Below are 114019 nucleotides of genomic sequence, written 5' to 3' on the forward strand. Positions count from 1 at the left end.
ACATTTGAGGCCCGCTTCAATCACCTCCCACTTAGAGGAGTCGATCATAATCGGCACCCGGCTGATATCCGGCTCAGAGGCGATAAGATTTAAGAACTTATGCATCACCTCGACGCCATCGAGCATGCCTTCGTCCATGTTGATGTCGATGATCTGCGCGCCGCTTTCTACCTGTTCACGGGCGACATCGAGCGCCTGCTCGAACTTACCTTCTTTGATCAGTTTTAAAAACTTGGCCGAGCCTGTGACGTTGGTACGTTCACCCACGTTCACAAATAGGGTTTGGGCGTCGATAGTGAGCGGTTCCAAACCCGATAGACGGCAGGCGACGGGGATCTCGGGTAATAGCCGTGGGGCAAAGGGCTCTACAGCTTCGCGAATGACCTTAATATGCTCGGGCGTGCTACCACAGCAGCCGCCGATAATGTTGAGCATGCCTTCACGGGCCCATTCTTGGATAACGCTCGCCATATCCTCTGGGGTTTCATCGTAACCGCCAAACTCGTTTGGTAGACCCGCGTTAGGGTGCGCCGACACATAACATTCGGCGATGCGAGATAATTCTTCGACGTAGGTGCGCAGCTCCTTAGGGCCGAGGGCACAGTTAAGGCCGATGGATAAGGGCTTGATATGGCGAAGGGAGTTATAAAAGGCTTCGGTGGTTTGTCCGGTCAGGGTTCGGCCCGAGGCATCGGTAATGGTGCCGGAGATCATAACTGGCAAACGCACTGGTGAATTTGGTCCAAAGAGTTCATCGAACACGGTTTCGATGGCAAATAAGGCGGCCTTAGCGTTTAAGGTATCGAAAATGGTCTCAACCATAATGATATCGGCGCCGCCTTCTATCAGGGCGCGGGTCGATTCGCAGTAAGCGGTCACTAACTCATCGAAATGGATATTGCGAAAGCCTGGATCGTTAACATCGGGGCTGATAGAGCAAGTGCGGTTAGTGGGCCCTAACACACCGGCGACATAACGTGGCTTACCCGTGGCTTGCTCGATTTCATCACAGGCCTCACGGGCGAGGCGCGCACCTTCGCGGTTAATTTCGGCGGACAGCGACTGCATATCGTAGTCGGCCATGGCGATAGTGGTGGCGTTAAAGGTATTGGTTTCAATAATATCCGCACCGGCTTTAAGGTAGTCGATGTGAATTTGTTTGATGATATCTGGCTGCGTGAGCACTAAAAGATCGTTATTGCCCTTAACGTCGGTATGCCAATCCTTGAAACGCTCGCCACGGTAATCGGCTTCTTCCAGCTTGTAGCCTTGGATCATAGTGCCCATGGCGCCGTCTAAAATCAGAATGCGCTTTGACAACTGGTTGCGAATGTCTGCCAGTGTTTGGCTGGCTCGATGGAGAGATATCGCCATAAAATGATTACCTTTACTACAGCTAAGTTGAGTCCAAAGTACGCAATCGGGTGACAAATTGCATTTTATTATTGAATGTCGTTCGTTATGTTTTGGACATTTATACGTATAGACGTCCATAATACGCGACATCGGATTGTCAGGGCAAGGTTAAAGTTGGTATAGCATAGGCGAGATAACCCAGATAAAAACGATAAAAGGAAAGATCAGATGAAGCAGCTCAGGTTATTACTGTTACGCCATGGAGAATGCGAGGGCGGGGCGATTTTACGTGGCCGAGTCGATGTGCCACTGAGCGACAAAGGCTGGCGGCAGATGTCGGCGGCGGTGGAGGCGCAGGCGACTGTGTGCCACGGTATTTATAGCTCGACCTCAAGGCGCTGCGCCGAGTTTGCCAAGGCCTTTGCGGCTGAGCTGCATTCGAGTGCATCCGTGGGCAGGAGTTTAGATGCGCCCGCGTCTTTGCCGCTTAAGGTCAATCTGCTGGAGGCGTTACAGGAAATAGCCTTCGGCGATTGGGATGGTTGCCTGCTCGATGACTTATATCAACGCGACGGCGAGCGGATGGCGGCCTATTGGCAGAATCCCTGGGAGGTGACGCCGCCCAATGGCGAAGCCATGGCAAGTTTCGAAGCCCGAGTCGATGGGGCGATAGAACAAATCCTCGATAAAGAGTTTGCCCTGCTGGCGATGGATGATGAACAGGCCCATGGGGAGTTTAATGCCAATGCACCCGCGGCCAATATCTGGGTAGTGACCCACGGCGGGGTTATTCGCCATTTGATGTCAAGGGCGCTGGGGGCGGTGAAAACCTTAGGTTTTTACAGTCAGCTCGCCTTACCCGTGGCGGCGGTGGTGACGATTAATGTCCTCGAGGATGAGCAAGGTAAAAGATACTGGCGTTTAGACTGGCCCTCGGGCCACTGTGAGTAGCTTAAACGCATCTGCCATCGCTATGATGAAAATTTTCTGATTTAAACAGCATTGCCTAATGAGCAAGATATAGGATAATGCTTTTCCCTGACGTTTGAGCCAGATAACGAACCCAGTACGTTAAGCTCAAAGGTCGCAGAAATAGGTGTTAGGAATTTTGTGCGATTGAGTGCTATTGCTTAAAGGCAACAGTATTTAAGCGCGCCGGATAACCCAAACATAATAGGGAATCGGGGAGCTGCCCGTCAGTAGCCCGAACTGTACCCGCAACTGTGAGTAGTCGAAGCATTTTGCTTCTTACCTACGAGTCAGGATACCTGCCTATTTCTGTTTTCGCTGCGTGCAGCCTTAGTTCTCGAGCGGGTAACTCGAGGGAGCAGAAGATGACATTAATGAGTTTCGCCCTGTTGGCCCAAGCGGCTGCTGGCACAAATAACACCAATCAATATCCATGTGGGAGCAATCGTTAGTGATGCATTCCACATCGAGCCTTGCGCCCTTAGCGCCCGCAGCGACTTCCGCCAATATGGCCCTTAAGGTCAGCCAATTGAGCTGGGCGATTGAGGGAAAAACCATTCTCTCGGAGATAAGCTTTGCCTTGCCGCAGGGGGAAATGCTCGGGCTGATTGGCCCCAATGGCGCGGGTAAATCCAGTTTACTGCGCTGTTTATACCGCTTTATTCGCCCTGCTAAAGGGCATATCAGCCTGTTTTCGCAAGATATTAGCGAGCTATCGCCAAAGGCGTTTGCCTGTAAAGTGGCGGTGGTGCAGCAGGATACGCCGCAATATTTCGATATGACCACAGAGCAATTGGTTGCCATGGGACTCACGCCCCATAAGGGCATGTTTGATAGCCATTCCAGCGAAGACAGTGACAAGATTGCCAAAGCGCTGGAAAAGGTCGGTCTGAGCCATAAAGTGCATCAGCAATACGATCGATTATCGGGCGGTGAGAAGCAGCGCGCCCTGATCGCCCGCGCCATAGTGCAGCAGCCGCAGTTATTGATTTTAGATGAGCCGACAAACCATCTCGATATCCGCTATCAAATTCAAATCTTAGAGCTAGTGCGAAGCCTTGGGATCAGTGTCATCGCCTCGATTCATGACCTGAATTTAGCCAGCGCCCTGTGCGACCACTTACTGCTACTGGATAAGGGGCAGGTGAGTGCCATGGGCACGCCGGCTCAGGTGTTAACCGAAGAACGTATTGCCGAAGTGTTTGGGGTATGCGCCCAAGTGACGCCCCATCCACAGCATGGTAACCCCTTGATTAATTACTTTTATGGTTATCAAAAGTCTAAGAGCGATACTGCGGACGCAGCGAGTGACTCCCACCCCGTTTCGGCTCAAGCGTTACCTCCTGTGGCCTGCGCCTGTCATAACCCCGGGGCGCCTAACGCGGCCTTGCATAAGCATAGCGTTGAACCCACGCCATGATAGACACACTCAAATTGGTGACCATGAATTTTTTTAGCCACATTTTTACGCCGCTCACCCGCCAGCAATGGCTGATTTTAGGCTTGGCGGGCTTTGCCCTGCTCACCCCCATCGCTGCCGCGAGTTTTGGCGCGGCAAACATTAGCTTTTTAGATGTGCTGCATGTGTTTATCAATAAACTCAGTCACCTGTTTATGACTGATGAGGCCGTGAGCACCAGCAGCATGACAGAGCGGATTGTGATGGAGCTGCGACTGCCACGGATTTTACTTGCCTTTGTGGCGGGGGCTGGACTGTCCTTGGCGGGGAGCGTGCTGCAAACCGTGACCCGTAACCCCCTTGCCGATCCTTATCTGTTCGGCATTAGCTCCGGCGCTTCGTTTGGTGCCGTGGTCATGTTGACGCTGTTCACTGGTTCTGGCCTGTTTGGCAATGCGGGCGCGATAGCCAATTCGGGGATTTTTAGCGGCGCAGGGGGCTTTGCGGGGCTCTTGTGGTTTAGTTTGCCCTTCGGCGCCTTTATTGGTGCCAGTCTGTCGGTGCTAATCGTGCTGGCGTTAGCTGGGTTAGGTCTTAAGAGCCAGGTAGAGCGGATGTTGCTCTCTGGCGTGGCAACCTCCTTTATGTTTGGCGCGTTAACCAGTTTACTGCTGTACTTTGCCAGCCCACAGGCCACCGCATCGGTATTGTTTTGGAGCCTTGGCAGTTTTGCTAAGGCCAGTTGGTCGCTGTTGGTGCTGCCGTCCTTAGTGGTGCTGGTGAGCTTTTTAATTATTCTGGGTTGGAAGCGCCAAATCATGGCGTTGCAAGCGGGGGATGAAACGGCTCACACCTTAGGGGTGAATGTGCCTAAGCTGCGCCTCAATATGCTGCTGCTCTGCTCGCTTATCACCGCCATTTTAGTGGCGACCTGTGGCGGCATTGGCTTTGTCGGCTTGATGATCCCGCACACAGTACGTTTGTTATTCCCCGGTCGTCAGCCCATCTTACTGACGGCGCTGGTGGGCGGCCTGTTTATGGTGTGGATTGATGTGCTCGCCCGATGTTTGCTTGGCAATCAGGAATTACCCGTAGGGATTATCACCGCCGCGATTGGTAGCTTCTTCTTTTTGCTGATTTTGCGTCGGCGCAAGCTATCGAACTAGTTATTTGCATGCTGATTTTGATAAGCAATTGTTCGATAAGTGATTGTTGAAAGAGAAATTGCCCAACTCGAATGAGCCAAATTCGTACTTAGTGCGTATAGCAAATCGCTGCCGAATGCGTCGTAGTGGTTGTTCTAGAATGTAGTTGCGAACGCATCCTTGCGAACAAATCGTTGTGAACGAATCGTTGTGAAAGAATAGTCGCGAGCGTATTAGCCAATAAGTTATGAGTAGCGGCTCCACATGGGAGCCTAAATTGCCACTGGAGCGTGAATGTCTCAATCTGCCCTGTTATTTCAAATCGAGCCTGCGAGTCGAGCGCAGGATCAGTTTATTCAACAAAAGATCGATCTGAAGACTAAGCCGCCGGGCGCTCTGGGGTTGTTAGAACCCTTGGCGCTGCAAATTGCCCGCATCCAAGGGCCGCAGCAATTACAGATAGTTAACCCAACCATGTTGGTGTTTGCTGGGGATCATGGGATTGCCGCCGAAGGCGTGTCGATAGCCCCGAGCGAAGTCACGCGGCAAATGGTGCAAAATTTTGCCCATGGCGGCGCGGCTATCAATGTGTTTTGTCGCCAATTAGGCTTCAATCTCGAGGTGATTGATTGCGGTATTTTAACCCCAGTTGAGGGTATCGAAGGCATTATCGACCAACGCCTTGGCGCCGGCACTGGCGCAATTCACTTAGAGCCAGCGATGAGTTTAGCCTGTGTGGACAAGGGCTTTGCCATGGCGCAGGCGTTAATCGAGCGCCACCATCAAGCGGGTTGTAACTTGGTCGCCTTTGGCGAGATGGGCATAGGTAACACCTCTTCCGCTGCGGCGATTATGGCGGCCATCATGCAACTCGATGTGGCCGACTGTGTTGGCCGTGGCACGGGGATCAGTGCCGAAACCTTAGAGCGTAAACAGATGCTTATCGAACTCGCACTGTTGTTACATCAGAGTGCGATGACAGGCCCTAAGCAAGTGCTGGCCTGTTTGGCCGGCTTTGAAATTGTGCAGATGACGGGGGCCATGCTCGCCGCCGCAGAGCGCAAGATGCTGGTCGTGGTGGATGGTTTTATTGCAACCGCAGCGGCGTTGGTTGCCGTGACTATTAATGCCCATGTGCGGGATTATTTGATTTTTGCCCACCGCTCCGAGGAGCAAGGTCATCAGCGGATGTTGGAACATTTAAAGGCTAAACCTTTGTTATCTTTAGGGCTGAGATTAGGCGAAGGCACGGGCGCTGCCTTGGCATTGCCGTTAATTCAAGCCGCAGTAAATTTTTACAATCAAATGGCGAGTTTTAGTGATGCCGGGATTGAGGCTGTTGTATGATGTGCCCTGCTAAGTGTCTTATTTAAAATAATAACTTTTAGCTAACCGTTTTAATCTTAAACCTTGCAGCAAGTGTTAATTCACTAAGGATGCTTTATGTCAGAACGCGAAAGCTGGCACAAAGAGATAGATTTGTTTTTAGTGGCTATGGGCTATTTTACCCGCATTCCTATGCCCAAATGGGTTGAGGTCGATGCCGACAAGCTCAATAAAGCCAGCCGTTACTTTGGATTAGTGGGCCTGCTGGTGGGGCTACTCAGTGCCATCGTGTTTTGGCTCACCCAAAACTGGTTGCCTGCCGGCGTGTCCGTACTGCTGTCGATGGTCACAGGCGTGCTGCTCACGGGTGGTTTTCACGAGGACGGTTTAGCCGATACCTTCGATGGTTTCGGTGGCGGTTGGACGGCGGAAGACAAGCTGCGGATCATGAAAGACTCTCGCCTAGGCAGCTACGGCGCCTTGGCTTTGATGCTCGTGCTGATGCTTAAGTGGCAATTATTAGTGGAACTCGCGCTTTATGATCCTGTGGTTGCAGGCTCGGCGATGATAGTCGCCCACACTGTGAGCCGCGTCGTTGCCGCCAGCCTTATCTTTACCGAGAAATACGTGCGCGACGATGAATCCAGTAAATCCAAGCCGTTAGCGCAGCATCAAGGTATTAATGAACTGTTTATTTTGATCGCCAGCGGTGTGTTAGTGCTGTTAGTGCTTAAGGGCATTGCCGCGTTGTCGTTGTTACTGGTGATGATAGGCCTACGTCGTTTGATTGTGGTGATCTTTAGACGCCAAATCGGTGGCTACACGGGGGATACCTTAGGCGCAGCGCAGCAGATCTGCGAAATCGTCTGTTACTTCGTGCTGCTCGTTGTGGGTAGCATACTGTGATCCATTTAGTGCTAGGCGGCGCGCGTAGCGGTAAGAGCCGCTACGGCGAAGCCTTAGTGCGCCAGTATACCGCCCTCGGATTTGATGCCTGCTATTTGGCGACTGCACAGGCGCTCGATGCCGAAATGAGCAGTCGCATTCGTTTACATCAGGATGGACGTGCCAAGGATGATATCGACTGGCAACTCGTCGAAGAACCCTTGGCATTAACCGCCAAGCTCGAACACTTAGCCAAACCCGGCCGAGTGATTCTGGTGGATTGTTTAACGCTTTGGCTAACCAATCAATTACTTGCACAGAGCCCCGAGGCCGAGCCCGCTTCAACGGAATCGGACTTTGCCTTGGATTTTGCCCGCTCTCGCCATGAGCCTTTAGAACACTGGCGGCAGCAACGCGCCGATTTTATCCAGACCTTAAGCACCCTTGAGGGCGTAGTGATTTTAATCAGCAATGAGGTCGGCTCTGGCATTGTGCCCTTGGGCGAATTGAGTCGCCAGTTTGTCGATGAAGCGGGTTGGTTAAATCAGGCCGTTGCCGAGGTGGCGGATAATGTGACCTTAGTGGTGGCGGGTCTGCCACTGGTGCTTAAATCCAGCTAAGACAAACTGTTATCGACGCATTCTTAGTGAGGGAGCGAACCGTTTCCCCGTTAGTTTATTTTCCTCTGTTGAGTGATGTTCTTGCCCATGAATTCAAATAACGCCTCCAACTCCACTTCGGCCTTGTCGCAAAACCAGTTTCAAGGTGTTGCAAGTCAAAGCGAAGCTCAGCATTCTGGCGCAAAAGTGCTTATGGTGCAGGGGACAACCTCGGATGCGGGCAAAAGTACGCTGGTGGCGGGAATATGTCGATTGCTCGCCCGTGAGGGCGTGAAGGTCGCGCCGTTTAAACCACAGAATATGGCGCTCAACAGCGCCGTCACTATTGATGGTGGTGAGATTGGCCGCGCGCAGGCGCTGCAAGCCGCAGCTTGTTTTCTCGCGCCGCACACGGATTTTAATCCCATCCTGCTTAAGCCAAGTTCGGACACGGGCGCGCAGATCATCGTCCACGGCAAAGCCTTAACCACCCTAGAGGCCTCGGCCTTTTTCGGGGAAAAGTCTAAGGATTATAAAGCCATGGCGCTAAATGCCGTGCTGGAATCCTTTGCGCGTTTAGGTCAGCAATACCAAACGATTGTGGTTGAAGGGGCAGGAAGCCCTGCGGAAATCAATCTGCGTGAAGGGGATATCGCCAATATGGGCTTTGCCGAGGCGGTCGACTGCCCGGTGATCATCATTGCCGACATCGATAAAGGCGGGGTGTTTGCCCATTTGGTTGGCACCTTAGCGCTGCTGTCGCCCTCCGAGCAGGTTAGGGTAAAAGGCTTTGTGATCAATCGCTTTCGTGGCGATATTAGCCTGTTGCAGTCTGGTCTCGATTGGCTCGAGGCTCATACGCAAAAGCCTGTGTTGGGGGTGTTGCCCTATTTGCATGATTTGCATTTAGACGCCGAGGATGCACTTATTGGGTCGCCTACTAAGCAGGCCAAAAGCCGTTTTAAGGTGCGGGTATTAGTGTATCCCCGCACCAGTAATCACACGGATTTTGACCCACTTAGGCTGCACCCCGATATCGATTTTGATTATGTGTCGCTCCAGACTCAGGCCTTGGCACAGACGCAGGAGATTGCCGCCGATCTGCTGATTTTACCCGGTAGTAAGAATGTTCGAGCGGACTTGGCTTTTTTGCGTGAGCAGGGCTGGGATAAGCAGATTGCTAAGCATCTGCGCTACGGCGGTAAGCTGCTGGGGATTTGCGGCGGCTATCAAATGTTGGGCGAACGCATTGCCGATCCCATGGGGATCGAAGACTCGCAGGGCGTGAGCCAAGGGCTCGGATATTTACCCATTACCACCGAATTCAAGGCTGAAAAACAGTTACGTAGGGTCACAGGCCATTTAGCGCTGCAAGGGCAACAAGTGGAGGTGAAGGGCTATGAGATCCACTGCGGTGAGTCCCAATATCTCACGTCCAGTGATGCCGCCAAGAGTGCGCCATTACGCTTGAAAAGTGAGAGTGCTTGCGATCAACAGCCAGAAAAGTCTTTTGCCGATGGCTGTTTAAGTGACGACGGGCAAGTGCTCGGCAGCTATTTACATGGGCTATTCGACAGTCCAGAGGCCTGCCAGCTCGTCCTTCACTGGGCGGGGTTGGAGAATGCTCAAACGATTGATATCAATGAAATTCGCGAACAACAGCTGGACCGTTTGGCCGATGTATTAGCCGAGCACCTCGATATGCAAAAACTCGCGTCCATTATAAATGCATAAGTGTTAGCAGTAGGATAAACAGAAAATCATGACAGCAGAGAACGAAAAACAGCTCGACACCGAACAAGCGCAAATCAAGGCTGAACGCCATAAGGCGCGTCAGCAAAAAGTGAAGGCGGGTGTGGACGCTAAAATTGCCGCCGCCCAAGAAGAAAAAGGCATTCTGCTGGTGCTCACAGGCAATGGCAAAGGCAAGTCGACCTCAGGTTTTGGTACGGTTGCCCGCGCGGTGGGTCACGGCAAAAAAGCCGCGGTAGTGCAATTTATCAAGGGCACATGGGAATGCGGTGAGCGTAATTTACTTGAAGGTGCAGGCGTGGCCTTTCACGTGATGGGCACCGGATTTACCTGGGAAACCCAAGATAGAGAAAAGGATACTGCCGCCGCTCTCGTGGCGTGGGAAGCCGCCGAAGCCTTACTTCAAGATGAAAGTATTGATTGCCTGATGCTCGATGAGCTGACCTATATGGTGAGTTACCATTACCTCGATGTGGAGCGGGTGCTCACGGCGCTGAAAAACCGTCCGCCGATGCAGCATGTGATTATCACTGGCCGTGCTTGCCACCGCGCGATTATCGAACTGGCGGATACGGTTAGCGAAGTGCAGCCGATTAAACACGCCTTTGAAGCGGGCATTAAAGCGCAGCCGGGATTCGACTATTAAACAGCGCGGCTTAGGCGGATTGGTTACACAGCAAGCCGCCCTTTAAACCCCATTAGGGCTGTTGTTCCTCGGTAAAATCCGTTAGCGTTTCTATGGTTAGCGTTTTTATCTTTAGCCGTTAGCGTGAGTAGCATGGGTAACTCAAGGATGATGCGATGAATAAACGTATTGTGATTTGTGCCGACGGAACTTGGAATCGGCCAGAGAAAGACCTTAAGGTGGATTTTCCCACCAATGTGCTGCGTCTGGCGCGGGCCATCAGCCCGATGGCGGCCGATGGAAAACCCCAGCAGGTTTTTTACGACTGGGGCGTTGGCTCCTATTACGATCAAGCCATCGGCGGCGCGACGGGGCGTGGACTGCACAAAAATATCATGGATGGTTACCGCTACTTAGTGCAGAACTATTCCCCCGGTGATGAGATCTATCTCTTTGGCTTTAGCCGAGGCGCTTACACAGTGCGCTGTTTATGTGGTCTGATCAATAATTGCGGCATCCTCAAGCGTCCCGATGCGAGGCTTATTCAACAAGCCTTTGACCACTATAAAAAAAGCAGCGCGCCCTTTGCCCCAAGCGGCGATAAATCCGTTGAATTTAGACAACAGCACAGCCACGAATCGCGGGAGATTAAGTTTGTCGGCGTGTGGGATACGGTGGGCGCCATGGGGATCCCGATTTCGTTTCTCGGCTTATTCGAAGATAAAGACGAGTTTTACGACACTAAGATTGGCCGTAATGTGCGGGTTGCCCGCCATGCCTTAGCGATAGACGAACATCGCAGCGACTTCGAGCCTACGATTTGGCAAGTGCGCGATAATATGGATATGCAGCAGGTCTGGTTTGCCGGCGCCCATAGCAATATTGGCGGCAGCTATCAGCCGGATAAGGATGGCTCGCTATTGTCGGATAATGCGCTCGCGTGGATGATGGCCGAGGCTGAGCGATTTAATTTGAGCTTAGAGCCGCACCTAGCGGCGAGTTTGCACCCCAATCCTTTAGCGACCTTACACGACTCGCGCCGCAGTTTTTACCGAATTAAGCAATCCTATTTGCGTCCAATTGATCCTAACGTCGCGCCCGTGTTGCTGCACCGCTCGGTGAAAATCCGCTGGGAGCAAGACCCTAAATATCGGCCTAAGAATCTGCAGACCTACCTTGAGCAGTACGGCTGGCCAGAAGAATTCATCGATTAAATATAAGGAATATCATGTTAATGCGACGCTTTATTGCCCTCGGTCTGAGCTTGGCGCTGTTACCCATAGCGGCGATGGCTGAGCCTGCAAAACGTATTATTGCGCTTTCGCCCCATGCGGTTGAAATGCTCTACGCCATTGGCGCGGGGGAGTCGATTGTGGCCGCGACAGATTATGCGGACTATCCCGAAGCGGCGAAAAAAATCCCCAGTATCGGGGGGTATTATGGGATCCAGATTGAGCGGGTATTAGAGCTAAATCCCGATCTGATTGTAGTATGGGATACGGGCAATAAAGCCGAGGATATCAACCAACTCAAAAGCTTAGGTTTTAAACTCTATAGCAGTTCCCCCAAGATGCTTGAGGATGTTGCTAAAGAAATTGAGGAGTTAGGAGCGCTCACGGGGCGCACTGAGCAGGCGAACCAAGTGGCGGCCGATTATCGCACTGAGCTGCTGCAATTACGCAGTGAGAATGCCGCGAAATCCGAGCCAAAGGTGTTTTATCAGCTGTGGTCAACGCCGTTAATGACGGTCGCGAAAAACAGTTGGATCCAGCAAATCATCGGCGTGTGTCATGGCAAAAACGTTTTTTACGATGCCGCGAGTGATTACCCGCAGGTGAGCTTGGAGAATGTGTTAATGACCTTGCCCGAGGTGATTTTACAGAGCGAAGAGGAAGGCAATGTCAAAGGGGTTGATTGGAGCAAATGGACTGAAATCCCCGCGGTTAAAAACCAGCATATTTATCAATTAAATGCCGATCTATTACACCGCGCAACGCCAAGGGCGCTACTCGGTGTAAAGGCAGTCTGTGATGCTTTGGATAAAGCGCGTTAATCATCCATTGCAACAGAGAATATTGCAGTAGGAAATGCGCCTGAGGGGATAAAGATGTCGGCACCAATTAATGTCAGTTTAGATGTCAGTAAAGATGCCAATTCAGGTATCTGTGAAAAGGGCTCTCTCGTGCTGCTGTGTGGCAAGATGGGCGCGGGTAAATCGACCTTAGCCAGAACGCTGGCTAAGGGGGAACGCTGCGTGCTCATCAGTGAAGATGAATGGCTAGCGACATTATATCCAAATGAAATTAAAGACTTTGATGCCTATATTCATTACGCCGCTCGCCTAAAGCCGCTGCTGAAGCGCCATATTGAGGCACTGCTGCTCGCTGGGTTAACTGTGGTCATGGATTTTCCGGCGAATACCCTCAATCAAAGGCGTTGGTTACTGGGCTTGAGTCTGGATACGGGGGCGGCTCATCGACTCATTTACCTTAAGCATAGCGATGAGTTATGCCTGAGTCGCCTTGCTCTGCGGCGCCAAGCAGAGCCAGAACGCGCCCAGTTAGATACCGAAGCCGTGTACTGGCATGTGAGTCGCTTCTTTCAAGCGCCCACGGAGGACGAAGGCCTTAATGTTGAAATTTTTGAGTCATCAGACTGTTGAGTAATGAACTATGTACCAAGTGATAGAGCAAGTCGCGTCGGTTGAGGATTTTATCCGTTTACGACAGATTTCGGGCCTAAGCCCTCGCCCCTTAGCGGGTGTCGTCAAGGCGCTGCCAAACAGTTTATACGGCGTGCAAATTAACTGTGGAACCCAAACCGTGGGTATGGGGCGGGTTGTGGGGGATGGGGCGATTAACTTTGAGATCGTCGATGTCGCGGTAGCTCCCGAGCATCAAGGCAAGGGGCTTGGCCGATTGATTATGCAGCATATTATGGCCTACCTAGACCGTGAGGCTTTTACGGGGGCTTATATCACCTTAATGGCCGATGTACCTGAACTCTATGAAAAATTTGGCTTTAAATTCAGTCGTCCCGCCAGCGAAGGCATGTATCTGGTGAAATAGGCGCAGACTTGCATACACAACAAAAACAATAGGATCCCTTAAAGATGAACACCTTACTGATTTGCTTATTTATCGCTATGTTATTGCCGTATTTGGCCAAAGGGCCCGTCGCATGGGCAATGGCCAAAGCGGGCGGTTATGATAATCATCACCCGCGTACTCAGCAGGCGCAATTAACCGGATTTGGTGCGCGGGCACTCGCTGGGCATCAAAACGCCTTCGAATCCCTACTGATTTTTGGTTTAGCCGTAGTGACGGTTATCGCCACGGGCAAAGTCACCGCGACTGCTGAGTGGTTAGCGGTTGTGCATATCGTTGCGCGGGTGGCGTATCAGATCTTGTATCTACTGAACAAAGGCACGTTGCGTTCATTGTCTTGGTTTGTAGCGATTTTCAGCGCCTTTGGAGTCTTCTTCCAAGCGTTTTAACGGCCTGATATTGCTTAACAGTGATGTGAGTCTGTCAGACCGAAGGAGTTGAGATGAGAGTAGTGGATGCTGAGAATCGAGCCTGGTTTTTGTTTGAACATGAGCGCGAACTTTATCTGGATGCCAACTGCAGTATGAGTGCATTTGGTTATCACTACTTGATCCAATTAAATGAACAGGAATCGGCGCGCTATCGTGAGATGGGGCGAGCATACTTAACACAACTCGCCTACGACATTCATTATTCGGTGCCGATTGCTGAAAACAGCCGCTCGATTTATCGAGGTAGAGATCAATCCAGAGAATTTGAACCCTTAACTCGTCGCGCTATCCAGCTATGGCGAGAAAGGTTTCCTCCGACAACTTAAGACTGCCTAGGCTTGACTTGCTGTGTCAAAAATCACAACTGATGAATTTATCGTCGATTTTCTGACATTAGTTAAGCGGAACATGATTTATTGTCACTTAAAAATCCATGTCAAATTATCGCTCATTTTTAATGGTTAACAGCCAATTTTGACGGCTAGAAGCTGACTTTAGTCTCAAATAGCTAAATTGATGTAATTAAAGGTTTTTGTGTTTTTGTATCCTATTGAATAATGGTGGTAATTTGACAATTTTAAGCCATTAAATTGACAGTTTTCTTTATGAAAAACCTCAGTTATATTGCAGTTGTTGATACAATTGTTGAGGTTTAAAAACCATGTTACGTCTAATGACCTATGGCATTGTCGCTTTTGCATCTTGGTTTATTTATCAGGATGTGTCTGACCATTTTGGGATGGAGACCTTTGATAAGGTCTTGGTGGAGAATGTGCAACATAAGGTTGAGGCTCGAAAGGCAAAAGCAGCGGCGGAGCAATACGCACAGCAGCTTAAGCGTCAGGCCGCAGCCGACTGCCAAACGACAAACGCATGCACTCAATAACGGCGATGTATCATCTTTGTTCTTGCTGCGCATAAGTAAGAAGCTGTTCGCCACAGTGTCATAGTAGAGGGGCAAATAATCCTATTTGCCCCTCTTGGGCTTATGAGCCCTAAAACCAACTAAAGCAATCCTATTAGAGCAATTGTTTATTCACTGACTACTTTTGTGTGGCGCGGTAGTGGTCGAAGTTTTCGATATAGTCTTCGAGATTGGCGTCAATCATCTCTTTGTAGCGTTCGATATAGTAATCCATCATTTCCTGTTTTTTGGCCTGCATTTGTTCTTTGGATTCAAAGCTGGTTGAGCCAAACCAAGCGTTGTAGCGGGCGACGGCCCACATAAAGGAAGCGCTGACCTCACCGGTTTGGATCTCGGTGTTTTGGTTTTGCTGGTTCGCGAGCTTAATCATCTCGGTGGCACGTTCGTAAAAGGCTTGTTGGTTATCAGACATCAGCAATTCCTATTGTTGGGCAAAATGAAGAGGGCGTTGAGTGCATCGCCCTTTAGGCTGTTACTAATAACCCTAAGGTATTTTGTGGTTGAGGGACAGTCGTGCGCTTCACAGAATCCGTTGATATCACACCAAAAGGCGGCGCCGAAATGAAATATGGGATAGGCGTAACATTTTTCACTGCTTTAGCGAGCGCCTTTGCCGCAGATGCTTGTTGTTACGCCAGTCAGCTTGATATGACCATTTAGCGCACGCTCTAGTTAGCGGCAAAGCTCCACATCGCTTGGATAAGGCCATTAGCGACTTCAAAGACCACCATGACTTCAAAGGGCTCCTCGCGGATGCCACTGATCCGTTCGTGATCGACCACCTTATTGCCGACCACCATACGATTGAGGATCTCGGCGTGCAGATGCGGCAAGTTAAAGCGTTCATTTTGATAGAAATCACTGAAGGCGGCCTTGCCTCGGATTACGGGCTCTGTGGCGGGTGGGCGGTAAATACAAACATCGTCGCTAAAGAGCGCGACAAAGCTTGCAAGATCGTGTTGGTTATAGGCGACTAACTGGGCTTGCACTAAGGCTTCGGCAGTTTGTTCTGCTATCTGGGGCATTTGCTGACTCAAGCTATCTTCCTTCAAAATAGGGGCTGAATCTGACAAGAGACGTTGCCCGTCAAGGTTAACGAGAAAGGGCTTTCTAACGCAAAATGTCGTTATCTCAGCCTGCTTTCCCGCCATCGCGATTAATGATGAATTTATATTAAAATTTATTATTCCAATAGCTTAAGCTGCATTTGCCCCCAAGGTGTGGCAAAGGGCATGGCTTCTTGTGGGGTTAAGGTAAACTCCTGCTCACAACCATCGCCACGGGGCATTTCCCAAAACTTAATCCCATTCGCCTCGAGGGTGAGCTGAAAATACCCTGAGCCGTCGGCACTTGGGCATTCGGCATCTGGTGCCGCATCGGCGAACAACTTTTCCTTAAGTGCGGGTGGGAGTGGATAACTCATACTTTCTGGCAGGGTTCGCGTGGGCTTATCGGCGATAAACCACTGCCACGGATGGAAAGGTTTACCATCGGCGAGGGAGAAGCTAACAAACTCTTGGCTGATCCCATTGGCGCCAAAAACCGCCGCCCAGCGGTATAAGCGCACGCTGAGCCAATGCTGATTGAGGAAAATCGGTTCTGCATAGGTCTCATCGGCCACAAAATGGCCCATTTGAGACAGCATTCTGCGGCGCGTATCAAAGGTTTGTGCCAGCTGCGCATCATCGGTGAGTTTTTTCTCAAGCCACTGATTAATGGCGGGAATACCTTTTTGTGGACCGTTAAATTCGATACCGACTTCTGTGCCATAGGTCAGCGGACGGTATTCAATTGTTTGAAAAGCTTGCCATTGTCCGCGGCTCAGTGAAGGCTTGGTTTCAAGCGGCAGATTGTAGGCATCGGCGCTGCAGTCATCCTGGTTATCAGGGCTGAGTTGGCGTTCAAGCTTTATAGGTAAGGATTTGCCCGAATTGTCTTTAAACCAATGGCCGCTGAGTTGCTGCGCCGTAGCGCTATCAAATTGCCAGTTTCCGGTGTTGTTTTCTTCTTTCCAAATACCGTTTTGCAGCTCGAGCTGTATTGGGGTTAAGTAGCGTTGATAGTAGTAGCTGCCACTGCCGTATTGGTTAAAGCAGACTCTAACACTGCTTTTACCCAGCGTCCCTTGCCAGACTCCTGAGAGTTTATCGGCGGCTAAAGTGCTGAAAGGCAGTGTAGTGGCAAGTAATAGGCTTGAGGACAACAGCTTAAGTAACGTCCGTGTGTGCATACTTTTCTCTTAAAAGATAATGGGTTTAGGTTTTACATGTTGGTTATAAAAAAGTCGCCCTAAGGCGACTCTTAACGGTTTCGAGTTCGATAAACGGTAGGCTCACCAGTTATCGCGTTAAAAGGCCTGTTTATTCGACCTGCCAATCGATTTGTTCACCAGCGCGAATAGGCACAACGTTGTTGTCGCCAAGTGGGTAACTGACTGGCACATCCCAAGATTTTTTAACTAGGGTGATGGTATCGCTGTTGCGGGGCAGATTGTAAAAATCTGGGCCGTTGAAGCTAGCAAAGGCTTCTAATTTATCCAGTGCATTGACCGATTCAAAGGCTTCGGCGTAAAGCTCAATGGCGGCATGGGCAGTATAAGAACCCGCGCAGCCACAGGCGGCTTCTTTACGATCTTTGGCGTGTGGCGCAGAGTCGGTACCGAGAAAGAACTTCTTATTGCCACTCGCCGCAGCTGCTAACAGCGCTTGCTGGTGGGTATTGCGCTTTAAAATCGGCAGGCAATAGAAGTGCGGACGAATACCGCCAGCCAGCATATGGTTGCGGTTATAGAGCAAGTGGTGCGCGGTGATCGTGGCGGCGACGTTGTCAGATGCTTGAGTGACAAAATCCACCGCATCCTTAGTGGTGATATGCTCGAGAACGATTTTAAGGTTTGGAAAATCAGTCACGATCTTACTCAAGATATTCTCAATAAATACCCGCTCACGGTCGAAAATATCAATTGATGAATCAGTCACTTCACCATGCACTAGGAACAACATGCCCACTTCCTGCATCGCTTCGAGGGCGGGGTAGATGTTCTTCAAATCGGTCACACCAGAATCCGAGTTGGTGGTCGCGCCTGCTGGGTAGAGCTTAGCGGCAACGATTTTACCCGAGGCTTTGGCTTTACGGATTTCGTCTGGGCTGGTTTTGTCGGTGAGATAGAGCACCATTAAGGGGTCAAATTGCGAGCTGGCTGGCACTTGCGCCTTGATACGATCGTAATAAGCTAAGGCGGTTTCGGTATCGATAGCGGGAGGAACCAGGTTAGGCATGACGATAGCGCGGCCCATATAGCGGCTGATATCGCGAACCGTGTCTTTTAATTGCGCGCCGTCTCTTAGGTGAATGTGCCAGTCGTCAGGACGAGTAATAGTGAGTGTTGTCATAGGGCGATTCATCTTGTTGAATATTTCTGCTGCGAGGGTGGCAGGATCTTATGTGGCAAGGATTTAGCTGTAAAGGGAAACTCAGCCAATTAGCCAAGAAAAGTGTTAACACATGTTGAATGCCCACTGTCAGTCTTTCACTTAGCTGTACCTACCCATCTGGAGCGGACACTTTCTCGAAAGTCTGCGGACACTTTTCATTAAAGCCCCTAGTGTCCGCGGACACTTTTATTCAGAATGATTCATAACATTATGAAATATATGATTTAATCAAATTGGCATAGGCGTTGCTATTACTGAATATCAATTTTTAATAGTGTCCGTAGCGATGGGCCTATCCAGCCCTCCGACAGGGAAGCGAGAAACGCCATGATTAAAGATACCAGCGGCCAAGATACCATCCTTGTGCCATCAACTGCCAAACGCCTAAAGTTGCCACTGATGATTGGCGGCTGCACCTTATTGGTGAGCGCCTTAGTGTGGGCCAGTTTGGGTAGCCATAAAGTCAGCCAGTCCATCAGCCGTAGTGAGCTTACCACTGCTACCTTGCAAGTTGGCACGCTCACTCGAGATGTGGCCACCACGGGCAAAATTGTTGCCGCCAATGCACCGATCCTCTACAGCACCGAAGAAGGCACAGTGACGTTACTGAGCAACCCCGGTGATAGCGTTAGCAAAGGTGATGTGGTCGCAAAGCTGGATAGTCCAAGATTAACCAATCAATTAGAGCAGGCGAAATCACTATTAGCAGGTTTAGAGGGCGCCCTTGAGCGTGCCAAGCTGGACGCTAGACGCAACCAATTACAAGTCAATCAAACCTTAGATATGGCCAAGGTGGATTTGGAAGCGGCAGAGCGTGAACGTCGTCGTGGCGAATTGCTTATTCAAAGTCAACTTATTGGTCAGATCGACTATGAGAAAGGTAAGGATGATCTGCATAAGGCTAAGTTGAAATTTGAGCATGCCTTGCAGGACGCTGCATTAACAAAAGATACCTTGAGCTTCGAAGTCAAAAATAAAGCCCTCGAAGTGGAACGCCAACAGTTAGCTGTGCGTGAACTTGAGCGTCAGGTTGAGGCTTTAAATATTAAGGCTCCCGTTGGTGGCATTATTGGTAACTGGTTGACCGAGCAAAAAACGCGTCTAAGTGCTAATCAGCCCATTCTGACCGTGGTCGATTTAAGTGCCTATGAGGCCGAGTTAGCTGTGCCTGAATCCTACGCCGACGAGTTAGGACTCGGAATGGAGGTCGAACTGAGTTTCGGTGAAGTCAAACTCATGGGCAAGTTATCCTCGATTTCCCCCGAAGTGCGCAACCGTGAAGTGACCGCCAGAGTGCAATTTGCCCAGAGCGAAAGCCTGAAGCTACGCCAAAACCAACGGATTTCCGCCAGAGTCTTACTCGAACACAGGGCGAATGTGTTGCTGGTTAAACGCGGCGCCTTTATGACCAGCGGTGGCGGTGATGAGGTGTATCAAGTCGAAGGCGATATCGCTACCCGCCGCGATATTAAGCTCGGCAGCACCAGTATGAGCCAAGTGGAAGTGATTGAAGGCGGTAAAGCGGGTGACCAATGGGTTATCTCCAGTGTGGAGCCCTTCAATCATGCCGAGCAGGTCAAAATACATTGATGACCGATAGTCAAAAATTACTTATTAATCAGTTTGATGCAATTAACGCCGCTTTGGCTAAAAAGTCTGCGGCTAAGATGCACAAGGAGTTCATTATGCGTACTAAAAGCGTCGATTTCGGTCTGCTGATGTCGTCCAAATTGTTTGGTGTTCTGGCCTTAGCCCTACTGGTGGTGGCTGTTGAGCTGGGCATAGGTGAGGCCAATAGCTGGTTTTTCCTCGGCTTAAATATTTTGGAATGGACGAATCCCTTAGAAGAAGCGCGCCAGGTGGGTGATGTCTCGATCGAAAGTGTGAGCTTTATATTCGCCTGCCTTAATGGGGTGTTCGATGCCTTGAGTGGGTTTGTGATGGGCCGTTTTGCGGGGTAATGGATTAGGTTTTGTGTCAGTCGTTAGCGCTTACAGATAAAAAATATTGGCGCGTTTTATAAGAAGCCGTTTGCGCGTAAAGATAAAAATTAATTAAGGAAATTAAAATGTTATCAATGAAGAATATCAGCAAGGTTTTTAAAACGGACTTAGTGGAAACCCATGCGCTGCGGGATTTTAATCTTGAGGTGAGCGAGGGCGAGTTTGTGGCGGTGACAGGGCCCTCTGGATCGGGCAAAACCACCTTTTTAAATATCGCTGGCTTACTCGAAGGCTTCACCCATGGGGATTACTTTTTAGATGGGATTAATGTCTCAAACCTCAGTGATAACAAAAGTGCCGCTGTGCGCAATGAGAAAATAGGCTTTATCTTCCAAGGTTTTAACTTGATCCCCGATCTTAACCTCGCGGAAAACATTGAAGTACCGCTGCGCTACCGTGGTTTTAGTGCTAATGAGCGTAAACGCCGTGTGGAGCAAGCGCTAGAGCAAGTTGGCTTAGGTGCGAGGATGAAGCATTTGCCGACCCAATTATCTGGCGGTCAGCAGCAAAGGGTGGCGATTGCCCGTGCTTTAGCAGGGGAACCCCGTTTTCTGCTCGCCGACGAACCTACGGGTAACCTCGACAGCTTGATGGCGCGCCAAGTGATGGAATTATTGGAGAATATTAATCAGTCTGGCACCACGATCATCATGGTGACCCACGATCCTGAACTGGCTCGCCGTGCCCAGCGCAATATTCAAATTGTCGATGGTCAAGTCTGCGACTTTACTATGTATCAACCCAACTCAGCCCGCAGCGCAAGCCATGGCAGTGTTGATAAATTGGTTGTTAATGCCCAAGGCTAGGAGCGGTTATGTTCTTCTATTACTTAGATTTAGCTTGGCGTAGCATTAAAAAAACGCCCATGTTGTCGGCATTGATGATCATGGCGATTTCTATTGGCATTGGCATCACCATCACCACACTTAACATCTACAAAATGATGTCTACCAACCCTGCCGGAGAGAAGTCTGGCCAATTGTTTGCGGTGCAGCTGTGGAGTCAAGGCTCCGATGCTTGGGATCGTTTCGATCCACAGATCACCTATCAAGATGGCTTTAACTTACTTAAGAGCGATATTCCGCGTTTGCATACACCAATGTTCCGTACGGGGGGCGCGGTGCAAACCGAAGATCCAGCGTTTTTACCCGTGCTGCAATCTCGAGTGCGGGTGACCAATAACGACTTCTTTCCAATGTTTGGCCTCGAGTTTCAATACGGTCAGGCGTGGGATGACAGTGTCGATCAGGATGCTCGCTACGAAGTGGTACTCAGTGATGAGCTTAATAAGACCCTGTTTGCTGGAAAAAATAGCGTGGGTAGGACGATTTATTTCAACGCTAAGCCCTATCAAGTGGTTGGAGTGCTTAAGCCCTGGGCACCGAGTCCAAACTATTACGATCTTAACAACGGCGCCTTTGGTAATGTCGATACTCTTTTTGTGCCCTATAGCTTAGCGCCAATTGAGGAATATGATAGTTGGGGCAATAGCAATAGCTGGAGCTATGGAAGTATCAATACCTATGCTCAGCGTTTGGCTTCTGAAATGCATTGGACGCAGTTTTGGGTGCAACTTGATACGCCTGAGCAAGTGGCTGAGTACCGTCAGTGGGTACGCCAATATATTGAGCAACAAAAGAAATTAGGCCGCTTTAGCTCACTGAAGGCCGATGTGCAACTGTCCAATGTTGACCAATGGTTAGCCATTAATAAAGTGGTACCTGAGGATAATAAGGTGCTGGTGGGCCTCAGTGTACTCTTCTTAATTGTTTGCTTGGTCAATATGTTAGGTCTGTTGCTGTCTAAGTTTTTACGCCGAGCTCCCGAAATTGGCGTGCGCCGCGCGATAGGTGCCAGCCAAGGGCAGATCTTTGCCCAACATATGGTAGAAGTGTCCTTGATGGGATTATTCGGCGGTTTACTCGGCTTGGCTTGGGCTTGGGGCTCTCTGATGCTGCTGACCAAGAAGTTTGACTTGGAGGCGTCATTAACTCACCTCGATACCAGTATGTGGTTGATTGCACCAATGATCGCGATTTTTGCGGCTGTGGTGGCTGGCATCTACCCTGCGTGGCGAGTGTGTACGACTAACCCAAGTGTTTATCTTAAGAGCCAATAATCAGGGGGAAATATGTTGCATATCAAACCTATTTTAAGCAGTTTATTACGCAGTAAAAGCGGCCCCTTGTTACTGTTACTACAGATCATTTTATCTGTGGCAATCGTGGCAAATGCCAGCTTTATCATCGCCGAGCGCCTGAATTTAATGGCCCGTGAGTCGGGAATTGTTGAAAGCGAAGTCTTCGATTTCAGTATTTATCATTTTGATAAATCAACAGATTTGGTTACGCAGGATAAACGGGATCTGGAACTTCTACGTGCTATACCTGGGGTGATTGATGTTGCGCCAAGTTCCATGGCTCCCCTGAGCGGTGGCGGTTGGTCGAGTAATTTTACCTTAGGGCCTGAGGAGCGCGCTAAATCCACGCCCAATACCGGCATGTATATGAGTGATGAGCATTTTATCAACTCCTTAGGGCTTAAGTTAGTTGAAGGACGTAACTTCTATCCCCAGGAGATCACCACAGAGTTGTTGGAAGATGGTGGCAAGATGATCGTCACTAAAGCCTTTGCCGATAAGGTATGGCCGAATGAGACCGCGCTCGGCAAGAGCGTATATATGGGCACTCAGCACTTTGTGGTGATTGGGGTGTTGGAGCGCTTACAAACGGCGTGGGTAGATAACAAAAACCTGGAGTTTAGCTCAGTGTTGTCGGTGAATTATCCCGCTGACTATAAACGCTATTTAGTGAGAGCTAAGTCGAGCGATATGGCTCGCCTCAAGGAAGTCATTCCCGAGCTGCTGCACAAGGAATATCCGAGCCGCGTGGTCGAAGGATTTACGACCATGGGAGAGCGCCGTATCGAGGCGTACCGTGACCATGAGTTAATGGCAACCGTACTGACCATGATGGTGGTGTTACTGCTGCTGATCACATCCCTTGGGGTGACAGGCATGGTGATGTTTAATATCCAGCGCCGCACTAAGCAAATTGGCACTCGCCGCGCGTTAGGGGCGAAAAAAAGGGATATTATCAGCTACTTCCTCGTAGAGAACTATCTGCTTTGCTTGCTCGGCGGTGGCATTGGTGTGCTGTTAGCGATTCAGCTCGGCCAGCAATTGATGAGTCTCTATAGCCTGCCGATGTTGGAGATAATCTATCCATTGCTGACTGTGGCGGGGCTGTTTGCGGTAACCACCCTTGCGGTGTACTTGCCAGCTCGCAAGGCCGCTAAGATTTCTCCTGCGACTGCCACCCGCAGTGTTTAAATAGGATGAAGGGCATTAAGTGCAATAACATTAGGATGTTATTGCACTTTTTGTTACTTTAAGGTTAATAGTTTTACTCTGGACGCACATGCTCACATGGACACTATTCTGATTGTCGACGATAACCATGCCATCTGTCAGGCCTTAGGCTTAATGCTGGAGATCAATGGTTATCAGGTGTTGACTTGTCATACGCCCGAAGATGCCCTTAGCCTAATGGCAACCCAAGATGTTGATTTGGTTATCCAAGATATGAACTTCACCCGCGATACCACCTCGGGTGAAGAAGGGCGACAGCTATTTTATGCCCTGCGTGAGCGTCAGCAAGATCTGCCGATCATCCTGATGACGGCGTGGACCCAGCTCGAAACAGCGGTCGAGTTAGTTAAAGCGGGCGCCGCCGATTATATGGGCAAACCGTGGGATGATGCTAAGTTACTCAACAGCATCACTAATTTAATTGCGTTACATAAACTTGCCCGTGCAAACCAGCAGCTCGAACGGGTTAATTCCCAGCGTCAGGTGGCGATCGCCGATGCGGATCTCTGCGGAATCGTGTTTGGCAGTGGCGCCATGCAGCGCTGTATCGACTTAGCCTTACAACTGGCGCGCTCCGATGTGTCTGTGTTGATAACCGGCCCCAATGGTGCGGGTAAAGACAAGCTTGCCGATATTATTCACGCCAATTCCCCTTTAAAAAACAAACCTTTTATCAAGGTGAATGTGGGCGCCTTGCCGATGGAGTTGCTCGAAGCCGAACTTTTTGGTGCCGAGGCGGGGGCTTTTACCGGCGCTAATAAGGCGCGTATTGGTCGCTTTGAAGCGGCCGATGGCGGCACGCTGTTTTTGGATGAAATTGGCAATTTACCTCTGTCGGGCCAAGTGAAATTGCTGCGGGTATTACAAACCGGGGAGTTTGAGCGCTTAGGCAGCCATAAAACCTTAAAGGTGAAAGTGAGGGTGATCAGTGCGACTAACGCCGACCTGGCCCAAGATATTGCCGAGGGGCGTTTCCGTGAGGACTTATTCTATCGTTTGAATGTGATTGAATTGGCTTTACCGCCGCTGAATCAACGAATTGACGATATCTTGCCCTTAGTGAAGCATTTTGTCGGCGAAGGTTTTAGCATGAGTAAACCAGCGCAGCAAGCCCTGTTGCAGCACCGCTGGCCGGGCAATGTGCGCGAGCTGGAAAACGCCTGCAAACGTGCGGCGCTGTTGGCCAAAAGCCGAGTGTTAACCGAAGTCGATTTTGGTTTACCGCCCGCGCATGCCCACCATCAAACTAGCCATCAAACGAGTCATCATGCTAGCCATATGAGTGTCGCGCCCCTTGGGCAGACTCGGCCCTTAGTCTCGCCACCAGAGATGCAATCTCTGGCGAATCCGCCGATTGAGCTGGAGAGCAATGAGGCGACGGATGTGAGCCGTGAGCAGATTGAAATGGCCTTAAGGCAACACAAGGGCGTGATTGCGCGCGTGGCGAAATCCTTAGGGTTGAGTCGCCAAGCCTTGTATCGCCGTATGGACAAATTTGGCTTAGAGAAATAACGATTGGCAGCATAATGGGTGGCGATTAGGCGGGAATTAACGTGCTACTTCGAACAAAATTAATCATTTATTCAACAGTTTGTTGTGCTTTGGGTGTGTTACTCACCCTAGGCGCCATGAGTTATCGCACGTCTGTTTCCACTCTCGTGGAGGATGCTCCCCATACGTTGCCCGATATTACTGTGCCCGAGCTGGATTTGGCGCAGCTCGAAGATGCAGTGGCCGCAATCGAATCGACGATTAAGGATACTGAGCAATTTCAAAAGGCACTCTCATTGCAGGAGCGCTTGAAGACAGAGCAAATCAAACACGAGCTGCAAAAGTTAGAGCAACTAAAGCAAGAGCAAGTGCAGATTAAGCTCTATAAGCTCGATCGTTTGAAGGATGGGCTTTTTAGTCCCGCCCCCCATCCTATTGAGGCGCCACCTATGGTTGCGCCGGTTGAACCTGTGCTCCCCGCCGAATTTAGCCTGTCGGAACATACTCAGTCGATGCCGGCAGTATTTGATATGCTGCTGATCTTGCTGCTGGCCTGTGGTAGCTGCGCGCTTGGGGTTGCTTGGTTTACTCGCCATTTAGCTCGCAGTCTCAATGCCTTAGAGGTTGGTTTACTCAACTTTAACGACAATGACTTCAGCGTGAGCATTCCGGCAAATGGTGAAGGGCAGCTAAAAGCATTGGCGGAGTTATTCAATGATTCGGCGGCTAAGCTGCGCCAAGAACGGCAATATATTTACCAGCGGGAATTGCTGCTGGATAAGGTGATTCAAAGTTCTCCAAATGTGATGCTGCTGTTTAACGACCACCAAAAACTCATGTATGCCAACGATGCGGCGCGGCATCTTTTTCATATCAAAGGCAAGATGGAAGGCTTGAGCCTCGACGAGCTGCTGCAAGACTTATCCGAAGCGCTTGCCTTGGCTCTTAAGCAAGAAAAGAGCGGCCTGTTTACCATGGGTGAGGATGATACTGAGACTTGGTATCTGAGCCGTGGCCAGTTTTTACTGAATAACCAACAGCATAACTTAATCTTGCTCAAGCAGATGACCCGAGAACTCAATCGTCAGGAAGTGGCGGTATGGAAGAAGGTGATCCGCATTATCAGCCATGAGTTGAATAACTCTGTCGCGCCCATCGCCTCCATGGTGAACTCGGGGCGTTTACTCACGAAAGATCTCGATAATCCCAAGCTTAAGCTGATATTCGATACCATAGAGAGTCGAACGAATCACTTGAGCCAGTTTATTTTCAATTATGCGCGCTTTGCTAAACTGCCTTTACCGCAGCGACGTGACGTGCCGTGGCAGCAGCTTATCGAACATTTAACCCAACATTATCCTTTTACCTTAGCCAATGAGTTACCCGCTGAGATGGGCTATTTCGACCAAGGGCAAATGGAGCAGGTTCTGCTGAATTTACTGAAAAATGCCCATGAATCAGGTTCTAATCCCGATGAAGTCACGCTCTCGATTCGCCACCAAACCATGGTGGATGGGACAGGCTTTAGTATCAAAATCGAGGATCGCGGCAGCGGTATGTCCGAAGAGGTGTTAGAACAAGCCCTATTGCCCTTTTACTCGACTAAACAATCGGGCACGGGGTTAGGTCTGCCCCTTTGCCGCGAAATTATCGAAGCCCACGATGGCAGTATTAGCATGCATAATCGCAGCGACGGCGGCCTATCGGTACATTTGTGGCTGCCGCAATAAACCGCGTTTAAGTGTGTATCAAGAGGTTTCACTCCTCAGCCGAATGTATTACCCAAATGGGCTATTTTGCGGTTTTTACCTTAGCTTTTTGGGCTAATTTGCCCCTCCCTCTAATGACGACAGATCGGCTGTCCTGTTACCCTGCGTAAGCGAAAATGTTGACTAAGGGCTTGTCCTTGGTTCGGCTTTGGATATCGCGCAATGGGTGGCTTTCATCAACAGGGAGAGGAAAGTGAGATCGTTAAAAAAGCGGTTGTTCGTCTGCATCTTGTGTCCCTTGCTGTTTGTCAGTTCCCCCAGTGTTTTGGCCGATGATGACATTGAAATCAGTGGATTAGTCATAGACAGAACCTTAACCCGTTTTGGTAAGGATTTTGGCTTTTACTATTCAAGTTATTGGCGCGAATTGCCCTTTACCCAAGGCTTTAACGTGACCCTGTATGAAACCGTGTTTCCGCAGGCGGGCACGGTTTTAACCTTGGAGGTCAACGGTACGCGCATCTATACCACGCACTTTGGTCGCCGCGCCAATCCGATTAAGGAAAGCGCAGAGCAGGCCATATTGCTGACCATTGATTACTTAGCTCAGGTTCGAGCTAATGCCATTACGGGTGATTTTTCAGGAACAACGGACGACTTTTAGGATAATAATAATGACTTACAGGACGTTACTTTCTCTTGCCGTGCTCTGCATGGCATGCACAAGCCAAGCAACCGAATTAATCTATACCCCTGTGAATCCCAGCTTTGGCGGTAATCCGCTCAATGGCTCCTTTCTGCTGAATAAAGCGCAGGCTCAAAACGATAACAAAGCCAGCTCGACCGAGAAGGACTTTGTTACCCGCTTTAAGGAATCCTTAGAACGTAACATCATCAACTCTATCACTCGTGGCGTGGCCGATGGGGAGATCACCGATGGCGTGTACGATACCGGTGATTTTCGTATTGAAGTGGCTTCCACTGGCACAGGGGTGATGCTGACCATCACGAATATCGAAACCGGTGAAGTGACAGTGATTGAAATGCCAACCTTCGGAGGCGGAAACTAATGACTCGTTTCATCTTTATCGCCTTGATGCTGCTAAGTATGTCAGCCTGTAGTTTGATCCCAAAGCCTGACTTAAATATCACGCCTGCACAGGTGAACCCCGTGAGTGAGGTGATGAAGGGATTACAGAGTCAGCCTGGGCCTAAGTTTCCTATCCCTGTGGCCGTGTATTCATTTCGCGACCAAACGGGCCAGTATAAGCCTCAGGCAAACGTGAGTTCCTTCTCCACGGCGGTCACGCAAGGGGCAACTTCTATGTTGATGCAAACCTTGCTCGACTCGAAATGGTTTACCCCCGTCGAGCGTGAGGGCCTGCAAAATTTACTGACCGAGCGCAAAATCAGCAACAAACAAAATGGCACTAAGGGCGATGATATTCCGGTGTTATCGACGGCGAGATTGCTATTAGAAGGTGGCATTATCAGCTACGAGACCAACACCAGCACCGGCGGCACAGGGGTGGAATACTATGGGATCGGCGCCTCGGAAATGTACCGTGAGGATTTAGTCACTATCTATTTGCGCGCGGTCGATGTGCACACGGGTAAAGTGATGATGTCTGTATCTACGAGTAAAAGGGTACTTTCGCAGGAAATGCGTGCAGGCCTGTTCCGCTATACCAGTTTGAATCGTTTGGCCGAGGCGGAAGTCGGTTTTACCACTAACGAACCCGTGCAGTTTTGCGTGCTGCAGGCCATCGAACTCGCGGTCGCCGAGTTGATTGATAAGGGCATTAAGCAAGGTTTTTGGAGTCAGGCTCAGGTGACACAACCCGCAGAAAGACAGCAGGAGTTGAGCCAAGGTTAATTCCCATTGCGATAACAAGCACCGAGCCAGCGACATGTCTGGCTCGGTTTTTTTATGGTTAATCGGACTGTAACGCCTTCCAAAACAGCGCAAAGCTGGCATCGCGGTAATGCTTATCTTTGCCTAATTCTGGATTATCGATAAAAAAGCGCGTGGCGGCCAAGTATTGGCCGTGACAGTTTTCAAGCGTCAAATCAACGGGATAGTGAGCAATCAACCCCATCAGTTGCCCTTGTTTTATCAATTGTGCGATAAAGCCTAGGATGCTGTTCATCGCCTGCTCGCGAATATGCACTGCTATCTGCGGCGACATAGAATACTGTTGGAAAAACAATTGTTTGACTGGATTTTCAATCGACCAATCGATCGCACTCTGCCAAAGCGTTTCGGCATTGTGCTTAAGATCTTGTCCCTCGCCGACCTTTAACAACAAGGCATCGGCAAATTCTTGCTTGATGGTAAGAAACAGGCTTTCCATCAATGCTTCCTTGGTCGGAAAATGATGGAACAGAGTGCCCGTGGCGACGCCCGCCTGCTTGGCTATCGATGCGGTCGAGGTGCCATGAAATCCTTGGTCGACAAATAAGCGTAAGGCGGTTTCCAAAATGGCCTGACGTTTATCTGTCATGGGTTTAGTGTCTGTATCTGTTGGTAATAAGCTCGGCATAACCCCTCCTAAGCGCTCCGATTAGCGTAAAAACAGCTTCACCAACATGCGTTGGATAAAAGTACCATAGGGAGGGTGGACAAATTTACCCGTGTTGAAGCGACCACGGCTGAGCACGGTTTTAGCGTGGCTAAAGGTGAGGAATCCTTCCTTGCCGTGGTAATGGCCCATTCCCGATGGACCTATACCGCCAAAAGGGGCATCATCGGCCGCCACATGGAACACGGTTTCGTTGATGCACACACCGCCGGAATGAGTTTGCTTGAGGATTTTTTGTTGGCTAGCTTCATCAAAGCTCATCACATACAGGGCTAAGGGGCGAGCACGATGGTTCACGTAGCTAATGGCCTCATCTAGGCTGTCATAACCAATCACTGGCAGCAGTGGGCCGAAGATTTCCTCTTGCATCAGTAGCATATCTTCAGTGGTGTCGGTAATGAGCTGAGTCGCGAGTTTACGATGCTGGCTATCAATCACGTCATTCGAGGCGGGGATCACCTTAGCCCCTTTAGCCTTGGCATCCTCAAGCACGCTTAGCAGACGCTCAAACTGGCGTGCGTTAATGATGCTGCCGTAATCTTTGTTTTGGGTAATGGCGCCATACATGGCCTGGAATTTCGTCTGATAGGCTTGGATAAACTCTGCCACTTTCGCCTTAGGACAAAGCACATAGTCAGGTGCTACACAAATTTGTCCTGCATTCAAACACTTACCATAAATCATTCGTTCTACTGCTATCTCAAGTGGCATATCGGGGGCGATAATCACTGGCGACTTACCGCCCAGTTCGAGAGTCACTGGCGTGAGATTATTGGCGGCGGCGCGCATCACATGGCGACCGACTGTGGTTGAACCGGTGAACAGCAGATGATCGAAGGGCAGGGCTGAAAACTGCGCCGCGACATCGGCTTCCCCTTCGACCACGGCAACATGGGATTCTTCAAACACTTCGGCAAGCAATTGCTTAATGACACTATTGGTCGCAGGGGTGAATTCCGAGAGTTTGAGCATGGCATGGTTGCCAGCGGCGATGGCCGTGACTAAGGGGCCAATGGAGAGCATGACGGGGAAGTTCCACGGCACGATTATCCCAATAACCCCAAGTGGTTGATAATGCACTTTCACTTGGGCGGGGGCGAGTAAGATACCCGCATGGCGGCGGCTTGGCTTGAGCCATTTCTTCAGGTTTTTCAGGCTGTAATTGATGTTGTTGACCACGGGCATAATGTCGGAAATCAAGCTGTCGTCGACCGATCTGTGGCCATAGTCCTGTGACAGCGCCTCGACGAGCGGCTGTTGGAATTTCAGCAAGGCGGCTTTAAGGCGGATTAAGCGTTCTTTACGGATAGCGTAATCGGGATTAGGAGCGGCCAAGTAACTTGCACGTTGGCGTTGGAGTAACTCGGTGAGTGGCGAGATTTTTGCTGGGTCTGTTGCCATATTCATAGTGATTCCTCGGATGCAAGTCTTGAGCTGATGACGTGATTTGTGGTGGATAAAAACAAACCGACTGATTAGTCGGTTTATCCTAGCGAACAGCGTGAGCATACGCAAGTGTTCTGGTGCATTTATGAGCAAGATCACGGCCCGTGATGGGCTTAACTTCTACACTTAAAAGGTAGTTTGTTAGACAAGGAGTGGGTATGACTTTGTTAAAGCATGGTATTTCAGTTGGCATTGAGCGTTATGGTGACGATGATTTTTTTGTTGCCTTTAAAGCGATTGGTACCTTAACTCATCATGATTATGAGGTGATGGTGCCCGTGCTCGAAGCCGCGTTAGCTGGGGTAAAAGATCCTGATATTTATGCCTTAGTCGATGTGACTGAGCTCGATGGTTGGGAACTTCAAGCCGCTTGGGACGATCTAAAACTAGGGGTTAAGCATGTTCGCCACTTTGAGCGGATTGCCATAGTCGGTAAAACGACGCTACAGGAGGTGATGGCAAAACTGGCAAACTGGTTTACTCCGGCAGAGGTTAAGTTTTTTGTCGATAAGCTGGATGCTATTACTTGGCTCAAAGATGAGCTTCACGATGACTAGCCATTAAGGAGAACAGATTATGCGTTCAGGTCAAATACTCTGGCCCACCGATTTTTCGGAAACTGCGGCCCATGCGCTACGTTATGCTATTGAAATGGCAAATCTATACCATGTAGGGCTAAAGATTTTACACGTTGTTGAGCAACCTATCGGTGACGAAAACTATATGATCTTAGCGATCACGCCCGAGGAACTCGCTAAGAGTATGGAAGAAGCCGCCGCAACTAAGATGCAGGCTTTACTCGAGGGCCTTAAAACCGAATTACCTATCACGACCTTAATTCGCCGTGGCGATCCCGTCGATCAGATCCTCGAAGAGGCGAACGGTAAGGATGTGGGCATGGTAGTGATTGCCAGCCATGGCAGGACGGGGATCTCGCACTTTTTACACACCAATGTTGCCGAGGCCGTTGCCAATGGCGCAGCTTGCCCCGTACTGGTAGTGAAATAGCGTTTAACTGAGGTACAAGAGGGCGCTAAGGCGCCCTTTGTTTTTGATTGCTAAAGCATAATTAATTTTACGCCCTAGCTGCTTGTGCCGATTTACTGCTATAAAATACAGATTATCAGCAATGCGATTTGCCCCCAATATTGGGCGAAACAACAATCAGCGATGGATAAGATTATGCGTACTCAAGAAGTGTTATGCCCGACGGACTTTTCGGCGACTGCCACCCATGCTCTTAAATATGCGGTTGAAATGGCGAATCTTTATCAGGTGGATATCCGCTTGTTACATGTCGTTAGCCCCGCACGAAGCGCCCATTTTTACGGTGTAGCCGTGGAGACTCCAGCGGCATTGGAGCAAAAGCTGGCGGAATTTGTCGATGAAAAAATGCAGAGCCTACGACAGGATATGCAGCAGGGATTAAAGCCTGGCCTGAATATCAAATGCATTGTTCGCCACGGCGATGCGAGCGAAGAGATCTTAGCCGAAGCTGCAGATGTAGGTATGGTGGTTCTCGCCAGTCACGGTAGTAGCGGCTTGGCTGACTTTTTAAAACCCCATGTGAGCCAGGATGTGGTGAGACTGGCAAAATGCCCTGTATTAGTGGTTAAGTAAAAATTAGAGCGGATCATGCTTTAACACTGTGTGTTCGAGCAGGGTATTTGAGGCCTCTGCATCGTTATCGAGGGACACGAAACGTCGATACTTTTCCTGTAGCGCGTTGATGGTTCCATCCTCGGTGATCTGCTTCAATCCCAGATTAAAGTCATCCCGAATTTGTTCATTTAAGAAGGCAAACTTATATTCCGTTGGCGGAAAAATGCGATTGCAAATAGCCACTTGCTTGATTTCCGCCTCGGTCAGTTTCCCCTCGATAAATGCCTGCTTGAGATAGTATTTAAAAATATTCTTATCCATTACTACCACATCGGCCCTGTGTTTCATCAACATATAGACCTGTTGTATTTGCCTCGCCTGTTCTTGGTAGCCGCTGTTGGCTTTTGCCATCAGGCTAAATTCCTCGCCAAGCAACACAGAGGCCCGTTGGAAGGCGACGACCTTTTTATTGGCGAGGTCTTGGACACTGTTGATAGCGAACTTATGTTCATCGAGGCTGATGGCACAGTTTTGATAGCGGATAGCGACGTCGGAGTAGAATACGTTATCTACCATGCCTTCTTTGATGTTGATAATGCCGTCGAGATTGCCCTTTCGAAGCTCATGAAAGGTACGCGCCAAGGGGAAATAATGGATACTGGCATTATGTCCCTTAACGGCGAGGGCTTTGTAGAGTAATTCAAGCTCTAAGCCACTATCGGTCTCTTGAATCACATAGGGAGGGATTGACACACTGACCCCTATTTTGAGTTCATCGGCTTTGCTTGTAAGGGGATGAAATAGGGCGATTAGCCCCATTAGCGGGTAGCGAATATGGCAAAATTTAGCGTAAGCCGAAGCAAAATTAACCTGTCTCATCACTCATCAATACCTCTTAGTGAGTCACCAACCAGTTTTGGCCGCTCCATGACCTACTGCAATAAGTGTAGTTTGCTAATTTATAGTCTTGTTTAATTTATTTAGCAAAGGCGCAACTAGCCCTTAGAAAGAGGACCCCGGCTGGGTTAAAAAGGCGATTTCATCGGCGGTAGATTCTCTGCCTAATATCTTGTTTCGATGGGGATAACGGCCAAATCTGTCAATGATGGCTTTGTGCCTAAGCTCAAATTCTAAATTGGCGATTGCCGCTTCTCGATTGAATAACTTTTCGGCGACCTGATGAATGACGGCCGACTCGCTATGCATGTAAGGCATAAATAAAAAGGGCACCTGTTTTGGCTTAAGTGCTTGGTCGACCTGCTGGGCGACGGCCTCTTGAGCAAGGACGAGCGCGATAGTATCGGCCTCAAAGGCGGCTGGCGTGTCGCGATAGATATTTCGGGAGAATTGATCCAGCACTATGATTTCGGCTAACCGTCCCTGAGGCGTGACGCGCCAATCGGCAAGCTCGCCCCGTTTCGCTTGTTTAAGCAACTCTTCAAATCGGGACTGGATAAGGGTGTCAAACTCACGGTCTTTTATCCACCAAGATTTAGGTGAGATTTCCTCAAACCAGAAATGCAGCACTTGCTCCGCAGTAATAATGTGGCTCATCGCTTGCTCCCATCGATTGACTCCTTTTAGAAATAACAGCGATGGGGGGACAAACACAAGTCAATGATGCAAAATTGTTCAATATTGGTGGGGTTAACCCTGTAAACTCTGCCTAATAATTTGCGCTGAGGCTATTTCTTATTCACTGAATATCAAGTAGTTTTATTGTCTCTTGGTTAATTTTTGGATCGTTCCTCTATGCCCCTAGAAGTTGCAGCCACTCAATCGATGTCGAAACAGCATAAGGCATTTTTGCGTAAGCTATATTTAGCGCATTTAATGGATGATGAACGACATAACCTTTTATCACTCAATAAGTTAACTGGAATGCCTCGGCGCACGCTGCAGGATTCTATCGCCGCATTTGAAGATATTGGCATTCGAGTCGAGTTTGTGCAGGACGGCAGTCGTAACAATGCGGGTTATTATCGTATCGTTACCTGGGGACCGATCAGCAGCGCCTGGGTTGATACCCATGTCGATGAAATTGCCGCAATTATTGGTGTTAATGCCTCGAGCGAAACCTTGGCGTGAAAGAGCGCGGATTTTGGTTCGACACTGAGCCTAAGTTAATTCGACGAGCCGTTTTACCGCCCTTAGAGCAGGATATAAGCGCCGATGTTGCCATTATCGGTGCGGGGTATTCCGGGCTTTGGACGGCCTATTATCTAAAACAATACCAGCCAAATCTGTCAGTGGTTATCCTTGAGGCCGAATGCATAGGCCAAGGTGCATCCGGTCGAAATGGCGGTTGGTTGATGGGCAGTTTCAGTGGTGATGTGGCCTATCTCAATCAGCTCGAGGGCGAGCAGCGACTTAGCGCTAAAGCCATTATTCAAGCAACTATTTCTGAAGTGGTAAGAGTTTGCGCCAAGCATCATATCGACTGTGATTTACACCACGGCGGTAACTTGCGGGTGGCGGCGCGTTATCCAGAACAATTAGCCAATATTAAAGCCGAATTAGCGCAGTGGCGCGCAGAAGGTTTTGGTGAAGAAGATATTCGTTGGCTGGATAAGGCCGAACTCAATAAGCAAGTGTCTATGGCCGAGGGCCAAGCGGCACTTTTTACTCCCCATTGCGCGCGAATACACCCGGCGAAACTCGTCTGTGGTTTGGCTGATTTGGTGCAACGCTTAGGGGTGAAGATCTACGAGCACACCCCAGTAAATCACATGGCGCATCTTGGTGATGCACAAACCCTATTGCAAACACCAAAAGGACGAGTTCGTGCGACGATTGTGGTGCCTGCAGTGGAAGGTTATCTGCGTCAGCTTAGTGGACTTGGGCGATTTACCTTACCTGTGCAGAGTCTACTTATCGCCACCGAGCCGTTAACGGATGCCACATGGGATGCAATTGGCTTAGCCAATCGCGCGACCTTTAGTGATGCCAGCCGCATAGTGACTTATGGCCAGCGTAGCCCTGATAATCGGCTGATATTTGGTGCCCGTGGCGGTTATGGCTTTGGCGCGAAAATACGCACAGAATTTGGTTTTGACCCTAAGCTGTTTAATGGGAAATTTCTTGTAAATCAAAGCCTACCTCAGCGTGCTTTCGAGGGCGAATTTGGCTTTCGTTATCAATTATTATTGGCGTTATTTCCTCAACTTAAGGGCGTACAAATTACCCATGGTTGGGGCGGAACGTTAGCCTTGGCGAGGCGTTTTGCTCCCCATGCCATTTTTGATAAGAGCTTGGGTTTAGGTCTGATTGGCGGCTATGGTGGGGAAGGTGTCGGGGCGGCAAACCTATTTGCCCGTACGCTGGTGGACTTAATATTAGGGCGTGATACACAGCTTGCATCTATGCCTTGGGCGTTTAATGCTCCAGTTCAACAGGTATTAGCACCCTGGGAGCGCGAGCCTTTACCTTGGCTCGCATACCATGGCATGAATAAGATTTTTGCGTGGGAAGATAGGCTCTACAGTCAGCCAAAGAGTGCGGCTTGGCAAAAAGGTTTAGCTAAGCGGCTCGCGAATCGACTAGAAGGCTTAATGAGTTTATCTATTTATAAACCAGAGAGTTAATCAGCCCATTACCGATTCATCTTTTTAATAAACGATTTATTCATACATGATAAGTACTTTGATGATCCGATTATGTTAACCGAACAGTTTTTTCTACAGGGCCGCTTTAAGCTGGAGACCATTCCCCATGAAATGCGCATGTCCCATTGGGTATATGCGCCGAGATTAACCGACACGCAAAGCGGGCAAGTGCTGCTCGACCTTGTCGGTCAATGCTGGGATTGTCAGTCTGCCATTGAGCGGGATAATACGCTTTGTCTAACACTTGATGGCTACCCCGACAGAGCCAACTGGCTCGAGTTGGCCTTTTTCCCCGAGACGGAGCGAGTCCTGCTAAAGGCTGGCAATATCAATGCTAAGGCGCTAATGGCACAAGCGTTTCATCCGCATGAGCTGACTAGCTACCTTGATAGGTTACGCGTGCATCTCCTCAGTTAAAGGAAGATATAAGCCCCAAAGCCCAGCCAACTGAGGAGTAACACGGCGATGGCTGCCCAAGCAACGGGAGTAAATTGAGTCTGCGGCAGCGAAAAATCTTCGCCGTCATCCATCTCGTCGGCCGCGCTCGCTTGTTGGTTTCTGGCCCTTAGCTGTTGTTTTCTCAGTTTATCGCGCTCACGGGCCTTGGCTTTTTGGCGTTTTTTGTATTCGGCAATGCCTTTTTCAATCCCCTGCGCGATAAGCTTGGTCTGTTCCTTCGTTTGCCCCGGTTTTTGCGTGGCTTTGGCAATGCTTAAGGCGTCTTGCTGTGTCTCTGTGGAAATCGTGGTTTTCATCTGCTCAATGTACTGGCGATATCGATTGGCCCGATTATACCCTTAACCTTAAGTGAAAAAGCTTAGCGAGTTCGACTTCGGATTAAAAAATCAATGGATAACCGCCCTGTGGTGCAGGAATAAACTCAGGTTCATAATCCCATACTTGCCGAATTATCTCGGCCGATAAAGCTTCCTTTGCCGAGCCTTCACTGACGATTTCCCCCTGCTTGAGGACAATAACTCTGTCGCTGTAACGGGCGGCCTGATTGAGATCGTGTAGTACCACAATCACAGTGTAGGCGTGCTTGTGGGCGAGATTTTTTGCCAGCGCTAATACCTTGTGTTGCTGCGCCAGATCCAGTGCCGAGGTAGGTTCATCGAGCAGTAAAATCGGCGGGAAAGGAGATTGGCTCAACTGAGTTAATACCCGCGCCAGTTGCACCCTTTGTTTTTCGCCGCCCGAAAGGGTGGGGTAACTACGCTGTGCCAAGTGCAATATCTCCACCTCAGTGAGCCATTTTGTCACGAGATTCTGTCCCGCCTGTTGGCTCAGCGTGAGGGGATACAAGCCCATGGCGACCACTTCATTCACCTTAAAGGGAAAAGTTAAACTCGCGTGCTGCGGTAACACTGCGAGCGATTTTGCCAGTTCAGCCCTTGGCCAATCGACGAGCGGGCAGTGGCCAAGCCGGATGCTGCCGCGCGCGGCGGGGATCTCTTGGCACAGTGCCTTTAACAGTGTGGACTTACCCGCGCCATTCGGCCCTAACAGAGCGGTGACACTGCCCGGTTGAAATTGCACACTAATGTCCTTCAACACCGCCTTATCGCCGATAGCATAGCTGAGTCTATCCACGGTTAGTTGAGTACGTTCAAAATGTTGTTTAGCGACGGGCGCAGCCGATAAGCTCATAGCCATGGAGTTCTCGCTTAGATTAATTTGCTGCGTTGTTGCAGGAGTAAAAAGATAAAGAATGGGGCGCCAATGAGCGCTGTCACTAAGCCTACGGGGAGTTCCGCTGGGGGTAAAAAGGCACGCGCGCCGATATCGGCAAGTGCCAACAAGGCGGCACCTAAAAGTGCGCTCATGGGGAGGAGGCGTTGATGATCTGGCCCCAGCAACATACGCACTAAATGGGGTACCACTAAGCCAATAAAACCGATAATGCCCGTTGCCGCAACACTGACGCCGACCCCTAAGGCGCAGAGCAGGATGAGTCTCAGCTTGAGTGAATCAACATCAATGCCTAAATGCCTAGCCTCGGCCTCACCGAGTAGCAGGGCATTAAGCGCCTTAGCATCACGATTAAATTGCCAACTCAGCAGTGCCAATACCACTAAACACAAGCCCACATATTGCCATTGTGCGCCGGCAATACTGCCCATCTGCCATAGGGTTAAGTCCCTGAGCGCCATATCATTGGCTAAATAGGTGAGCACGCCAATCCCTGCTCCGGCGAGTGCGGCAACGGCGACGCCTGATAAGAGCAATAACACGACCGATGTGCCTAAAGCGCTGCTGGCAAGACGATAGACGATAAGAGTAGTGATTAAACCAGAGGCAAAAGCACTGACAGAAATCATGACAGATTCGGCGTGGGGGAATAGCACTATGCAGATAGCCGCACCTAATGCCGCGCCGGATGACACGCCAATAATCCCAGGATCCGCCAGAGGGTTACGAAACAATCCCTGCATCACAGCACCGCATTGGGCCAACATAGCCCCAACGGCAAGGGCTAATAAGGTGCGAGGTAAGCGGACATTGCTAACAACCAGTTGCTCGTGGGGCGCGAGATTGCCAATGTTTTGCTCCGTGGCCCAATTAAACACCGCGCTGAGGGAGTCGATAAGGCTGATATTCACCGGCCCAACACTGACGGAAAGAAGGCTGCTGAGGAGTAGCAGCGTTGCCATGGTGGGCCATAGCCAGCGATGTTGTAACATACTCATCAGCCCTAACATTATTGATCTTGCTTGAGCAAAGTGGCGGCCAAGTCTTCAGCCGCTCCGATAGCACTAATGCCTAATCCGCCGAGTAAGGCTTGCGGCGCAAGGGTTTGGATATGGCCATTTTTGCCTGCGGGAGTATGGGCGAGTAATGGCATTTCCTTTAAGAGTGCTTGCGCGGTTTGTTCATCCGTTTGTGCATCGCTTTGCTCGCTGCGCTTAGAGAGTAAAATCACATCGGGCTGGAGTGAGAGTATGCCCTCTTGGGATAGACTCTTATAACCTTCAAAGTCGGCAATATTTTTCGCACCCGCGAGCGCGATAATGGTATCGGCCGCAGTGCCTTTACCGCCGACACGGGCGCCGCGTCCTTCCTGTAATAACATAAACAGGATTTTCGGCTGGGCCTGCTGCTGGCTCAATTGCTGTTGCTGTTTATTTAGTCCTTCAAGTCTTTGATGCAAATCTTGTTTTAACTGTGTCGCTTGGTCTGTGCGTTTCAGTAGCTGAGCGAGGGTATCAATATTGGTCATCAGCTGTTTCTCATCGGCACTTGAGGGTAACTTCACTACCTCAATCTTGGCCTGTTTGAGCACATTGAGCGTGGTTTCTGGCCCCATCACCTCAGAGCCGACAACTAGAGTTGGTGACAACGCCATAATGCCCTCGGCCGACAGCATTCTGTGATACCCCAATTTGGCAATTGACGCCAAGTGCTTGGGAAGATAGCTGGTCGAATCCACCGCAACCAGCTCGTCGGCGGCATCGAGGGCAAGTACCAACTCAGTCACCCCAGCGCCCGCGCTAACCAGTTTTATCTCCTGTGATAAGGCATTGGTCGAGAATAAGGCGGCGAACGTTGAGAGGGTGAGCGCTCGGAAAAATAGCCGCCACTGATTGACTGATTGATTGGCATGACGATTGGCTTGAAACAACATGGGTAAACTCCTACTTCATCTGTGTGCAAGGCAGGTAAAAGCGACTGCCAAGGAAAATGTTCTGCTTTAACCTAAGCGATTAATGTTCCATCAAAATCTGCGTCTGGCTGATGGCATTGCCCTGTAAGAGCGCTAACAGCTGCATTAAAGATTCTACCGGCGCGGCTTTATCCGCGGCGATAACGATACTGGCCTGAGGATGGTGTTTTAGCTGTTCTTCAAATGCCAAGCTGAAGGCGTTTAAGTCGGAATAGGTCTCACCGTTTAGCGCCCAGTGTGGAGCGTTTGCCATAATATTGATGGCGATGGATTGTTTCGGTTCGACGGCCGAGATGGCGCTGCTTGGGCTTTGCGGCACTTCCACGGGTAAACTCATCAAACGGCTATTGGCGGTGAGCAATAGAAACACTAAGACGATAAAAATAATGTCAATTAATGCTGTTAGATCGATACTCGGTAGGGGCTCTAAGGCCGAGATCCCCGCTTGAGGTAATGAGGCTCTATCGGCACTGATCATGGCTGTGACTCGAGTTGAGTGTTAGATGCGGGGTTAGCGCGATTAACGTCGGCAAAAGCCTGATAGTGATTCTGCTCGAGAGCGATATGTTCAACCCCAGATAGCCACAAATTGAGTTGATTCAATATATGACTCACTTTTACGCACTGACTATGGGCCCAGATCCCAAACAGATGGGCGGCTGTAATGGTCGGCACCGCAATAATCAGGCCCGCTGCCGTGGTGTTCATCGCGAGTCCAAGCCCAGCGCTAAGCTGTGCTGGGGTGACTGGACCTTGGGATTGCCCTAACTGGGCAAACATTTCAATCAGCCCCAGTACCGTCCCCAGTAAACCGAGCAATGGGCTAATAATCCCAATCACTTGCAGTAACTTGAGGCCCGCTTGTAAGTCCCTTTGCTGTTTGTTCAGCCACAGACTCAGTAATTCTTCCCTGAGCTGCTTTGGTTTATCAGCTTGTTTTAGCAGTAAATTGGCGCCTCTTGTCAGTAAGTCCTGCTGACGACTCGTACTATTGATAAGCGCTTGAATGGTTTCACTGCTTGCCTTGGCATCGGATTGACGCAGCGCTTTCACCCAAGCCTGTTTTTTGGGGGACATAGATGCAAAGGATTGCTGTAAAAACAAGGCACTACGTTCGAGGCAAATCATTAACGCGATAAAGGCGCAGATAAGTAGTGGCCACGTCAGGGCGCCGAGTTGAGCCTGTAGGGTGGAAAAGTCAGTCATGGGCAATTTAGCCTCTTAGGTCAAATTCGTTATCTAATAATGGGTTATCAAGTTATCTGCGGTAGCTGGAATGCTGCGATTAGGGACGCTCAATTTAAGGCGAAGCGAATAGGCACTCTCACCTTGTAATGGCTGGCCAATTTGTTGGTGGGAGCTTGAAACTCCCAAGTCTCAACCGCTTCTAATGCCGCTTGATCTAGCAGCCCAACGCCTGAGCTTTTTACTAAGGTGAGGGCGAGCTGTTGTCCAAATTCGTTAAACATCACTTCTACCGTCGCCGTACCTTCAAGCCCTTTTTTACGTGCCATGCGTGGATAGGTGGGTTGCGGCGGTTTACTGGCAAAAGTTGGCGTCGCCAATTCAATAATCTCGGGAGTGGTGTTACTGCTCTCGCTGGCACTGGTGGACGTCATATTGGTGTTGTTAATGGCGGCATTATCTTGAGCCTTGATTTCTGTCATTTGCGACAACACTCGATCAGAAGGTTTTGAAATCTCTTCAGTTTCTTTTTGATGCTGAGTATTAGCGGCCATAAGTGGCATAGCCGTTGTCGCATCAGCTTTCGAAGATGTGTTTGGCGTTTGTTTGTTCTTTACATCAGATTGAACCGTTTGCTGCTTAGCTGTGGTTGGTGCAGGTGCTTGCCTTGCCATTTCTGCTGTTAGCGTTTCAGCTGGTTTGGGCGCCGTTAGGGGCTTACTGGCATTAGACGAGCTGGTATGAGGCACATTTGTGGAGGTTGTATCCACGGGAGCGATATTCGTTGGCGTACTTTTTACCGCAGATATGGCCGCTGATTTTTCTGCTGTACGAGGTGCTGCAAAGCTTAAGGCAACCGCTTTATTTGCTTTATTGGACACAAGCATTTGAGTCGATTCATTGAGAATACTTGGTAATGGCATAGCAGGCTGCGATGCAATCACCCCCGTTTGGATTGCAACGGTTAATGCGCCAAAAACCAGATATCGTTTCGGTGTCACAGTACGCCTTCCAAGTTCAAAAAACAGTCTCTCATCAATCAATGCTAATTAAGATACATAAATACAATTGAGATCGCAAATGATAATGATTTCTATTTGATCAATTTTCCAATCTCAGTTAGAGTGCCAGCAATTACGAAAATGGATGCTCAAAAATGCAGCAGTTCGACCAGGGTTGATGGACTAACCACAAATGGTCGATTTGAATTCTAATTGATTAATATTATTGATGATTTGAGGATGTAACCATGAAAAAGAAGCCGTTAGTTATCGCCGTTGCGATCGCATTAACGACTACGGCGCTAAGTTTTACGTTAGCGGCTGAAGAAGGTGTAACTGCACAGCAAAAGGAAAAAAAGCCGGGATTAGTCGAGACTGAGTTTGACGAAGTATTAGTAAGCGCGACACGCTTGAGTGAAAAAGTCTCCCAAACGAGTCGCAGTGTAGCCGTTGTGAGTGAAGAACAGCTCAATGTGGCTCAGGCATCATCGGTTGCTGAAGCATTAAAAAATGAAGCCAACATCACTTTAACCAATGGGCCGAGAGCGACGTCTCAAGGGGTTGAGATCCGTGGTTTAAGCGGCGATCGCGTATTACAAACCATTGATGGTGCAAGACAGAATACCAGTTCAGGTCACCGTGGTTCTTACTTTATGGATCCTGAATTACTCAAATCGATAGAGGTGATTCGCGGTCCTGCCAGTAGTCTCTGGGGCAGTGGTGCCATCGGTGGTGTGGTGGCGCAGAATACTAAATCGGCTCAAGACTTCTTAGCCCCTAACGAAAGCTTCGGTGGTTATCTAAAGCAAGGCTATGACACTAATGGCGACCGCACTAAAACCAGTGCCGCCGTGTATGGCCAACAAGATACTATTGATTGGTTAATCAATGGCTCCTACTTCGACTCGAATAATATCAATACGGGGAATGACGAAACCTTAGCGAACAGTGCTTCTTTGGGGAGCAACGGTTTGGCTAAGTTTGGATGGCAAGCCGATGAGGCTTCACGCTTAGAGTTATCGGCAAGAGTTGGCAAGATTAATGAACTGGTGCCGAGTAATCCTTCCGCCGCGGTGAGCAGTTCAGTGCCTTTAGTACGCCGTAAAACGGACGATCAAAACGTCACCCTTAATTACAGCTTGGCGCCGGCAAATAATCCGTATTTGGACACCAAAGTGCAAGTCTATTGGAATAGCACGGATTATGACGAAGACAGGGTGACCAAAGGTCAATTCGATAGCACCGAATACCGCACCATTGGGATTAATCTCAACAACAGTTCGCAGTTTGGTAACACTAAGTTGACCTATGGTGTTGATGGTTATCGCGATACCCTTAAAACCGTTAGAGACGATAGGGGCCAAGTGGGGCAGCGCCCAGGGGATATTGATGGTGAGACCACAGTGTGGGGCGCTTTTACCCGTGCTGATATTCAATTGTCGCAAACCGTTAATCTCGACGCCGCCTTACGTTACGACAGCTTCAAAAACGAGAGCCACAATCTCAATGCTTCTGCAGATGACAATGAGTTATCGCCTTCGCTGGGTTTGAGTTGGCAGACTCAGCCGTGGCTGACCTTAAGTGCCCGTTACGATCAGGCTTTCCGTGCGCCGACGGTTGAGGAAATGTTTTCTACCGGAACCCATTATTGCATTCCGCCGATCCCCGGTTTTTTACCCCAAGGTCTGTGTAATACCTTTGCGACGAATCCAAACTTAAAGTCTGAAGTCGCCCGCAATAAAGAACTGAAAGCCGATTTTCGTTTCAACGACTTAGCCGGTGATGATGAGCTAGCTTTCACCGTAAATATCTTCCGTAACGATGTGGACGATTTTATCGTTCAGCAAGTCTCCAATCCGTTAATGGGGATCCCAGGATTTGAGCAAACCACCTCATGGAATAACGTGGAAGATGCGCAATTAACGGGCTTTGAGCTCAGCGGCCGTTATCGCATTGGTCAAACACGGCTGGCGATGAATTACGGTCAGACCCGCGGCGAAGACCGAAAGACTGGTGACTATATCGAAGGTATGCCCGCCAATAAGTTTAACGTCGATCTTTCCCAAGGCATCATGGAAGGCGATATGAAACTCGGCACCCGAGTGACCTATGTCGCCAGCCAATCCAATACACCCGAAGGTTATCGCGTGGCTAAGTATGACGACTACACCCTGTGGGATGTTTACCTCGCTTGGGAGCCTGCGATGGGGGCTATGTCTGGCCTGAGAGTCGACTTCGCCATTGAAAACATTGGTGACGACAAATACCAGCAGGCATGGCAGACCCTTTATCAACCTGGCCGCAATATGAAGTTGTCAGCACGTTATATGTTCTAGACCCAGCTTTAGGAGACGCAAATGACACAGACAATCGACACTGAAATCGCTCACTCGAGCCATCACATAGATGCCGACTCGCAGTCAATGTTAAGGCAGCGTTTTGTCAGCCAGCCCGATTTAATGCCTGCACAACTGGCGAGTGAATTAGGGATTGCCGAGCTTGATGTGGTCGCAGCACTGCCGCAAGCGCAGCGAGTGTTTCTACCTCTAACACAAATCGACGAGCTGCTGCAGAGCTTACCCGAGTGGGGACCTCTGACCACGATAGTGATGCTCTCGGGCAGTGTGTTTGAATTTAAAGGTGATTTTCCTCAAGGGAAATTTGCCCATGGTTACTACAACCTCTACAGCAAAGGCGATGGCCTTCATGGCCATCTCAAGCTGGATAACATGCGAGCGATCGCGTTAGTTAGCAGACCATTTAGGGGCAGCGAGAGCCATTCGATTAACTTTTTTGGCCCTCAAGGCGAAGTGGTATTCAAAGTTTATTTAGGACGAGACAAGCAAAGAGTGCTTTTTCCTGAGCAAGTTCGCCGTTTTAAAACGCTAGCGGGCACCTTTGCTACTCAATAGTCACCGACATAATTTATTAAGGTATCCAATATGAAGCCTGAAATCTCCGAGCAAGAACAACGTTTAAGGGACAAACTGTTACCCGAAATTGAGGCCTTTAAACAGCAGCGCCATACTTTGCAACTCGCTACAGTGGATGCGGATGGGCAACCCAATGCCAGTTACGCGCCATTTGCCTTAGCTGACGATGGTTTTTACATACTAGTGAGTGACTTAGCTCGCCACGGCCACAACCTTAAACAGTCGACCAAAGTGTCCGTGATGCTGGTGGAGGATGAAGCCGAAGCTAAGTCGGTATTCGCCCGTAAACGCCTCACTTTCGATGCAATCGCTCAAGCGGTTGAGCGCGATACGCCCTCGTTTAGCAAAGGAGTCAGCCTGTTATCAAAACGCTTTGGCGACATGTCCGATAACCTCGCGGCACTGATGGACTTTAATCTGTATAAGTTAGCGCCCCATCAGGGATTGTATGTGAAAGGTTTTGGCCAAGCTTTTAGTCTGACGGGCAGTGAATTACTCGATGTTAACTGGAAGCGAGATGGTCACCATGGCACGCCTAAAGCGCCCGAAGATATGCAAGTAGCTTAAGTGACTTTAGCTTAAACATTTGTGTTTTGAACATCAGCTCTTTGAGCTTGAGCGACTCAAGGCGCCAGCATAAACCCGCTATCTAGGCGGGTTTATTGTTATATTCCTCAAGGCATTTTCACTTTTACCTTCATCCTTTGTTATTGCCTTCTTTAAGCGACGCCTTGCTAAACTCACTTTGTTTATCCTTAGGGCTTTCGGGTATGCTCTGTCGATACTCGCATGTGCTAAGGTTGATGGGCGCATAAAGCCTAAGGATATCAATAGTGAACAAACCGCTAACTGAGCCTACAGAATCGAGTACACTTCCCCCACGATCATTATCAGAGTCCACTATGCCTCACAACGCTGCTAATACCTCGATTCGCCAACGGGCGGTATTGCCCTGGATTTGGCAATTTCTTAAGCCCTATCGCCTGCGGGTGGTCGCGGCGATTGTATTTCTTTTGATTGGCTCCTTGGCCTGGCTATCCCTCGGGCAGGGCGTGCGGCTGATGGTGGACGAAGGTTTTATTAAGGATAACGCCCAGCGTCTCAATGAAATTATTCTGTTGGTACTGCTGATCACCGCCGTGAGTGGCACTGCGGTGTTTTGTCGTTTTTATTTGATGACTTGGCTCGGCGAGCGGGTCAGCGCCGATATAAGGCTGACGGTTTACAATCAACTGCTGAAGTTGTCTCCAGCCTTCTATGCCAAGGTGCGTACCGGTGAGGTGATTTCGCGCTTTACCGCCGACTCGACTCTGCTGCAAACCGTGGTCGGCTCGAGTCTCTCGATGGCGCTGCGCTCCGGCGTGACAGTGATCGGTGGGCTGGCGATGATGGGGATCACCAGCGTGAAGATGACGCTGCTGGTGCTACTGGCCGTGCCTTTGGTGCTCGGGCCTGTCGGTTTCTTTGGCCGAAAAGTGCGAACCTTAGCGCGGGAGAGTCAAGATAGGGTGGCGGATTTGGGAGCCTATGTGGATGAAACTTTACATGAAATCCACACAGTGCAAGCCTATGGTCATGAGGATAAGGACCGCAGTTTGTTCAATGGTCGTGTCGAAGATGTGATGGCCGCCGCCAGTGGTCGTATTCGTTACCGCGCCATGTTGATTTCCTCCGTGATGTTTTTAAGTATTGCCGCCATTGCATCTGTGACTTGGGTCGGCGCCCACGACGTGATGTCGGGTAAGATGACGGGCGGCGAACTGTCGGCCTTTATGTTTTATGCCGTAATGGTGGCAGGCGCAGTTGCGACCATCAGTGAAGTTGTCGGTGAGATCCAACGCGCCTCGGGCGCCGCCGAGCGCTTAATCGAACTGGCTGAAACTGAGGTCGATATTCCTGCGCCACTGGTGCCTAAAACGCTGCCAGCGAAAGTGCGTGGCGAGCTGCAACTACAACAGCTGAATTTTCATTATCCCGAGCAAACTCAGTTAGTGCTCAGCGACTTAGAACTGACGATAACCGCGGGCGAGCGAGTGGCCTTGGTCGGGCCAAGTGGGGCCGGCAAGAGCACGCTGTTTCAGTTATTGCAGCGGTTTTATGTGCCGTCTTCGGGCAGCATTCATTTGGATGGGATTGATATTGCTGAGCTTTCACCAAAGGATTTACGGGCGCAGTTTGCGCTTGTGCCGCAGGACTCTGTGATTTTTGCTACTAGTGTGCTGGAAAATGTGCGCTATGGCCGCGTCGATGCTAGCGAGCAGGAAGTAATTGATGCCTGTATTGCGGCACGTGCCCATGAGTTTATCAGCGAATTTAGTGAAGGTTATCAAACCTATTTGGGTGAGCGCGGCGTGCGCTTATCGGGTGGTCAAAAGCAGCGTATCGCCATTGCGAGGGCGATTTTAGCCGACAGGCCTATCTTGCTGCTCGATGAGGCGACCAGTGCGCTCGATGCCTTAAGCGAGCAAAAAGTAAAGCAGGCACTCGATGAATTGATGAAGGGGAAAACCACACTTATCATCGCCCATCGCCTTGCCACAGTGATCAATGCGGACCGAATTATCGTGTTCGATAAGGGACGTATCGTCGCCAGTGGAAAGCATCAAACCCTTTTACAAACCAATGCCTTATATCGCGAATTTGCCAGTTTGCAGCTGCTAACGGATGACGTGAGTGCGCTTAGCGAGTAAGGTTTTGATGGGAATGTAATGGAAATAAAACCCCAGAGTGTTGCTCTGGGGTTTTGTTTTGGATTTAAGACTGCTCGCACATCAGTGATGTTTAGCTATGTTTAAGCCTGATGTTTCAGTTCTCGGCGCAGAATTTTACCCACGGTACTCTTAGGTAGCTGCGGCATAAATTCAATCAACTTGGGTAGCTTGTAGGCGGTGAGTTGCTCGCGGCAGAAGTTGAGAATGGCGGTTTTCATTTGATCATGATCTTGGCTGTCATCTTTTAGCACAACAAAGGCTTTTACCGCTTCTCCTGAGTGTTCATCCCTTACTCCAACCACGGCACATTCAATGATATTCGGATGGCTGGCGAGCACGTTTTCGACCTCATTCGGATAGACATTAAAACCGGAGACGATAATCATATCCTTTTTGCGATCAACGATTTGATGGAATCCTTCCTCGTTCAAAATCGCAATATCCCCGGTTTTAAAGAAACCATCGGCAGTCATTACATTGGCCGTTTCTTGGGGATTATTCCAATAACCCAGCATCACTTGCGGGCCGCGGGCAGCGAGTTCGCCGGCTTCCCCTTGCGCAACTTCATTGCCGTTTTCGTCTAACAGTTTGACCTCAGTGCCGAGAACGGGCTTACCGATAGTGCCAATCTTCTGATATCCGGGAGCATTGAGTGAAATCACTGGCGAGGTTTCGGATAATCCATAACCTTCACTGATGGTATTGCCCGTAGTTTGTTGCCAGATATTAGCTGCGGCCGCGGTGAGTGCCGTACCACCCGAAATAGTGATTTTTAAATGACTGAAATCCAGCGCCTTAAACTCAGGCTGATGGCACAGGGCGACAAAGAGGGTGTTAAGCCCTGCAAAGCCAGTAAAAGGGTATTTCGCCAGTGTCTTGATTAAGCCACTAATATCACGGGGATTGGGGATTAATACCGAGCAACCACCACATTCAAAATACAGTACTAAGTTCACCATAAAGGCGTAGATATGGTAAATCGGCAGTGGCGCGACAAAAATATCTTCCCCTTCGCTGATAACGCTGCCAATGCGGGATTTTACCTGCGCCGCATTGGCGAGCATATTACCGTGGGTCAGCATGGCACCCTTGGAGAGGCCCGTTGTGCCACCGGTATATTGCAGCGCCGCTAAGTCACCTGCGGCAGGGACAACACGGTTAAAGGGTTGCTCGGCCCCTTGTTTTAGCACTTGGCAAAATTCGACATTTTTAAGCCCCGTTTTGGGTTGCACCTGCGGATCGATAAGATCTAACGGGTGAGTGGAAATCACCAATTCAATTGGTGTGGTCGCAACCACTTTAGCAAGGGTTGGCAACAGATCTGACAGCACCACTAAGGCCTTAGCGCCTGAGTCATTAAACTGATGAATAAGCTCTCGTTCGGTGTAGAGCGGGTTAGTGTTGACTAGGATAAGTCCCGCCCGCAGCGCACCATAGGCGGCGATAACGAACTGGGTAATGTTGGGTAATTGAATCGCGATCCGATCGCCGGGTTTTAGGTTAGTGTTATTCTGCAAATAGGCCGCAAAATAGCGTGAATCGCGCTCTATATCATTGAAGCTGCTGGTTTTCCCCAAACAAGCATATGCCGTTTTATCACCAAAGCGTTGGCTAGTGCGTTCGATTAAGTCTATGAGTGATGAGTATTTGCCAAGTTCGAGTTGTGACTCTTGATCGTATGCCATGCCTAACTACCTCAAATAGGTTTATCGTTGTTATTATTTTAAAATCAAACGAGTGTTTAGATTAGAAGGATTCAACCTGTCAGGTCAACGTTTATCGTTAAATTATTGTAGCAATTTGCACGGCTATCCAATTGTAAAAATAGAATTTTTACTCTAATGAAGCGCGGTGAACTGCAGTGCAAATTTACTACAGCACACCTGAATTTGAGATGAAAAAGCGAGGGTTAGCGTCGAAATTAACGGGGAGATTGCTCATCGTGGCGTAGGGTGAGCACTTCGTATCCCGTAGGGGTGACAAGTATTGTATGTTCTGATTGCGCCGAGAGTTTTTTATCGCGGGTAACAACCGTCCAACCATCTTTTTTGAGCTTTATCTTTTCAGTGCCCTGATTCACCATAGGCTCAATGGTAAACACCATGCCCGCTTTGAGCTTAAGGCCTTGATTCGGCTTTCCATAGTGAAGGACTTGCGGCTCTTCATGCATTTCTTGACCTATCCCATGGCCGCAGTAATCCCTGACGATGCTATAACCAAAAGATTGCGCATATTGTTGAATCGCATGGCCAATATCGCCTAAGGTCGCCCCTGGTTTTACCTGTTTTATTCCCTGCCACATGGCAAGATAGGTAACATCGGCCAGCTTTTGGGCTAGGGCGGGCGCCTGTGGCATCACATACATTTTACTGGAGTCGGCAATATAGCCGTCTTTCTCGAGGGTAATATCTAAGTTAATGATATCTGTGCTTTTGATAACCTCATTCGCTGAGGGCACACCATGGCAGACCACTTCGTTAATGGATGAATTCAACACATATTGATAGCCATACTGACCCTTACTCGCGGGACGCGATTTTAGCTCATTGACGATAAAGGCTTCGACCGTATCGTTGATATCCATGGTGCTGATGCCGGGGCGGACATAGGTATCAAGCATTTGAAATACTTGAGCTAGTAATTGCCCCGCGAGGCGCATCAGTGCAATTTCTTGGGCAGATTTTATCTTCACCTGATTATTCATCGGCCATTTCCTTTACCTGGGTCACGTTGGCTAGGTTCACATCCGCAGATTTCATCAGATCGGCGACTAACTGATTAAAGGAGAGTTGTGGATGCAATTCTGCCAGCATCCCGATCCTTATCCAGAATTCTGCCTGCGAGTTGATTGAACGTGACATGACCGAACTGGCTTTTCTCAGCTCATCATGCAGTTCTTCGGAAATTTTAACTATGCCCATAAATATACTTTATATATGTTTCGTATGTTTATTGTATTCGATCTATATAGCGAACCGTCAATAATAAATCGACATTGGTTTACCGCAATGACAGCCGAGCCTCTTTTGAAGCAGTCGCCGTAAGCGCAAGAGAAGTGGCTAGAAGGCTATGATTTTGCATTGGCATACTTCATGTTTGTGCGGCGCGAGTTGAGGCTATTTAGCGGATTTAACGAAACAAGCTGAGTAAAAAAACCGCGAACCACAGTGATTAACGGGCCTGATTTACGAAAGTGGCTAACAGTGATGCAGTGTGCTCGCTTATCGGCGAGCACACTGCCGCATGACGCGCTAAGGGCTAAAAAAGCCGGTTTCTTGGCTAACGCTTTGTTCAGGTTTGCTCACATCCGTTACCGAGAATTCGATAATTTTGCGCCCCGTTGGGATTACATCCTTATCGGCTAATACTGTCACGGGGTAATCTGCTTGTTCACCCGCCGCGAGGGTGATTACCGGGTCGGCAATTAAGCTGAATGGCATTTCGCTGTTGACCGCGAGTTGGTATTGCTTGGTTTGTTGAGTCTTGTTACGGATCTTCAGCTGGTAGGTATTTTCAACTTTATTATCGGCGGTTTCGCGGTACAGACTCTGTCTGTCGCGAATGACGTTAAGCTGAATCTCACTGCGACTGGAGAGATCTAAACCTATCACAACCAACATAATAACAACGGCAGCGCCGTAACCTAAAAAGCGTGGCGAGCGCAAATTGGAATGGGCGACACCTTTTAATTCATTCTCGCTAACATAGCTAATAAGGTTTTGTTTGTAGTCGAATTTTTGCATGGTTTCATTGCAGGCATCGACACAGGCGCCGCAGTTAATGCACTCGTATTGGAGCCCTTGGCGAATATCAATCCCCGTCGGGCAGACCTCAACACATAAATTGCAGTCAACACAATCACCGAGTTCGGTTTGTTGCTTGCGTTTACGGGGTCCGCGCGCTTCGCCACGTGCGGCATCATAGGTCACGGTTTTGGTGTTGGCATCGAACATCACGGCCTGAAAACGCGCATAAGGACAGCAGTGTAGGCACATTTGCTCGCGCATCCAGCCAGCGTTTAAGTAAGTGAAAATCGCGAAAAACCATACCCAGCAGGTTGTCCAAAAGCCGGCGTTGCCAGTAAAAATATCCAAGTAGAGTTCACGGGCTGGGATGAAGTAACTGATAAATCCACAGCCGGTAATCAAGGCGGCTAATCCCCACAGACTGTGTTTGAGCGTTCTTTTACCGAGTTTATTGGCTGACCATGGCGCCTTATCGAGCAACTTGCGTTTATTGCTGTTACCCTCAATTTGGCTTTCGAGCCAGACAAACATAAAGGTCCACGCGGTTTGTGGGCAAAGATAGCCGCACCAGACCCGCCCCCAAAATACGGTTATAAAAAAGAGGCCAAAAGCCGCGGCAATAAACACCCAAGCGAGTAAGGTGAAATCCTGTGGCCAGAGCGTGAGGCCAAAAAAGAAGAATTGTTGCTGACTCACATCCAGCAGTATCGCTTGCCGACCATCAAATGAAATAAACGGCAGTGCAAAAAACAGCAGTACTAACAGGCTATTCATTGTGGTTCTGAGACGCTGAAAATAGCCTTTCTGCTCTCGGAAATGAATCTGGCCACTGCTTTTGTGTGCAGGCTTATCTTCCGCCTGGATATTTTTTACGGGGATAAATTGCTCGGCTGAGGGATGTTTGGCGTTCTCTCTGTGTTGGGTGTCACTCTTGGGCATATGCTGTCCTAACGGCTTAAATAAGATTCGGCTCCCTATAGCAAGCGTTAGGCCAAAATAATTTGCATTTAACTATATGATATTTATTGATTTAAATTAGATTGGTTTTTATGTGTGTCGCGATATATCGTCAATTGGCGATATATCGCGTTTTTGAGACTATTCATCATTAGTGATTTGACGTGTAATCCCGAGCTTCTTCATTCGCGATCTGAGGGTACTTGGCGGGACGCCGAGTACACTGGCTGCGCCGTTTGCGCCCGAAATACGCCAATTCAGTAGTTTTAATGTTTGCTCAATATGCTGTGCTTCCGCCTCGGCCAAGGTTTGTAATGGTGAAGCCGCGGTTTGAGTCTGCAGGTGATTCGTGGGCATGGCATGGATATGTAAAATATCCGTTTGAGATAAAATGGCCTCCCGCTCGAGGATATTTTGCAATTCGCGCACATTGCCAGGCCAGCTGTAGGCCATTAATTTTTTTAGGCCTTTTTGACTTACCCCTCGGATTTTTTTGCCCAGCTTACGGTTAAGGGAATGCAGTATATGGCTGACAAGCTCGGGCATATCCTCCAGTCTCGCCCTGAGCGGTGGCACTTGAATTGGGAAGACATTCAAGCGGTAATAGAGATCCATTCGAAATAAGCCCTGTTCAACGCGTTTGAGTAAATCATGATGACTGGCGGCGACTAAGCGAATATTCACCTTGACGGTTTCGCTGCCGCCGAGTCGCTCAAAGGATTGCTCTTGGATCACTCGCAGTAACTTAGATTGCGCCTCCAAACTTAATTCGGCCACCTCATCGAGAAACAGTGTGCCTTGATGGGCGAGTTCGAAGCGGCCCTTGCGCTGTTGAGTCGCACCCGTAAAGGCGCCTTTCTCATGGCCAAACAACTCACTCTCTAACAGTGAGGCTGAAAATGCCGCGCAGTTAACGCTGATCATAGGCTTATCTTTGCGGCGACTCAGTTGATGTAAGTTGCGGGCAACCAGCTCTTTGCCTGTGCCATTCTCGCCACAAATCAATACGGTACTGTCGGTATTGGCCACCATATGCAGTTGCTGGATCATATGGCGGATCACCGCGCTACTGCCCGAAATATCCACATCGCCAGTCTTATCGGCTAACTCGGCTTGGAGATAATGATTCTCACTGGCCAGTTGCTCCGACAGAGCTTGAACCTGTGCTAAAGCCTGGCGTAGCGACTGCTCGGTTTGTTTTTGAATACTGATGTCACGAAATATCGCGACTACGCCGATAAGCTTGTTGTCCCGATAGACTGGCGTAGAGCTGTAATACACGGGAAAGCTGCTGCCATCCTTACGCCAAAACACATCGTGGGTAATTTCCCTTGCAATCCCATCCTTCAAGGTGTTGTAGATGGGACAATCTTCTTGGGGATAATGACTGCCATCCGCATGGCTATGATGATGGCAATTATGGATATTTTTGCCGAGTAACTCTTCATTCTTCCAGCCCGTCATGCGCTCGGCGGCGGGATTAATAAAGACGGCATTACCATTTAAATCAAACCCATAAATGCCTTCACCCACGGCATTGAGCAGTAACTGATTCTCTGGCAGAAAATGTTTATCCAAGGGCATTACGGCGGGCTGTGTTGATGTCATTCCGTTGATTCCTTAATACGAATGAGTGCCCAGAGTATAACCCCTTGAGTCGTGTCGCGATATATCGCGAGTTGCTTTGTTATGTTTGAATAGAATGGTTTTGAGGCTAGCTTAGAGGTCTGACCATTAACTTGTTGATAATAAAAAGCTTATATTTTAATCAATAGAAAGTTTTATTTAGTGCTGGCTTAAATTGCTAAATTGTTATAAAAATGTTTCATAAATATTATTGGCAAGGTTGAAATAGACCAGTACGCTTACCCTTATATGGGAATATGCATTACTTCGCTAAGATATTTATTTAAGTAACTCGCTAGTTATAAAACTATTTTTATAGTGTTTTGGGGTTAGACGGCTGTTGAGAGTACGGAGTGATTTTCTGCCCACCTTTCCGGAAAATTGCTTTCTACTGATTTGAAGTATGCAAAAAGGCTGCGATGCAGCCTTTTTTATTGCGCTCTCAATACTCCATTTTTGAAGATTAAGCCAAATAAGCAAAATAGATTACAAGGCTTTAGCCTGGGCTAAGCCATTAAGCACGGCATCGATGGTGAGTTTTGACGGTAGTACTATGCCGTTAGGCGCCCTTGGACCATAGACCTTATTGTAAGGTGTACCCGGTACTCCTTCATGTTGCATGTAGTTCGCGATGGTGGAATCGGCTTCGCTCCAATTTCCCTGCATCAAAATAATCTTGTCGGCCATCAGTGCATTCACCACTTGCTCCCTATGGGTGACTTCAGCCTTATTGGTTTGGCAAATGCTGCACCAGTCTGAGGTGATATCCACAAACACTGTGTAGCCTTGGGCGACCAGTGGGGCGATTTTTTCGGGGGCCAGCGTGCGCCACTGTAGCTTTTGATAGGCTTGATAATCTTCGCCTTTATGCACAAAACCGATAATTCCGCCTAGGCCAACGGCGAAAAATCCCAACACAAAAATCACCGCCAGTGGAATGCGCTTACCTTTGCTACGTTGCCAGATTAACAGGCCAATCGCGCCCACAAGTAATGCGAGAATGACCAGACTGATGAGAGTAATAGTGCCCATAGATGCCTACATAAGTTTCCGATAATCCATTCTATCTTAGCGGCTAACAGCTTAAATCTGCGTGAATTTATGTTTTAAAAGCCGATTAAACCTTTGACGCATTCAGTTGCAATTGTGCTTTTGCGCCGAGTGCACAGTCTTTGTAAGCTGGTGCACTAATAAAAAGACCACAAAATAATGACTACAGAAGGGAAGGATAATTGATGCGAGTGCTAAATAAAAAGTCAACGCCCGCAGGGCTAACATGGGCAAGTATGTTGCTGCCCTTGTTATTTACTGTGTCCATGGTCGGCCATGCCGAGCCTGCGCAAAAAAGCGAAGCTAAAGTGGATAAGCTAGTGCCAGAGGTGGTGACGACTAAGCACAGAATGACGATTCAAAATCAAAAGATCAGCTATCAAGCCATTAGTGGAGAAACCATTTTAGAGGATGATAAGGGAGAGCCTCAGGCGAGCATCTTCTCTATTACGTATTTACGGGATGATGTGCAGGACAGCAGTAAACGCCCTGTCACGTTTATTTTTAACGGTGGCCCAGGTTCAGCCTCGCTGTGGCTGCACATGGGACTCTTTGGGCCAAAACGTGTGATTGTGCCCGGTGATGCCAAAGATGATGGTGCGGCGCCTTATCGGATTGAAGCCAACGATTACTCATTACTCGATGAGTCTGATTTAGTATTTATCGACCCTGTGGGTACCGGTTTTAGCCGTGCGCTTGGTGAGAAGAAAGGCGCCGATTTTTGGGGCGTGAAAGAAGATGCCCAATCCATTGCCGAGTTTATGCGCCGTTGGTTGATTGAACATAAGCGTTGGAATTCGCCTAAATATCTTGCCGGTGAAAGTTATGGTACGACGCGAGCCGCAGCATTAGTGGATGAGCTCCAAGGCGGTTGGACCGATATCTCGGTCAATGGCGTGATGTTGATTTCATCGATTCTCGACTTTAGCCACGCTCGCTATCAACCGGGTAATAACCAACCCTACATTGGTTTTTTACCGACTATGGCGGCAACCGCGTTTTATCACAATAAAGTCAACGATGCCGACAAGGCCTTAGGGCTCGAAGCGTTTGTCGAACAGGCGCGTCAATTCGCTATCAAGGATTACGCCTTAGCCCTATTACAGGGTAGTCGTTTAGCGCAAAGCGATTATCAGAGCGTACGCAAACAGTTGGCGCGTTTTACGGGCCTGAGTGAGTCTTATCTTGACCGAGTGAATTTGCGGGTGAGTGCGAGTCGCTACACCAAAGAATTGCTCAGGGATCAGGATTTGACCGTCGGGCGGTTAGACAGTCGCTATACCGGCAAAGATTACGATAGTGGCGGTGACTCGACCGATAATGACCCGTCAGGATATGGTATCGATGGCGCTTATACGGCGGCTATCCATCAATATCTGTATGAGGATTTAGGGGTTAAATTATCACGCCCCTTCAACGTGCTCTCCACCGATGTTAACCGTGGCTGGAACTGGAATATCAGCGGTAAGCAAATGCATTATGTGAATGTGGCGCCCTATTTAGGGCAGGCGCAGCGCGAGAATAAAGACCTACGCATTTTTGTCGGTAACGGTTATTTCGATTTTGCGACGCCCTTCTTTGCGACCGAAAATACCTTTGCCGATAATGGCATAGATAATAGCCGTGTCACTATGCATTACTACAAAGCGGGCCACATGATGTATGTGGAGCCCGCGTCGCTTGCACAACTGGTGCAAGATATCCGCGCTTTTTATCATCCTAACGCGGCGAAATGAGAGTGACCGTATTATTTGGCCAGTGTTAAACTGCCACTCCTGTGAAGGCCCTATTGAGGGCCTTTTTATGCTTTAAAGGGTTAAAAATGAGCTTTAGTACTTGGTTAGGGCTATTGGCGATTTGTTGCTTGGGCGCTATGTCTCCTGGGCCGAGTTTGGCCATGGTTGTGCGTCATACTTTAGGCGGTGGTCGCGGCAAGGGGATCGTTTGCGCTTGGGCGCACTCAATTGGTATTGGCATTTATGCGTTAGTGACGTTACTCGGCCTAGCCGTTGTATTGAAAAAAGCGCCATTGATTTTTAATGGGATCGCGATTTTAGGCGCGCTCTATCTCGCCTGGATGGGGATCCAAGCATTGCGCTCAAACGGTGGCATGCAGGCAAAACTTGCGGCGGGGGAGGCGACGGATACACTCACAGCAGCGCGCGATGGTATTGCGATTTCCCTGTTCAACCCTAAGATTATGTTGTTCTTTTTAGCGCTGTTTAGCCAGTTTGTGATGGTGGCCGATAGCTTGACGGGTCAAGCACTTATCGTGCTAACGCCTTTGGTGGTTGATGGGCTTTGGTATACCTTGATTGCCTTACTGTTGTCCCATTCGAGTGTATTGCCTAAGTTACGGGAAAAAGCGGGACTCATTGATAAACTTTCTGGTGTGGTACTGATCCTGCTCGCGATACGGGTGGTGTACACCCTCTAACGCATCGCAATGCACATTGATGAGTGTGAAGAAATAAGTGCGAAGAGATAAAAAAACGCCATCACAAGATGGCGTTTTTTATGGGATTTTAGCAGGCGATGCTTGGCCTATAGCGCATCATCAGCCTTTAAAAATTTGTACAGAGTCATCCACGGCAACCGCTTCTTCCTGCATAACGGGTGGGTTGGCGATATGGTCATCTAGGTTGTCGCTTAGCATTTCGCGGTATTCGGCGCTAAACCAGTCGAGCGCATTGTCTTTTTCTGCGCCTAAGTCGGCAGATTTGATCGCGGCTTCAAAGGCGTTAAAACGCGCTGCGGCAAAACGCAGGGCCGTGCCGACTTTACCGACATCACCTTCCTGCTGGCTTAGCTGATTGGCTAAGGCAATAAATTGATCGGCAAGTTCAAAAATCGTGGTGTTGCTGGTATCAGTCATAGCGCTTACTCAAAATAATTTATTGGTGGGCGATTCTATCCTAAATTCTGCAGGAAGGAACCGCTTAGGCTTAAGTATTGGGATCTAAATCTGTTGTAGTGAGCTCAATACTTAGCGGGTTATCCATCGCTAACTTGCGGTTAGCTCGAAGGTTGATTGGGCGATATTGTAATTGGTATCAATGGGTTTTACTTCATTATATCAAGGCAGAAGATGCAGGCCTGTTCTGTCATCGTGATTTAAATTCTTGCCGATTTGGGATGTAGATAGCCTGCCGAAATACAAGGTCTGCATGGCGGTGCGGGGGAAATAATATCTGATTTAGCCTCCTGTGAGGATTCATCTTCTGTTCAGTTAGCTACTCGCATACTGCTTCCATCAACAGGAGAATCGCCATGAAAGCAATTAAACTTACTCTGTCAGCCTTACTACTCGCTGCAGCTTCATCTTCGGCCATTGCGGCAGATGTCGGAGTGTCGATTAACATCGGCGATCCAAACTTTTACGGTCAGATCAATATTGGTAATTTTCCTCGTCCACAGGTGATTTACGAACAGCCTATCGTGATAGAGCAGTCTCGGGTCGTGTATGAACCTATCTATCTGCATGTACCGCCTGGTCATGCGAAAAAATGGGGTCGCTATTGTGCCTCCTACGGTGCCTGCGGTCGTCCGGTCTATTTTGTTCAGGATGTCTGGTATCGCGATGAGTACGTACCCCGTTATCGCTCCTATAAACAGGATAAGCATCACCACAAACATTACGACAAACATGAGCGCCGCAAAGATAGGGATGACGACCGTGGTCATGGCCACCGTGGTCGCGATTAATAGGGATTGTTTCTACAGACGCCCCTGTTACGCTAGCTGATGGCTTATCAGAGCCATTTGCTAATCAAAGCGCCGAGGCGCAACATGGCTCAGCACTCAACTTTGCTCGAGTTAACTTTTGCGATACGGGGCGTTCCTCGATAGCAATCGATTGCCTTGAGCAAACGGACAGAACAGGTTTATGCCGCAATATGCTTGCGATATCTCAAGACTCGGGAATAAAAACCGGAGTTGGCTTGTCATGTCGCGCTATCACTTTTAAGCTAACGGCATCGTAACTTAAGTAAGAGAAACAGATTTTGGCGACTTGGCAGGCATTTATTGACCATCAACGTGCTCAACCCTATTACCAGCAGTTGATAGCATTTGTGAATCAAGAGCGTGGATTGGGTAAGGTTATTTATCCCCCTAAAGAGGATGTGTATAACGCCTTTAAAACAACCCCATTGGAGCAAGTGCGTGTAGTGCTTATTGGTCAAGATCCCTACCATGGTCCCGATCAAGCCCACGGTCTGTGTTTCTCGGTTAAGCGAGGCATTAAACCGCCGCCATCGCTAGCCAATATGTATAAAGAGTTAGTGAACGATATTCCCTGTTTCCAAATCCCAAACCATGGTGATTTAACCCAATGGGCGGAGCAGGGGATTTTGATGCTCAATACCGTGCTGACGGTGGAACAAGGGCAAGCCCACTCCCATGCCAATGCAGGCTGGGAAACCTTTACCACTGAGGCGTTAAAGCTGCTTAATGCGCAGGAGAGGCCGATTATTTTCGTACTCTGGGGCAGTCATGCCATCAAAAAGGGGGCGGTGATTACTGCGCCACAGCATCAAATTCTGTCGGGCCCCCACCCGTCACCGCTGTCGGCCTATCGCGGCTTCTTCGGTTGTGGGCATTTTTCTAAAGTGAATCAACTGTTGATGGCGCGGGGCGAGGCACCGATCCAATGGCAGGTTTAAGTTCGCTTTGATAAAGAATGTTAAAAATAAAAAGGCCTTGCTAAGCAAGGCCTTTTTATTGATTTATCGCTGCCAATTAGTGGTTACGATCAACTGAGATTTTTGCCAGCGAAATTAATGCGGTTTTGAAGTCACTGTCGGGTAATACTGCCAACGCTGCAATCGCCTTGTTGGATTCTTCAATGGCTTTTTGCTGAGTGTAAGTGAGCGCGCCACAGTGATGCAGAGCGGCAACAATTTTCTCAATGGCGTGGGTGCCATCACCTTGCTCAATGGCTTGGCGAATGAGTTGCTGCTCTTCTTCTGTGCCATGGGCAATCGCATAGATTAGCGGTAAGGTCGGTTTACCTTCGGCAAGATCATCACCAATGTTTTTACCTAACTCTTCACTGTCGGCGGTGTAGTCGAGTAAATCGTCGGTCAGCTGGAAGGCTGTACCTAAATACTTGCCATAGTCGCCTAATGCGGTTTCTTGCTCGGGTGTAGCGCCGGCTAATACCGCGGCCAGTAACGTGGCGGCTTCGAATAGCTTAGCGGTCTTGCAATAGATCACCCGCATATAGCTTTCTTCTGTGGTATTAGGATCGTTACAGTTCATTAGCTGTAATACTTCACCTTCGGCCAATACGTTAGTGGTATCGGCTAATACACGCAGTACTCGCATGCTGTCGAGTTCGGTCATCATTTGGAATGAGCGGGTATAAAGGAAGTCACCTACTAATACACTGGCGCTGTTACCAAAGAGTGCGTTGGCGGTTTCGCGGCCACGTCTGAGAGTCGATTCATCGACTACATCATCGTGCAGTAATGAAGCGGTATGAATAAATTCAATAATCGCGGCAAGCTTAAGATGGGCTTCACCTTGATAGTCGACGGCGCGCGCTGCGAGGACGGACAGTAAAGGACGAAGACGTTTACCACCACCATTAATAATGTAGAAACCTAACTGGTTAATCAGGGCGACATCTGACTCCAGCTGTTTATAGATCAGCTGATTGACTGCTTGCATATCAGTGTCAGCCAGTTGACGAATAGCGTTTAAATCCATAATAGACTCTGGTTGTGGGGCCATTACGTACCCGGCCTCTATTTTAGGCTCACGTGTTATATAGAATGAATTTTACCTAAAATTCCGACATATGACAGTACTCACACTACTAATGTGCGAGTTATTCCGGCCTTTTTTTATTCTTTCCTAATTAGGGCTTGCCAGATAAGGATTCTTCGCGTAAAATCCGCGCCCATTGTCAATAAAGTTTTTGTAGCACCCTGCCTCCCATAGTGTGAGCCAGCGTGTTAGGAATATCGGAGTAAAATAGCTATGTACGCTGTTTTTCAAAGTGGTGGTAAACAACACCGTGTAGCCCCAGGCCACACAGTTCGTTTAGAAAAATTAGAAGTTGCTACTGGTTCAACTGTTGAATTCGATCAAGTATTACTGATCGCTGACGGTGAAAAAGTGCACGTTGGTGCTCCTTTAGTAGCTGGCGGTAAAGTCGTTGCTGAAGTAGTAAGTCATGGTCGTGGCGAGAAAGTAACTATCGTTAAGTTCCGTCGTCGTAAGCACCACGACAAGAAGATGGGCCACCGTCAGTGGTTCACCGAAGTTAAAATTACTGCTATCAACGCATAATAGGAGTCTAACTCATGGCACATAAAAAAGCTGGCGGTTCTACTCGTAACGGCCGTGATTCAGAAAGTAAACGTCTTGGTGTTAAGCGCTTTGGCGGTGAATCAGTTCTAGCTGGTAACATTATCGTTCGTCAACGTGGTACTAAGTTCCACGCTGGTGTAAACGTGGGTATTGGTCGTGACCACACTCTGTTTGCTCTGACTGACGGTAAAGTAAAATTCGAAGTTAAAGGTCCTAATAACCGTAAGTTTATTAGCATCGAAGCTTAATTTTCGAGTCTAGCTTATACTGTAAAGCCCCGCCATTGGTGGGGCTTTCTGTTTTTTATGCTTCTATTTACCTGCGTTTCTGGTGAATTTGGTAAATCTTTATCAAATTGAGGGCGTTGGCTGGTAAGATTGGGAGCAAGTATCTGAGTTTTTTGGCGACCGATGAAGTTAAACGGTATAATTCCTTCATTCAGTGATGCCAGGAGTAAGTATGAAGTTTGTCGATGAGGCAGTAATTAGGGTCGAAGCAGGCGACGGCGGTAGCGGTTGCGTGAGTTTCAGACGCGAAAAATATATCCCCGATGGTGGTCCTGATGGTGGTGATGGTGGCGATGGTGGCAGTGTCTATCTGCAGGCCGATGAAAACCACAACACCCTGATTGAATACCGATTTGAACGTTTTCACATGGCTGAGCGCGGTGAAAACGGCCGTGGCCGTGACTGTACCGGCCATAGCGGTAAAGATTTGATTTTAAAAGTGCCTGTCGGTACGCGTGCCATTGACGATGAGACCGAGGAAGTCCTCGGCGATTTAACCACTCATGGCCAAAAGCTATTAGTGGCTAAAGGTGGATTCCACGGCTTAGGCAATACGCGCTTTAAGAGCAGTACTAACCGTGCCCCACGTCAAAAGACCTTAGGTACTCCGGGTGAAGTCCGCAGCCTGAAATTAGAGCTACTGCTGTTAGCCGATGTTGGCTTGCTCGGTATGCCTAACGCGGGTAAATCGACCTTTATTCGTGCAGTATCACGTGCAACACCAAAGGTTGCCGATTACCCCTTCACGACATTAGTACCTAACCTAGGTGTGGTTAACCCTCGCCCTGGTCAAAGCTTTGTGATCGCCGATATTCCAGGTTTGATCGAAGGCGCGGCAGAAGGTGCGGGTCTAGGCATTCGCTTCTTAAAGCATTTAGAACGTTGCCGTATTCTGTTGCATATCATCGATATCGAGCCAATTGATGGCACAGATCCTGTGGATTCTGCCCGCGCGATCGTCGGTGAGCTTGAAAAATATTCGCCAAAATTGGCAAGCAAGCCACGTTGGTTAGTCTTTAACAAGGCCGATCTGCTGCTCGAAGATGAGCTAAAAGAGAAGGTCGCTCGTGTTGTTAAGGAATTAGGTTGGGAAGGTGACGTTTACACTATTTCTGCCTATAGCCGCGATGGCACTAAAGAATTAGCGACCAAGCTGCTGGACTTCATCCAAAGTCTTCCACCGGAAGATAAAGATGCGAACCCAGATGCAGAGGTTGAGTTCAAGTGGGACAATTATCATCAAGCCAACATTGATGCGATCAATGAAGACTATGACGATGAATTTGACGATGACTTTGATGATGACGACTACGATGTAGAAGTGATCTACCAAAGATAATATCCCAACCTAAGTTTTGAGAGTCCCGTGTACGCAGATACTCAAAATGATATTACTCGGCAGGTTGTGCGTGTCGCACAACTGCTACTGGCCTACGGTGCTGAATCTGATTTAGTTGAAGAAATCAGCCAGCGCCTAGGTCAGGCCTTAGGATTGGCAAGTGTTGAGCTTTCCATCTCCTCTAATTCCCTCGTGTTAACCAGTTTAGTGCATGGTCGCTGTATCACGACGACACGTCGGATCCGCGAGCATGGCATCAATATGACAATAGTCTGCGAGTTGCAGCGCATCTGTTTGTTGGCGGAAAAAGGTCTCTATGGCCCCAACGAAGTGCGTAAACGCTTAGCGCGGATTGAACCTAAGACCTATCCGCCGTATCTCGTGATCTTGATGATAGGCCTGTCCTGTGCCAGTTTTTGTCACCTGTTTAATGGCGATGTTGCCGCATCTGTTATCACCTTTTTTGCCTCCGCGGTCGGGATGTCGGTGCGCCTTGCGATTGCCAAGCGGCATTTTAATTTGCTGGTCAATTTTGCGGTGACGGCATTTGTCACTAGTATGCTGGCGCAGACGGGTTATGTATTTCACTTGAGCGAAACCCCGCAGGCGGCCATGGCGGCCAGTGTGTTGATGCTGGTGCCGGGTTTCCCGATGATCAATGCGATTTCTGATATGGTCAAAGGCCATATGAACGTGGGCATTTCCCGTTGGGGCCATGCCACCTTGCTTACAGTGTCATCCGTTATCGGCATCACCATTGCGATGCAGATTGGGGGGATCTTCCTATGATCGCCTTACTGTGGACGCTGTTGCACGATGCCTTTTTCTCGGCGATTCCCGCAGTGGGTTTTGCCATGGTGTTTAACGTGCCGAAACGTTTCTTACCCTACTGCGCGCTTGCAGGCGCCATAGGGCACAGCTCGCGCACGCTAATGCTGCAATTTGGCTTGCCTATCGAATGGGCGACCTTTGCCGCCGCGGCCTTGGTAGGCACTATCACTATTGGTTTTGCTAAGCGTCATCTTGCGCCGCCGTTGATGTATGCCGTTGCCGCGATTATCCCGATGATCCCTGGGACCTACGCCTTTAATACCGTGATTGCCTTAGTGCAATTAACGGCGCAGTCGCAGGTTAGCCAAGAGCTGACAGGACAAGTGATAAGTAACGGCTTAAAAACGGTGTTTATCTTAGGTGCACTGTCGGTGGGCCTTGCCTTACCGAGTCTGCTGTATTTTAGAACCCGCCCTGTTATTCAATAAAAACAATACCAAAGGAGTGCCCATGCGCATTGCTATGATAGCCGCGATGGCAAACAATCGAGTCATCGGAAAAGACAACAAAATGCCATGGCATCTGCCCGAAGATTTACGCCATTTTAAAGCCATGACCTTAGGCAAACCTGTAGTCATGGGACGTAAAACCTTTGAGTCCATTGGTCGCCCTCTGCCTGGGCGCCACAATATTGTGATTTCCCGCCAAGCGGATTTACAGATTGACGGTGTGACCTGCGTGACCTCATTTGAAGACGCTAAACTGGCGGCGGGCGAGTGTGAAGAGTTAGTCGTTATCGGTGGTGGGCAGTTGTATCAGCAATTATTACCTCAAGCCGACACACTCTATCTGACGCAAATTAGCTTAGATGTTGAAGGCGATACCTTTTTCCCCGCATGGGATAGCGATAAATGGCAAGAAACCGAATCGGTAACTGGTATAAATGGCGATGGGCTGGAATATCGCTTTATCAATTTGACAAAAAAATGTTAAATTACGTTGTTCTGTTGTGTACCCTGTGCGTATGGATTGTCAATATGTCTAAGGTATTAGATCCGATAGGCCTGACTTAGTTGAGATAGCGGTTTTTTACGGCTTCTTTACTGATGACTCCTAGGAGGCCGATATCCGCTAGAGATAGACGCAAACCATACAAAACATAATAAAACTATAAGAAAGTATTAAGGAGTATCGGATGCGTCTTATGCCTGTAGCTTTGGCTGCACTAATCGGATTTAGCTATGTTTCTGTGCCAACCACGGCAAAAGCCGAAGCTGATCCACTTGTCGCGAGTATTTGTGATTACGTAAAAGCGAACGATAAAAACCGTTTACGTAAAAAACTAAAAGAAAGCCGTGTTAAGTTACGCCAAGTGTACAGCGGGATTAGCTGTGATGGTCAAAGCTTGTTGCGTACTGCCTATGCCGCGAATGCGAATGATGCGGGTGAGTTTGTGGCTAAGCGTTTATCAGTTAACGAACTGAGCGTACCAGAAGCCGATGGCATGACGATTCAAGCTTGGGCTGAAGCGAATGGTCACGGTGCAAGCCCTATCACTGCGGCAGTGAAAGAGCGTTTAGGCGCTGCTGCTGGCGGTGAAGAAGAGTAATCATCTGTCCCATCATTTTTTAATGTGCGTTTACACAAGGAAAAAATGATAGTTAAAAATGCCGAACTGAGTTCGGCATTTTTTATGGGTGTCGTTTAGGCCGTTTTTACCGGATATTGAGCAGGGTACTTGGGTGTTGATGCTGATAAGTGTCAAAACTGAGTTTATTGCTTGAGCTATTGTTTTCGCCGCGAAAGCGCAAGCCAAAGAAAAGGGCCGCAATCGCGACCCTATTGATACCTGAGTGTATGCTTACACTCTAAATTCACCGACAGAAGCTTGTAGCTCTTCGGCAAGCTTAGCCACTTGATGGCTCGATTGCGCGGTTTGGTCGGCGCCGATGGCGGTCTCTTCCGAAATGGCCGCGATATGCTCAAGTTTCTCAGATACTTGCTGACTTACTAGATTCTGCTCCTGCGCAGCATGGGCAATGTGCGTACCCGCATCATAGGCCTTGTGTACCGACTGACTGATGGTCTCTAGGGCGAGGTTAGCTTGCTCGGTTTTGTCGACGCAGGCATTGGCTTGGGCACGACCCATATCCATTGCTGCCACGGCTTGCTGGGCGCCCTGTTGCAGCACTTCGATCATTTGTTGGATCTCGCGGGTCGACACTTGGGTTCTCGATGCAAGGCTGCGCACCTCATCGGCAACGACCGCGAAACCACGGCCCTGTTCTCCGGCGCGCGCCGCTTCAATGGCCGCGTTTAATGCCAGCAGGTTAGTCTGCTCGGCAATGCCACGAATAACATCGAGGATCGAGCCGATTGAGGCGCTGTCCGATTGTACTTTGTTGATCACTTGGCCAGCTTTAGCGACTTCGTCAGCGAGGGCTAAAATGGTGCGCTTATTCTCTTCGGCGATAGTGCGCATGTGTTTGGCTTCTTGATCGGCCTGCTTGATTTGCGCCAGTGCATCATCGGCGCTCATCGACACTTGTTGTGCGCTGGAGCTTAACTCTGTGGTTGCAGTCGCAACTTGGTCAACTTGGTTCTTTTGCTCTTGAATTCCCGTCGTGGTTTGCGCCGTGATTGCCGAGGTTTGCTCGGCCGCCGCAGCGAGCTGGTTAGAGCGGTCCAAGATACCGACGATTAGGCTGCGTAAACTGTCTACTAAACGGTTACAGTTTTTTGCCAGTTCAGCAAATTCATCGTGGCCAGAATCATCCAGTTTATGAGTTAAATTGCCAGAGGCTAACACGTTAAGTGCATTGTTAACTTGGTAGAGTGAACGCTTCAATGGCGCAACCACTGCAAAACTGATGATGACGGCGGCAACGATAGCGATTAGCACCACGATAATGGTACGGATACTGGCTGCATCAATCTTGGATATGGTGGCTTGGCTCATTTCTGCGGCAGCTGACTCAATGTTATTACTTACATCTTCCATATTGCGGTCAATAACTTTGACATCTTTCTCAATGATGGCCAGTTGATTTGCCGCCGCCTGAGCGTGGGTTAATTGGCTCGCCTTAAGTTGCACCATAGAGTCAGAGCCTTCGAGCAGCCCAAGGACTTTTTTAATATCTTCGTTGACTGATTTTAAGGTGTCCGCATCCACAATATCCTGCGCATGGCGGTTGACGTACTCAAGCTTGTTTTTGCTCTCGCTCAGGATGTAGTCGAGTTCTTTAGAAATAAGCTCATGCTTACTCATTTCGTCATTGGTGACTAAATCGGTAATGGTGGTGATGATATTACCCATGCTGGTATCGATGGCGCTTGCCGATGCGGCGAGACTCTGAGCATCGGGGTTTTGGCTGTTTTCTAGGTCGATAATATCAAGCAATCCCGATGAGGCGTCATCGGCGGCATTTTCAAGCTTTTTCTTTAATCCGATGAGTTGCTCTTGCTTGCTGAGAGTGGCTTCGCGCTCATTGAGCATGGCGAGGCTGTCACGCTCGAAGGTCGAGAAACTGCCATCCAGTTGTGAGATCAACGATGAAAGGTTAGCTTGCCCTTGAACCAGTCGCGTCAGGTTACTGATCTCATTTTTAAACTGGCTACCGTGGTCGCTAAAGACTTTACGGATATCGGGAATGTTAGAGGATTTTGGCGCATGAAAGGCAATGAGCACTTGGCGCTGTTGTTCGCTCAAGGATTCGGTTAAATGAGTGGTGGCCTTCAGGGCTGGCAAGCTTAACTCTTGCATCATAGCCGAACTATCTTTGAGGCTAATGTTCGTCAGGTACGAGGTAAATCCTAACAACACAAGTAAAAGTGTAACAACACTAAACCCGCCAATGACTCGGGTGGCTACATTAACTTTCATAGGATACTCCGGTTATTATTATATTATTCCGAATGAAAAGATTATTAAATTCAGGGCATAGGGTACTGTCGTATATCGACCACTCTCGGGCTTAGTTTAACCCTTTTTTAACTTTTTTTGGGTAATTTTTTGGTCTTTTTCAAGATGCCATAGGGTTAGATATTCGCCCCAGCAACAGCCTGTGTCTAGCGCTTTTAATTTGGGATCGTTCACTTTACCCATCAATGCCGCCCAATGTCCAAACACCAAAGTGTGACTCTGGCGTAACGCAGAGGTAAATTCAAACCAAGGGCGTAGCTGTGGATTGTTACAGTTCTCGGGTGGCTGTTTACAGTCAAAATCTAAATGACCATCGACATATAGATAACGCATACGGGTCAGGGCATTGATACAAAAGCGCAGGCGGTTTAAGCCTATGGCGCTCGGATCCCAACGCTCCGAGGTGTCGCTGTACATTTGGCTTATCAGTGCCTCGAGGTAATCACTCTGCTTGAGGGCTTGGCTGACAAGTTGCGACTCTTGCCTTAAGACATCTAATGACCACTGTGGCGGCACACCTGCGTGGGTCATGATGACCTTGTGCTCTGGCAATTCCCGCATTAAGGGTTGCTGCCTTAACCAATCGATTAAACTGGCAATATCGGGCGCATTTAACAGCGGCGCGAGGTTATCGCTGGGTTTATCCCGCTTGAGTTTGCCATGGAGCGCGAGCAAATGCAGATCGTGATTACCGAGGACGGTTTTGCCCGCATCCCCTAGGGACTGAAAATAGCGCAGCGTGGCTAATGAATCGGGACCTCTGGCGACCAAATCGCCCACCGCCCAGAGTTCATCGCGGGATGGGTTAAAGTCGACCTCAGCAAGTAATCGTTTTAATTCGGCAAAACAGCCTTGGACATCACCAACAAAATAATGGGCCACAATATCCTTTCTATTTATAAATCAGTGTAATAAACCGGGGAGTGCTAAACGGAAGGGCTTAATCGTTGCCTTAAAACGTTCGCCAGATTCGCTGACCATACCATAAGTGCCATACATAATGCCAAGGGGCGTATCGAGTACGGTACCGCTGGTATATTGATAGGCGGTATTGGGGGGGATCGTTGGGGTTTCGCCGACAACGCCAGCGCCTTGCACTTCACTGATTTTGCCGTTGGCGTCGGTAATAATCCAGTGGCGGGTTTCAAGTTTGGCGGCTTGCTCACCGAGGTTAACTATGGTGATAGTGTAGCTAAAGAGGTATTTCTGATCCTCGGGCGAGGACTGTTGTTCAATGTATTCGGTTTTGACTTCGACTCGGATTGAGTCATCCAATGCGCTCATGCTGCTCCCTTTAATAAGATAGGGCACCCTAAAGTGCCCATCAAACTGATATTGCTTAAGCCTGCTTATCACACACCATATTCGCCATGGCGACATATTGTTCAACGCTGATTTGCTCAGGGCGCAGGTTAGGATCTATGCCTAGTTGCTCAAACTCTTCATCGCTCAATACTTGCTTGAGGTTATTACGCAGTGTTTTACGGCGCATGTTAAAGGCCGTGGTGCACAGCTGGCGCAGTACATTCACATCCTTACAAGGGAATGGTTTTTCGGCATAGGGCAGTAGACGTACCACGGCCGAATCGACCTTAGGCGGTGGCGCAAAGCTATGGGGCGGTACTTCGAGTACGGGAACCACTTGGCAGAAGTACTGTGCCATCACTGTTAAGCGGCCATAGGCCTTGTTGCCAGGGCTTGCCGATAACCGCAGCACCACTTCTTTTTGCAGCATAAAGTGCATGGTTTCAATCTGCTCGGCAAATTCGAACAGATGGAACATCAAAGGCGTTGAAATGTTATAGGGTAAGTTACCAAACACTTTGAGTTTTTTACCCGGTACCACCAACTGGCTAAAGTCGAACTGCAGCGCATCGCCTTGGTGAATCGTGAGCTTATCCTTAAGTACAGGGTGATTCTGCAAGCGCTCAACCAGATCGCGGTCTAACTCAACCACTGTCAGGTTATCTATCGCCGTGGCGACAGGTTCGGTTAAGGCGCCAAGGCCGGGGCCGATTTCGACCATCACATGGTCATTATCGGGGGCGATCGCACCCACAATGCGGTTAATCACATTGTCGTCGGTTAAGAAGTTTTGTCCGAAACGCTTTCTGGCCGTGTGGCCTAAATGTACTTTGCTACTCATTAATATCTAATCGTTTAGTTTTTTGAGGATAACTCAATGGCTTTATTCAAGGCGCAGACAAAGCTGCCAATATCGGCTTTGCCAGTTCCCGCAAGATCGAGCGCCGTACCATGGTCAACCGAGGTACGGATATAAGGTAAACCTAAGGTAATGTTTACCGATTTGCCAAATCCCTGTGACTTTAGAACGGGTAAGCCTTGGTCATGGTACATGGCCAACACGACATCCGCGTCCTGTAAATATTTAGGTTGGAACAGGGTATCGGCGGGCAGAGGGCCGACAATGTTCATTTGATATTCTTCACGCAGTTCGTTCAGCGCCGGAATAATCACATCGATTTCTTCCCGGCCAAGATGGCCGTCTTCACCCGCGTGTGGGTTTAAGCCACAGACATAAATTTTAGGGGAAGCAATGGCAAACTTGCTGATAAGGTCAGCGTGTAAAATCTTGATAATATGATGCAAACGCTGGCGAGTAATGGCTTTTGCCACATAGGCCAGAGGGATATGGGTGGTCACCAGTGCTACCTGTAAACCTTGGGTCGCTAACATCATGACCACATCGGGGCAGTTGGCCTGATGGGCAAAAAACTCAGTATGGCCGCTAAAGGAAATCCCTGCTTGGTTGATGATCCCTTTATGGACAGGGCCAGTCACTACGGCATCAAATTCGCCGCTCATGTTTTTCTCACCCGCATAACGCAGGGTTTCTACCACGTAAGCACTGTTCTGCTCATCGAGCTGGCCACAAACGGCGTCTGTTACCAGTTTGAAAGGCGCAATGGTAAGCGTGCCCGCTTCCTGCGGTTTAGGCGCTTGCTCGGGCAAGTAAGGGCGAAACGTGACATTCAGGCCGAGTCGTTTAGCTCGGCTGGCTAATAATTCGGGATCCGCACAAACGACTAACTCAGCAGGCCAAGCCTGCTGAGCGAGTTGCACGACTAAATCGGGGCCGATACCCGCAGGTTCTCCGGGGGTAACGGCAATACGTTTAGTGGTCAATTTACCTTAACCTCGGTTTGACTCAGGCTGAAAGACTTCAATGTATGCGTCGGCACGCATTTCGTCTAGCCAGTTTTGCAGTTCTTCATTAAATTTGCGACGGAAGATCAGTTGGTGCGCACGGTTAGTATTAAATTGATCCGTGGCATCGGTTTTTCTGCGCTCTTCCAGCTGTGTGATATGCCAGCCGTGGGTCGTACGGAAAGGCTCACTGATTTGATCTTGGCTTAAGCTATTCAGCGTTTGCGCAAACTCTGGCACATAAATGCTTGGCTCTGCCCAACCCAGTTCACCGCCTTTGGCTGCTGAACCTGGATCTTCAGAGTATTGACGCGCTAAATCTTCAAACTTGGCTTCGCCAGAGCGAATTTGCTTTAAGAACTGCTCTAACATGGCCTTAGCGCGGTCTTCCGACAGAATTGGCGATGGTTTGAGCAGGATGTGACGCGCTCTAACTTCTTCAATTTCTTTGGTTTGTAAGCCTCGGGCATCCATGATCTTGATGATGTGGAAACCCGCGCCACTCTTGATTGGGCCGATAATATCGCCTTTCTTGGCGCCGTTGATGACTTCCGCAAACAGCGTTGGCATCTCGTTGATGTTCATGTAATCCCAGATACCGCCTTCCAGCGCCTTAGGACCCGATGAAGAGGCGATGGCGGTGCGGCGGAAATCTTCACCACTCTTTAAACGCTCGAGTACGGCGTTCGCGCGCTTGCTTGATGCTTCCAGTTGTTCACTGCTTGGGTTGTTAGGTACGTCAATCAGGATATGGCCGATTTGGTATTCGACGTCCTTCATGCCTTGCTCTTGGATCAGTTTTACCAGGCCAGTAATTTCCTGTGGTGACACTTGGATACGGCGTTGAACTTGGATACGTTGGATTTCACCTAGGGTGATTTCTTCACGCAGTTGCTCACGGTATTGGCTGAAGCTTAATCCTTCGCTCTCGATTTTTTGCTGCATTTGCGCCACGGTCATTTTTTGTTCGCGGGCAATGTTTTCAATTGCTTGGTCTAACTGTAAGTCACCGATATGCAGACCGATGCGATCCGCCATCTGCAACTGCAAACGGGTGAGGATGAGTCGCTCGATAACCTGAGTACGCAGTGCACTGTCGGATGGCAACGATTGATTCGCGGCTCTCGCATTGGCTTTTACAGTGTCAATCATGTTGGCGATTTCACTTTCGAGCACAATGCCGTCGTTGATTTGAACGGCAACACGGTCGATTGGCTGGGGAGCGGCCATAGTAGGCTGGCTGATAGCGAGTGCAAATAAAGCAAAAATCAGATGTTTACTGGGTTTCATCCACAAAATCCTTGGCACGTTCTAAGGTCAGATTCGACGGCTTATTTAAGTTAACTTTACCATTTATATCGAAATTACAGTGAGTTGCCTAAATGTTCTTTTGTTGGTAACTCTTAAAAGATGCGTCACTCAATTCAGTTATTGGGTGAACGCACAGCTTTCATTAACTTGTTTGGACTCTCAGTCCTTGTTGAGGTTCAGCAATCTACCACAATTCTTTGCTAATTCCTCAGATAAAGCGGTTTTCTGTAGTTAAACAGACCATCATTGAGCATATCCGTTACACCTAATGGACCAGAACCACCGAGCCCTTTGATGACTAAGTTGAGGTACACACCACGCTCAAATTGCTCGCGCTCATCGATAATGGCTGAGCCGATGTTGTCATCGTAGTTGGTTTTAATGCGATAGTGATAACTGAGGCGGATTGCATAACAGCATGATTCATATTGGAAACCTGTATAGGTTTCTATGCTACGACTCTCGTTGAGGTCATAGTACCAGTTGCCAACAAAATAGAGGCTGTCATTGATAGGCCAAGCTCCACGAACACCTGCTTGGGAGATATTAACCAAATCGTTAGTGTTGGAGTTCAGTAGATCGGGTACATAACGATAGCTTAATTGCAGTAGTTTGTTGGCTTCAGGACGGAAGTCTAAGGTGACTTCGGTCTTCTTATTGTCACTGGTGTTGGTATCGTACTGAATGGCCGCGCCCAAATACCAGTCTTGGCTTAAACGAGTATCTAACTCGGCTGCCAAAACTGAAGTTGATTGATTTTGCTCAAAAATATTATCTTCATAGCCTAGCTTACTGTCTTGAAGATAGAAGATTTGTCCGAGACTGAATTTGGTCGCTTCTTGGTTATGGTCATCGAAGAAACGAGTTGTAATACCAAGGGTCACTTGGTTGGCATCGGCGATACGGTCAAGGCCAGAGAAGCGGCGATCCCGGAATAGACCAAAGTAGTCGTCCTGCAATTGGGCGGTATCGTAAATACCAATGCCCCGTTGATCCTCATAACCTACATACAGATACTGGAATTGAGGTTCGAGTGTTTGGCGATAATTTTGCTCAAATAGCTCGGTAAAACGTTCAAAGTTGATTTGTCCGTTGATACGCACCTGAGGAATGGTACGACTTACAGTGTCATCTAAGGTATCAAATTTAGTGTTATTTTTGTCCTGCCAATAGTTAGTTTGCATTAACTTTAATTGGCTCGTCAGTGAGCCTGAAGGACCATGGATTGGCAGTGTTAGGCTGGGTGCCATATGCAAACGGGTTGCTGTGTTTACATCGTCATCTTGGTGGGCAAAATTGGTCAGTTCTGAGTTAAAACCAAAGTCCAAGTTGTTCCAAAAGTCGGCGGCACGGTAGTTAAAGTTAACCTGTGGCATGACTTGGTATGGCTTTTCATCTTCGCCCAGAACTTTAATATCCTGCACCCGAGTGCTGATATCCCAATCACGTTCGAAGTAACTTACTTCGCCAATCCGTGATAATTGGTTATCGGTCGCACGGTTAACATCAGACTTTAAGTCGTTGAAATAGTTGTTATCTGAAACTTCAGTAAAGTTAGTCAATACTCGCCAGTTTTTATCGATAGCTCCCTGGTGTTGCCAGTTATACAGGTAACGATTTGGGCTGCCGCCGATCATTCGATCACTGCCTAGATATTCAAAATTCAAACGGCCATTTTGAGCTTCACCCGCGAGATAACGAAACTCAGTTTTAGTGAATAACCCGCGGTTAGTCATATAGTTTGGCGTAAATGTCAGGTCGTATTCCGGTGCAATATTCCAATAGTAGGGCGCTGACACCTCAAAACCGTTGGTGGTGCTGGTGCTAAAGCTTGGATAGAGGAAGCCTGTTTTACGTTTGTCTGAAACCGGAACTGTCATATAAGGGATGTAGAACACCGGAATATCGGCCACTCGCAGCTTGGCATTCCAGATCTCGCCCCATTCTTCTTCGCTGTTGATCTTAATTTTTTCGGCTTCAAGCAACCAAGAGACGTTGTCAGGCGGACAGGTGGTAAAGTTCGTATTGGTTAAAATCAGGTTGTTGTTTATGGTGATTTGCAGTTTTTCTGCATCACCATGCACCTGTTGCCCGTGCAGCCAATACTGTGCGCCTTTGAGGGTGGCACGATTGCTGCGCATTTGTGCCTGCAGCGAGTCTGCGGTAACGGTAAAATTGCTGTCTTGGAAGACTAAGTTGCCATTAGCATCAAATTGTTCTGTGGCTTGATCGAGGATGGCTTCATCGGCAGCGATGTGTCTATCGCCTTGGCTGAAGACCACATCACCGGTAAAAATCGCTTGCTTACCCATTTCAGCTTTTGAGCGGTCTGAAGCTATTCGAATTTTTGCTTGTTCAGCCGCACTCAACCCCGGTTGAGATACGATACGAGGTACTGGCGGTTCGATTAGGCATTGTGATGCTGAGGTTGCGGGAGATTCGTCTGCCAGGACTAATTTAGGTAACAGGCTCAAGGCCAGAAGGTAACGGATCTGCATCTTAGGTCAATAATAATGATTTCTTAGTCTGGACAAGTATCGACGGGGAAAGTTGCAAACTACAAGTGCAACGCAGCAAATAAATCTCTCAATTTCTTAGCTGTTTCCAAATTATATGCCAGCTATAATAAAGCAATTTTTCTATAAGAGCCATGAAATGACTTTATCCGATCCGAGATTTATTTCCCTTAATCAGTGGCTGAACCGTTATTTTTCCTATGATGTGACCCCGATATTGATTTCGGGTGATGCTAGTTTTAGGCGCTATTTCCGCGTCGTTGCGCGTGATGCTAGCTATATTGTCGCCGATTCTCCGCCCGCCTTAGTGCCTATCGCGCCTTTTATCGCCCTCGCTAGTAGCTATGCTGTGGCGGGACTGACAGTTCCAAAAGTGATTACTTCCGATGCCGAGCAAGGTTTTATGCTTCTGAGCGATCTGGGGGATACCCAGTTATTGTCTGTACTTACGGACGATAATGTCGCCGATTATTACTGCCGCGCATTGGCATTATTGCCCCAGGTGGCCTCAGTGGTTGAGAGCCTTGATCCTGTCACAGGCAACACGCAGCCCTTGCCTTTATATGATGAGGCGTTTGTGCGCCGTGAGTTAGGGATCTTTACCGAGTGGTTGTTAGGGAGGCATTTACAACTCGAACTTAGCCATGAGGAAGGCTTACTGCTGGAGAAGAGTTTTGGCCTCTTAGTAGAAAATGCCCTCGCTCAGCCAAAGGTGGGGATGCACCGGGATTTCCATAGCCGTAACTTGATGCTAAAAGAGGGTGAGCTGTGCGTAATTGATTTTCAAGATGCGGTGCTAGGGCCTGTGACCTACGACGCTGTGTCTTTACTGCGGGATTGCTATATCCGTTGGCCGCAAACCATGGTGCTGGAATTAATGCAGCAGCATTATCAGCAAGTGCTTGAGTTAGGGCAAATCCCGGCGCAGACATCCTTTACCCAGTACCAAACTTGGTTTGATTTAATGGGGCTGCAGCGCCATATCAAGGCCGCGGGTATTTTTGCCCGTTTACACTATCGTGATAACAAGCCCGCCTATATGGCCGATATTCCGTTAACCTTGTCCTACATTGTGGATATTGCCAGCCTTTATCCTGAGTTGGCGCCATTTTCCGCTTGGGTGCAGTCGCGCGTTGTGCCTGCGTTTGCGACTAAGGAAAAGGATTCTCAGCAGGGAGATAAGCAATGAAGGCCATGATCCTCGCAGCAGGCAGGGGAGAGCGTTTACGCCCTTTGACCGATACCCTGCCCAAACCTTTAGTGCCCGTCTTAGGTAAACCGCTGATTGTGTACCATATCGAGAAGTTGGCCGCGGCGGGTATCGTCGATATCGTAATAAATCACGCTTGGCTTGGGCATAAGCTGGTCGAAACCTTAGGGGATGGTCAGGCCTTTGGGGTCAAGATCCAATATAGCGCCGAAGCATCGGCCCTCGAGACCGGTGGCGGAATTAAGCAGGCATTGCCCCTGCTGACTGACGGCGACTCGGATGCACCGTTTTTAGTGCTCAATGGCGATGTGTTTATCGATGCCTTGCCGACGATTGCTCCCTTAGCGGATACTGCTCTGGCGCATTTATGGTTGGTGCCGAATCCGGAGCAACATCCTAACGGCGACTTTGCCTTGCAGCAGGGCCTTGTACGTGAACAGGGTGAGCAAAAATACACTTTCTCTGGCATGGGCTTATATCGCCCATCATTATTTGACGGCACGCCGGATGGTGCCTTTGCCCTTGGGCCTTTGCTGCGGGCTAAAATGGCCGATGGCCTGATCACTGGAGCACACTTTAATGGACTCTGGTGCGATGTTGGGACGATTCCACGTCTGCAAGCATTAGAGTCAGCGCTGGCGTAATGGCATATCGCCTAACGTTTAGCGCCCTGAGTGTACGGGTTCACTCGCTGTGTCGATTGAGTGACTGAATAAATTATCAAATTGGGAATTAAGATGCGCCTTTGGGGTAAGTTTTTTGGATTTGTTATCGGGTTTATGTTTGGCCGTATTTTCGGTGCGCTACTGGGTTTATGGCTTGGGCATCTCTACGACAAACGCGCCGGTGGTGGCGCCAGTTTTAGTCAGATCTTAGGTCAGGCTAAAAATCGACAGGGGATATTCTTTAACACCACCTTCGCCGTAATGGGCCATGTCGCCAAGGCGTCGGGTCGAGTGACTGAGACCGATATTCGTATCGCGACTATGTTGATGGACCAGATGCGCTTAACGGGTGAAGCCCGTAAAGAGGCGCAGCAGGCGTTCCGTGAGGGGAAAGAGCCAGACTTTGACCTACGTAGCAGTCTGCAAGCCTTTCGCGCCGTGACCCAAGGTCGCCAAGAACTGGTGCAAATGTTTATCGAGATCCAAATTCAAACCGCCTTATCGGACGGTGAGCTCGATCCCGCTGAGCATGCAATCCTGATGACGGTGGCCCAAGAGTTAGGTTATGGTCGTGGGCAACTCGATGAATTACTTAAACGTTGGCAAGCGGAATACCGTTTCCACCAGACTTCTAATGGAAATAAAACCTCGATTACTGACGCCTATCATTTGCTAGGTATTAATGCCGAGGCGACGGATCAAGAGGTGAAACGGGCTTATCGCAAGTTGATGAATGAACACCATCCCGATAAGTTAATCGCTAAGGGATTACCACCCGAGATGATGGAAATTGCCAATCGTAAAGCGCAGGACATCCAAGCTGCGTACGACAGGGTGAAATCGGAGCGCGGCATGCGCTAACGCTTCGGTTAACGTTGTCGACGCAAGGAATAATAACGACAGATAAGGGATTAAGATGAAATACGTTAACCGATTAACTCTAATTGCTGGTTTGTTGCCCCTCGCCCTCGCATTACCAACCTATGCCGAACCTGAGCTGTTTGTCGCCCCCTACGGTGGTTACAGCTTTGGTGGTAGCTCGTTCGATATCAATGAACTCGATGCGAACAACGCTGAAACCAATAATAAGCAGAGTGTGGGTATCGAAGAGGCGAGCCATTACGGCATCATGTTAGGGATTGGCACTAACGATCCCGGTAATATTTACTTGCTCTACAGTCGCCAATCCTCCGAGCTGAAAAGCGGCGGCCTGTTTACCCCAGACTTAGTCGCCTCCTTAGATGTGGACTATATCCATCTTGGCGGTACCTTATTCTTCCCCAGTGGCGATTTTCAGCCCTACATTACCGCCAGTGCCGGGGTGACTCGGATGATGCCCGATGATTGGTCAACGGAAACCCGTTTCTCCATGGGCATTGGTGGTGGCGCCGAATACCGCATGACGCAAAACTTCGCCCTGTTTGCGGATCTGCGTGGCTACGCGACCTTTATCGACAGTGACAGCTCACTTTTTTGTAATGAAGACCAATGCCTATGGCACGTAACATCGGATGTCATGTGGCAAGTGCAAGCCAATATTGGGGTCAAACTCAGTTTTTAATTTCTCAGCTTTCGGGCAAGGTGCAAACGCAGTTAAGAGGTAAAGATGAAAATAGTCGTACTCGATGGTGAAACCTTAAACCCTGGGGATTTAACCTGGCAAGCAGTCAGCGCATTAGGGGAATTTAGCTGTTTTGCCCGCACGCCCTCGGCGGAGATTATCCCCCGCGCTCAGGATGCCGAGATTGTGCTCACCAACAAGACCCCCCTCGATGCCAACACCTTAGCCCAATTGTCTAAGCTTAAATATATCGGCGTGCTCGCCACGGGCACTAACGTGGTGGATCTCGCCGCCGCAAAAGAGTTAGGCATAGTGGTCACCAACGTACCCGCCTATGGCCCCGATGCCGTCGCGCAAATGGTGTTTGCCCATATTTTGCATCACACGCAAGCCGTTGCGGCGCACCATCAAGCTGTTGCCGCAGGGCAGTGGAGCAATTGCAGTGACTTTTGTTTTACCTTAATGCCGCTGCAATCCCTTAAAGGTAAAACCTTAGGCTTGATTGGTTATGGGGATATTGGCCAGCAGGTGGCTAAACTCGCCTTAGCCTTCGGCATGAAGGTATTAGTGAATACCCGCACCGAACCTAGCGATTTACCCCAAGGCGTGAGTTGGACATCCCGTGATACGGTATTTAAGGAGTCCGATATTCTCTCGCTCCACTGCCCACTCACCCCTGAGACCACCGAGCTAATTAACACTCAAACCCTCGAATTAATGAAGCCGCAGGCGCTACTAATCAACACCGCACGCGGCGGCTTAATCGATGAGGCCGCGCTGGCGGCCGCATTAACGCAGGGCAAAGTCTTTGCCGGCGTCGATGTTCTTTCAACCGAACCACCGAGTGCAGATAATCCGCTACTAACAGCGCCCAATATCAGTATCAGCCCCCACAATGCCTGGGCGACCAAAGAAGCGCGGCAGAACCTACTAAATATCGCGACGGCAAATCTCAGCGCTTATTTAGCTGGCGATAGAGTGAATTGGGTAAATCCATAAGGCCAAGTTAGCTTGTTCATGTTTAAAGGGAATAGGCTGCTACTCCAGCGTAAATTATGCAGGGATCGTAGGTAGTTAAAAATGTTGGCACCAACTGATAGGTGCGTCATGGTATTCGCTCACCGACACGCAGCGAGTCCGTCCGTGGATGCTCGACCGCCCCGCCCGTGGGGCGGACGGTCGTCTCGCAAACCTCCATGGCTCACCTATTTAGCATTGGCGTCGCATGTGAGTATTAACAAAGAAATACACCGCATGTTTTGGGACAGAAGCTAGCTAGAATCTAAGCTCTAATTTGTAGGTTTCGGATTAAAATTTCTGTGGAGATAACGTTGCCCGCAGCGGCAATCGTAGCGAGTCCAGCAGCCAAAGGCTGCGTGCTGCCGGACCTTGTTAAGTGACGAGTCGTAAGATGATGTTATTCTTGAAATTCCCATGGGATTTCCTTTTTAAATAGCGCAATTGTTTGCTCTACAAGCTCAAGATCGAGTTCCATTTTGTAAAGGGTTACTTCTCTGGTTTTTTTAGTGTCATCGCGAAAGACTTCCAGAAGCAAGTCGTTGCCAGAATAAACCTCTATTCCGATCCCATCCCGACCTGAGCCAACATCACTTGCCACAATGTACTTTTCGATTTTGGAATGTTCATCCATGCTCGTTACTCAACGATTTCCACATAACTATAAGCGCACGGCGCGAACCTTGGTGAGCGTCGCTGCGGCCGAAGGCCGCAAAGTGCCACGCATTGTTATGTCTATTGGGGGGGGCAGGCTTTTTTATAAATATCGATTAAAACAAGCCCTTTAGAACCCCATTGTTTATCATAAGGTAGGTAGTACATTGCGATATACTCTTCATCCTTCCAATAATCTTTCTCGATGTGCTCAGTCGTATTATGAATAGCATCCATCAGATCATGAATCATCAGTAAATTGTCATGATTCATGCACTTGTATCTGGCAAAAACTGTAGCCTCTCTAATAACTTGTAAATGAGCACTAATATTTTTCAATCAGATTTCCCTATGTATTAAGACATAACGTCTTAGTATTTATGCGCTGCGCTGTTTGCAAGGCATAAATCGCTTGTTGGACTTGGCCGCTGCCACATCCGTGTAAATGGGGGTATAAATGATGCTATAGGAATTTGCTTTTTTACGGTAGCGGTTTTTTATACAGTTTGATGGGTAATCATTTGATATTGTCTTAGCTTTCTCGTTCTTTCACGTTTATTTTTGCTGATGAATCACTATCTAACGACTCGAAACTCCAAGGAATACACCTCCCCTCGGAGTTGCCGCAGGGCATTTGTGTTTGTTGCGTGAACGAGGCATGGATGCCGAGATAGCGTCAGTCGAATCAGGGACGAGCGTCTGACGCGATAGCATAAGAACGCTTAATGCCCAAGGGGCTTTCAACTCCGTGAGGGGCGTCTTGGAGCATCCAAGGAGGATAGGACGAGCAGTCCTCCTTGGTCGGGTGTGGGGGGAAGCCCCACGACTTTGATTTTGATTAAAGCATTCAAACTACGAAAAAATGAGAAACAGTGGCAATGTGTATAACGCCGTATACTCTTCAGAAATCTTGCTTTGGGTAAAAAGCTTTATGCCTGAATGAAATGGTTAAGAGCAATGTATTCAGTGAACTATGCGATTCAGCGTTTAGTACCAGCGCCTTTCTTTGGTTATAAGAAAGGCGTTTTGTGTTTTTACTGTTTACGCTTTCTTCTGCGCCACGCGTAAGCGCCGAGTAGGGCGGCGATGATGGCAAAGCTAACGGCCACGGGCTTTTTCAGTTTGTGGTAAATCGCATTCCACTCGGCGATTTGGTTGGCTTTCTCCCGTTCGACGGCGCGGTCAAAGTCTGGGGTTTCACACTGAGTACCAAAATTCTCCGCCCAAGGCACAAAGGGGCCGTTGGCGACGTATTTTTTATAGTAGCGTTGGGCGAGTTCATCATCGCGATATAACACCCAACCTGTGGCTTGGCACAATAGCGCTGCATAGGCTTGGCTGTTGTGGGGGACAAAGTCGGCGGCCTTGCTTGCTAGTTCGGCAGCTTGGTAGCGATAGTGGAAACGTTTATCGGGAATCGCTTGGCTGGCGCTGATGCGTTGCTGCTCTTTATCGCTGAGCTTATCCGCTGCATACCAATCCCTTAAGTCGAACATCCCTGCATAAATTGAATAATCCGGTGCTAATTCAAAGCCTAAGATTTCCATGCCTTGATGACGCGCGAGTTCGGCGGCAGACCAATAGGCGCGGGCGCTCTCAATGCCTTTGCTACTCTTGGCTGTGGTCAGTGCCTTGCCATACTCCTGCACGTTGGCATTGAGTGTGGGATTACTGAAATAAGCTGGCGCTTCGACAATTGCGCCTTCACGCAGTAAGCGACGACCCAGTAAGTAACGCAGGCGATTGTTGAGTGGCTCGACACTGTCGTACCAATCGCTGTCCTTGGGATACTCGAAGTTCATTACCGGCACATGTTCGTCGATAAACAGCTTAAGCTCGGCGGTGGTGAGCACCCGCTCAGCCACATAGGCAATATCCTGCCAATACTCATCACCACTGGCGAACAGTTGGCTTAGGGCATCGACATATTCGCCCCGCTCAAGGGATAGCAAGCCCTGCTCGGCGCGAATACGGCAATAGGTGGCTTGCTCGGCATCGGCTTCAATGGCCTGCTGCTGGGCATCCTGTTGGCTGGTAGTTGCGGCAGTAGCGTTCATATCCGTTGGGAAATGGCGCACCGCTTCGGCATAGGCCTTGGCGGCTTGGGCTTGATCGCCCTTTTGCATCATTAATTTTGCCGTGAGCCACCAAGTGAGTCCGCTGGGTTTTGCGAGGGCAATGAGGCGTTCGGCACTGGCATAGTCGCCCAACTGATAATAAATCGCGGCTAACTTATCGCCTTGGCTCAGCATCAGGCCGTCGGTTGGGAAGACTGTCAGCGTTTTAGCGACCTGTTGACCCATTTCTGTAAGCTGTCCATCAAAGGCTAAGTCATTGGCGCTGCTTTGCCAGTAGGCGATAAGCAACTGCTGCACGCTCGGCTGCTGCAATAAGGGCTTAATCTCAGTGATATCTTTTGCCATTAAGGTGCGGCTTAACATCAACAGCGAATCATAACCGCTGCTGTCGCCCTCGGCCGATTGGGTGGCATACAGCTCGATAATCTTATCCAGCGTCGCGGGATTTAAGGCCACATCAATTTTAGGCGGCTCATATTCCCCTCGAGCCACTTGGATTTGAGCTTGGCCTTGATGCAGCAGAATATAAGCCTGCTCGCCAAGGCCGGCTAAGCTCAAGCGCAGCGGATCGGCGGCGCCTTGGGTCACCTCAGTTTGTAGCTGCTGCAAGTAAGCATTAGCTTGGACAAAGTGGCTATTATCGCTAGCGGTTTTGCTCTTAATTAGCTCGATACGAGACAAGCTATACAGCGCCCACAGGCTGCGACCCGCGCGCTCAGTCTCTGGTAGGGCGATGACTTTTTTAAAGTAATCGCTGGCTTTATCGTACTCTTTGGCATCAAACGCCATAGCGCCAAGGCTGTACCAGGTTAAGGCGGGCGCTAAGCTCTCCTTTAACTGCGTGGCCAGCTGTTCGGCTTCTGCCAAGCTTTGCGCATCACGCAGACTATTGACCAGCGCGAGCTGCGCCTCGGATAACTCGCTGTTTTCATAGGCGCGAGTCTGGGATAGATAGCGACTATGCACCTCATCCCAGAGGTATTCCTGTGCCGCAGGCTCATCTTGAAATTGCCAAGCTAACGGCTTAGCAAGCCCATTGATTTGCTGGCTAAAGCTGGTTTGCGGTAAATAGCTTAAGTTGTATTGCCTGTCTTGGGTTAATTGCAGCGGAAAGTCTGGACCGCAGGCTAATAGCACAGGGGAGAAGAGACTTAAGCCAATCAGGCTGGTTTGTTTGAATTTGGTTTTCCAGCGAGGGAGAGGATTCGCTGGCAATGAATGTGGCTTATGACGCATAAATTCCCTGTAAATGTAATGACTCACAACGTGCCCAGCCTATGACTCTGCGTCCGTTTGGGCTTAGCTCGACCGCTGAGATTAAATTCGGCGCAAACTGCGAGGAGGCTGGTGCGGATGCGCGCTCCGTTGAGGTGGCTTGCGGTAACTGCCACACTAATGTTCCTTGGGTTAATTTGGCTTGATAACCGTTTTGCGCATCATACCCGCTGCACGCCTGCGCCGCTAGGGACAACTGGCTCGGTAACTTGCCCGCAAGATTGCCCTTATTGACTAGCACCAGTTGAAATAAGTGGCTTCCCGGCGCCTCATGTTGGGCCGAATCGGTATTGGCTTGGTTTAAGATTTCTAGCTCAATGTGCGGGGTGAGTGGTTGCTGCTGGGCGACCGCAATCAGGGTCGAGAGTGGCCAAACCCGTTTATCCCCTTCGAGGGGTAATCGAAACCAAATCATTCCCTTAAGCCTTGGGTCGGTAAAGGTGTGCAGTTTTTTAACGAAGGACTGCAACACCTGTGGATCGGCCATCAGCTCTTGGCGCGCAAGATGCTGCGAAGATGTAGTGTCTGCCAAAGGCATTCGCATCGGCACTTCACTCTCCACTCGATAACCCGATGCCGTGCTATACACCGCCGAGCCGTAGGACGGCAGGGCAATCAAATAGGGCGCCTTGGCTAAGCGTGACAGCTGCTCGACCCATTGCCAACCTTGTGTGGCGTCGAACAGCCCTAAACGTGGGTCGCTGACACTGTGAATTTGCAGTACCAGCTCATCGATATTGTCAAACAACGGCGGAAACTCTGGGCTGCTCAACCAAGCGGGCAATGAGGTAATGCTGAGTTTAAGCGTGTGAGGTAATTGGCTTTTTAACTCGCGTAAAAAAGCGTTATAGGCCGCGAGTTTACTGCTGGCGCTATCGTGATCGATTTCAATTCCCGCAAGATTGGTACCCTTTGCTTGCCAGTCTTGAACTAGTGCGAGGATTTTTTGGATGACTTCGCGATTATTAAGGCGCGTAAGTTGGCCATCTAATCTTATCACCGCCACTTTAGGGCGAGGATCGGCCTGTAACCAAGCATGGTTGACCTGCACTTCAAACCAAATATCCGCGCCATTGGGTTTAGGATGGGCTTGCAATGCTAAGATGCGCACACCATTAAAGGCGTTTTGGCTTTCGACCAAGGCGCTTTGATTGGCATCGCGCCATTGCCGCTGCCACACATACACCTCTTGGGTTAATTCACGCGGGGCGGCAGTGGCTGTTTTGATGCTCGATGTATCTTGATTCGCAGGCTGACAGGCACTAAGGAAAACTAAGCCAAAGGCTAACGCCAGTAGCTGGGATAACCTGAGCAAAAGTGCAAGGGTGCGATGTATCGCTTTCAAGGATTTTGAGCGCTTGGGCTCAAAGTGCTTGGACTGAAAGCGACTATAGTGAAAGCGCTTAGAGTGAAAGCGCTTAGCATGAAAAAGAGTGGAATAACGACCGCGTAAATCCATGGGATAAGTGTAAAAGCCTAGCGTGGGGCATGCCAAATAGAGGACTACTATGCCTCAAAACCACCTTGGATTGCATCAGGCTTTTGCATTAGACGCGAAATCAATTTGACTGAATAAGAGATGGCGGTTAACTCGGTTTAAATGTATTAGTTCAGACTAGATCTGACACATCATCTTGAAAAGATGAGAGTTACCCGTTTTGATAAAGGTGTCGAAACTTAATCAAAGCAAAAAGGTAACTCTCATGCTTCATACTAACAATCCCATCATTAAACACAAAGCTGGTTTACTCAATCTCGCTGAAGAATTGGGAAACGTGTCTAGAGCTTGTAAAGTCATGGGGCTTTCCCGTGATACTTTCTATCGCTATCAAGAGCTGGTTGAAAACGGCGGTGTTGAGTCGTTGATTAATCAGTCCAGAAGAACACCTAACCTCAAGAATCGTGTTGATGATGTAACTGAAAATGCCGTCTTAACACATGCTATCGCATTTCCTGCCCATGGGCAGTCTCGCTCTAGTAACGAGCTTCGAAAACAAGGGATATTTGTCTCCGCCAGTGGCGTGCGCTCCATTTGGTTACGGCATGGCTTAGAGAACTTCAAAAAGCGATTAAAAGCCCTCGAAGCCAAAGTCGAGCTAGAAGGGATAATCCTTTCGGATGAACAAGTTGCCGCCCTTGAGCGTAAGCAGCAAGACGATGAAGCATGTGGTGAAATTGAAACGCATCATCCAGGTTATCTCGGCTCACAAGATACCTTTTACGTTGGTAGTCTTAAGGGCGTAGGCAGGATTTATCAGCAAACCTTTGTCGATACTTACAGCAAAGTTGCTTTCGCGAAACTGTATACCACGAAAACCCCAATCACCTCGGCCGATTTACTCAACGACAGAGTATTACCGTTCTTTGAAACACAGGCGCTGCCCATGTTGCGCATTTTAACTGACAGAGGAACCGAATACTGTGGCAAAGTGGAACAGCACGACTATCAGCTGTATTTAGCAATTAACGATATAGAACACACTAAGACGAAGGCGCGACACCCGCAAACGAATGGGATCTGCGAACGGTTCCATAAAACTATTTTGAATGAGTTTTATCAGGTTACTTTCCGAAAAAAACTGTACGCTAACATGGAGGAACTACAAAAAGATCTGGACGAATGGCTGGCTTATTACAACAATGAACGAACCCATCAAGGTAAAATGTGCTGCGGCAGAACACCACTGGCCACATTAATAGATGGGAAACGGTTTTGGGCTGAAAAGAATTTAGCTCAAATCTAAGCTGACAGTAGCACCCTAAAAAATGGGTAACTGTCAGATCAGGTCTGAGCTAGTACAGTTTAAATGCCTTAAAAACGCGCCCAGCAACAGGGCTGGGCGCGGTGATTATCGCCAAGGTGTTGGCGACAAGTCGTTAAGCATTTATGCCTAGAAAATCACTTTTACCTTAGATGCACTATCCAGCGCTTTGTTGACTGCGCTTTCGATATCTTTATCGCGGGCGAGGGCAACCCCTAAACGGCGGCGACCATCGATTTCAGGCTTAGCGAATAATCTGAGCTGAGTATTCTCCGCCGCCAAGGCATCGGCAATACCTTGATAGCGAATGTTTTTCGATTTGCCTTCCACCAATACAACCGCCGAGGCGCTGGGGCCATGTTGATGGATATTCGGAATCGGCAGGCCAAGAATTGCCCTGACATGCAGTGCAAACTCGGATAAATCTTGGCTAATTAAGGTGACTAAACCGGTATCGTGCGGACGAGGCGAGACTTCAGAAAAGTACACATCACTGCCCTTCACAAACAGCTCGACCCCAAATAAGCCGTAACCGCCGAGGGCTTCCACCACTTTGCTGGCGATTGCTTGGGATTTTGCTAGCACGTCGGCTGACATGGCTTGAGGCTGCCATGACTCGCGGTAGTCGCCGTCTTCTTGTCTGTGGCCAATTGGCGCGCAGAAGTGGATGCCATTCACTGCGCTAATGGTCAGCAGGGTAATTTCGTAATCGAAGGGGATAAAGCCTTCGACAATCACACGGCCACCGCCCGCGCGGCCGCCTTCTTGGGCGTATTGCCAGGCTTTGGCGCTTTGGGCCAGATCACGGATAACACTTTGGCCCTTGCCCGATGAACTCATCACGGGTTTGACTACGCAGGGCACACCAATCTTGCCAATGGCTTGATTAAACTCGGTTTCAGTATCGCAGAAGAAATAGGGCGAGGTCGGCAGACCTAAGGTTTCGGCGGCGAGGCGACGAATGCCTTCTCTGTCCATGGTCAGCTGAGTCGCGCGCGCTGTCGGCACGACATTGAGGCCTTCGGCTTCCATCTCAACTAAGGTTTGAGTGGCGATAGCTTCAATTTCGGGGATCACTAAGTGGGGCTTTTCTAGCTCGATAATGGCGCGAAGCGCTTTAGCGTCGAGCATATTGATCACATGGGAGCGATGGGCAATTTGCATGGCAGGGGCATTGGGGTAACGATCGACGCCAATCACTTCAACACCTAAGCGTTGGAGCTCGATGGCGACTTCTTTACCTAGCTCACCGCAGCCAAGCAACATGGCGCGTCGAGCGCCCTCTGTGTAGGGAGTTCCTATCATGGTGTGGGTACCTTTTTATATTGGGATAATTGACGCCTTTGGACGTTCTTGGGCCATAGTCTACCCCGATTGGCGCTAAAGCATGAGACTGAAATTAACAACTGTGTTTTCGATCAAGCTATTTAAGGGTGTTTAGGGCGTGTTGACGTTTCGAGATTAGATTTTGTTCGTTCTGGCAAGCACGTGCTCGCGAAACGAGGAATGATGTGTAGTTATTCTACTCAAATGACGAGTGACAAAGAGAACGAGCTTGCCAGACGAACCCTTCGGGCAGCATTTGGCTGGCTTTTCTGCCGCGTGATCGTCCGTTTATGTAGAATAACTACACTGCACGGACTTTGCCTTGCATAAAAGCCAGCCACATTGCTGCAAAAATAACCCTGAAACGTCAACACGCCCTAGTGCTTGGGCATAGTAAAAATCCTGTTTGTGGCGGTGTTTTATGTTAACTTTTCGTTTCATAACGGATTATGGAAACCTAAGATGCAAGACATTCGTGATTTAACCGCCGTACTACGCTCTAAAACGCCTATCGTAGTGATTGAAACCTATGAAGAATACCGTGTTGTAGACATGCTTAAGCGGGTGGCGAATGTGCTCTATCAGCCCTTATTTACTTGGAGTATTACCCAAGGGCTGACGCGGGTGGATAAACCCATGGCGGCGCAGAAATTTAATACTGAACCTAGCGATATCCTAGGGCAGATTAAATCGACGACCCAGCAGGGCATCTATGTGCTCTGTGATTTTCATCCCTTTGTGGTTGATGCGCCCAAGAATGTCCGTTTGCTTAAAGAAATCGCCCTCGAATACGATGCGCTGCAACATACGCTGGTGCTGGTGAGCCATGCCTTTGAGATCCCGCCCGAAATTAAACGTTATTGCGCCTATTTTCAGCTCACCCTGCCGAGTACCTCCCAGCTTGAGAACTTGATTTATTTAGAAGTGGATAAAGTGCGCGGCCAAGGCATGCCGCTTACTGTGGATGATAAAGCCGTGGTTAAACTGGCGGAAAACCTGCGCGGTGTGACCTTAGATGATGCCAGAAGATTGATCCATAAGGCGATTGTGGATGATGGCGCCATTACTCACTCAGATGTGGATCTGATTAATAAAGCCAAATTCCAGCTGCTCGATCTTAATGGCATATTGCAATTTGAGTACGACACCAGTGATTTTTCGCAGATTGCTGGATTACATAATCTCAAAAAATGGTTAAAACAGCGCGCGCCCGCAGTGCAGATAACCACCGATGCCAAGGCTGCGGTACAACCCGATGCGCCCAAGGGGGTGTTATTACTCGGAGTGCAGGGCAGTGGCAAAAGTCTTGCGGCCAAAGCGGTGGCGGGTGTGTGGCAGCGGCCCTTGCTCAGACTCGATATGGGCGCCTTATATAACAAATACATAGGTGAAACAGAGAAGAATCTGCGTAACGCTCTCGAATTGGCCGATATGATGTCTCCTTGCATCCTTTGGATTGATGAAATAGAGAAAGGCTTAAGCGGCAGTAGCAGTGATGAGGGCACTTCGACCCGCATTCTTGGCACACTATTAACTTGGATGGCGGAGCGTAAGTCTGAGGTGTTTGTGGTCGCCACCGCTAACGATATTCAAGCCCTGCCGCCCGAGCTGATGCGTAAGGGGCGAATGGATGAAATCTTCTTTGTCGATTTACCCGATGAGGCTATACGCAAAGCAATTTTCTTGATCCATTGCCAGCGCCGCGGTATCGATGTGACTCGGCTCGATCTTGCCCAGCTTTCGCGCCATAGCCAAGGGTTTTCGGGGGCTGAAATCGAGCAGGCGGTGATAGCCGCCATGTACAGCGCCCGCAGTTTAGCGCGAACGCTTGATCAAGACATGTTGTTAGAAGAGCTGACCAAAACCAAACCTTTATCCATAGTGATGGGCGATAAGATTAATGCCCTAAGACAATGGGCTGCGGGGCGCACAGTCAATGCCCATGAGTAGCTATTGGGCTGGTAATCGCTGATTTATATGTGGCGGCTTATGGGGTATCGCTTCTTATCCGCCATAAAGCGACTTTAGATTTTAGTGTTGGCTTTTGGTTGGGGAAAGAGTTGGGTATCATCACAGTCGATGTTAACTTGCTGGTGGATATGGATTATTTTTCAGTTTCTAATGGCAAGTTTTTAATGTGAGTAATATTTGCCGTTTGAGCCGTACAGCATGATAAGCAGGGAAGAGATGAGTTTCGAGCAAGAGTTTACAGAAAAAGTCGATGGCTACTTAGCCAAGCTCACCGATGAGTTACAGCCCATTCTTAAGCAACTGATTGAGCATGACTATCCCCAAGAGGTGGTCACGCTGGCATTTGAGGTCTTTGTCGATCGTTTTTCATCCCAATTCCCGGTGCGGGTATTTTTTATGGATAAAGATAACACCGAGTATTTTGTGGAGCTCGATGGCAAGGCCACATACCCAGCACCAGTCAATCCAAGTTTGCTCGATATCGACCATGTCTATCCCGATGAGTTTGAAGAGGAATATATCGACAAGGATGAAGATCTTGACCCTTGGCAGATTGCAACCAACGCGCTTATCGAATGGTTCTCCAAGTGCTGGATTGCCGCAGGCGGCCAAAGCTTTAAATTAAAAGCTCATATCGCTCCCCATGACAGCCACTATGAGTTCAATTTAGTTGAAAGTCAGTGGCAAGAACGATGCTAACTCGCTTGAAGTTAAAACTTTTAAATTAAACACTTGGCTGTTGTGATTCTTGGGTTAATGCTCAGACTGAAGCCGTGATATCGTTATCCAGTCTTGGTTTGCTCGCCTCTACATCGGGAGTAACCCTATAGAAATCTAAGCTGACATTACCTATCTGCAAATCTCGTCTTTGCTTACTTTACGCGTTGCCCACTCTCGCTAGCCTCTTTTCGATACAAGACATAAAGGCCTAGGCTTTTGAGCTATCCCAGTCTGGCCGCTTACTGTATTTGGCAAGCCATAATTCATATTTTGGCGATAGCAATTTGTCGACACTGGCCGCCTTTCCTTGGATGCCATTTGTCGCATCGCAATAAACCATTGTGTTTTTGATCAAGCTATTTGGATGGTTTTGTTGCGAATTTGTCATTCTGGTGTAGAACTATATGGTGTCTCAAATTGAAAGACACTGTGTGGCAAAGAGCGATTTTGGTAAAGGATGTTTTACCGAAATAAGGAATGGGAAGGGAGTGGGAGCTGAGCATGTTTCTGGATTATTTTGCCTTAGGTATTTTGTTTTTTGTCGTTGTGGTGATTTTTTATGGCGTGATTGCCATTCACGATATCCCTTATGAAATTGCGAAAAAGCGCAATCATCCCCAGCAGGATGCATTGCATATTGCGGGCTGGGTAAGTTTATTCACGTTACATGCAATTTGGCCTTTTTTATGGATTTGGGCGACCTTGTATCGAGAGGACCGAGGCTGGGGATTTAGCACTGTGATGAAGCGCGAGCAGGCATTGGAGGATGATGTTAAAGCGCTAAGGGAAACAGTCATGGCCTTACAGGCAAAGCTTGAGCAACTTGAATCGGCGCCTATTCCCACTCCGGCAGCAGCAAGCGTTGATACCATTGCTGCTACTTCCACTGTCGTAAGCCCAAAAGCCGAGGTATAACATGGATTTACTATTGATATTAACCTATGCCTCCTTTTGTATTGTGATTTTTAAAGTCTTTAAGATCCCGATGAACAAATGGACAGTGCCAACCGCCGTATTAGGAGGCGTGATTCTTATCGGGGCGCTGTTGCTGATAATGAACTACAACCATCCCTATTCACGTTTTGCGCGGGAATACTATGTGACTATTCCCATTACGCCTGCTGTCAAAGGCATAGTGACTTCTGTTGATGTCAAACCTAATACGCCGATTAAACAAGGGGATGTGCTGTTTCGCATCGACCCAACGCCCTATGAAGCTGTTGTTAAAACTAAAAAAGCAGCGTTGTTAGCAGCGGAGCAAGAGGTGCCACAACTTGAGGCTGCATTGGAAACCGCTAAGGCAAATGTGGCGAGAGTTGCCGCAGATAGAGATCGCAATAAGTCAGCCTATGATCGCTATGAACAAGGCCATCGTAAAGGTGGGGCGAACTCGCCTTTTACTGCGCTGGAATTAGACAATAAACAACAATTGTATTTAGCCTCTGAAGCACAACTTACTGCGGCGCGAGCGGAAGAGTTACGTGCGCGTCTTGCCTATGAGTCCAATGTGGATGGGGTTAATTCTAAAGTTGCCGGACTACAGGGTGATCTTGAAAGCGCACTGTATAATCTCGAGCAAACTGTTGTGCGGGCGCCCGCCGATGGTATTGTCACCCAAATGGCGCTGCGTCCAGGGGCTATGGCGGTTCCCTTACCTTTACGGCCGGTGATGAGTTTTATCCCCGATGAACAGCGGTATTTTGCCGGTGCATTTTGGCAAAATTCGCTGCTGCGTTTACAGGAGGGCGATGAGGCCGAAGTGGTATTAGATGCGGCGCCTGGACAAGTGTTTAAGGGCAAAGTCGCTAAGGTACTCCCTGCGATGGCAGAGGGTGAGATCCAGATGAATGGCACGCTGCAATCGTCTAATCAGCTATTCCAAACAGGGCGGGTTATCGTATTAATCGATATTGAAGACGATGCGATACGCCGTCAATTCCCAGCTGGAGTAGCGGGACAAGTGGCTGTGTATAGTGAACATTTTCACCATGTCGCTGTGATGCGCAAAGTGCTGCTACGGATGCAGGGCTGGTTAAACTATCTGTTCTTCGATGGTCACTAGTAGGGGGGAATCTAACCACTTTGCTTGGATCTGGTTTTAAGCTGCTCGAGAGTTAACAAAAAAGCGCTGACAAGACTGTCAGCGCTTTTTTGTTGTATGTAGTAGGTGAATGCTGGCTGCGATTAAATATCGAAGGCCAAGCTGCCCGGCGGCAGGAAGGGCCAGCTTTGACGGATAGGCGAACCATCACCTTGTTCAGCAAAGAAATAACCCGTTCTTGGGGTGGCGTAGACCACACTGCCTTTTTGCAGCCCCAATTCTTGCAGATGGTGGTGGGTAAAGGTGGCTTCCCACAGTTCTTCACTCTGCCAGCCGATAGGTGCCAGTTCGACACGCACTTCTGCGCCAACCGGTGTTATCGCCACTATGGTAAAAGGAATATGGGCTTGGCTATTGGGTTTATCCGCCAGTGCCAGCTCATGGCTACGCACATAGAGCGCGCCGTTTTGTTGCAGTGGCGCTTGCTCAGGAGGCACTAAGAAGGCGTCACCATTGGTCCAACGATTCTGTTGCCAGCTTGCCTCAAACCGATTGACGTTACCTAAGAAATCAAACACAAAGCGGCTATTGGGTTGGGCATACAACTCAATAGGGGTATTGACCTGCTCAATATGGCCGTTGCTCATTACCACTACTCTATCGGAAAGCTCTAAGGCTTCGTCCTGATCATGGGTTACAAACACGCTAGTGAATTTCAGCTCATCGTGAAGGCTGCGTAGCCAGCGGCGCAACTCTTTACGCACCTTGGCATCGAGGGCGCCAAAGGGCTCATCGAGTAACAGTACTTCGGGCTGAGTCGCTAAGGCGCGGGCCAAGGCGATACGCTGTTTTTGTCCGCCCGAGAGCTGCTCAGGGTAACGCTGTGCTAGATGGCCAAGTTGCACCATTTCGAGTAAATGGCTGACGCGCTTTTGGATTTCGGCCTTTGACGGGCGCTGTTTTTTCGGAATGACTTCGAGTCCAAAGGCGACGTTATCGGCGACCGTCATATGGCGGAACAGGGCATAGTTTTGGAAAACAAACCCAACTCTGCGGTCGCGCACATGCACTTGGGTCACATCGCGATTACCGAAATGGATTTGGCCGCTATCTGCGCCCTCAAGGCCAGCAATAATCCGCAATAGGGTGGTTTTACCCGAGCCGGAAGGGCCGAGAAGACCTATCATCTCGCCTTCTTGAATATCCAGATTTAGCGGCGAGAGCGCCTGAAATTGGCCAAATTTTTTGGAAATATTAGTTAAACGAATACTCATAATGATTGGCTCTGCTCTTGGTTGTCATTGGCGGATAAGCTGCGTTGTTGGCGCCACTCTACTAAGGCTTTTAGCAGTAAGGTAAATAGGGCGATCAAGGCAAGCAGTGACGCGCTCGCGAAGGCGGCTTCGGCCTGATAATCTTCGTAAAGTAATTGCACATGCAAAGGTAAGGTGTTGGTTTCACCACGGATATTGCCAGATACCACGGCAACGGCACCAAATTCACCCACGGCCCTAGCGTTGGTGAGGATCACCCCATAAATCAGCGCCCACTTGATATTGGGCAGAGTCACGCGGCGAAACAGTTGCCACCATGAGGCGCCAAGGATGACTGCGGCTTCTTCCTCCGATGCACCCTGTTGCTGCATCAAGGGGATTAATTCTCGGGCAACAAAGGGGCAAGTCACGAAAATGGTGACTAATAAAATGCCCGGCCAAGCAAACATGATCTGTAAATCGTGCTCAAACAGCCAAGCGCCAAGCCAGCCACTGTTGCCGTAAAGCAGTAGATAGAGTAAGCCTGCGACCACGGGCGATACGGCAAAGGGGATATCAATCAAGGTAATGAGTAACTTACGCCCCGGAAACTCAAAGCGCGTTACGCTCCAGGCGAGCAGTACCCCAAACACTAAGTTAATCGGCACGGTTAGCGCTGCGACCATCAGGGTCAGCCCGATGGCGTGGAGTGAGTCTGGTTGGCTCAGATGCTCGATATAACGCTCCCAACCACCAACGAAAGCTTGCTGGAAAATACTGACTAAGGGCAGCAGCAATAACACCATGGCCAAGAACACGGCTAGGGTGATTAGGCTCCATTTAATGAGGGGCGCTTCACCGACTCTTAACGGTTTAAATGAGTTCATGGTGGCTCCTTATCGGCCGTGAATGCGGCGTAAATAACGCGCCTGCCACAGGTTAATTAGCAGCAGCAGTAACAGCGAGGTTAGCAGTACAACGGAGGCAATGGCGCTGGCGCCGGCAAAATCAAATTCCTGTAGGCGAACGAAAATCATCAGGGAGGTGATTTCACTGATATAGGGCATATTGCCTGCGATAAAGATCACCGCTCCAAACTCACCCAGACTGCGGGTAAAAGACAGCGCAGTGCCAACCACTAAGGCTGGCCAGAGGGAAGGTAAAATCACCCGCCAAAACACGGCGCCATCGGTTGCGCCTAAGGTCATGCCGGCTTCTTCTTCATCGTGGGATAACTCTTCCAGTACGGGCTGAACGGTTCGCACCACGAAGGGAATGCTGGTAAAGATCATCGCAACCACAATTCCCAATGGCGTATAGGCCACTTTGATACCGATTTCGGTCAACAGGCTACCAATCTGGCCATTCTCGGCGTACAGGGTCGCTAAGGTGATACCCGCGACGGCGGTGGGTAAGGCAAAGGGTAAATCGACTAAGGCATCGAGGATGCGCTTACCCGGAAACTCATAACGCACCAACACCCAGGCGAGTAACAGGCCAAAAAGACAGTTAAACAGGGAGGCGGCCAGTGCCGACAAGATAGTGACTTTATAACTTGCCAGCACGCGGGGATCGGCAATCACGCCCCAATACTCTGCCCAGCTCATCTGGCTGGTTTGCATAATCAGGCCTGTGGTGGGGAGTAAGAGGATCAAGCTGACAAACAGCAAAGACACACCTAGGCTGATACTAAACCCCGGCAAAACCCGCTTGTGGCGTAAACGCCCATTATTAAATATCACTGAATAACCACCCGATAAGGTTGATGGAGTTAGTCCAATATTATTATGCCATTAGCACGTTATTGCTCAATCACGATAAAAAAACGCTGTGAATTCTTGCTGCGATATAACCACAAAACCCGGGACATTGCCCGGGTTGTGGATTTGGTGATTTAGCTACCCAAGCGGATGATCAACGTTTTAATAACTGATCCAGTTTGGCGCCATTGGCAAATTGGGTCTTCATCGCGTTGTCCCAGTTACCTATGATTTGCTCAACGGTCATTAACTCAACCGCAGGGAACTGCTTGGTAAATTCGGCAACAACTTTCTCGTTGTGAACGCGGTAGTTAAATCCGGCTAACAAACGTTGTGCTTCTTCGCTGTAAAGGTAGTTTAGATACTCGGTTGCGAGTTCTTGCGTGCCGTTACGCTTAGCATTTTTCTCAACTACAGCAACGGGGAATTCTGCCAGAATCGAGGTTTTTGGCACGACAACTTGGTAATCATCGGCACCATATTGCTGACGAATATTGTTCACTTCAGATTCGAAGGTGATCAGCACATCGCCGATGCCACGTTCAACAAACGACGTGGTTGCACCACGGCCGCCCGTATCAAATACGGCAACGTTACCGAGGAACTTCTTCAAAAACTCATCTAATGAGGCTTGATTATCTTTACCATAGTTTTTCTGGGCATAACCTAAGGCTGCTAAGTAGGTGTAACGCGCATTACCCGAGGTTTTTGGGTTCGGGAACACCAACTTAACGTCATCTTTGGCTAAATCATTCCAGTCGCTGATTTGCTTTGGATTGCCCTTACGCACTAAAAACGCGATGGTAGAGTAGTAAGGTGAGCTGGCATTAGGCAGCAGTTGTTGCCAGTTTTCTGGGATCAACTTGCCGCGGTCATGCAGAATTTGCACATCGGTGACTTGGTTAAAGGTCACGACATCGGCGGGTAATCCCTGAAGAATCGAACGAGCCTGGGCGGAAGAACCCGCATGGGATTGCTTGATTTCAACGGTCTTGCCGGTTTGTTCTTGCCAATGTTTAGCAAAAACAGGGTTATAGGCATTGAATAATTCCCGCGCGATATCGTACGAGGAATTTAATAGTGTCTGATCGGCGGCTGCCACATTGAGGGTGGTTCCCAGCAATAGGGTTCCCAGCAGGGCCTTAGTCAATTTTACTGGCATTTTGTACTCCTTAATCTGGCAACTGTGTCAGTGTATAGGAATAGAGTAATAGAAGATTTTATTTATAAAAAGCCACATAAATAGAACTTTTTTGAATAACTATGAGCGAATAATTGTATGCCTCGGGTGAGATTCATCGTGTTTGTTGTGGCTAACCCCCTTAAAATAACCCCATGCTGAATCGCTTTTATTAAAAGGATCATCCGAGTGTCTGACTTTCCGACTATTGAAGCCTGTATTGGGCAAACTCCGCTGGTGCGTTTGCAGCGACTTGATTGTGGTAGCTCAACGGTATTGTTAAAGCTGGAGGGGAATAACCCCGCTGGTTCGGTAAAAGATCGCGCGGCGCTGAATATGATTATTCAGGCGGAGCTTCGCCAAGAGATTGCCCCAGGGGATACCCTGATTGAAGCGACCAGTGGCAATACCGGCATCGCCTTAGCCATGGCGGCGGCGATTAAAGGCTTCAAGATGATCCTGATCATGCCGTCGAATTCGACTCAAGAGCGTAAGGATGCCATGCAGGCCTATGGCGCCGAGCTGCTGCTGGTGGACAATATGGAAGCCGCGCGGGATTTAGCCTTAGAACTTCAGGCACAAGGCAAAGGTAAGGTGCTGGATCAGTTCAATAATCAAGATAACGCCAACGCCCATTTCCAGACCACTGGCCCCGAAATTTGGCAGCAGAGCCAAGGTAAGATCACTCATTTTGTCTCTAGCATGGGTACCACAGGCACTATTATGGGTGTATCGAAATACCTAAAGAGCCGTAATCCCGATATCACCATTGTCGGGCTACAACCCGCCGATGGCAGTTCGATTCCGGGGATCCGCCGTTGGCCGCAGGAATACCTACCGGGTATTTTCGATGCTGCCCGTGTCGATGCTGTGATGGATATTGAGGAGCAAGACGCGAAAGTCATGGCAAGAACCTTGGCCCGTGAAGAAGGCATTTGTGCTGGCGTGAGTTCTGGCGGCGCGGTATTTGCGGCGCTCGAGATTGCCAGGCAGAATCCGGGTTCCGTTGTAGTCGCAATTGTGTGCGATAGGGGCGACCGTTCTGTCATCTGGGTTATTTTCTTAACCCTAACTAAGCTTCACGCTTAGGATTTGACCTTCCTTTGGCAATAAAAATGGGCGTTAATCGCCCATTTTTATTGACTATTGCATAAGCCTCGGTGGTTTAAGCCATTGTGGTTTATTAAAGTCATTATGGTTTAAGTCATTAATACAGCAGGCTTATGGCTGCGGTGGAAACTGCGCCAAAATCCGGCTAACGGCCTTGGCTGTGTCTTGGGCTTTTTTATCGCCGCCCCCGTCAAAATCGAAACTATCTGTGCCGCGCCAAATCAGCTTATTGGTTTTAGTATCGATAATATCAATTTGAATGGTTTGAATTTTTGCCGTGTCACTGCCAAGTGGTACGCCGACGCTTGTGCCTACCCCAATGCCGCCAGAACGGCCAAAACTACCCGTGCCTAAACCTATGGAGAGACCCGAGTCTTTAGGTTTATCTTGGGTTAATAACCCATAGGCGACTTTAAAATCGGGAGAAGTGGCATTTTCGGTAAAGCCTTTTTGGCTTAATTGTTGGGTGATTTCGGTTTGAATGCGCTGGGCGCTGAGTGGGTCGTCGCTAGGCTGGGGAGCGAGCTGGCTGAAACTCTGTAATGCCTTAAAGTCGTAATTGAGATCGTAATCGTTTTTCGGCTTACTGCTGCAGGCGCTGACTAAGACCAAGGCGACAAACAGACTGGCGATATTTTTGTATCCCATGATGACACTCCAAGTTGTACAAACTCTGTTCAATGTGCCTTGATTAACAACAAGACTGCAAGTAATTTAGTGAAAAGTGTTTAATTTTTGTATTGTTTTACTTGTGTATTTAAGGTCACGCATTTTAAGTGCTTAATTTGCCAGAGTAGCTCAACATCATGGAACAGTTAGCCTTTTTCGAAATACCTAGCCCCTGCATCGGTGTGTGCCAAACCGATGCCCGCGGCTATTGCAAAGGTTGCCTGCGTAGTCGTGATGAGCGATTCAATTGGTTGCACTTTACCGACGCGCAAAAGCACGATGTGATCCGTTTATGCCACCAACGTAAACGTCGGCGACAGTTGGCCTTATACAAAGCCCGTCAGCAAGCACTTGAGCAGGAGAGGGCGGCGCTTAATCCCCAACTCGATTTTGCGCCGCAAGATGCTGCCGAATTGGACCTCGGTGATTTTGACCTCGAGGAGTAATTCGACTTTGAGAGCACCAACTAAGCGTTTAAATTTCCCGCTTTTTTGGCCAGCTTAAGGTAAAACACGTTTGAGAGGGATTGCTGCTAACGCTCACTTCGCCCTGATGACGCTGCATGATCCGTTTGATAATCGCCAGCCCTAAGCCATGACCCTTGTTACCATTTTGCACCGATTGGCTACGGTAAAAGGGCTCGAACACCATAGGTAAATCCACCTCGGGGATAGGCTCTCCATCATTACTCACACTCAACATCACCCTTTGCGGGGTTTGGCTGACTTCAATTAGGATTTGCTGGCGAGCAAAACGCTGGGCGTTGGTCAGCAGGTTTTGCAGGGCGCGTTCAATCAGTGCGGGTTCGCCGACCAAGGGGAGGCTCGTCATCTCCGCCTGTAAGCGGATGGGAGTATCACTTAGGCTGCTTAAACGTTTAATGCACTGGTTAACTAGGCTGAGCAAATCGTATTCATCCAAGGGGGTGCCTTCGCGCTGAGCCTCCAGACTGGCGTAAGTCAGCAGTTCCTGCAGCAGGTTCTCCATTTCTTTAATGTCGAGCTGCATCTCATTGAGAAAGTCCTGACGCTTTTGTTCGTCAGAATCGGGCTGGCAGTACATGGGCATTAAGGCGAGGGCGAATTTCAGCCGCGCAAGTGGTGTGCGGATCTCGTGGGAAACCGCATTGGATAAATGTTTTTGGTTTTCGATTAACGCACTGATATGGCGCGCCATTTCATTAAAGGTGTTCGCTAAGGGTTTAACTTGGGAGCGGTTTGAAAGGCTAATGCGTGTATCCCATTTGGCCTCGCCAAAATCCTTGGTGGCCTTACGTAAAATACTTAAATCCCGCGACAGCGGGCCGACCCAAATCAGTGCAACTAATGCCAGTGAGAGATAGAAAAACAGTGTAAACAGATTACGCAGCGAGGCTCTAGGGTCTATCTCGATGGGACCCGCCATTAACACTTGCTCGCCTACCTGAATAAACTGGAATTGTTCGCCCTCACTGGTCGTGGTGGTAACCACATGATTGGGCGTGAGCTGTTGGTCTTTGGCTAGCGCGATTTGATCTGGGCTGAGCAGATTAAGGGGCAACTGAGCATGGCTGGGCAGCGCCTCAAGATAGGCGTTACGATTCTCCTCTGGTAGCAGGGTTAGCAGCTGGGCTAACGCAACCAGAGGAGCGTCTAACGCATTATTTTCATCCACATTTTTCTGCCACAGGCTGTCCAGTGTCCAGCCTATGCCTAGAAAACTGAGGCTCAGCAGTAAATATAAGCTGATAAAGAGACGTTTCACGGGAGCTCTTAGTTGTTCCAAGCCTCGGGGGCGAAGAGATAACCCTGTCCCCAGACGGTTTTAATTCTGAATGGGGTCTCGATATTGTCGTTGAGCTTTTTGCGCAGTCTTGAAATGCGCACGTCTATCTTTCTGTCTTTACCATCAAAATCAATGTTAAGCAGTAATTGATAAATGTACTGACGGCTCAGCACTTGTCCCGCCTGCGAGGCCAGCAACCACAGGAGTTCAAACTCATGGCTGGTGAGGTCGACTTCTTTGTTGTCGAGGCGGATAGCATGGGTGTGGGGATCGATGCTCAGCTTACCAAAGGTCAGGCAGTGGGATTCTGCCTGTGGCGGTTGGTTTTGGCGTCGTAATAGGTTGTTGATTCGGGCAACCAGTAGTGCTGGGTCGACGGGTTTCACCACGTAGTCGTCGGCGCCGAGTTCTAGCCCTTTGATTTGATCTTCGCTAGAGCCCAAAGCGCTCATCAGTAGGATGGGGCCGGCAAAGTAATCGGGCAGCTTTTCACACAGGCTTAGGCCATCGATACCTGGCAACATAATGTCTAACAGTATGATATCGGGCTTGTAGTTGATTAAGCGGGTTAGGACTGTGTCACCACGGCGCTCGACTTCTACGTGCATGCCGTGGGATTTCAAATAATCTACGATTAAATTCGCAAGACGGACATCGTCTTCAACCAATAACACTCTGTGGGGTGATTGTGGATTCGTCATTAAAATAAACTCCAAGGGTTACGGTAACGTCTGCGCACCTGAGGCTGCGAGGTTGACGTGATTTTTAATTTGGCTCCAGCCAGTGTTTGATTGGTGTCCTTACTCACTAAGACAAATTGAATATCGTTTAATGTACTAATGTTCAACGTGATTTCGTGTTGCTCTAACGATTCGCTACACCATTTGGGATAGGCGTTATTATCGGACAAGATACAGACTAGCTCGTCGTGGGCGAGTTGCCACTGTAACTCGACACGGATCTCACAGGCTTGGCTTTCATCCCCTGTGATACAAATTTCCGGGGTCAGTTTTAACTTTGACTCTTCATCCGATGCGGCAAGTACATGGCTTGGCCCCATCAAGCTCACGCTTAGGCCTAACCAGCACAGCATCCTGATATGAAGGGGAGTCACTAGTGTCAGAACCTATACGCTGCGCCAATAAAATATGTGCTGCTATAGTCTTGATCGAGCAAGGGGCTGGCGGCAATTTCGTCTGCAAGTTGTGTGTAGCGGAACGCAAACAGCAGATCCCAGTTATCAGTTAAGATATAACGGGCTGTCATTTCTATTCCTTTATTCCAACCAGCGTCTGCATGGTAATGTTGGCTCCAATAAGCGTTTTCACTCGGACGTACACCATAGTAATAGTCGACGACATTGGTACTTTTCCAATCAAATACGAGCGACATATCCATAACCCAGCGGGTTAAATGCCAACCATAGGTCCATTTTATTTGCGCTTCAGCGCCTTGATGTACGTTAAACATATCATGGGTGTAGGCTAATCTAACTACACCTAACGGGCTATAAATAAAGGCTTCTGCACCGCCCAGCATGGTAAAGTTTCGCGATTCTAAGGAGTTGAATACGGGATCAGGCTCAGTGCTGAGGGCCGTATTGGTGGCGAGCATCTTGGCCTCTTCCTGTGAACTGCGCTTCAAAAAGATATTCGAGGGATCCCAGCGATAAAAATACGCCCTGTCCATGCTGTAGCTAGTGACTAAATTTAAGCTGAAATTAGGCTTCTCGAGCAGGCTATAGCCTAAGTTGCCATTATCAAAAAACCAATGTTCACCATAGTAAGCCACGGTCGGAATAAAAAAGACCGGAATATCATCAAAATCCCGCAATGGATTGGTCTTTTGTCCCCAGCCGACCGCCACGCCTAAATCCCAGTTACGCATTTCAATGCATTCATCTTTAGTGACGCACGGCTCTTTCGCCATTCCTATTGAAGGCAGGCTAAGTGCGGCGAGTAAGATAAACAGTCTTCGATACATGATTTTGCGTTCGGGTGTAATGTCGGTCGGTAATGGTCAACAGATTAGCATTTTATGCTTAAATCCACAGTGCTTTCACCTGAAGGGATGCAAAATGATACAGATATCATATAAATAGCTGATATGTAGATTACGCAATCAATTGAAAGACAAAATAAAAGCCTCAGAGGCCGTCGTTTAACACTTTTTACGTGGTTGGATTTTTGTGTCTTATCTGTTGGCTTTTGTTGTGGTTATTGTTGGCGACTTGCTTATTGCCAATAAAAATGCCATTCAGAATGTGAATGGCATAAGGACAAGGCGCTAAAACCCGAAAGAGCTTATAGGCTAAAGGAAGTAAAAACGATCAGTTAAGTTCTTTGACGGTTTGATAACCCATTTCAGTAAGCTGGTCATTCACGCAGTCGAGCACGTATTGCTTAAGCTCGGCATTTTCGACCTGATCTTCAGAGGCCATTTGTTGGCACACTTCTGTCAGTTGAGCGATATCATTTGCAGGGGCGGGTGGAAGAGTCGATTCGTCGGCAAAGGTTGCGAAACTCATAAGTGCCGACAGTGTGATAACAGCTGATAAGGTTTTCATTTTATTTCCTTTAGTTATTGATAGTTAACAACAGCCTAACTGGTTTCCCATCATGCCGCTGCGTCAACAGATAGCAATCTATCACTGCTATTATTTTTTAGATATAAATAATTTTTCGCTAATTTGGTGAGCCATTTTTGCCAGCAAAAGTCGCTTATTTTATGGGCAATTTTATCGACGCTTGAGACCTGTTTTACAAAGATGAACCCGCCACACAATGCCACTCAATCGGTCGCCACTCAATCGCGTCCACTCTTGCGCCAAGCTTTGGCTGCTTCCATTAAGACTCTCTAAAACGGCTTAAGTTTCCTTGCTACACGAGTCTAAATGTTATGAATTTGTCTAAAACTAGACTTATCTCATCTTTGATAGCGTTATGGGATGAAGTTAATGTTTTTGAGGCTTTCCCCCTACGCGGGCTAACGTTATTTTTAGGAGGGAAAATGGGAAGTTTGAAGCCGAGCAAAATTAACCGATAAATCAGATGTGGCGCACTCTTTGTGTCCATTTTTTGTAGTTGTTTGAATCTTATTGGATTAATTTTTAAGTCTTAGATTTAATTTGATTTAAACGTTTTTATCTATATGATTTTTAACGGTTAATAATTGTTTTTGTTAGGTATTGATATTTTGATTGTGATCCCGTTGGTAGTTATCTAAAATTCGCCGCTTTTTATAAAAGAATAAGTACCTAGAGTTCGGCTAGGTATTGAGATTAACTTATTTATTTTTGGGGACTTTCTGTGTCGACAAAACTGGCGAATCCTGCTCCATTAGGTTTAATGGGCTTTGGTATGACGACTATCCTGCTGAACATTCACAATGCGGGTTATTTTCCGATTGATGCAATGATCTTAGCGATGGGCATTTTCTATGGCGGACTCGGCCAAATCATCGTCGGCATTATGTGTTTTATGCGGGGTGATACCTTTGGGACAACCGCATTTACCTCCTACGGTTTATTTTGGCTAACCTTAGTCGGGCTGATTTTAATGCCTAATGCCGGAATTGCGGCGAGCCCAACCCACTTTATGGGATGGTATTTAACCCTGTGGGGCATTTTTACTGCTTTTATGTTTGTCGGTTCGCTACGCTACCCAAAAGCGAAACAGTTTGTGTTTGCCTCGCTCACCATTTTGTTCTTCCTGTTGGCGGCAAGAGATTTCACCGGCAGCGCCTTGATTGGCACTATCGCGGGTTTTGAAGGGATTATTTGTGGTGCGAGTGCGATTTACTTTGCGATGGCACAAGTGCTCAACAATGAATATGGCCGCACAATTTTGCCGATTGGCGAGTTGAAAGCAAAGGCTTAAGCATCTTTCTTGATGTTAAGTTTAACAATAAGGCTGAATGATTCAGCCTTATTGTTTTGAAAGCCTATGCGGTTAGGTTAGATTTTCGCCTTAATAAACGCGCAACAGGCCTCATCTAAACTGCGATTCGACAGATAACTGGTGCCGGTTTTATGGGTGATCAGAAACCCCTTTTCCGTTGGCACAATACGGTAAATATCCGTCCAAAGGATTTGGCTTTTAACATATTGTGATTGGGTGCTAATCCCTTGCTCATCGACAATCAGTGTGACTTCATTATTGGCGGCCTTACTCATCATCTGCCGCATCAACCACCAGGCTTTGTTGTATTTCACATTTAACGCTTCAATCACCCCGAGCCCGACAAAGAAATAGGCCAGATAGAGGCTGACATCCGCAAAAATCAGTGCAATACCAATGAGTCCAAACCCCATGGCCTTATAGTAAGGTTTGAGCGTGGGATCGGGTTTAACTGACTGGGTATAACACTCGTCAAAATGCGCTTTATCTAAGATATAAGTAGTGGAATAACAATAAGGTGTTGTCATCGAGTTATCTAATATTGGAAAGCCTGATTGTGCGTTAGTTTAGCGATTTAGCCTGTCAATGTAACGATTTTTAGGCTTGTATCGATCGGAAGAACTGGCGCGGAATACTGGGGTTATGTATCCCGTCGCCAATAACCTTATGGCTTAATAACGATTGCGTTCGTTGGGCAGATCGCTGAGATACTCTACAAACTCGACCTCAAAGCCATGGGCATCGAAGAAGTAGATATTGCGCCGGAAAGGATCTTCCATGCCGTCTTTGGCTATCGGAAAACCAGCTTGGGTTAGTCTTGCTATCACGGCATCTAAATCACTCACCACAAAGGCAAAATGGGCTAAGCCAATTTGATGGCCCGTTAAGTCACGGTTTTCGCCCTCACCGTTATCGCTAAAGGCAATGTACTGATAATCATCGCCAAAGTGGATCCAATTGCGTGGTTTGCCGTACCAAGTCCCTTTATCTCCGCCACGGACACGCCAATGGGGGAAGGCTGCTTGATAAAAAGTGAGTGCTTTGGGGATGTCGTCAACGACTAGGTTGATGTGTTCTAAGTGGATCATAATGCGTTCCTTGTAATGATTTTAGTCAGAGTGATAAACATCCAAGCTGCTTACATACCGTAGCAGTATTCCTGCTGCTTGGGATAGGGTTGATGAATATGGCGTTGGCGTATCGGCGCTAACGCTTGGGCATATTGATGCAACATAAACAGGCTGTATTGCACTCTTTCCCTGAGGTCGATATCCCGCGTTCCTTGGGGTGTAGCGTTGAGTACATTCTCGACATTACGGATGATCAAATGATCGGGAATCGGCACTAATTTATTGTTTTTGAGTGCATTCATTTTGACTTCCACAATAGGGTAGGCGCCGCTAATGCCGCTGCAAACTGAAATCAACAACACTGGCTTATGGGCTGTTTCCTGACGGCTACACATCAAGAGGAAGTTTTTAAGCAGTGGCGAGGCCATTCCACCCCATTCGGGCGTAATCAAAACCAAGGCATCCGCAGCATCCACCCTTTGTTCTATCTCAGGCCAATGCTCGCCCTTGTTGTCTTCTTCACCGTCCCAAAATGGCAGATTGAACTGGCAAAGCTCTAAGTGATGGATAGCGTCGTAACCAACACTATGGGGTGATAAAAAACTGGTTTCGGCTATGTATCGCGCGACTTTAGCGCTTTGTGAGTGGGCTCTTTGGCTGGTGCTGATGATGAGTAAGTTCATTATGTAAACCTATTTATTTATAAATTATTTATAAGGTAATTACTTTATTTAATCTTGTAAAGGATAAAATAAATAAAAAACTTTATTTATTCTGTTAAAAGGTGGGCGATTGAGGGATAATCCGAGGCGAAGAGCGGAGAGCGCATATGAAAACCACTGATAAGATTATTCAATTACTCAAGTTGCACGGTCCATTAACGGCAAAGACCTTAGCGGAAGAACTCGCCCTGACGACCATGGGGGTCCGGCTGCATTTGCAGGCCTTAGAGGATGCGGGTGATGTTGATATTGAAGATAGAGTCGAAGGCCGTGGACGCCCAACCCGCTATTGGGGATTAACGGAGCAGAGTCGTACTCACTTTGCCGATCGTCACAGTGAGCTTAGTTTGCAATTGATTGATTCCGTTAAAATGATATTTGGCGATCAAGGCCTAGATAAACTGATCGAGCATAGGGAGCAAACGGCCTTGCAGCAGTATCGCAGCGCGATGCTCGGCATGACGGATATTGCCAGTCGCCTAACGAAACTGGTGGAGCTGCGTACCCTCGAGGGCTATATGGCGACGCAGGAACAAGCGGATGGGGTTTTCTGGTTGCTTGAGAATCACTGCCCAATTTGCAGTGCAGCGACTAAGTGCCAAAACTTTTGCCGCTCCGAACTGCAACAGTTCCAGCAATTATTTGCCGATATCGCCACAGTAAGCCGTGAAGAGCATATCATCGATGGTGCTCGTCGCTGTGCCTATCGCATTGCGCCTTTATCTTAGAGTTGGGTGGTGTGATGCAATCAAAACGTGGTCGTCTCGATAGATACCTTGCCGTTAAGTTACAAATTCACCGAAAAGCCGTGCGAGAACTCTTGCTGGCGGAGCGAGTGTATGTGGATGGTGCGCCTGCGAAAGCGCTCGATCTGCTGGTGGATGAATTTTCCCACATTGTGTTTGATGGGCAAGTCTTACAGGCCAACCAGCCAGTGTATTTGATGTTGCATAAGCCCGTTGGTGTGGTGAGTGCCACCAAAGACAAAGAGCATCGCACCGTGATTGATTTGCTCGATTGCGATGCTCGCCATGAGCTGCATATAGCTGGGCGGTTAGATTTAAACTCTTCGGGTTTATTGCTGCTGACCAATGATAGCCGTTGGTCCGAGGCGCTCATGTCGCCTGAGCAAAAAGTGGATAAGGTGTATCGGGTGACTCTGGCAAATCCTTTGAGCGAAGACTATATCGCGGCATTTGCGCAGGGCATGTATTTTGGCTTTGAAGATATCACCACGCAGCCGGCAAAGCTTATTATCCTCGAACCCCATATCGCAGAGGTGACCTTAAGGGAAGGAAAGTATCATCAAATCAAACGGATGTTTGGTCGTTTCCGTAATCCTGTGGTGGGATTGCATCGCCTTTCTATCGGTGAGATTACCTTGGATGAAGCCTTAAAGCCGGGCGAGAGTCGTATGTTGACGGCGCAGGAGGTGGCTTCTATCTATCTTGCAGGGACGTCAGCTTAACTCTGTGCTTATGGAATAAGTATTAAGCCACCTTACCTTGCGGGAAGATGGCTTTGTACTTTAACTATCTATTTTGATGATGGATAATAAAGTTGCAGCGTTAGAGTTCCGCATGGGGGCCAAAGACTTCATAATGCATTTGCGCGCTAGGAACACCCAGAGCGAGTAATTGCTGCTTGATCGAAGCCATAAAGCCAATGGGGCCACAGAAATAGTAATGTGCGTTGGCCACGATTTTATCGGCGACTGAGGTTAAGTTCATCGTTCCTTTAAAATCATAATCTTGGCCTAAAATATCAGTCGCTTTCGGCTCGCGGTACCACACATGGCTGGCAAGATTAGCGTGTTGAGCAAGTTTAGTGTTAATCGCCGCTTTAAACCCATGTACGTCACTATGTTCGCAAGCGTGCAACCAAGTCACTGTGCTTGGGTGTTTTAGTTTTAGTAGCTGATTCAACATGCTCTTCATTGGCGTTTGTCCAACACCCGCCGAAATTAACACTACAGGTGTCTCTGGCTGAGCCGTTAGGGTGAAGTCCCCTGCTGGTGGCATAACAGCAAGGATATCGCCTACCTTTAACTCATCGTGAAGCAGGTTAGACACTTGGCCATTAGGCTCACGTTTTACACTAATGCGGTAGCTTTTGCCGTTAGGTGCGTCGGACAGCGAATACTGGCGAATCTCATCGAAATCGAGCTTAGGATGTTGCAGCTTAATGCTGAGGTATTGTCCTGGGATAAAATCTTTTACCGCTTGCCCATCGACTGGCGCTAATACGAATGAGGTAATCACGGCCGACTCGGCTGTTTTCTCACGAATAACAAACTCACGTTCACCTGACCAACCGCCAGCTTGCTCTGCGCTTTCTTGGTAGATCTGCGCTTCACGCTGGATAAAAATATTGGCTAAAAACTGATAAGCATCGCCCCATGCGGTGAGCACTTCTTCGGTAACCGCCTCTCCCCCCAACTCTTTTAGCGTGGCCAGTAGATGACCGCCGACGATGACATATTGTTCTGGCTGAATTAAAAATCCTGTGTGCTTTTGGGCAATGCGCTCAACGGCCGTACCTAATGCACCTAGGTTATCGATGTTCTTAGCATAGGCTGCAACTGCGTTAAACAAGGCTACAGGTTGACCGCCAGAATGCTGATGAGCCAAGTTAAATACATCTTTTAACTCAGGATTATGGGCAAACATCCGTTGGTAAAAATGCTGGGTGAGTGCAGGACCTGCTGACTCGAGAAGGGGAATCGTGCTCTTGATGATTTGGATGGTACGGCTATCCAACATAGTGAATCCTTAACATGCTTTATTTATGAATGTTATTTGAGTTTAAAGATTCATTTGATTTAGATCAATAATAATTACAGCTAAAGCTGTTAGGTGTTGGATGAATTGTAGACTGAGAGTGGTAACAGCACGAAGGAATAGGGCTGGCACAGCAGGCCTGTGCCAGCGATACGAACTAGAGTCTGAATGCACTCACCTGATTACGCATACTGTTGGCAAGCTTGGTTAAGTTGATCACCGACTCACTCAGCTCTAAGGCCGAATTAGTGGAGTGTTCGGCAATATCGCTAATGGCAATAATGCTACGGTTGATGCTCTCGGCCACACTACTTTGCTCTTCGGCAGCCGTGGCGATATGGGTATTCAGTTCAGTGATATTGTCGACGGATGCGACAATCTCTTTCAGCGCTTGGCCAGCCTGATTCGCCTTGTCGTTGGCATCGTCAACTTGATTAATCCCCACTTCCATCGCATTCACCGCTTCTTTAACCCCTTGTTGCAGAGTGGCGATCATCGCTTCAATCTCTTGGGTCGATTTTTGGGTGCGCTGTGCCAATGTCCGGACTTCGTCGGCTACGACGGCAAAGCCTCGACCTTGTTCTCCGGCGCGTGCCGCTTCAATCGCCGCATTTAATGCCAGTAGATTAGTTTGTTCGGCAATACTCTTGATCACATCCAATACTCGACCGATGTTCTGACTTTCATTAGATAAAAAGCCAATCACTTGCGCCGTTTTTTGAATTTGCTCAGAAAGTTGCGACATGCTGGTAATGGACTGCATCACAATGTGATTACCATTGGCGGCGTAATTATCGGCATCCTTAGCTGAATCCGCTGCCGCGGCGGCACTTTGAGCCACCTCGGCGACCGTGGCCGTCATCTCATTCATGGCGGTGGCGGTTTGTTCGGTTTCAGCCTGTTGCTGCTGCATTCGTTTGTTGGTTTCTTGGGTAAAACTGCCAAGCTCGGTGGCCGAGCTATTCACCGTATTTGCCGCCTCAGCTATGGAGTGCAAAATTCCCCGTAAATGTTCAATAACCTGAGTGAGGCTAGTGGAGATCTGCCCGAGTTCATCATCGTTGAAGGTTTTAAATTTGACGGTGAGATCGGAATCTTGCCGAATGATCTTTAGATTTTGCACTATGTCGCGAATAGGATTCATCACACTACGATTGACCCAAAGTCCGATCACTATGCTGATCAGCATGGCGATACCCGCGAGAGTAATAAAAATCGAAATGGATGAATAATAGATATTGTTGACGCTGTCTTTTTCTTGCCCAGCGATCTTAATTTGCAGGTCAATCAGTTCGGAAACTTTACCGCTGATAGGGTCGATGGCGTTATATAAAGGCAGTATTTTGTCATTCAGTTTATGAACGACATCCCCATTAAAGCCCCTGAGGTAAGTGATTAATTGCTCTATCTGATCGTTGGCAGGAATAAATAAGCGTTCGGCTTGCTGGGCGAGTTGGGACTCTTCCTTGGTCAGCTCAGTGGCGAGATACTTTTGCCAGCGTTGATTGACGGTAGATTTGGCACTGCTAAGGGCATCAATGGCCTGTGAAGCACTAAACCCGCCCGCATTAGCCTTGTTTGCCGCATCAATTACATCCACGGCATATTTGTCGGCAATGACTTTAAGATCATCAAGGGGGACGACACGGTCGTTATAGATACGTTCGACGCCATATTCGATTTTTCCCATCATATTGATAGCGATAAAACCGATAGTGAGCAGCATGACAAGTGGCACGAGAATGCCAATAAACATCTTTTGTTTTATTTGTAGACCATTCATATGGATTTCCTCGGTGAAACAAGGGAGTCCTTTAGGCAGAGCTGAGCTGTCCCTATGATGAGTCTGTATGAATAGTTATAGCAAATTTAAGGAAGGTGATAAGTTACTTAAGGAAATTTAATCGCAGATACAAAAAAACCTCGCTAAGCGAGGTTTAAATGTTGGTACAGATGAGAGGACTTGAACCTCCACGCCCGCAAGGGCACTAGCACCTGAAGCTAGCGTGTCTACCAATTCCACCACATCTGCATTGGTATCCGACATTGTGTCGAATTTTAATTTGAATCGCAATTTGGTACAGGTGAGAGGACTTGAACCTCCACGCCCGCAAGGGCACTAGCACCTGAAGCTAGCGTGTCTACCAATTCCACCACACCTGCACTGTACTTTATTGCGATTCTTTAACACTGGTCGCTAAGGCAACCAATTTAAAGATGGTGCCCGAACCCGGAATCGAACCAGGGACACGAGGATTTTCAATCCTCTGCTCTACCGACTGAGCTATTCGGGCGACGGGCGCAATTTAAAGGCTTTTCGGCTTTTGAGTCAACTGATTTTTACGAAATAATGTAAAAAGTGGTGCGGTTGGATAAGTTTTACTCGAATAGCGTATTTATTGACTCTTACCCTGATGAAAAGGAACTTAGCGCGTTGCAGAACCTAAAAGGGAGGGGGCGTGAAACGCCGAACAAAGGATAAAAAAATGCCCCTTATAAAGGGGCATTTACGCTTAGTTCGATAAGATTTCGTTGTTTGGGAAGTTAGCTTGCATTACCATGAGCACGTTTTGCTTCAGTTGGTTCTGACCTAACTCGCCATAAGCTTCTGCCATAATCTCCAGTGCACGTTCCGTTGAAGGAGTGCCGGGATATGTTTCCAACACAGATTGAGCACGAACGGCCGCAGCACTCCAAGCGTTCATTTTGATATAATACTCAGCAACTTGAATGGAATATTTTGCTAAACGGTTTTTCAGCGACAACATGCGTTTTTGCGCATCAGCAGCATATTTGCTGTTGGGATAGGTTTTGATTAAACGATCAAAATCCTTAAAGGCATCTTGGGCATTTTTAGGATCGCGGTCGGTTCTATCGATATTCAACATATCGTGGAACAGATAGCTGTCCGCCTGCATATTGACGAGTCCACGCATATAGTAGACATAGTCGATATTGGGATGGGTTGGGTTTAAACGGATGAATCTGTCAATGTTGGCAATGCCAGAGGCAACATCGTCCATTTTGTAATAGGCATAAATCAGATCTAACTGAACCTGAGTTTTATGTGGTCCGAAGGGAAAGCGTGAGTCTAACGCTTCCAATGAACGGACGGCTTTAGAGTAATTGCCAAGTTCCATGGAGGTTCTTGCCTGAGAATAGAGCACATCAGGTGAGGTTTTGGCGGCAATATCGTTATCTTCAGGACTGCTGCTACAGGCTGATAACGCTAGCGAAAATAGGACTAAGGTTAAGCCTTTGGAGAATTTATACATACTTGAATTCAATTCTTTATAAGTTGTAGTTAAGAATTTTTCCATTTCACGATAAAATAGAAAGCATTCGATTGTAACAGATAGCACACATTTTTTGACCCCAAAATGGGGATACGGTTCCTATGACACAAGAGATTAATCTAAAAAGCGAGATTTCGGCAACACAAACTGGCCTGAGATTGGATCAAGCACTGGCTGAGTTGTTCCCAGATTACTCGCGCACGCGCATCAAGGAATGGATCCTATCTGATGCAGTCTATGTTGATGGCGTGATGGTGAATAAGCCGCGCGAAAAGGTATTCGAGCTGCAGCGCATTGAAATTAATGCCACGCTCGAAGAAGAAGTGCATGCGGCCGCGCAAGCCATTGAGCTGGATATTGTCTATGAAGACGATGATATCTTAGTCATCAATAAACAAGCGGGCTTAGTAGTTCATCCCGGTGCTGGCAATGCCGATGGCACTTTGATGAACGCGCTGCTACATCATTGCCCTAATATCGAGCACGTGCCACGTGCGGGTATTGTGCATCGTTTGGATAAAGACACCACAGGTTTGATGGTGGTAGCCAAAACGGTTGAAGCTCAAACCCATTTAGTGGCCGCGTTGCAAGCCCGTGAAATCACCCGTGAGTATGAGGCGATTGTCCTCGGTACTATGACGGCGGGCGGTACAGTCGATGAGCCCATTGGTCGTCATCCGACAAAACGTACCCATATGGCGGTGCATCATTCGGGTAAACCCGCGGTGACTCACTACCGTGTAGCGGAAAAATTCCGTAATCACACCCGTTTAAGATTGCGTTTAGAATCGGGCCGTACTCACCAAATCCGTGTGCATATGGCATATATTGGCCATGTGTTAGTAGGCGATCCTGTTTATGGCGGCCGTCCAAAACCTCCCAAGGCGGCGAGCCCTGAGTTTTTCGAGATCCTGAAAAACTTTAAACGCCAAGCACTGCATGCGGTGCGTTTGGAGTTAGCGCATCCTGTGACTTGTGAAATCATGAGCTGGACCGCGCCTATCCCAGAAGACATGGTGATTCTAACCAAAGCGCTGCGTCAAGACACCTTAGAACACCCAGTCGAGTACTAAGCTATGCTGCTTCACGATTGGCCTGTACCGGATAATGTGGCAATTGCGATGACTGACCGCCACGGCGGTGTGAGTCTCGCGCCCTACGATAGCCTGAATTTAGGGCTACATGTGGGGGATGCGCCGCAGCAGGTATTGGCTAATCGTGGCATGTTGGCGAAACAGTTAGGGCTTGCGACTGAGCCTGTGTGGTTGGAGCAAGTCCATGGCACTCAGGTGGTTGATTTGGCGGATATCGCCCCAATTAATCTTGCCCAAGAAGCTCAATCTAAGAGTGTGGCCGGGCAAGATGCGCCACCTTTGGTGGCCGATGCCAGCTATACCGACCTCGCAGGACGGGTGTGTGTGGTGATGACCGCCGATTGTTTGCCAGTACTTCTGTGTAACCAACAAGGTACTGAGGTCGCCGCTGCCCATGCCGGCTGGCGCGGACTCTGTGATGGAGTGATTGAGGCGAGTGTGGCTAAGTTTACCTCTAAGCCAAGCGAGCTGATTGCCTATCTAGGGCCTGCCATTGGGCCCGAAACCTTTGAGGTTGGCGCCGAGGTGCGTGCTGCTTTTATGGCAACAGATCCAAACGCTACAAACTACTTTGTCGCTCAATGTCGGGCAACTAAGCCTGACAAATACCTTGCCGATATTATCGGATTAGCCAAATTGCGCTTAAAGAAACTGGGTATTACCCAAGTCTACAGCGCCGATATTTGCACTGTCACTAGCCCTGATTATTTCTCTTATCGCCGCGATAAAATCACTGGCCGCATGGCTTCATTGATCTGGCTTAAGTCTTAGGTTAATTCCCTTACAATTTGTATTAATTTCCCGCCGTCTTGCTTGAAATCGGTTAAATAGCCCCCATCTTTTAACTAACAAAATGTTATACCTAATTTGTGAGTTTTAGGAGGCTGTATGCGACTCGATCGTATGACCAATAAATTTCAGCTTGCCATCTCAGATGCCCAGTCGCTCGCGCTCGGGCGTGATCATCAGTTTATCGAACCGTTACATTTGATGATGGCGCTGCTGAACCAGGATTCTGGTTCTATCCATCCTTTATTAACCCAAGCTGGCATTCGGGTGAGTGCGCTGCGCTCGCTGTTGAGCCAAGAGCTTGAACGTCTACCGCAGGTCGAAGGCACTGGCGGCGATGTACAATTATCCCAAGGTTTAATTCGCTTATTAAACCTGTGCGACAAGTTGGCGCAAAAGCGCAAAGACAAATATATCTCCAGTGAGTTGTTTGTCTTAGCGGCACTCGAAGGCAGCGATGCCTTGGCGCAATGCTTAAAGAAATCAGGCGCCACCAAAGAGCTGCTCGAGCAAACCATTGAGCAAGTGCGCGGCGGTCAGAATGTGGATGATCCTAACGCGGAAGATCAACGCCAAGCGCTAAAAAAGTTTACCGTCGATCTCACTGAGCGTGCCGAACAAGGCAAACTTGACCCTGTGATTGGTCGCGACGATGAAATCCGCCGCACTATTCAAGTGCTGCAACGTCGTAGTAAAAACAACCCAGTGCTGATTGGTGAGCCTGGCGTGGGTAAAACCGCGATTGTTGAAGGACTCGCTCAGCGAATTGTGAACGGTGAAGTGCCTGAAGGGATTAAAAATAAACGCGTTTTATCCTTAGACATGGGCGCACTGATTGCGGGCGCTAAATATCGTGGCGAGTTTGAAGAGCGTTTAAAAGCCGTGCTTAACGAGCTGGCGCAGGAAGAAGGCCAAGTGATCCTCTTTATCGACGAGCTACACACTATGGTGGGCGCGGGTAAAGGCGATGGCGCCATGGATGCGGGCAATATGTTAAAGCCTGCACTGGCCCGTGGCGATCTTCACTGTGTGGGCGCGACCACTCTCGACGAATATCGTCAATATATTGAAAAGGATGCCGCCCTTG

General features: G+C 48.7%; 115 protein-coding genes, 3 tRNA genes, 2 pseudogenes and 1 riboswitch (2 of these 121 only partly in view). Of the genes and pseudogenes, 65 read left to right on the plus strand and 55 right to left on the minus strand.

What is annotated here, in order from left to right:
* Positions 1-1374 (minus strand): annotated as a pseudogene (metH, locus tag ACUZ8J_RS04580) (methionine synthase); it reaches 2362 nt to the left of the window's first position.
* A 210-nt stretch (positions 1375-1584) separates the two neighbouring features.
* Here metH and ACUZ8J_RS04585 point away from each other — a divergent pair.
* From ACUZ8J_RS04585 to ACUZ8J_RS04655, 15 genes are all read left to right on the plus strand, one after another.
* Positions 1585-2307: a histidine phosphatase family protein gene (locus ACUZ8J_RS04585; RefSeq protein ID WP_446693204.1), complete on the plus strand. Its 723-nt coding sequence runs from the start codon at positions 1585-1587 to the stop codon at positions 2305-2307.
* A 180-nt stretch (positions 2308-2487) separates the two neighbouring features.
* Positions 2488-2646, plus strand: a riboswitch (cobalamin riboswitch).
* Between the two features lie 133 nt (positions 2647-2779).
* Positions 2780-3745, plus strand: coding sequence for an ABC transporter ATP-binding protein (locus ACUZ8J_RS04590; protein WP_446694905.1), 966 nt, complete (start codon positions 2780-2782; stop codon positions 3743-3745).
* Positions 3742-4890: a FecCD family ABC transporter permease gene (locus ACUZ8J_RS04595; RefSeq protein WP_446693205.1), complete on the plus strand. Its 1149-nt coding sequence runs from the start codon at positions 3742-3744 to the stop codon at positions 4888-4890. The genes ACUZ8J_RS04590 and ACUZ8J_RS04595 overlap by 4 nt, the downstream gene beginning before the upstream one ends.
* 273 nt (positions 4891-5163) lie before the next feature.
* On the plus strand, positions 5164-6216 hold the full coding sequence (gene cobT, locus ACUZ8J_RS04600; protein WP_446693206.1) for a nicotinate-nucleotide--dimethylbenzimidazole phosphoribosyltransferase: 1053 nt from the start codon (positions 5164-5166) through the stop codon (positions 6214-6216).
* A 96-nt stretch (positions 6217-6312) separates the two neighbouring features.
* The gene (locus ACUZ8J_RS04605; RefSeq protein WP_011621638.1) at positions 6313-7101 is read left to right on the plus strand and encodes an adenosylcobinamide-GDP ribazoletransferase; all 789 of its coding nucleotides are present in this window, start codon (positions 6313-6315) and stop codon (positions 7099-7101) included.
* Complete coding sequence (gene cobU / locus ACUZ8J_RS04610) at positions 7098-7700, plus strand: bifunctional adenosylcobinamide kinase/adenosylcobinamide-phosphate guanylyltransferase (protein WP_109286479.1); 603 nt, start codon at positions 7098-7100, stop codon at positions 7698-7700. The genes ACUZ8J_RS04605 and cobU overlap by 4 nt, the downstream gene beginning before the upstream one ends.
* Before the next feature lie 87 nt (positions 7701-7787).
* Positions 7788-9413 carry a cobyric acid synthase gene (locus ACUZ8J_RS04615; RefSeq protein WP_446693207.1) on the plus strand — a complete coding sequence of 542 codons (1626 nt, stop codon included), beginning with the start codon at positions 7788-7790 and terminating at the stop codon, positions 9411-9413.
* A gap of 28 nt (positions 9414-9441) precedes the next feature.
* On the plus strand, positions 9442-10077 hold the full coding sequence (gene cobO / locus ACUZ8J_RS04620; RefSeq protein ID WP_248967485.1) for a cob(I)yrinic acid a,c-diamide adenosyltransferase: 636 nt from the start codon (positions 9442-9444) through the stop codon (positions 10075-10077).
* Positions 10078-10232: 155 nt separating this feature from the next.
* A complete protein-coding gene (locus ACUZ8J_RS04625; protein WP_446693208.1) occupies positions 10233-11270 on the plus strand; it encodes a DUF2235 domain-containing protein in 1038 nt (345 codons plus the stop codon).
* Between the two features lie 14 nt (positions 11271-11284).
* Positions 11285-12109: a cobalamin-binding protein gene (locus tag ACUZ8J_RS04630; RefSeq protein ID WP_446693209.1), complete on the plus strand. Its 825-nt coding sequence runs from the start codon at positions 11285-11287 to the stop codon at positions 12107-12109.
* 54 nt (positions 12110-12163) lie between these two features.
* A complete protein-coding gene (locus tag ACUZ8J_RS04635; protein ID WP_446693210.1) occupies positions 12164-12718 on the plus strand; it encodes an AAA family ATPase in 555 nt (184 codons plus the stop codon).
* A 10-nt stretch (positions 12719-12728) separates the two neighbouring features.
* Positions 12729-13124, plus strand: coding sequence for a GNAT family N-acetyltransferase (locus ACUZ8J_RS04640; RefSeq protein ID WP_446693211.1), 396 nt, complete (start codon positions 12729-12731; stop codon positions 13122-13124).
* A 44-nt stretch (positions 13125-13168) separates the two neighbouring features.
* Positions 13169-13552, plus strand: coding sequence for an MAPEG family protein (locus ACUZ8J_RS04645; protein ID WP_011718077.1), 384 nt, complete (start codon positions 13169-13171; stop codon positions 13550-13552).
* A 53-nt stretch (positions 13553-13605) separates the two neighbouring features.
* Positions 13606-13920 (plus strand): hypothetical protein, encoded by a 315-nt coding sequence (locus tag ACUZ8J_RS04650; protein ID WP_446693212.1) that lies wholly within the window; start codon positions 13606-13608, stop codon positions 13918-13920.
* A gap of 335 nt (positions 13921-14255) precedes the next feature.
* The gene (locus tag ACUZ8J_RS04655; protein ID WP_011621646.1) at positions 14256-14480 is read left to right on the plus strand and encodes a hypothetical protein; all 225 of its coding nucleotides are present in this window, start codon (positions 14256-14258) and stop codon (positions 14478-14480) included.
* A 157-nt stretch (positions 14481-14637) separates the two neighbouring features.
* On the opposite strand, the gene ACUZ8J_RS04660 is transcribed toward ACUZ8J_RS04655, so the two are convergent.
* Positions 14638-14931 carry a DUF3144 domain-containing protein gene (locus ACUZ8J_RS04660; RefSeq protein ID WP_011621652.1) on the minus strand — a complete coding sequence of 98 codons (294 nt, stop codon included), beginning with the start codon at positions 14929-14931 and terminating at the stop codon, positions 14638-14640.
* 101 nt (positions 14932-15032) lie between these two features.
* Between ACUZ8J_RS04660 and ACUZ8J_RS04665 the strand changes: the two genes are divergently transcribed.
* Positions 15033-15179 carry a hypothetical protein gene (locus ACUZ8J_RS04665; RefSeq protein WP_446693213.1) on the plus strand — a complete coding sequence of 49 codons (147 nt, stop codon included), beginning with the start codon at positions 15033-15035 and terminating at the stop codon, positions 15177-15179.
* 8 nt (positions 15180-15187) lie between these two features.
* On the opposite strand, the gene ACUZ8J_RS04670 is transcribed toward ACUZ8J_RS04665, so the two are convergent.
* The 3 genes from ACUZ8J_RS04670 to pyrC form a co-directional block, all read right to left on the minus strand.
* Positions 15188-15544, minus strand: a complete 357-nt coding sequence (locus tag ACUZ8J_RS04670) for a nuclear transport factor 2 family protein (RefSeq protein WP_011621653.1) — start codon at positions 15542-15544, stop codon at positions 15188-15190.
* Between the two features lie 158 nt (positions 15545-15702).
* Positions 15703-16749 (minus strand): hypothetical protein, encoded by a 1047-nt coding sequence (locus ACUZ8J_RS04675; protein ID WP_446693214.1) that lies wholly within the window; start codon positions 16747-16749, stop codon positions 15703-15705.
* Positions 16750-16879: 130 nt separating this feature from the next.
* Positions 16880-17911 carry a dihydroorotase gene (gene pyrC, locus ACUZ8J_RS04680; protein WP_446693215.1) on the minus strand — a complete coding sequence of 344 codons (1032 nt, stop codon included), beginning with the start codon at positions 17909-17911 and terminating at the stop codon, positions 16880-16882.
* A 369-nt stretch (positions 17912-18280) separates the two neighbouring features.
* Between pyrC and ACUZ8J_RS04685 the strand changes: the two genes are divergently transcribed.
* The 10 genes from ACUZ8J_RS04685 (at position 18281) to ACUZ8J_RS04730 (ending at position 28402) form a co-directional block, all read left to right on the plus strand.
* Complete coding sequence (locus ACUZ8J_RS04685) at positions 18281-19543, plus strand: efflux RND transporter periplasmic adaptor subunit (RefSeq protein WP_446693216.1); 1263 nt, start codon at positions 18281-18283, stop codon at positions 19541-19543.
* 95 nt (positions 19544-19638) lie between these two features.
* Positions 19639-19914, plus strand: a complete 276-nt coding sequence (locus ACUZ8J_RS04690) for a hypothetical protein (protein WP_446693217.1) — start codon at positions 19639-19641, stop codon at positions 19912-19914.
* A 107-nt stretch (positions 19915-20021) separates the two neighbouring features.
* Positions 20022-20762: an ABC transporter ATP-binding protein gene (locus tag ACUZ8J_RS04695; protein ID WP_446693218.1), complete on the plus strand. Its 741-nt coding sequence runs from the start codon at positions 20022-20024 to the stop codon at positions 20760-20762.
* An 8-nt stretch (positions 20763-20770) separates the two neighbouring features.
* On the plus strand, positions 20771-22075 hold the full coding sequence (locus ACUZ8J_RS04700; RefSeq protein ID WP_446693219.1) for an ABC transporter permease: 1305 nt from the start codon (positions 20771-20773) through the stop codon (positions 22073-22075).
* 12 nt (positions 22076-22087) lie between these two features.
* Positions 22088-23287, plus strand: coding sequence for an ABC transporter permease (locus ACUZ8J_RS04705; RefSeq protein WP_446693220.1), 1200 nt, complete (start codon positions 22088-22090; stop codon positions 23285-23287).
* Positions 23288-23383: 96 nt separating this feature from the next.
* On the plus strand, positions 23384-24838 hold the full coding sequence (locus ACUZ8J_RS04710; RefSeq protein ID WP_446693221.1) for a sigma-54-dependent transcriptional regulator: 1455 nt from the start codon (positions 23384-23386) through the stop codon (positions 24836-24838).
* A gap of 41 nt (positions 24839-24879) precedes the next feature.
* A complete protein-coding gene (locus ACUZ8J_RS04715) occupies positions 24880-26547 on the plus strand; it encodes a sensor histidine kinase (protein ID WP_446693222.1) in 1668 nt (555 codons plus the stop codon).
* Positions 26548-26779: 232 nt separating this feature from the next.
* Positions 26780-27190: a curli production assembly/transport protein CsgE gene (locus tag ACUZ8J_RS04720; RefSeq protein WP_088210324.1), complete on the plus strand. Its 411-nt coding sequence runs from the start codon at positions 26780-26782 to the stop codon at positions 27188-27190.
* Positions 27191-27200: 10 nt separating this feature from the next.
* The gene (locus tag ACUZ8J_RS04725) at positions 27201-27596 is read left to right on the plus strand and encodes a curli assembly protein CsgF (protein ID WP_011627049.1); all 396 of its coding nucleotides are present in this window, start codon (positions 27201-27203) and stop codon (positions 27594-27596) included.
* Positions 27596-28402: a CsgG/HfaB family protein gene (locus tag ACUZ8J_RS04730; RefSeq protein WP_126511799.1), complete on the plus strand. Its 807-nt coding sequence runs from the start codon at positions 27596-27598 to the stop codon at positions 28400-28402. The genes ACUZ8J_RS04725 and ACUZ8J_RS04730 overlap by 1 nt, the downstream gene beginning before the upstream one ends.
* 58 nt (positions 28403-28460) lie before the next feature.
* Here the strand turns inward: ACUZ8J_RS04730 and ACUZ8J_RS04735 are convergent, their stop codons facing one another.
* Together ACUZ8J_RS04735 and ACUZ8J_RS04740 are read right to left on the minus strand one after the other, a co-directional pair.
* Complete coding sequence (locus ACUZ8J_RS04735; RefSeq protein WP_446693223.1) at positions 28461-29069, minus strand: TetR/AcrR family transcriptional regulator; 609 nt, start codon at positions 29067-29069, stop codon at positions 28461-28463.
* Positions 29070-29090: 21 nt separating this feature from the next.
* Positions 29091-30515 carry a coniferyl aldehyde dehydrogenase gene (locus ACUZ8J_RS04740; RefSeq protein WP_446693224.1) on the minus strand — a complete coding sequence of 475 codons (1425 nt, stop codon included), beginning with the start codon at positions 30513-30515 and terminating at the stop codon, positions 29091-29093.
* A gap of 197 nt (positions 30516-30712) precedes the next feature.
* Here ACUZ8J_RS04740 and ACUZ8J_RS04745 point away from each other — a divergent pair, with 197 nt between their 5' ends.
* From ACUZ8J_RS04745 to ACUZ8J_RS04755, 3 genes are all read left to right on the plus strand, one after another.
* A complete protein-coding gene (locus ACUZ8J_RS04745; protein WP_089067119.1) occupies positions 30713-31111 on the plus strand; it encodes an STAS/SEC14 domain-containing protein in 399 nt (132 codons plus the stop codon).
* A gap of 19 nt (positions 31112-31130) precedes the next feature.
* The gene (locus tag ACUZ8J_RS04750; protein ID WP_011718062.1) at positions 31131-31562 is read left to right on the plus strand and encodes a universal stress protein; all 432 of its coding nucleotides are present in this window, start codon (positions 31131-31133) and stop codon (positions 31560-31562) included.
* 174 nt (positions 31563-31736) lie between these two features.
* Positions 31737-32174, plus strand: coding sequence for a universal stress protein (locus ACUZ8J_RS04755; protein ID WP_446693225.1), 438 nt, complete (start codon positions 31737-31739; stop codon positions 32172-32174).
* 3 nt (positions 32175-32177) lie between these two features.
* Here ACUZ8J_RS04755 and ACUZ8J_RS04760 read toward each other — a convergent pair whose 3' ends face one another.
* Entirely contained in the window at positions 32178-33035 is an 858-nt protein-coding gene (locus ACUZ8J_RS04760; protein WP_446693226.1) for a substrate-binding periplasmic protein, read from the minus strand.
* Between the two features lie 123 nt (positions 33036-33158).
* Positions 33159-33710 carry a DUF924 family protein gene (locus ACUZ8J_RS04765; RefSeq protein ID WP_446693227.1) on the minus strand — a complete coding sequence of 184 codons (552 nt, stop codon included), beginning with the start codon at positions 33708-33710 and terminating at the stop codon, positions 33159-33161.
* Positions 33711-33908: 198 nt separating this feature from the next.
* On the opposite strand from ACUZ8J_RS04765, the gene ACUZ8J_RS04770 reads away from it, so the two are divergent.
* The 3 genes from ACUZ8J_RS04770 (at position 33909) to ACUZ8J_RS04780 (ending at position 36178) form a co-directional block, all read left to right on the plus strand.
* Positions 33909-34244, plus strand: a complete 336-nt coding sequence (locus ACUZ8J_RS04770) for a winged helix-turn-helix domain-containing protein (protein WP_011621673.1) — start codon at positions 33909-33911, stop codon at positions 34242-34244.
* Positions 34241-35740: an NAD(P)/FAD-dependent oxidoreductase gene (locus ACUZ8J_RS04775; protein ID WP_446693228.1), complete on the plus strand. Its 1500-nt coding sequence runs from the start codon at positions 34241-34243 to the stop codon at positions 35738-35740. The genes ACUZ8J_RS04770 and ACUZ8J_RS04775 overlap by 4 nt, the downstream gene beginning before the upstream one ends.
* A gap of 72 nt (positions 35741-35812) precedes the next feature.
* Positions 35813-36178: a hypothetical protein gene (locus ACUZ8J_RS04780; RefSeq protein WP_446693229.1), complete on the plus strand. Its 366-nt coding sequence runs from the start codon at positions 35813-35815 to the stop codon at positions 36176-36178.
* Here the strand turns inward: ACUZ8J_RS04780 and ACUZ8J_RS04785 are convergent.
* The 7 genes from ACUZ8J_RS04785 to ACUZ8J_RS04815 all read right to left on the minus strand — a co-directional run bounded on the left by ACUZ8J_RS04785 (position 36175) and on the right by ACUZ8J_RS04815 (position 41611).
* Complete coding sequence (locus ACUZ8J_RS04785) at positions 36175-36516, minus strand: DUF2956 domain-containing protein (RefSeq protein ID WP_446693230.1); 342 nt, start codon at positions 36514-36516, stop codon at positions 36175-36177. The genes ACUZ8J_RS04780 and ACUZ8J_RS04785 overlap by 4 nt on opposite strands.
* A gap of 82 nt (positions 36517-36598) precedes the next feature.
* Positions 36599-37417 (minus strand): heme ABC transporter ATP-binding protein, encoded by an 819-nt coding sequence (locus ACUZ8J_RS04790; RefSeq protein WP_446693231.1) that lies wholly within the window; start codon positions 37415-37417, stop codon positions 36599-36601.
* 11 nt (positions 37418-37428) lie between these two features.
* Positions 37429-38445, minus strand: a complete 1017-nt coding sequence (locus ACUZ8J_RS04795) for a FecCD family ABC transporter permease (protein WP_109286550.1) — start codon at positions 38443-38445, stop codon at positions 37429-37431.
* A gap of 17 nt (positions 38446-38462) precedes the next feature.
* Positions 38463-39386, minus strand: coding sequence for a hemin ABC transporter substrate-binding protein (locus ACUZ8J_RS04800; RefSeq protein WP_446693232.1), 924 nt, complete (start codon positions 39384-39386; stop codon positions 38463-38465).
* A gap of 79 nt (positions 39387-39465) precedes the next feature.
* Positions 39466-39903 carry an ExbD/TolR family protein gene (locus ACUZ8J_RS04805; RefSeq protein WP_446693233.1) on the minus strand — a complete coding sequence of 146 codons (438 nt, stop codon included), beginning with the start codon at positions 39901-39903 and terminating at the stop codon, positions 39466-39468.
* Positions 39900-40637 (minus strand): MotA/TolQ/ExbB proton channel family protein, encoded by a 738-nt coding sequence (locus ACUZ8J_RS04810; protein ID WP_446693234.1) that lies wholly within the window; start codon positions 40635-40637, stop codon positions 39900-39902. The genes ACUZ8J_RS04805 and ACUZ8J_RS04810 overlap by 4 nt, the downstream gene beginning before the upstream one ends.
* Before the next feature lie 83 nt (positions 40638-40720).
* Positions 40721-41611, minus strand: a complete 891-nt coding sequence (locus ACUZ8J_RS04815; RefSeq protein ID WP_446693235.1) for a TonB family protein — start codon at positions 41609-41611, stop codon at positions 40721-40723.
* Positions 41612-41859: 248 nt separating this feature from the next.
* Between ACUZ8J_RS04815 and ACUZ8J_RS04820 the strand changes: the two genes are divergently transcribed.
* The 4 genes from ACUZ8J_RS04820 (at position 41860) to ACUZ8J_RS04835 (ending at position 47234) form a co-directional block, all read left to right on the plus strand.
* Positions 41860-43947, plus strand: coding sequence for a TonB-dependent hemoglobin/transferrin/lactoferrin family receptor (locus ACUZ8J_RS04820; protein ID WP_446693236.1), 2088 nt, complete (start codon positions 41860-41862; stop codon positions 43945-43947).
* 21 nt (positions 43948-43968) lie between these two features.
* The gene (gene hutX, locus ACUZ8J_RS04825) at positions 43969-44523 is read left to right on the plus strand and encodes a heme utilization cystosolic carrier protein HutX (protein ID WP_109286455.1); all 555 of its coding nucleotides are present in this window, start codon (positions 43969-43971) and stop codon (positions 44521-44523) included.
* A gap of 30 nt (positions 44524-44553) precedes the next feature.
* The gene (gene hutZ / locus ACUZ8J_RS04830; RefSeq protein WP_089067131.1) at positions 44554-45111 is read left to right on the plus strand and encodes a heme utilization protein HutZ; all 558 of its coding nucleotides are present in this window, start codon (positions 44554-44556) and stop codon (positions 45109-45111) included.
* A gap of 335 nt (positions 45112-45446) precedes the next feature.
* Positions 45447-47234, plus strand: coding sequence for an ABC transporter ATP-binding protein/permease (locus ACUZ8J_RS04835; RefSeq protein WP_446693237.1), 1788 nt, complete (start codon positions 45447-45449; stop codon positions 47232-47234).
* Between the two features lie 101 nt (positions 47235-47335).
* Here ACUZ8J_RS04835 and ACUZ8J_RS04840 read toward each other — a convergent pair whose 3' ends face one another.
* From ACUZ8J_RS04840 to ACUZ8J_RS04865, 6 genes are all read right to left on the minus strand, one after another.
* Positions 47336-48940, minus strand: coding sequence for an AMP-binding protein (locus ACUZ8J_RS04840; RefSeq protein WP_446693238.1), 1605 nt, complete (start codon positions 48938-48940; stop codon positions 47336-47338).
* A gap of 236 nt (positions 48941-49176) precedes the next feature.
* Entirely contained in the window at positions 49177-49959 is a 783-nt protein-coding gene (gene map, locus ACUZ8J_RS04845; protein WP_446693239.1) for a type I methionyl aminopeptidase, read from the minus strand.
* Positions 49952-50176, minus strand: coding sequence for a ParD-like family protein (locus ACUZ8J_RS04850; RefSeq protein ID WP_011621680.1), 225 nt, complete (start codon positions 50174-50176; stop codon positions 49952-49954). The genes map and ACUZ8J_RS04850 overlap by 8 nt, the downstream gene beginning before the upstream one ends.
* A 330-nt stretch (positions 50177-50506) precedes the next feature.
* The gene (ccoG, locus tag ACUZ8J_RS04855; protein WP_446693240.1) at positions 50507-51940 is read right to left on the minus strand and encodes a cytochrome c oxidase accessory protein CcoG; all 1434 of its coding nucleotides are present in this window, start codon (positions 51938-51940) and stop codon (positions 50507-50509) included.
* Between the two features lie 159 nt (positions 51941-52099).
* The gene (locus ACUZ8J_RS04860) at positions 52100-53566 is read right to left on the minus strand and encodes a sigma-54 interaction domain-containing protein (RefSeq protein WP_088586024.1); all 1467 of its coding nucleotides are present in this window, start codon (positions 53564-53566) and stop codon (positions 52100-52102) included.
* 504 nt (positions 53567-54070) lie between these two features.
* Complete coding sequence (locus ACUZ8J_RS04865; RefSeq protein WP_037427092.1) at positions 54071-54616, minus strand: thioredoxin family protein; 546 nt, start codon at positions 54614-54616, stop codon at positions 54071-54073.
* A gap of 203 nt (positions 54617-54819) precedes the next feature.
* Between ACUZ8J_RS04865 and ACUZ8J_RS04870 the strand changes: the two genes are divergently transcribed.
* Both ACUZ8J_RS04870 and ACUZ8J_RS04875 read left to right on the plus strand, forming a co-directional pair.
* On the plus strand, positions 54820-56370 hold the full coding sequence (locus ACUZ8J_RS04870; protein ID WP_446693241.1) for a S10 family peptidase: 1551 nt from the start codon (positions 54820-54822) through the stop codon (positions 56368-56370).
* Positions 56371-56456: 86 nt separating this feature from the next.
* Positions 56457-57071: a LysE family translocator gene (locus ACUZ8J_RS04875; RefSeq protein WP_011621685.1), complete on the plus strand. Its 615-nt coding sequence runs from the start codon at positions 56457-56459 to the stop codon at positions 57069-57071.
* Between the two features lie 120 nt (positions 57072-57191).
* On the opposite strand, the gene ACUZ8J_RS04880 is transcribed toward ACUZ8J_RS04875, so the two are convergent.
* Positions 57192-57509, minus strand: coding sequence for a DUF3144 domain-containing protein (locus tag ACUZ8J_RS04880; RefSeq protein ID WP_086902723.1), 318 nt, complete (start codon positions 57507-57509; stop codon positions 57192-57194).
* Positions 57510-57904: 395 nt separating this feature from the next.
* Between ACUZ8J_RS04880 and ACUZ8J_RS04885 the strand changes: the two genes are divergently transcribed.
* Together ACUZ8J_RS04885 and ung are read left to right on the plus strand one after the other, a co-directional pair.
* On the plus strand, positions 57905-58339 hold the full coding sequence (locus ACUZ8J_RS04885; protein ID WP_011627030.1) for a hypothetical protein: 435 nt from the start codon (positions 57905-57907) through the stop codon (positions 58337-58339).
* Between the two features lie 299 nt (positions 58340-58638).
* On the plus strand, positions 58639-59298 hold the full coding sequence (gene ung, locus ACUZ8J_RS04890; RefSeq protein WP_446693242.1) for a uracil-DNA glycosylase: 660 nt from the start codon (positions 58639-58641) through the stop codon (positions 59296-59298).
* 76 nt (positions 59299-59374) lie between these two features.
* On the opposite strand, the gene ispB is transcribed toward ung, so the two are convergent.
* On the minus strand, positions 59375-60346 hold the full coding sequence (ispB, locus tag ACUZ8J_RS04895) for an octaprenyl diphosphate synthase (protein WP_041408978.1): 972 nt from the start codon (positions 60344-60346) through the stop codon (positions 59375-59377).
* Positions 60347-60619: 273 nt separating this feature from the next.
* Between ispB and rplU the strand changes: the two genes are divergently transcribed.
* The 7 genes from rplU to ACUZ8J_RS04930 all read left to right on the plus strand — a co-directional run bounded on the left by rplU (position 60620) and on the right by ACUZ8J_RS04930 (position 64958).
* Positions 60620-60931 (plus strand): 50S ribosomal protein L21, encoded by a 312-nt coding sequence (gene rplU, locus ACUZ8J_RS04900; RefSeq protein WP_011621690.1) that lies wholly within the window; start codon positions 60620-60622, stop codon positions 60929-60931.
* Between the two features lie 14 nt (positions 60932-60945).
* A complete protein-coding gene (gene rpmA, locus ACUZ8J_RS04905; protein WP_007650346.1) occupies positions 60946-61200 on the plus strand; it encodes a 50S ribosomal protein L27 in 255 nt (84 codons plus the stop codon).
* 211 nt (positions 61201-61411) lie between these two features.
* Positions 61412-62578 (plus strand): Obg family GTPase CgtA, encoded by a 1167-nt coding sequence (gene cgtA, locus ACUZ8J_RS04910; protein ID WP_011621692.1) that lies wholly within the window; start codon positions 61412-61414, stop codon positions 62576-62578.
* Between the two features lie 27 nt (positions 62579-62605).
* Positions 62606-63367, plus strand: coding sequence for a threonine/serine exporter family protein (locus ACUZ8J_RS04915; protein ID WP_011627027.1), 762 nt, complete (start codon positions 62606-62608; stop codon positions 63365-63367).
* Positions 63364-63837, plus strand: coding sequence for a threonine/serine exporter family protein (locus ACUZ8J_RS04920; protein ID WP_011621694.1), 474 nt, complete (start codon positions 63364-63366; stop codon positions 63835-63837). The genes ACUZ8J_RS04915 and ACUZ8J_RS04920 overlap by 4 nt, the downstream gene beginning before the upstream one ends.
* 22 nt (positions 63838-63859) lie before the next feature.
* A complete protein-coding gene (gene folA, locus ACUZ8J_RS04925; protein ID WP_011621695.1) occupies positions 63860-64342 on the plus strand; it encodes a type 3 dihydrofolate reductase in 483 nt (160 codons plus the stop codon).
* Positions 64343-64544: 202 nt separating this feature from the next.
* Positions 64545-64958, plus strand: coding sequence for a DUF3718 domain-containing protein (locus tag ACUZ8J_RS04930; protein WP_011621696.1), 414 nt, complete (start codon positions 64545-64547; stop codon positions 64956-64958).
* Between the two features lie 252 nt (positions 64959-65210).
* On the opposite strand, the gene ACUZ8J_RS04935 is transcribed toward ACUZ8J_RS04930, so the two are convergent.
* The 7 genes from ACUZ8J_RS04935 to lptD form a co-directional block, all read right to left on the minus strand.
* Complete coding sequence (locus tag ACUZ8J_RS04935) at positions 65211-67232, minus strand: methyl-accepting chemotaxis protein (RefSeq protein WP_446693243.1); 2022 nt, start codon at positions 67230-67232, stop codon at positions 65211-65213.
* 96 nt (positions 67233-67328) lie between these two features.
* Positions 67329-68153 (minus strand): symmetrical bis(5'-nucleosyl)-tetraphosphatase, encoded by an 825-nt coding sequence (locus tag ACUZ8J_RS04940; RefSeq protein ID WP_446693244.1) that lies wholly within the window; start codon positions 68151-68153, stop codon positions 67329-67331.
* A gap of 21 nt (positions 68154-68174) precedes the next feature.
* Positions 68175-68555, minus strand: a complete 381-nt coding sequence (gene apaG, locus ACUZ8J_RS04945; RefSeq protein WP_011621699.1) for a Co2+/Mg2+ efflux protein ApaG — start codon at positions 68553-68555, stop codon at positions 68175-68177.
* 55 nt (positions 68556-68610) lie between these two features.
* Positions 68611-69417, minus strand: a complete 807-nt coding sequence (rsmA, locus tag ACUZ8J_RS04950) for a 16S rRNA (adenine(1518)-N(6)/adenine(1519)-N(6))-dimethyltransferase RsmA (protein WP_011627022.1) — start codon at positions 69415-69417, stop codon at positions 68611-68613.
* A 14-nt stretch (positions 69418-69431) separates the two neighbouring features.
* On the minus strand, positions 69432-70418 hold the full coding sequence (gene pdxA, locus ACUZ8J_RS04955; RefSeq protein ID WP_446693245.1) for a 4-hydroxythreonine-4-phosphate dehydrogenase PdxA: 987 nt from the start codon (positions 70416-70418) through the stop codon (positions 69432-69434).
* Between the two features lie 6 nt (positions 70419-70424).
* The gene (gene surA / locus ACUZ8J_RS04960) at positions 70425-71729 is read right to left on the minus strand and encodes a peptidylprolyl isomerase SurA (RefSeq protein ID WP_446693246.1); all 1305 of its coding nucleotides are present in this window, start codon (positions 71727-71729) and stop codon (positions 70425-70427) included.
* A gap of 221 nt (positions 71730-71950) precedes the next feature.
* The gene (gene lptD, locus ACUZ8J_RS04965; RefSeq protein ID WP_099457591.1) at positions 71951-74248 is read right to left on the minus strand and encodes an LPS assembly protein LptD; all 2298 of its coding nucleotides are present in this window, start codon (positions 74246-74248) and stop codon (positions 71951-71953) included.
* Between the two features lie 115 nt (positions 74249-74363).
* On the opposite strand from lptD, the gene ACUZ8J_RS04970 reads away from it, so the two are divergent.
* From ACUZ8J_RS04970 to ACUZ8J_RS04990, 5 genes are all read left to right on the plus strand, one after another.
* On the plus strand, positions 74364-75455 hold the full coding sequence (locus tag ACUZ8J_RS04970) for an aminoglycoside phosphotransferase family protein (RefSeq protein WP_446693247.1): 1092 nt from the start codon (positions 74364-74366) through the stop codon (positions 75453-75455).
* A complete protein-coding gene (gene murU, locus ACUZ8J_RS04975; protein ID WP_446693248.1) occupies positions 75452-76120 on the plus strand; it encodes an N-acetylmuramate alpha-1-phosphate uridylyltransferase MurU in 669 nt (222 codons plus the stop codon). The genes ACUZ8J_RS04970 and murU overlap by 4 nt, the downstream gene beginning before the upstream one ends.
* Before the next feature lie 93 nt (positions 76121-76213).
* Positions 76214-77002 carry a co-chaperone DjlA gene (gene djlA / locus ACUZ8J_RS04980; protein WP_011621706.1) on the plus strand — a complete coding sequence of 263 codons (789 nt, stop codon included), beginning with the start codon at positions 76214-76216 and terminating at the stop codon, positions 77000-77002.
* A gap of 55 nt (positions 77003-77057) precedes the next feature.
* The gene (locus ACUZ8J_RS04985) at positions 77058-77702 is read left to right on the plus strand and encodes an outer membrane beta-barrel protein (RefSeq protein WP_446693249.1); all 645 of its coding nucleotides are present in this window, start codon (positions 77058-77060) and stop codon (positions 77700-77702) included.
* A 45-nt stretch (positions 77703-77747) separates the two neighbouring features.
* Positions 77748-78701, plus strand: a complete 954-nt coding sequence (locus tag ACUZ8J_RS04990) for a D-2-hydroxyacid dehydrogenase (protein WP_446693250.1) — start codon at positions 77748-77750, stop codon at positions 78699-78701.
* Positions 78702-79119: 418 nt separating this feature from the next.
* Here the strand turns inward: ACUZ8J_RS04990 and ACUZ8J_RS04995 are convergent, their stop codons facing one another.
* The 4 genes from ACUZ8J_RS04995 to ACUZ8J_RS05010 all read right to left on the minus strand — a co-directional run bounded on the left by ACUZ8J_RS04995 (position 79120) and on the right by ACUZ8J_RS05010 (position 84185).
* Positions 79120-79353, minus strand: coding sequence for a hypothetical protein (locus ACUZ8J_RS04995; RefSeq protein ID WP_446693251.1), 234 nt, complete (start codon positions 79351-79353; stop codon positions 79120-79122).
* A gap of 101 nt (positions 79354-79454) precedes the next feature.
* Positions 79455-79712 carry a hypothetical protein gene (locus ACUZ8J_RS05000; RefSeq protein ID WP_446693252.1) on the minus strand — a complete coding sequence of 86 codons (258 nt, stop codon included), beginning with the start codon at positions 79710-79712 and terminating at the stop codon, positions 79455-79457.
* A gap of 695 nt (positions 79713-80407) precedes the next feature.
* Positions 80408-82687: a tetratricopeptide repeat protein gene (locus tag ACUZ8J_RS05005; protein ID WP_446693253.1), complete on the minus strand. Its 2280-nt coding sequence runs from the start codon at positions 82685-82687 to the stop codon at positions 80408-80410.
* Complete coding sequence (locus tag ACUZ8J_RS05010; protein ID WP_446693254.1) at positions 82677-84185, minus strand: DUF3142 domain-containing protein; 1509 nt, start codon at positions 84183-84185, stop codon at positions 82677-82679. Before ACUZ8J_RS05010 ends, ACUZ8J_RS05005 begins: the two co-directional genes overlap by 11 nt.
* Positions 84186-84429: 244 nt before the next feature.
* Between ACUZ8J_RS05010 and ACUZ8J_RS05015 the strand changes: the two genes are divergently transcribed.
* The gene (locus tag ACUZ8J_RS05015) at positions 84430-85470 is read left to right on the plus strand and encodes an IS481-like element ISShes15 family transposase (protein WP_011625997.1); all 1041 of its coding nucleotides are present in this window, start codon (positions 84430-84432) and stop codon (positions 85468-85470) included.
* A gap of 147 nt (positions 85471-85617) precedes the next feature.
* On the opposite strand, the gene purT is transcribed toward ACUZ8J_RS05015, so the two are convergent.
* Positions 85618-86793 carry a formate-dependent phosphoribosylglycinamide formyltransferase gene (gene purT / locus ACUZ8J_RS05020; protein WP_446693255.1) on the minus strand — a complete coding sequence of 392 codons (1176 nt, stop codon included), beginning with the start codon at positions 86791-86793 and terminating at the stop codon, positions 85618-85620.
* Between the two features lie 483 nt (positions 86794-87276).
* Here purT and ACUZ8J_RS05025 point away from each other — a divergent pair, with 483 nt between their 5' ends.
* The 4 genes from ACUZ8J_RS05025 to ACUZ8J_RS05040 all read left to right on the plus strand — a co-directional run bounded on the left by ACUZ8J_RS05025 (position 87277) and on the right by ACUZ8J_RS05040 (position 91567).
* On the plus strand, positions 87277-88764 hold the full coding sequence (locus ACUZ8J_RS05025) for an AAA family ATPase (RefSeq protein WP_446693256.1): 1488 nt from the start codon (positions 87277-87279) through the stop codon (positions 88762-88764).
* A gap of 237 nt (positions 88765-89001) precedes the next feature.
* Entirely contained in the window at positions 89002-89484 is a 483-nt protein-coding gene (locus tag ACUZ8J_RS05030) for a hypothetical protein (RefSeq protein WP_282634345.1), read from the plus strand.
* 522 nt (positions 89485-90006) lie between these two features.
* On the plus strand, positions 90007-90420 hold the full coding sequence (locus ACUZ8J_RS05035) for a DUF3302 domain-containing protein (protein WP_282634344.1): 414 nt from the start codon (positions 90007-90009) through the stop codon (positions 90418-90420).
* A gap of 1 nt (position 90421) precedes the next feature.
* Positions 90422-91567, plus strand: coding sequence for an HlyD family secretion protein (locus ACUZ8J_RS05040; protein WP_037421369.1), 1146 nt, complete (start codon positions 90422-90424; stop codon positions 91565-91567).
* Positions 91568-91689: 122 nt separating this feature from the next.
* On the opposite strand, the gene ACUZ8J_RS05045 is transcribed toward ACUZ8J_RS05040, so the two are convergent.
* From ACUZ8J_RS05045 to cysP, 4 genes are all read right to left on the minus strand, one after another.
* Positions 91690-92820, minus strand: a complete 1131-nt coding sequence (locus ACUZ8J_RS05045) for a sulfate/molybdate ABC transporter ATP-binding protein (RefSeq protein ID WP_218738080.1) — start codon at positions 92818-92820, stop codon at positions 91690-91692.
* Positions 92817-93686 (minus strand): sulfate ABC transporter permease subunit CysW, encoded by an 870-nt coding sequence (gene cysW / locus ACUZ8J_RS05050; RefSeq protein WP_140906509.1) that lies wholly within the window; start codon positions 93684-93686, stop codon positions 92817-92819. Before cysW ends, ACUZ8J_RS05045 begins: the two co-directional genes overlap by 4 nt.
* A gap of 9 nt (positions 93687-93695) precedes the next feature.
* Positions 93696-94541 (minus strand): sulfate/thiosulfate ABC transporter permease CysT, encoded by an 846-nt coding sequence (cysT, locus tag ACUZ8J_RS05055; RefSeq protein ID WP_374902055.1) that lies wholly within the window; start codon positions 94539-94541, stop codon positions 93696-93698.
* Between the two features lie 172 nt (positions 94542-94713).
* Positions 94714-95721 (minus strand): thiosulfate ABC transporter substrate-binding protein CysP, encoded by a 1008-nt coding sequence (gene cysP, locus ACUZ8J_RS05060; protein WP_011627001.1) that lies wholly within the window; start codon positions 95719-95721, stop codon positions 94714-94716.
* A 207-nt stretch (positions 95722-95928) separates the two neighbouring features.
* On the opposite strand from cysP, the pseudogene cysM reads away from it, so the two are divergent.
* Positions 95929-96805 (plus strand): annotated as a pseudogene (gene cysM, locus ACUZ8J_RS05065) (cysteine synthase CysM).
* A gap of 155 nt (positions 96806-96960) precedes the next feature.
* On the opposite strand, the gene ACUZ8J_RS05070 reads toward cysM, so the two are convergent.
* Positions 96961-97497, minus strand: coding sequence for a DUF4136 domain-containing protein (locus ACUZ8J_RS05070; protein ID WP_374916460.1), 537 nt, complete (start codon positions 97495-97497; stop codon positions 96961-96963).
* Between the two features lie 158 nt (positions 97498-97655).
* Here ACUZ8J_RS05070 and ACUZ8J_RS05075 point away from each other — a divergent pair, with 158 nt between their 5' ends.
* The gene (locus ACUZ8J_RS05075) at positions 97656-97964 is read left to right on the plus strand and encodes a DUF1289 domain-containing protein (protein WP_011626998.1); all 309 of its coding nucleotides are present in this window, start codon (positions 97656-97658) and stop codon (positions 97962-97964) included.
* 28 nt (positions 97965-97992) lie between these two features.
* Here ACUZ8J_RS05075 and ACUZ8J_RS05080 read toward each other — a convergent pair whose 3' ends face one another.
* From ACUZ8J_RS05080 to ACUZ8J_RS05100, 5 genes are all read right to left on the minus strand, one after another.
* Complete coding sequence (locus tag ACUZ8J_RS05080) at positions 97993-99261, minus strand: ATP-binding protein (RefSeq protein ID WP_446693257.1); 1269 nt, start codon at positions 99259-99261, stop codon at positions 97993-97995.
* A gap of 8 nt (positions 99262-99269) precedes the next feature.
* Complete coding sequence (locus tag ACUZ8J_RS05085) at positions 99270-99983, minus strand: winged helix-turn-helix domain-containing protein (protein WP_011073412.1); 714 nt, start codon at positions 99981-99983, stop codon at positions 99270-99272.
* Positions 99983-100375, minus strand: a complete 393-nt coding sequence (locus tag ACUZ8J_RS05090; protein ID WP_164717969.1) for a DUF3019 domain-containing protein — start codon at positions 100373-100375, stop codon at positions 99983-99985. The genes ACUZ8J_RS05085 and ACUZ8J_RS05090 overlap by 1 nt, the downstream gene beginning before the upstream one ends.
* Before the next feature lie 26 nt (positions 100376-100401).
* Positions 100402-101265 carry a MipA/OmpV family protein gene (locus ACUZ8J_RS05095; RefSeq protein ID WP_446693258.1) on the minus strand — a complete coding sequence of 288 codons (864 nt, stop codon included), beginning with the start codon at positions 101263-101265 and terminating at the stop codon, positions 100402-100404.
* 346 nt (positions 101266-101611) lie between these two features.
* Entirely contained in the window at positions 101612-101848 is a 237-nt protein-coding gene (locus tag ACUZ8J_RS05100; RefSeq protein ID WP_011718003.1) for a hypothetical protein, read from the minus strand.
* 742 nt (positions 101849-102590) lie between these two features.
* Between ACUZ8J_RS05100 and ACUZ8J_RS05105 the strand changes: the two genes are divergently transcribed.
* Positions 102591-103160 (plus strand): acetate uptake transporter, encoded by a 570-nt coding sequence (locus tag ACUZ8J_RS05105; protein WP_446693259.1) that lies wholly within the window; start codon positions 102591-102593, stop codon positions 103158-103160.
* Between the two features lie 77 nt (positions 103161-103237).
* On the opposite strand, the gene ACUZ8J_RS05110 is transcribed toward ACUZ8J_RS05105, so the two are convergent.
* From ACUZ8J_RS05110 to ACUZ8J_RS05120, 3 genes are all read right to left on the minus strand, one after another.
* Complete coding sequence (locus ACUZ8J_RS05110) at positions 103238-103708, minus strand: YcxB family protein (protein WP_023267918.1); 471 nt, start codon at positions 103706-103708, stop codon at positions 103238-103240.
* 144 nt (positions 103709-103852) lie between these two features.
* Positions 103853-104269, minus strand: coding sequence for a VOC family protein (locus ACUZ8J_RS05115; protein ID WP_086904221.1), 417 nt, complete (start codon positions 104267-104269; stop codon positions 103853-103855).
* A 50-nt stretch (positions 104270-104319) separates the two neighbouring features.
* A complete protein-coding gene (locus ACUZ8J_RS05120) occupies positions 104320-104934 on the minus strand; it encodes an NADPH-dependent FMN reductase (RefSeq protein WP_172588451.1) in 615 nt (204 codons plus the stop codon).
* A gap of 146 nt (positions 104935-105080) precedes the next feature.
* On the opposite strand from ACUZ8J_RS05120, the gene ACUZ8J_RS05125 reads away from it, so the two are divergent.
* Together ACUZ8J_RS05125 and ACUZ8J_RS05130 are read left to right on the plus strand one after the other, a co-directional pair.
* On the plus strand, positions 105081-105701 hold the full coding sequence (locus tag ACUZ8J_RS05125) for a helix-turn-helix transcriptional regulator (RefSeq protein WP_446693260.1): 621 nt from the start codon (positions 105081-105083) through the stop codon (positions 105699-105701).
* Positions 105702-105715: 14 nt separating this feature from the next.
* Positions 105716-106441: a pseudouridine synthase gene (locus ACUZ8J_RS05130; RefSeq protein WP_446693261.1), complete on the plus strand. Its 726-nt coding sequence runs from the start codon at positions 105716-105718 to the stop codon at positions 106439-106441.
* A gap of 100 nt (positions 106442-106541) precedes the next feature.
* On the opposite strand, the gene hmpA is transcribed toward ACUZ8J_RS05130, so the two are convergent.
* The 6 genes from hmpA to ACUZ8J_RS05160 form a co-directional block, all read right to left on the minus strand.
* Positions 106542-107735: an NO-inducible flavohemoprotein gene (gene hmpA, locus ACUZ8J_RS05135; protein WP_446693262.1), complete on the minus strand. Its 1194-nt coding sequence runs from the start codon at positions 107733-107735 to the stop codon at positions 106542-106544.
* 175 nt (positions 107736-107910) lie between these two features.
* Positions 107911-109536 carry a methyl-accepting chemotaxis protein gene (locus ACUZ8J_RS05140; protein WP_086904717.1) on the minus strand — a complete coding sequence of 542 codons (1626 nt, stop codon included), beginning with the start codon at positions 109534-109536 and terminating at the stop codon, positions 107911-107913.
* A gap of 162 nt (positions 109537-109698) precedes the next feature.
* Positions 109699-109785 (minus strand) — tRNA-Leu (locus ACUZ8J_RS05145).
* Positions 109786-109829: 44 nt separating this feature from the next.
* A tRNA-Leu gene (locus ACUZ8J_RS05150) sits at positions 109830-109916 on the minus strand.
* A gap of 55 nt (positions 109917-109971) precedes the next feature.
* Positions 109972-110047: transfer RNA gene (locus ACUZ8J_RS05155), tRNA-Phe, on the minus strand.
* Between the two features lie 219 nt (positions 110048-110266).
* A complete protein-coding gene (locus ACUZ8J_RS05160) occupies positions 110267-111028 on the minus strand; it encodes an outer membrane protein assembly factor BamD (RefSeq protein WP_039978513.1) in 762 nt (253 codons plus the stop codon).
* 122 nt (positions 111029-111150) lie between these two features.
* Here ACUZ8J_RS05160 and rluD point away from each other — a divergent pair, with 122 nt between their 5' ends.
* The 3 genes from rluD to clpB all read left to right on the plus strand — a co-directional run.
* The gene (gene rluD / locus ACUZ8J_RS05165; protein WP_011623739.1) at positions 111151-112122 is read left to right on the plus strand and encodes a 23S rRNA pseudouridine(1911/1915/1917) synthase RluD; all 972 of its coding nucleotides are present in this window, start codon (positions 111151-111153) and stop codon (positions 112120-112122) included.
* Positions 112123-112125: 3 nt separating this feature from the next.
* Positions 112126-112914 carry a peptidoglycan editing factor PgeF gene (pgeF, locus tag ACUZ8J_RS05170; protein ID WP_446693263.1) on the plus strand — a complete coding sequence of 263 codons (789 nt, stop codon included), beginning with the start codon at positions 112126-112128 and terminating at the stop codon, positions 112912-112914.
* A gap of 117 nt (positions 112915-113031) precedes the next feature.
* Positions 113032-114019 carry the start of an ATP-dependent chaperone ClpB gene (clpB, locus tag ACUZ8J_RS05175; protein ID WP_011623737.1) on the plus strand. 1586 nt of this gene lie beyond the right edge of the window, so 988 of the gene's 2574 nt are visible here — the first part of the coding sequence; its start codon is at positions 113032-113034; its stop codon lies beyond the right edge, outside the window.

This window comes from Shewanella sp. Koi 1 (assembly GCF_052907445.1).

Bases quoted from the DNA above. Each gene is read 5' to 3' on its own strand.
- ACUZ8J_RS04995 (WP_446693251.1), bottom strand. From the start codon at position 79,353: ATGGATGAACATTCCAAAATCGAAAAGTACATTGTGGCAAGTGATGTT.
- ACUZ8J_RS05010 (WP_446693254.1), bottom strand. From the start codon at position 84,185: ATGGATTTACGCGGTCGTTATTCCACTCTTTTTCATGCTAAGCGCTTT.
- ACUZ8J_RS05110 (WP_023267918.1), bottom strand. From the start codon at position 103,708: ATGACAACACCTTATTGTTATTCCACTACTTATATCTTAGATAAAGCG.
- ACUZ8J_RS05100 (WP_011718003.1), bottom strand. From the start codon at position 101,848: ATGAAAACCTTATCAGCTGTTATCACACTGTCGGCACTTATGAGTTTC.
- ACUZ8J_RS04730 (WP_126511799.1), top strand. From the start codon at position 27,596: ATGACTCGTTTCATCTTTATCGCCTTGATGCTGCTAAGTATGTCAGCC.
- surA (WP_446693246.1), bottom strand. From the start codon at position 71,729: ATGAAACCCAGTAAACATCTGATTTTTGCTTTATTTGCACTCGCTATC.
- map (WP_446693239.1), bottom strand. From the start codon at position 49,959: ATGAATAATCAGGTGAAGATAAAATCTGCCCAAGAAATTGCACTGATG.
- ACUZ8J_RS04750 (WP_011718062.1), top strand. From the start codon at position 31,131: ATGCGTTCAGGTCAAATACTCTGGCCCACCGATTTTTCGGAAACTGCG.
- ACUZ8J_RS04660 (WP_011621652.1), bottom strand. From the start codon at position 14,931: ATGTCTGATAACCAACAAGCCTTTTACGAACGTGCCACCGAGATGATT.
- ACUZ8J_RS04935 (WP_446693243.1), bottom strand. From the start codon at position 67,232: ATGAAAGTTAATGTAGCCACCCGAGTCATTGGCGGGTTTAGTGTTGTT.
- ACUZ8J_RS04695 (WP_446693218.1), top strand. From the start codon at position 20,022: ATGTTATCAATGAAGAATATCAGCAAGGTTTTTAAAACGGACTTAGTG.
- ACUZ8J_RS04675 (WP_446693214.1), bottom strand. From the start codon at position 16,749: ATGCACACACGGACGTTACTTAAGCTGTTGTCCTCAAGCCTATTACTT.
- ACUZ8J_RS04870 (WP_446693241.1), top strand. From the start codon at position 54,820: ATGCGAGTGCTAAATAAAAAGTCAACGCCCGCAGGGCTAACATGGGCA.
- ACUZ8J_RS04875 (WP_011621685.1), top strand. From the start codon at position 56,457: ATGAGCTTTAGTACTTGGTTAGGGCTATTGGCGATTTGTTGCTTGGGC.
- ACUZ8J_RS04800 (WP_446693232.1), bottom strand. From the start codon at position 39,386: ATGTTGTTTCAAGCCAATCGTCATGCCAATCAATCAGTCAATCAGTGG.
- ACUZ8J_RS04685 (WP_446693216.1), top strand. From the start codon at position 18,281: ATGATTAAAGATACCAGCGGCCAAGATACCATCCTTGTGCCATCAACT.
- purT (WP_446693255.1), bottom strand. From the start codon at position 86,793: ATGATAGGAACTCCCTACACAGAGGGCGCTCGACGCGCCATGTTGCTT.
- ACUZ8J_RS04795 (WP_109286550.1), bottom strand. From the start codon at position 38,445: ATGTTACAACATCGCTGGCTATGGCCCACCATGGCAACGCTGCTACTC.
- ACUZ8J_RS04990 (WP_446693250.1), top strand. From the start codon at position 77,748: ATGAAAATAGTCGTACTCGATGGTGAAACCTTAAACCCTGGGGATTTA.
- ACUZ8J_RS04585 (WP_446693204.1), top strand. From the start codon at position 1,585: ATGAAGCAGCTCAGGTTATTACTGTTACGCCATGGAGAATGCGAGGGC.
- ACUZ8J_RS05035 (WP_282634344.1), top strand. From the start codon at position 90,007: ATGTTTCTGGATTATTTTGCCTTAGGTATTTTGTTTTTTGTCGTTGTG.
- ACUZ8J_RS04770 (WP_011621673.1), top strand. From the start codon at position 33,909: ATGCCCCTAGAAGTTGCAGCCACTCAATCGATGTCGAAACAGCATAAG.
- ACUZ8J_RS04630 (WP_446693209.1), top strand. From the start codon at position 11,285: ATGTTAATGCGACGCTTTATTGCCCTCGGTCTGAGCTTGGCGCTGTTA.
- ACUZ8J_RS04615 (WP_446693207.1), top strand. From the start codon at position 7,788: ATGAATTCAAATAACGCCTCCAACTCCACTTCGGCCTTGTCGCAAAAC.
- cgtA (WP_011621692.1), top strand. From the start codon at position 61,412: ATGAAGTTTGTCGATGAGGCAGTAATTAGGGTCGAAGCAGGCGACGGC.
- ACUZ8J_RS04645 (WP_011718077.1), top strand. From the start codon at position 13,169: ATGAACACCTTACTGATTTGCTTATTTATCGCTATGTTATTGCCGTAT.
- pyrC (WP_446693215.1), bottom strand. From the start codon at position 17,911: ATGACAACACTCACTATTACTCGTCCTGACGACTGGCACATTCACCTA.
- ACUZ8J_RS04735 (WP_446693223.1), bottom strand. From the start codon at position 29,069: ATGCCGAGCTTATTACCAACAGATACAGACACTAAACCCATGACAGAT.
- ACUZ8J_RS04850 (WP_011621680.1), bottom strand. From the start codon at position 50,176: ATGGGCATAGTTAAAATTTCCGAAGAACTGCATGATGAGCTGAGAAAA.
- ACUZ8J_RS05090 (WP_164717969.1), bottom strand. From the start codon at position 100,375: ATGCTGTGCTGGTTAGGCCTAAGCGTGAGCTTGATGGGGCCAAGCCAT.
- ACUZ8J_RS04880 (WP_086902723.1), bottom strand. From the start codon at position 57,509: ATGACTGATACCAGCAACACCACGATTTTTGAACTTGCCGATCAATTT.
- ACUZ8J_RS04710 (WP_446693221.1), top strand. From the start codon at position 23,384: ATGGACACTATTCTGATTGTCGACGATAACCATGCCATCTGTCAGGCC.
- ACUZ8J_RS05075 (WP_011626998.1), top strand. From the start codon at position 97,656: ATGGAACAGTTAGCCTTTTTCGAAATACCTAGCCCCTGCATCGGTGTG.
- ACUZ8J_RS04970 (WP_446693247.1), top strand. From the start codon at position 74,364: ATGCCAGCTATAATAAAGCAATTTTTCTATAAGAGCCATGAAATGACT.
- pgeF (WP_446693263.1), top strand. From the start codon at position 112,126: ATGCTGCTTCACGATTGGCCTGTACCGGATAATGTGGCAATTGCGATG.
- ACUZ8J_RS05160 (WP_039978513.1), bottom strand. From the start codon at position 111,028: ATGTATAAATTCTCCAAAGGCTTAACCTTAGTCCTATTTTCGCTAGCG.
- ACUZ8J_RS04840 (WP_446693238.1), bottom strand. From the start codon at position 48,940: ATGGCATACGATCAAGAGTCACAACTCGAACTTGGCAAATACTCATCA.
- ACUZ8J_RS04700 (WP_446693219.1), top strand. From the start codon at position 20,771: ATGTTCTTCTATTACTTAGATTTAGCTTGGCGTAGCATTAAAAAAACG.
- rpmA (WP_007650346.1), top strand. From the start codon at position 60,946: ATGGCACATAAAAAAGCTGGCGGTTCTACTCGTAACGGCCGTGATTCA.
- murU (WP_446693248.1), top strand. From the start codon at position 75,452: ATGAAGGCCATGATCCTCGCAGCAGGCAGGGGAGAGCGTTTACGCCCT.
- ACUZ8J_RS04640 (WP_446693211.1), top strand. From the start codon at position 12,729: ATGTACCAAGTGATAGAGCAAGTCGCGTCGGTTGAGGATTTTATCCGT.
- ACUZ8J_RS05095 (WP_446693258.1), bottom strand. From the start codon at position 101,265: ATGTATCGAAGACTGTTTATCTTACTCGCCGCACTTAGCCTGCCTTCA.
- ACUZ8J_RS04760 (WP_446693226.1), bottom strand. From the start codon at position 33,035: ATGAGACAGGTTAATTTTGCTTCGGCTTACGCTAAATTTTGCCATATT.
- ACUZ8J_RS05085 (WP_011073412.1), bottom strand. From the start codon at position 99,983: ATGACGAATCCACAATCACCCCACAGAGTGTTATTGGTTGAAGACGAT.
- ACUZ8J_RS05140 (WP_086904717.1), bottom strand. From the start codon at position 109,536: ATGAATGGTCTACAAATAAAACAAAAGATGTTTATTGGCATTCTCGTG.
- ACUZ8J_RS04985 (WP_446693249.1), top strand. From the start codon at position 77,058: ATGAAATACGTTAACCGATTAACTCTAATTGCTGGTTTGTTGCCCCTC.
- rluD (WP_011623739.1), top strand. From the start codon at position 111,151: ATGACACAAGAGATTAATCTAAAAAGCGAGATTTCGGCAACACAAACT.
- ACUZ8J_RS04820 (WP_446693236.1), top strand. From the start codon at position 41,860: ATGAAAAAGAAGCCGTTAGTTATCGCCGTTGCGATCGCATTAACGACT.
- ACUZ8J_RS04865 (WP_037427092.1), bottom strand. From the start codon at position 54,616: ATGGGCACTATTACTCTCATCAGTCTGGTCATTCTCGCATTACTTGTG.
- apaG (WP_011621699.1), bottom strand. From the start codon at position 68,555: ATGAGCGCATTGGATGACTCAATCCGAGTCGAAGTCAAAACCGAATAC.
- cysP (WP_011627001.1), bottom strand. From the start codon at position 95,721: ATGCCAGTAAAATTGACTAAGGCCCTGCTGGGAACCCTATTGCTGGGA.
- ACUZ8J_RS04590 (WP_446694905.1), top strand. From the start codon at position 2,780: ATGCATTCCACATCGAGCCTTGCGCCCTTAGCGCCCGCAGCGACTTCC.
- folA (WP_011621695.1), top strand. From the start codon at position 63,860: ATGCGCATTGCTATGATAGCCGCGATGGCAAACAATCGAGTCATCGGA.
- ACUZ8J_RS05115 (WP_086904221.1), bottom strand. From the start codon at position 104,269: ATGATCCACTTAGAACACATCAACCTAGTCGTTGACGACATCCCCAAA.
- cobT (WP_446693206.1), top strand. From the start codon at position 5,164: ATGTCTCAATCTGCCCTGTTATTTCAAATCGAGCCTGCGAGTCGAGCG.
- ACUZ8J_RS05015 (WP_011625997.1), top strand. From the start codon at position 84,430: ATGCTTCATACTAACAATCCCATCATTAAACACAAAGCTGGTTTACTC.
- ACUZ8J_RS04705 (WP_446693220.1), top strand. From the start codon at position 22,088: ATGTTGCATATCAAACCTATTTTAAGCAGTTTATTACGCAGTAAAAGC.
- ACUZ8J_RS04625 (WP_446693208.1), top strand. From the start codon at position 10,233: ATGAATAAACGTATTGTGATTTGTGCCGACGGAACTTGGAATCGGCCA.
- ACUZ8J_RS04605 (WP_011621638.1), top strand. From the start codon at position 6,313: ATGTCAGAACGCGAAAGCTGGCACAAAGAGATAGATTTGTTTTTAGTG.
- ACUZ8J_RS04745 (WP_089067119.1), top strand. From the start codon at position 30,713: ATGACTTTGTTAAAGCATGGTATTTCAGTTGGCATTGAGCGTTATGGT.
- cobO (WP_248967485.1), top strand. From the start codon at position 9,442: ATGACAGCAGAGAACGAAAAACAGCTCGACACCGAACAAGCGCAAATC.
- ACUZ8J_RS04790 (WP_446693231.1), bottom strand. From the start codon at position 37,417: ATGGCTATGAGCTTATCGGCTGCGCCCGTCGCTAAACAACATTTTGAA.
- hutZ (WP_089067131.1), top strand. From the start codon at position 44,554: ATGAAGCCTGAAATCTCCGAGCAAGAACAACGTTTAAGGGACAAACTG.
- hutX (WP_109286455.1), top strand. From the start codon at position 43,969: ATGACACAGACAATCGACACTGAAATCGCTCACTCGAGCCATCACATA.
- rplU (WP_011621690.1), top strand. From the start codon at position 60,620: ATGTACGCTGTTTTTCAAAGTGGTGGTAAACAACACCGTGTAGCCCCA.
- ACUZ8J_RS04740 (WP_446693224.1), bottom strand. From the start codon at position 30,515: ATGAATATGGCAACAGACCCAGCAAAAATCTCGCCACTCACCGAGTTA.
- ACUZ8J_RS05025 (WP_446693256.1), top strand. From the start codon at position 87,277: ATGCAAGACATTCGTGATTTAACCGCCGTACTACGCTCTAAAACGCCT.
- ACUZ8J_RS04930 (WP_011621696.1), top strand. From the start codon at position 64,545: ATGCGTCTTATGCCTGTAGCTTTGGCTGCACTAATCGGATTTAGCTAT.
- ACUZ8J_RS04805 (WP_446693233.1), bottom strand. From the start codon at position 39,903: ATGATCAGTGCCGATAGAGCCTCATTACCTCAAGCGGGGATCTCGGCC.
- ACUZ8J_RS04755 (WP_446693225.1), top strand. From the start codon at position 31,737: ATGCGTACTCAAGAAGTGTTATGCCCGACGGACTTTTCGGCGACTGCC.
- ACUZ8J_RS04785 (WP_446693230.1), bottom strand. From the start codon at position 36,516: ATGAAAACCACGATTTCCACAGAGACACAGCAAGACGCCTTAAGCATT.
- lptD (WP_099457591.1), bottom strand. From the start codon at position 74,248: ATGCAGATCCGTTACCTTCTGGCCTTGAGCCTGTTACCTAAATTAGTC.
- ACUZ8J_RS05045 (WP_218738080.1), bottom strand. From the start codon at position 92,820: ATGAGTATTCGTTTAACTAATATTTCCAAAAAATTTGGCCAATTTCAG.
- ACUZ8J_RS05125 (WP_446693260.1), top strand. From the start codon at position 105,081: ATGAAAACCACTGATAAGATTATTCAATTACTCAAGTTGCACGGTCCA.
- djlA (WP_011621706.1), top strand. From the start codon at position 76,214: ATGCGCCTTTGGGGTAAGTTTTTTGGATTTGTTATCGGGTTTATGTTT.
- ACUZ8J_RS04780 (WP_446693229.1), top strand. From the start codon at position 35,813: ATGTTAACCGAACAGTTTTTTCTACAGGGCCGCTTTAAGCTGGAGACC.
- ACUZ8J_RS05040 (WP_037421369.1), top strand. From the start codon at position 90,422: ATGGATTTACTATTGATATTAACCTATGCCTCCTTTTGTATTGTGATT.
- ACUZ8J_RS05005 (WP_446693253.1), bottom strand. From the start codon at position 82,687: ATGCGTCATAAGCCACATTCATTGCCAGCGAATCCTCTCCCTCGCTGG.
- ccoG (WP_446693240.1), bottom strand. From the start codon at position 51,940: ATGCCCAAGAGTGACACCCAACACAGAGAGAACGCCAAACATCCCTCA.
- cysW (WP_140906509.1), bottom strand. From the start codon at position 93,686: ATGAACTCATTTAAACCGTTAAGAGTCGGTGAAGCGCCCCTCATTAAA.
- ispB (WP_041408978.1), bottom strand. From the start codon at position 60,346: ATGGATTTAAACGCTATTCGTCAACTGGCTGACACTGATATGCAAGCA.
- ACUZ8J_RS04835 (WP_446693237.1), top strand. From the start codon at position 45,447: ATGCCTCACAACGCTGCTAATACCTCGATTCGCCAACGGGCGGTATTG.
- ACUZ8J_RS04725 (WP_011627049.1), top strand. From the start codon at position 27,201: ATGACTTACAGGACGTTACTTTCTCTTGCCGTGCTCTGCATGGCATGC.
- ACUZ8J_RS04635 (WP_446693210.1), top strand. From the start codon at position 12,164: ATGTCGGCACCAATTAATGTCAGTTTAGATGTCAGTAAAGATGCCAAT.
- ACUZ8J_RS05070 (WP_374916460.1), bottom strand. From the start codon at position 97,497: ATGGGATACAAAAATATCGCCAGTCTGTTTGTCGCCTTGGTCTTAGTC.
- ACUZ8J_RS04920 (WP_011621694.1), top strand. From the start codon at position 63,364: ATGATCGCCTTACTGTGGACGCTGTTGCACGATGCCTTTTTCTCGGCG.
- ACUZ8J_RS04595 (WP_446693205.1), top strand. From the start codon at position 3,742: ATGATAGACACACTCAAATTGGTGACCATGAATTTTTTTAGCCACATT.
- ACUZ8J_RS05120 (WP_172588451.1), bottom strand. From the start codon at position 104,934: ATGAACTTACTCATCATCAGCACCAGCCAAAGAGCCCACTCACAAAGC.
- rsmA (WP_011627022.1), bottom strand. From the start codon at position 69,417: ATGAGTAGCAAAGTACATTTAGGCCACACGGCCAGAAAGCGTTTCGGA.
- ACUZ8J_RS04885 (WP_011627030.1), top strand. From the start codon at position 57,905: ATGAAAGCAATTAAACTTACTCTGTCAGCCTTACTACTCGCTGCAGCT.
- ACUZ8J_RS04765 (WP_446693227.1), bottom strand. From the start codon at position 33,710: ATGAGCCACATTATTACTGCGGAGCAAGTGCTGCATTTCTGGTTTGAG.
- ACUZ8J_RS04650 (WP_446693212.1), top strand. From the start codon at position 13,606: ATGAGAGTAGTGGATGCTGAGAATCGAGCCTGGTTTTTGTTTGAACAT.
- ACUZ8J_RS04670 (WP_011621653.1), bottom strand. From the start codon at position 15,544: ATGCCCCAGATAGCAGAACAAACTGCCGAAGCCTTAGTGCAAGCCCAG.
- ACUZ8J_RS05130 (WP_446693261.1), top strand. From the start codon at position 105,716: ATGCAATCAAAACGTGGTCGTCTCGATAGATACCTTGCCGTTAAGTTA.
- ACUZ8J_RS04655 (WP_011621646.1), top strand. From the start codon at position 14,256: ATGTTACGTCTAATGACCTATGGCATTGTCGCTTTTGCATCTTGGTTT.
- hmpA (WP_446693262.1), bottom strand. From the start codon at position 107,735: ATGTTGGATAGCCGTACCATCCAAATCATCAAGAGCACGATTCCCCTT.
- ACUZ8J_RS04860 (WP_088586024.1), bottom strand. From the start codon at position 53,566: ATGACATCAACACAGCCCGCCGTAATGCCCTTGGATAAACATTTTCTG.
- ACUZ8J_RS04690 (WP_446693217.1), top strand. From the start codon at position 19,639: ATGCGTACTAAAAGCGTCGATTTCGGTCTGCTGATGTCGTCCAAATTG.
- ACUZ8J_RS05030 (WP_282634345.1), top strand. From the start codon at position 89,002: ATGAGTTTCGAGCAAGAGTTTACAGAAAAAGTCGATGGCTACTTAGCC.